General features: G+C 62.7%; 97 protein-coding genes, 1 tRNA gene and 1 riboswitch. Of the genes, 50 read left to right on the top strand and 48 right to left on the bottom strand.

Annotation, left to right across the window (positions count from 1 at the left end):
• Positions 1–17: 17 nt before the first annotated feature.
• The 5 genes from ACWGKN_RS02225 to ACWGKN_RS02205 all read right to left on the bottom strand — a co-directional run bounded on the left by ACWGKN_RS02225 (position 18) and on the right by ACWGKN_RS02205 (position 6,203).
• A complete protein-coding gene (locus ACWGKN_RS02225) occupies positions 18–1,910 on the bottom strand; it encodes a transketolase C-terminal domain-containing protein (protein ID WP_035226537.1) in 1,893 nt (630 codons plus the stop codon).
• Between the two features lie 177 nt (positions 1,911–2,087).
• The gene (upp, locus tag ACWGKN_RS02220; RefSeq protein ID WP_452094595.1) at positions 2,088–2,714 is read right to left on the bottom strand and encodes a uracil phosphoribosyltransferase; all 627 of its coding nucleotides are present in this window, start codon (positions 2,712–2,714) and stop codon (positions 2,088–2,090) included.
• Positions 2,715–2,928: 214 nt separating this feature from the next.
• On the bottom strand, positions 2,929–3,825 hold the full coding sequence (locus ACWGKN_RS02215; protein WP_035226533.1) for a DMT family transporter: 897 nt from the start codon (positions 3,823–3,825) through the stop codon (positions 2,929–2,931).
• 128 nt (positions 3,826–3,953) lie between these two features.
• Positions 3,954–5,276 carry an MDR family MFS transporter gene (locus tag ACWGKN_RS02210; protein ID WP_452094594.1) on the bottom strand — a complete coding sequence of 441 codons (1,323 nt, stop codon included), beginning with the start codon at positions 5,274–5,276 and terminating at the stop codon, positions 3,954–3,956.
• 87 nt (positions 5,277–5,363) lie between these two features.
• A complete protein-coding gene (locus tag ACWGKN_RS02205) occupies positions 5,364–6,203 on the bottom strand; it encodes an HlyD family secretion protein (RefSeq protein WP_052159641.1) in 840 nt (279 codons plus the stop codon).
• A 380-nt stretch (positions 6,204–6,583) separates the two neighbouring features.
• On the opposite strand from ACWGKN_RS02205, the gene ACWGKN_RS02200 reads away from it, so the two are divergent.
• Positions 6,584–7,147 (top strand): acyloxyacyl hydrolase, encoded by a 564-nt coding sequence (locus tag ACWGKN_RS02200; protein WP_452094593.1) that lies wholly within the window; start codon positions 6,584–6,586, stop codon positions 7,145–7,147.
• On the opposite strand, the gene ACWGKN_RS02195 is transcribed toward ACWGKN_RS02200, so the two are convergent.
• On the bottom strand, positions 7,135–8,472 hold the full coding sequence (locus ACWGKN_RS02195; protein WP_424256201.1) for a tetratricopeptide repeat protein: 1,338 nt from the start codon (positions 8,470–8,472) through the stop codon (positions 7,135–7,137). The two genes, ACWGKN_RS02200 and ACWGKN_RS02195, sit on opposite strands and share 13 nt — an antisense overlap.
• A 697-nt stretch (positions 8,473–9,169) precedes the next feature.
• Between ACWGKN_RS02195 and ACWGKN_RS02190 the strand changes: the two genes are divergently transcribed.
• The 6 genes from ACWGKN_RS02190 to ACWGKN_RS02165 all read left to right on the top strand — a co-directional run bounded on the left by ACWGKN_RS02190 (position 9,170) and on the right by ACWGKN_RS02165 (position 16,533).
• Positions 9,170–10,090 carry a respiratory chain complex I subunit 1 family protein gene (locus ACWGKN_RS02190; protein ID WP_035226529.1) on the top strand — a complete coding sequence of 307 codons (921 nt, stop codon included), beginning with the start codon at positions 9,170–9,172 and terminating at the stop codon, positions 10,088–10,090.
• A gap of 4 nt (positions 10,091–10,094) precedes the next feature.
• Positions 10,095–10,733, top strand: a complete 639-nt coding sequence (locus ACWGKN_RS02185; protein WP_452094592.1) for a hydrogenase — start codon at positions 10,095–10,097, stop codon at positions 10,731–10,733.
• A gap of 1 nt (position 10,734) precedes the next feature.
• Positions 10,735–12,165, top strand: coding sequence for a proton-conducting transporter transmembrane domain-containing protein (locus ACWGKN_RS02180; RefSeq protein ID WP_035226524.1), 1,431 nt, complete (start codon positions 10,735–10,737; stop codon positions 12,163–12,165).
• Positions 12,162–13,694, top strand: a complete 1,533-nt coding sequence (locus tag ACWGKN_RS02175; RefSeq protein WP_452094591.1) for an NADH-quinone oxidoreductase subunit D-related protein — start codon at positions 12,162–12,164, stop codon at positions 13,692–13,694. Before ACWGKN_RS02180 ends, ACWGKN_RS02175 begins: the two co-directional genes overlap by 4 nt.
• 80 nt (positions 13,695–13,774) lie before the next feature.
• Positions 13,775–14,533: an NADH-quinone oxidoreductase subunit NuoB gene (gene nuoB / locus ACWGKN_RS02170; RefSeq protein ID WP_452094590.1), complete on the top strand. Its 759-nt coding sequence runs from the start codon at positions 13,775–13,777 to the stop codon at positions 14,531–14,533.
• Positions 14,534–14,535: 2 nt separating this feature from the next.
• Positions 14,536–16,533, top strand: coding sequence for a proton-conducting transporter transmembrane domain-containing protein (locus ACWGKN_RS02165; RefSeq protein WP_052159638.1), 1,998 nt, complete (start codon positions 14,536–14,538; stop codon positions 16,531–16,533).
• A gap of 126 nt (positions 16,534–16,659) precedes the next feature.
• Here ACWGKN_RS02165 and ACWGKN_RS02160 read toward each other — a convergent pair whose 3' ends face one another.
• A complete protein-coding gene (locus tag ACWGKN_RS02160; RefSeq protein WP_452094589.1) occupies positions 16,660–16,962 on the bottom strand; it encodes a hypothetical protein in 303 nt (100 codons plus the stop codon).
• Positions 16,963–17,331: 369 nt separating this feature from the next.
• Between ACWGKN_RS02160 and ACWGKN_RS02155 the strand changes: the two genes are divergently transcribed.
• The gene (locus ACWGKN_RS02155; RefSeq protein ID WP_424255174.1) at positions 17,332–18,774 is read left to right on the top strand and encodes a sensor histidine kinase; all 1,443 of its coding nucleotides are present in this window, start codon (positions 17,332–17,334) and stop codon (positions 18,772–18,774) included.
• On the top strand, positions 18,771–20,132 hold the full coding sequence (locus tag ACWGKN_RS02150) for a sigma-54-dependent transcriptional regulator (RefSeq protein WP_035226510.1): 1,362 nt from the start codon (positions 18,771–18,773) through the stop codon (positions 20,130–20,132). The genes ACWGKN_RS02155 and ACWGKN_RS02150 overlap by 4 nt, the downstream gene beginning before the upstream one ends.
• Positions 20,133–20,179: 47 nt before the next feature.
• Here the strand turns inward: ACWGKN_RS02150 and ACWGKN_RS02145 are convergent, their stop codons facing one another.
• Together ACWGKN_RS02145 and ACWGKN_RS02140 are read right to left on the bottom strand one after the other, a co-directional pair.
• Complete coding sequence (locus ACWGKN_RS02145; protein WP_035226508.1) at positions 20,180–21,535, bottom strand: sigma-54-dependent transcriptional regulator; 1,356 nt, start codon at positions 21,533–21,535, stop codon at positions 20,180–20,182.
• A complete protein-coding gene (locus tag ACWGKN_RS02140) occupies positions 21,532–23,025 on the bottom strand; it encodes a sensor histidine kinase (RefSeq protein WP_035226505.1) in 1,494 nt (497 codons plus the stop codon). Before ACWGKN_RS02140 ends, ACWGKN_RS02145 begins: the two co-directional genes overlap by 4 nt.
• A gap of 202 nt (positions 23,026–23,227) precedes the next feature.
• On the opposite strand from ACWGKN_RS02140, the gene ACWGKN_RS02135 reads away from it, so the two are divergent.
• Genes ACWGKN_RS02135 through ACWGKN_RS02105 form a run of 7 tightly spaced genes read left to right on the top strand, consistent with a single transcriptional unit; the run spans position 23,228 to position 33,842 of the window.
• The gene (locus ACWGKN_RS02135) at positions 23,228–23,671 is read left to right on the top strand and encodes a universal stress protein (protein ID WP_035226503.1); all 444 of its coding nucleotides are present in this window, start codon (positions 23,228–23,230) and stop codon (positions 23,669–23,671) included.
• Positions 23,668–24,606 (top strand): sulfite exporter TauE/SafE family protein, encoded by a 939-nt coding sequence (locus tag ACWGKN_RS02130; protein ID WP_452094588.1) that lies wholly within the window; start codon positions 23,668–23,670, stop codon positions 24,604–24,606. Before ACWGKN_RS02135 ends, ACWGKN_RS02130 begins: the two co-directional genes overlap by 4 nt.
• A 1-nt stretch (position 24,607) precedes the next feature.
• Positions 24,608–25,447 carry a TIGR02186 family protein gene (locus tag ACWGKN_RS02125; RefSeq protein WP_035226497.1) on the top strand — a complete coding sequence of 280 codons (840 nt, stop codon included), beginning with the start codon at positions 24,608–24,610 and terminating at the stop codon, positions 25,445–25,447.
• Between the two features lie 17 nt (positions 25,448–25,464).
• Complete coding sequence (locus ACWGKN_RS02120; RefSeq protein WP_035226494.1) at positions 25,465–28,053, top strand: PEP/pyruvate-binding domain-containing protein; 2,589 nt, start codon at positions 25,465–25,467, stop codon at positions 28,051–28,053.
• On the top strand, positions 28,037–28,459 hold the full coding sequence (locus ACWGKN_RS02115; protein WP_035226492.1) for a response regulator: 423 nt from the start codon (positions 28,037–28,039) through the stop codon (positions 28,457–28,459). Before ACWGKN_RS02120 ends, ACWGKN_RS02115 begins: the two co-directional genes overlap by 17 nt.
• Positions 28,456–31,146 (top strand): PEP-utilizing enzyme, encoded by a 2,691-nt coding sequence (locus ACWGKN_RS02110; protein WP_452094587.1) that lies wholly within the window; start codon positions 28,456–28,458, stop codon positions 31,144–31,146. Before ACWGKN_RS02115 ends, ACWGKN_RS02110 begins: the two co-directional genes overlap by 4 nt.
• Positions 31,143–33,842 carry a PEP/pyruvate-binding domain-containing protein gene (locus tag ACWGKN_RS02105; RefSeq protein WP_452094586.1) on the top strand — a complete coding sequence of 900 codons (2,700 nt, stop codon included), beginning with the start codon at positions 31,143–31,145 and terminating at the stop codon, positions 33,840–33,842. Before ACWGKN_RS02110 ends, ACWGKN_RS02105 begins: the two co-directional genes overlap by 4 nt.
• A 92-nt stretch (positions 33,843–33,934) precedes the next feature.
• Here ACWGKN_RS02105 and ACWGKN_RS02100 read toward each other — a convergent pair whose 3' ends face one another.
• Entirely contained in the window at positions 33,935–34,651 is a 717-nt protein-coding gene (locus ACWGKN_RS02100; RefSeq protein WP_035226487.1) for a metallophosphoesterase, read from the bottom strand.
• Between the two features lie 22 nt (positions 34,652–34,673).
• A complete protein-coding gene (gene lon / locus ACWGKN_RS02095; RefSeq protein ID WP_452094585.1) occupies positions 34,674–36,722 on the bottom strand; it encodes an endopeptidase La in 2,049 nt (682 codons plus the stop codon).
• Positions 36,723–37,309: 587 nt separating this feature from the next.
• On the opposite strand from lon, the gene ACWGKN_RS02090 reads away from it, so the two are divergent.
• The 4 genes from ACWGKN_RS02090 (at position 37,310) to ACWGKN_RS02075 (ending at position 40,533) form a co-directional block, all read left to right on the top strand.
• Complete coding sequence (locus tag ACWGKN_RS02090; RefSeq protein WP_052159636.1) at positions 37,310–38,116, top strand: hypothetical protein; 807 nt, start codon at positions 37,310–37,312, stop codon at positions 38,114–38,116.
• Between the two features lie 61 nt (positions 38,117–38,177).
• Positions 38,178–39,236, top strand: a complete 1,059-nt coding sequence (locus tag ACWGKN_RS02085) for a sulfite exporter TauE/SafE family protein (RefSeq protein ID WP_424255603.1) — start codon at positions 38,178–38,180, stop codon at positions 39,234–39,236.
• A 2-nt stretch (positions 39,237–39,238) separates the two neighbouring features.
• Positions 39,239–40,123, top strand: a complete 885-nt coding sequence (locus ACWGKN_RS02080; protein WP_424255601.1) for a universal stress protein — start codon at positions 39,239–39,241, stop codon at positions 40,121–40,123.
• Positions 40,124–40,233: 110 nt separating this feature from the next.
• Entirely contained in the window at positions 40,234–40,533 is a 300-nt protein-coding gene (locus ACWGKN_RS02075; RefSeq protein ID WP_424255599.1) for a hypothetical protein, read from the top strand.
• 82 nt (positions 40,534–40,615) lie between these two features.
• On the opposite strand, the gene rbr is transcribed toward ACWGKN_RS02075, so the two are convergent.
• Positions 40,616–41,191, bottom strand: coding sequence for a rubrerythrin (gene rbr, locus ACWGKN_RS02070; RefSeq protein ID WP_035226478.1), 576 nt, complete (start codon positions 41,189–41,191; stop codon positions 40,616–40,618).
• Positions 41,192–41,728: 537 nt separating this feature from the next.
• Positions 41,729–41,896, bottom strand: a complete 168-nt coding sequence (locus ACWGKN_RS02065) for a hypothetical protein (RefSeq protein ID WP_452094584.1) — start codon at positions 41,894–41,896, stop codon at positions 41,729–41,731.
• Between ACWGKN_RS02065 and ACWGKN_RS02060 the strand changes: the two genes are divergently transcribed.
• The gene (locus ACWGKN_RS02060) at positions 41,889–42,056 is read left to right on the top strand and encodes a hypothetical protein (protein ID WP_452094583.1); all 168 of its coding nucleotides are present in this window, start codon (positions 41,889–41,891) and stop codon (positions 42,054–42,056) included. The genes ACWGKN_RS02065 and ACWGKN_RS02060 overlap by 8 nt on opposite strands.
• Before the next feature lie 200 nt (positions 42,057–42,256).
• Here the strand turns inward: ACWGKN_RS02060 and plsY are convergent, their stop codons facing one another.
• Entirely contained in the window at positions 42,257–42,874 is a 618-nt protein-coding gene (plsY, locus tag ACWGKN_RS02055; protein ID WP_035226474.1) for a glycerol-3-phosphate 1-O-acyltransferase PlsY, read from the bottom strand.
• Positions 42,875–43,155: 281 nt separating this feature from the next.
• Between plsY and ACWGKN_RS02050 the strand changes: the two genes are divergently transcribed.
• From ACWGKN_RS02050 to ACWGKN_RS02040, 3 genes are all read left to right on the top strand, one after another.
• On the top strand, positions 43,156–43,740 hold the full coding sequence (locus ACWGKN_RS02050; protein WP_452094582.1) for a rhodanese-like domain-containing protein: 585 nt from the start codon (positions 43,156–43,158) through the stop codon (positions 43,738–43,740).
• Positions 43,741–43,743: 3 nt separating this feature from the next.
• Entirely contained in the window at positions 43,744–44,493 is a 750-nt protein-coding gene (locus ACWGKN_RS02045; RefSeq protein WP_035226470.1) for a rhodanese-like domain-containing protein, read from the top strand.
• A gap of 312 nt (positions 44,494–44,805) precedes the next feature.
• Entirely contained in the window at positions 44,806–45,849 is a 1,044-nt protein-coding gene (locus ACWGKN_RS02040; RefSeq protein WP_035226467.1) for a hypothetical protein, read from the top strand.
• Between the two features lie 143 nt (positions 45,850–45,992).
• Here the strand turns inward: ACWGKN_RS02040 and ACWGKN_RS02035 are convergent, their stop codons facing one another.
• Positions 45,993–49,619 carry a hydantoinase B/oxoprolinase family protein gene (locus ACWGKN_RS02035; RefSeq protein ID WP_452094581.1) on the bottom strand — a complete coding sequence of 1,209 codons (3,627 nt, stop codon included), beginning with the start codon at positions 49,617–49,619 and terminating at the stop codon, positions 45,993–45,995.
• A 220-nt stretch (positions 49,620–49,839) separates the two neighbouring features.
• Here ACWGKN_RS02035 and def point away from each other — a divergent pair, with 220 nt between their 5' ends.
• From def to ACWGKN_RS02010, 5 genes are read left to right on the top strand one after another with little or no spacing between them, the layout of a single operon-like run.
• Entirely contained in the window at positions 49,840–50,355 is a 516-nt protein-coding gene (def, locus tag ACWGKN_RS02030) for a peptide deformylase (protein WP_035226463.1), read from the top strand.
• 7 nt (positions 50,356–50,362) lie between these two features.
• Positions 50,363–51,307 carry a methionyl-tRNA formyltransferase gene (gene fmt, locus ACWGKN_RS02025; RefSeq protein WP_035226597.1) on the top strand — a complete coding sequence of 315 codons (945 nt, stop codon included), beginning with the start codon at positions 50,363–50,365 and terminating at the stop codon, positions 51,305–51,307.
• Positions 51,308–51,320: 13 nt separating this feature from the next.
• Positions 51,321–52,505 carry a nickel pincer cofactor biosynthesis protein LarC gene (gene larC / locus ACWGKN_RS02020; protein WP_452094580.1) on the top strand — a complete coding sequence of 395 codons (1,185 nt, stop codon included), beginning with the start codon at positions 51,321–51,323 and terminating at the stop codon, positions 52,503–52,505.
• Entirely contained in the window at positions 52,502–52,966 is a 465-nt protein-coding gene (locus ACWGKN_RS02015; RefSeq protein WP_035226459.1) for a phosphatidylglycerophosphatase A family protein, read from the top strand. Before larC ends, ACWGKN_RS02015 begins: the two co-directional genes overlap by 4 nt.
• A gap of 8 nt (positions 52,967–52,974) precedes the next feature.
• Complete coding sequence (locus ACWGKN_RS02010) at positions 52,975–54,825, top strand: esterase/lipase family protein (protein ID WP_424254964.1); 1,851 nt, start codon at positions 52,975–52,977, stop codon at positions 54,823–54,825.
• A gap of 13 nt (positions 54,826–54,838) precedes the next feature.
• Here ACWGKN_RS02010 and ACWGKN_RS02005 read toward each other — a convergent pair whose 3' ends face one another.
• The 8 genes from ACWGKN_RS02005 to ACWGKN_RS01970 all read right to left on the bottom strand — a co-directional run bounded on the left by ACWGKN_RS02005 (position 54,839) and on the right by ACWGKN_RS01970 (position 64,883).
• A complete protein-coding gene (locus tag ACWGKN_RS02005; RefSeq protein ID WP_424254962.1) occupies positions 54,839–55,552 on the bottom strand; it encodes an energy transducer TonB in 714 nt (237 codons plus the stop codon).
• Between the two features lie 14 nt (positions 55,553–55,566).
• Positions 55,567–56,460, bottom strand: coding sequence for an ABC transporter substrate-binding protein (locus ACWGKN_RS02000; protein ID WP_052159632.1), 894 nt, complete (start codon positions 56,458–56,460; stop codon positions 55,567–55,569).
• Positions 56,448–58,439 carry a TonB-dependent receptor plug domain-containing protein gene (locus ACWGKN_RS01995; RefSeq protein WP_035226588.1) on the bottom strand — a complete coding sequence of 664 codons (1,992 nt, stop codon included), beginning with the start codon at positions 58,437–58,439 and terminating at the stop codon, positions 56,448–56,450. Before ACWGKN_RS01995 ends, ACWGKN_RS02000 begins: the two co-directional genes overlap by 13 nt.
• 241 nt (positions 58,440–58,680) lie before the next feature.
• A riboswitch (cobalamin riboswitch) is annotated at positions 58,681–58,862 on the bottom strand.
• A 68-nt stretch (positions 58,863–58,930) separates the two neighbouring features.
• Positions 58,931–59,098 carry a hypothetical protein gene (locus ACWGKN_RS01990; protein WP_452094579.1) on the bottom strand — a complete coding sequence of 56 codons (168 nt, stop codon included), beginning with the start codon at positions 59,096–59,098 and terminating at the stop codon, positions 58,931–58,933.
• Between the two features lie 25 nt (positions 59,099–59,123).
• A complete protein-coding gene (locus tag ACWGKN_RS01985) occupies positions 59,124–61,589 on the bottom strand; it encodes an ATP-binding protein (protein ID WP_452094578.1) in 2,466 nt (821 codons plus the stop codon).
• 396 nt (positions 61,590–61,985) lie between these two features.
• Entirely contained in the window at positions 61,986–63,119 is a 1,134-nt protein-coding gene (cydB, locus tag ACWGKN_RS01980; protein ID WP_035226455.1) for a cytochrome d ubiquinol oxidase subunit II, read from the bottom strand.
• Between the two features lies 1 nt (position 63,120).
• Positions 63,121–64,647, bottom strand: coding sequence for a cytochrome ubiquinol oxidase subunit I (locus ACWGKN_RS01975; protein WP_035226451.1), 1,527 nt, complete (start codon positions 64,645–64,647; stop codon positions 63,121–63,123).
• Between the two features lie 14 nt (positions 64,648–64,661).
• Positions 64,662–64,883 carry a DUF4492 domain-containing protein gene (locus ACWGKN_RS01970; protein ID WP_035226448.1) on the bottom strand — a complete coding sequence of 74 codons (222 nt, stop codon included), beginning with the start codon at positions 64,881–64,883 and terminating at the stop codon, positions 64,662–64,664.
• A gap of 482 nt (positions 64,884–65,365) precedes the next feature.
• On the opposite strand from ACWGKN_RS01970, the gene ACWGKN_RS01965 reads away from it, so the two are divergent.
• Positions 65,366–65,908 (top strand): homocitrate synthase/isopropylmalate synthase family protein, encoded by a 543-nt coding sequence (locus ACWGKN_RS01965; protein ID WP_052159629.1) that lies wholly within the window; start codon positions 65,366–65,368, stop codon positions 65,906–65,908.
• Between the two features lie 45 nt (positions 65,909–65,953).
• Here ACWGKN_RS01965 and nifA read toward each other — a convergent pair whose 3' ends face one another.
• Positions 65,954–67,549 (bottom strand): nif-specific transcriptional activator NifA, encoded by a 1,596-nt coding sequence (gene nifA / locus ACWGKN_RS01960; protein WP_035226445.1) that lies wholly within the window; start codon positions 67,547–67,549, stop codon positions 65,954–65,956.
• Positions 67,550–68,156: 607 nt separating this feature from the next.
• On the opposite strand from nifA, the gene nifH reads away from it, so the two are divergent.
• From nifH to ACWGKN_RS01915, 9 genes are all read left to right on the top strand, one after another.
• Complete coding sequence (gene nifH, locus ACWGKN_RS01955) at positions 68,157–68,984, top strand: nitrogenase iron protein (protein ID WP_035226442.1); 828 nt, start codon at positions 68,157–68,159, stop codon at positions 68,982–68,984.
• 32 nt (positions 68,985–69,016) lie between these two features.
• Positions 69,017–69,373: a P-II family nitrogen regulator gene (locus ACWGKN_RS01950; RefSeq protein WP_035226440.1), complete on the top strand. Its 357-nt coding sequence runs from the start codon at positions 69,017–69,019 to the stop codon at positions 69,371–69,373.
• A complete protein-coding gene (locus ACWGKN_RS01945) occupies positions 69,370–69,744 on the top strand; it encodes a P-II family nitrogen regulator (RefSeq protein WP_035226438.1) in 375 nt (124 codons plus the stop codon). Before ACWGKN_RS01950 ends, ACWGKN_RS01945 begins: the two co-directional genes overlap by 4 nt.
• A 20-nt stretch (positions 69,745–69,764) precedes the next feature.
• A complete protein-coding gene (gene nifD / locus ACWGKN_RS01940) occupies positions 69,765–71,408 on the top strand; it encodes a nitrogenase molybdenum-iron protein alpha chain (RefSeq protein ID WP_035226436.1) in 1,644 nt (547 codons plus the stop codon).
• 24 nt (positions 71,409–71,432) lie between these two features.
• Positions 71,433–72,806: a nitrogenase molybdenum-iron protein subunit beta gene (gene nifK / locus ACWGKN_RS01935; RefSeq protein ID WP_035226434.1), complete on the top strand. Its 1,374-nt coding sequence runs from the start codon at positions 71,433–71,435 to the stop codon at positions 72,804–72,806.
• A gap of 89 nt (positions 72,807–72,895) precedes the next feature.
• Positions 72,896–74,017 carry a NifB/NifX family molybdenum-iron cluster-binding protein gene (locus ACWGKN_RS01930; RefSeq protein WP_452094577.1) on the top strand — a complete coding sequence of 374 codons (1,122 nt, stop codon included), beginning with the start codon at positions 72,896–72,898 and terminating at the stop codon, positions 74,015–74,017.
• Between the two features lie 20 nt (positions 74,018–74,037).
• The gene (locus ACWGKN_RS01925; RefSeq protein WP_035226430.1) at positions 74,038–74,340 is read left to right on the top strand and encodes a (2Fe-2S) ferredoxin domain-containing protein; all 303 of its coding nucleotides are present in this window, start codon (positions 74,038–74,040) and stop codon (positions 74,338–74,340) included.
• 2 nt (positions 74,341–74,342) lie between these two features.
• Positions 74,343–74,843, top strand: a complete 501-nt coding sequence (locus ACWGKN_RS01920; protein WP_035226426.1) for a GNAT family N-acetyltransferase — start codon at positions 74,343–74,345, stop codon at positions 74,841–74,843.
• Positions 74,844–74,864: 21 nt separating this feature from the next.
• Positions 74,865–75,362, top strand: a complete 498-nt coding sequence (locus ACWGKN_RS01915) for a HEPN domain-containing protein (protein WP_052159628.1) — start codon at positions 74,865–74,867, stop codon at positions 75,360–75,362.
• On the opposite strand, the gene ACWGKN_RS01910 is transcribed toward ACWGKN_RS01915, so the two are convergent.
• Positions 75,346–76,611 carry a radical SAM protein gene (locus ACWGKN_RS01910; protein WP_035226425.1) on the bottom strand — a complete coding sequence of 422 codons (1,266 nt, stop codon included), beginning with the start codon at positions 76,609–76,611 and terminating at the stop codon, positions 75,346–75,348. The two genes, ACWGKN_RS01915 and ACWGKN_RS01910, sit on opposite strands and share 17 nt — an antisense overlap.
• Before the next feature lie 554 nt (positions 76,612–77,165).
• Between ACWGKN_RS01910 and nifE the strand changes: the two genes are divergently transcribed.
• From nifE to ACWGKN_RS01895, 3 genes are read left to right on the top strand one after another with little or no spacing between them, the layout of a single operon-like run.
• Positions 77,166–78,518, top strand: a complete 1,353-nt coding sequence (gene nifE, locus ACWGKN_RS01905; RefSeq protein ID WP_424254947.1) for a nitrogenase iron-molybdenum cofactor biosynthesis protein NifE — start codon at positions 77,166–77,168, stop codon at positions 78,516–78,518.
• 1 nt (position 78,519) lies between these two features.
• A complete protein-coding gene (locus tag ACWGKN_RS01900; protein WP_035226419.1) occupies positions 78,520–79,875 on the top strand; it encodes a nitrogenase component 1 in 1,356 nt (451 codons plus the stop codon).
• A 41-nt stretch (positions 79,876–79,916) separates the two neighbouring features.
• Positions 79,917–81,197 (top strand): radical SAM protein, encoded by a 1,281-nt coding sequence (locus ACWGKN_RS01895; RefSeq protein WP_035226417.1) that lies wholly within the window; start codon positions 79,917–79,919, stop codon positions 81,195–81,197.
• 43 nt (positions 81,198–81,240) lie between these two features.
• On the opposite strand, the gene ACWGKN_RS01890 is transcribed toward ACWGKN_RS01895, so the two are convergent.
• The 8 genes from ACWGKN_RS01890 to ACWGKN_RS01855 form a co-directional block, all read right to left on the bottom strand.
• Positions 81,241–81,984 (bottom strand): NADH-quinone oxidoreductase subunit B family protein, encoded by a 744-nt coding sequence (locus tag ACWGKN_RS01890; RefSeq protein ID WP_035226416.1) that lies wholly within the window; start codon positions 81,982–81,984, stop codon positions 81,241–81,243.
• Between the two features lie 58 nt (positions 81,985–82,042).
• On the bottom strand, positions 82,043–83,557 hold the full coding sequence (locus ACWGKN_RS01885) for a hydrogenase large subunit (protein WP_035226413.1): 1,515 nt from the start codon (positions 83,555–83,557) through the stop codon (positions 82,043–82,045).
• Complete coding sequence (locus ACWGKN_RS01880) at positions 83,550–84,977, bottom strand: proton-conducting transporter transmembrane domain-containing protein (protein ID WP_035226410.1); 1,428 nt, start codon at positions 84,975–84,977, stop codon at positions 83,550–83,552. The genes ACWGKN_RS01885 and ACWGKN_RS01880 overlap by 8 nt, the downstream gene beginning before the upstream one ends.
• Positions 84,978–84,981: 4 nt before the next feature.
• Positions 84,982–85,635 (bottom strand): hydrogenase, encoded by a 654-nt coding sequence (locus ACWGKN_RS01875; protein ID WP_035226407.1) that lies wholly within the window; start codon positions 85,633–85,635, stop codon positions 84,982–84,984.
• Complete coding sequence (locus tag ACWGKN_RS01870; protein ID WP_452094576.1) at positions 85,632–86,549, bottom strand: respiratory chain complex I subunit 1 family protein; 918 nt, start codon at positions 86,547–86,549, stop codon at positions 85,632–85,634. The genes ACWGKN_RS01875 and ACWGKN_RS01870 overlap by 4 nt, the downstream gene beginning before the upstream one ends.
• 45 nt (positions 86,550–86,594) lie before the next feature.
• Positions 86,595–88,550: a proton-conducting transporter transmembrane domain-containing protein gene (locus ACWGKN_RS01865; protein WP_424254943.1), complete on the bottom strand. Its 1,956-nt coding sequence runs from the start codon at positions 88,548–88,550 to the stop codon at positions 86,595–86,597.
• Between the two features lie 381 nt (positions 88,551–88,931).
• Positions 88,932–90,113, bottom strand: coding sequence for a hypothetical protein (locus ACWGKN_RS01860; RefSeq protein WP_052159627.1), 1,182 nt, complete (start codon positions 90,111–90,113; stop codon positions 88,932–88,934).
• 313 nt (positions 90,114–90,426) lie between these two features.
• Positions 90,427–91,836, bottom strand: a complete 1,410-nt coding sequence (locus ACWGKN_RS01855; RefSeq protein WP_035226400.1) for a transferase — start codon at positions 91,834–91,836, stop codon at positions 90,427–90,429.
• A gap of 340 nt (positions 91,837–92,176) precedes the next feature.
• Here ACWGKN_RS01855 and ACWGKN_RS01850 point away from each other — a divergent pair, with 340 nt between their 5' ends.
• Positions 92,177–92,866, top strand: a complete 690-nt coding sequence (locus ACWGKN_RS01850) for a cytidylate kinase-like family protein (protein WP_424254939.1) — start codon at positions 92,177–92,179, stop codon at positions 92,864–92,866.
• An 80-nt stretch (positions 92,867–92,946) separates the two neighbouring features.
• Positions 92,947–94,614, top strand: a complete 1,668-nt coding sequence (locus tag ACWGKN_RS01845; protein ID WP_452094575.1) for an acyltransferase family protein — start codon at positions 92,947–92,949, stop codon at positions 94,612–94,614.
• 8 nt (positions 94,615–94,622) lie between these two features.
• Here ACWGKN_RS01845 and ACWGKN_RS01840 read toward each other — a convergent pair whose 3' ends face one another.
• From ACWGKN_RS01840 to ACWGKN_RS01805, 8 genes are all read right to left on the bottom strand, one after another.
• The gene (locus ACWGKN_RS01840; RefSeq protein ID WP_035226392.1) at positions 94,623–94,907 is read right to left on the bottom strand and encodes an Lrp/AsnC family transcriptional regulator; all 285 of its coding nucleotides are present in this window, start codon (positions 94,905–94,907) and stop codon (positions 94,623–94,625) included.
• 130 nt (positions 94,908–95,037) lie between these two features.
• Positions 95,038–95,337 carry a chaperone modulator CbpM gene (locus tag ACWGKN_RS01835; RefSeq protein ID WP_424254936.1) on the bottom strand — a complete coding sequence of 100 codons (300 nt, stop codon included), beginning with the start codon at positions 95,335–95,337 and terminating at the stop codon, positions 95,038–95,040.
• Between the two features lie 3 nt (positions 95,338–95,340).
• Positions 95,341–96,306 carry a DnaJ C-terminal domain-containing protein gene (locus tag ACWGKN_RS01830; RefSeq protein WP_035226389.1) on the bottom strand — a complete coding sequence of 322 codons (966 nt, stop codon included), beginning with the start codon at positions 96,304–96,306 and terminating at the stop codon, positions 95,341–95,343.
• A gap of 280 nt (positions 96,307–96,586) precedes the next feature.
• Positions 96,587–98,449, bottom strand: coding sequence for a DUF3656 domain-containing U32 family peptidase (locus ACWGKN_RS01825; protein ID WP_052159626.1), 1,863 nt, complete (start codon positions 98,447–98,449; stop codon positions 96,587–96,589).
• 35 nt (positions 98,450–98,484) lie between these two features.
• The gene (locus tag ACWGKN_RS01820) at positions 98,485–99,141 is read right to left on the bottom strand and encodes a lactate utilization protein (RefSeq protein WP_035226386.1); all 657 of its coding nucleotides are present in this window, start codon (positions 99,139–99,141) and stop codon (positions 98,485–98,487) included.
• A 33-nt stretch (positions 99,142–99,174) separates the two neighbouring features.
• On the bottom strand, positions 99,175–99,522 hold the full coding sequence (locus tag ACWGKN_RS01815) for a DsrE family protein (RefSeq protein ID WP_035226383.1): 348 nt from the start codon (positions 99,520–99,522) through the stop codon (positions 99,175–99,177).
• A gap of 30 nt (positions 99,523–99,552) precedes the next feature.
• Positions 99,553–100,092 (bottom strand): DOMON-like domain-containing protein, encoded by a 540-nt coding sequence (locus tag ACWGKN_RS01810; RefSeq protein ID WP_035226381.1) that lies wholly within the window; start codon positions 100,090–100,092, stop codon positions 99,553–99,555.
• 30 nt (positions 100,093–100,122) lie between these two features.
• On the bottom strand, positions 100,123–101,064 hold the full coding sequence (locus ACWGKN_RS01805) for a cation diffusion facilitator family transporter (RefSeq protein WP_035226378.1): 942 nt from the start codon (positions 101,062–101,064) through the stop codon (positions 100,123–100,125).
• A gap of 323 nt (positions 101,065–101,387) precedes the next feature.
• On the opposite strand from ACWGKN_RS01805, the gene ACWGKN_RS01800 reads away from it, so the two are divergent.
• Positions 101,388–102,350, top strand: coding sequence for a cation diffusion facilitator family transporter (locus ACWGKN_RS01800; RefSeq protein WP_052159625.1), 963 nt, complete (start codon positions 101,388–101,390; stop codon positions 102,348–102,350).
• A gap of 124 nt (positions 102,351–102,474) precedes the next feature.
• Here ACWGKN_RS01800 and ACWGKN_RS01795 read toward each other — a convergent pair whose 3' ends face one another.
• Positions 102,475–104,931, bottom strand: a complete 2,457-nt coding sequence (locus ACWGKN_RS01795; RefSeq protein WP_035226373.1) for a spermine/spermidine synthase domain-containing protein — start codon at positions 104,929–104,931, stop codon at positions 102,475–102,477.
• A gap of 451 nt (positions 104,932–105,382) precedes the next feature.
• Positions 105,383–105,459: transfer RNA gene (locus ACWGKN_RS01790), tRNA-Pro, on the bottom strand.
• Between the two features lie 314 nt (positions 105,460–105,773).
• Here ACWGKN_RS01790 and ACWGKN_RS01785 point away from each other — a divergent pair.
• Complete coding sequence (locus ACWGKN_RS01785) at positions 105,774–107,231, top strand: catalase (RefSeq protein ID WP_424254929.1); 1,458 nt, start codon at positions 105,774–105,776, stop codon at positions 107,229–107,231.
• Between the two features lie 75 nt (positions 107,232–107,306).
• Here ACWGKN_RS01785 and ACWGKN_RS01780 read toward each other — a convergent pair whose 3' ends face one another.
• The 3 genes from ACWGKN_RS01780 to ACWGKN_RS01770 form a co-directional block, all read right to left on the bottom strand.
• Positions 107,307–108,062, bottom strand: coding sequence for a hypothetical protein (locus ACWGKN_RS01780; RefSeq protein ID WP_035226368.1), 756 nt, complete (start codon positions 108,060–108,062; stop codon positions 107,307–107,309).
• Between the two features lie 30 nt (positions 108,063–108,092).
• Positions 108,093–109,673: an MBL fold metallo-hydrolase RNA specificity domain-containing protein gene (locus tag ACWGKN_RS01775; RefSeq protein ID WP_452094574.1), complete on the bottom strand. Its 1,581-nt coding sequence runs from the start codon at positions 109,671–109,673 to the stop codon at positions 108,093–108,095.
• A 69-nt stretch (positions 109,674–109,742) separates the two neighbouring features.
• On the bottom strand, positions 109,743–110,831 hold the full coding sequence (locus tag ACWGKN_RS01770) for a nitroreductase family protein (protein ID WP_424254926.1): 1,089 nt from the start codon (positions 110,829–110,831) through the stop codon (positions 109,743–109,745).
• Positions 110,832–111,066: 235 nt separating this feature from the next.
• Here ACWGKN_RS01770 and ACWGKN_RS01765 point away from each other — a divergent pair, with 235 nt between their 5' ends.
• Positions 111,067–111,864, top strand: a complete 798-nt coding sequence (locus tag ACWGKN_RS01765) for an RMD1 family protein (RefSeq protein ID WP_035226565.1) — start codon at positions 111,067–111,069, stop codon at positions 111,862–111,864.
• Positions 111,865–111,867: 3 nt separating this feature from the next.
• Here the strand turns inward: ACWGKN_RS01765 and ACWGKN_RS01760 are convergent, their stop codons facing one another.
• Complete coding sequence (locus tag ACWGKN_RS01760) at positions 111,868–112,698, bottom strand: class I SAM-dependent methyltransferase (protein ID WP_035226366.1); 831 nt, start codon at positions 112,696–112,698, stop codon at positions 111,868–111,870.
• Between the two features lie 164 nt (positions 112,699–112,862).
• The gene (locus tag ACWGKN_RS01755) at positions 112,863–113,072 is read right to left on the bottom strand and encodes a cold-shock protein (RefSeq protein WP_035226363.1); all 210 of its coding nucleotides are present in this window, start codon (positions 113,070–113,072) and stop codon (positions 112,863–112,865) included.
• 334 nt (positions 113,073–113,406) lie between these two features.
• On the opposite strand from ACWGKN_RS01755, the gene ACWGKN_RS01750 reads away from it, so the two are divergent.
• The 3 genes from ACWGKN_RS01750 to ACWGKN_RS01740 all read left to right on the top strand — a co-directional run.
• Positions 113,407–113,895, top strand: coding sequence for a phosphatase PAP2 family protein (locus tag ACWGKN_RS01750; protein WP_035226361.1), 489 nt, complete (start codon positions 113,407–113,409; stop codon positions 113,893–113,895).
• A gap of 47 nt (positions 113,896–113,942) precedes the next feature.
• Entirely contained in the window at positions 113,943–114,332 is a 390-nt protein-coding gene (locus ACWGKN_RS01745; protein ID WP_035226359.1) for a diacylglycerol kinase, read from the top strand.
• 210 nt (positions 114,333–114,542) lie between these two features.
• Positions 114,543–115,343 (top strand): sulfide/dihydroorotate dehydrogenase-like FAD/NAD-binding protein (locus ACWGKN_RS01740; protein ID WP_452094573.1); only part of this gene is annotated, 801 nt, incomplete at its 3' end.

The following is a 115,343-nucleotide window of genomic DNA, read 5'->3' as shown; positions in this document are numbered from 1 at the left end:
TGGCAGATGACGGGAGATCAGCCCCCGACCAGGGTTTTGATCCGGTTCTTGATGTCGGCAACGGCCAGGCCCTGATGGGGCAGCTGTTCATCGAGACCGCCGTGACCGATCCGGCTGGTGCCCATCGCCGCATATTTCGGGGCGAAACCCTTTTCCAGGAGCCAGGTGCCGTAGCGGATTCCGAGGCCGGTCTTGGTGTTCTGGCTCTCGACAATCAGCGCGAACGGGCTGGATCCGACGGTCGCCAGCATCGCCTCGTCGCGGACGTTCAGGGTGGTCTTGTTGATCAGGCCGACGTCGATCCCTTCGGCCCGCAGATGCTCCACCGCGTCAAGGCAGCGGTAGAGCATCTCGCCGTAGCTGACGACATAGCCTGCCGTTCCCCGGCGGACAATCTCGTCGCGGCCGGGGGTGAAGACATAGCCCTCGCCGTAGAATTTCTCCCCCTGTTCATCGAGGATGAATGGGGTGGCGGAACGGGTCGAGAAGACGAAGCGCAGGCCGGGGTCGTTGAAGACCGTCTTCAGCACTGCCTTCAGCTGCAGGGCGTCGGCCGGGAAGTAGAGCCGGGTCAGGTCGCCCTCGGCCAGGGCATTGTCGGCGAAGAAGTTGTTGATGCCGAAGTGGCAGGTGTTGTCGGCCATGTCGTCGACCCCCGAGTGGGAGAAATGGGCGAGGACGTTGGCATTGTTGAGCCGGGACATGGTGATCTCGGAGACCACCATCTCGAGGAAGGCCGCGAAGGTGCCGAAGATTCCCTGTCGCCCCGGCTCCGAGCCGAAACCGGCGGCCACCGAGAAGTTGTTGCGCTCCATGATGCCGGCGTGGACATAGACCTCGGGATACTTCTTGCGGATATGGTGCAGACCGCAGGAACCTTCGAGATCCGAATCGACGACGATGACCTTCCTGGTGATGTCGCCCATCCCCGACAGGATTTCGCAGACGATCTTGCCGAAATCGTCGCGGTTCTTGGCGGTCTCCGGGGTGCTGCCCAGATAGCCGGTCTTGGTCTTCGGCGCGGCGTAGTCCTGCAGCAGCGCCACCGCCTCGGTATAGCCGCGGGCCTGGAGGTAGTCGACGGCGAGGTTGACCGGGATGACATCGTGCCCCTTCGGCAGACCTTCGATGCCCGGCACCCCGACCGCCATCAGCCGCTTGTTGACCACCGCCGCCGGTCCGTCGGCATTGAGGGCCCGGCTGATCCTGGCGAACAGGGCGTCGATATCCTCGCCGTCGCCCACGTCCACCGTCAGGCCATGGCCGGCCAGGGTCTTCATCACGTCGTAGCCACGCATGTATTTGCTGGGATGACCGGCAATGGTGACGTCGTTGTCGTCGATGAACAGCTTGACCCTGAGATTGCGGGCCACGGCATAGCGGGCGGCCTCGGCGTCGTCGCCTTCCATCTGCGAACCGTCGCTGCCGAACATCACCAGGATCTTCGCCGGGTCGGCCTCGGCGACCCCGTTGACGTAGCTCCACAGGTGCCCCAGCCGGCCGGAGGAGAAGAAGACGCCGCGGGCGTCATCGCGCTCCGGATGCCCATAGTAGCCATGGCCGTATTCCCGGTAATGGAGCAGCGATTCCGCGTCTCGGTAGCCGTTCAGCACCGCCATCATGTACTGGATCGCCACCCGGTGCCCGGCCTCGTCGAAATAGACCGGGTGGATCTCCGGGTTGCCCTTCATGAAGGCATCGATGATCAGCAGTTCCGGCACGATATCGAAGGCGCCGCCGGTATGGCCGCCCAGTCCCTTGACGTTGGCGTAGGCGGTGAAGAAGATCAGGCTGTCGCGGACGACCCTGATATTGTTCTGCAGGGTCAGGCGTTCGCCGTCGGACAGGGTGGTCTGCGACAGCGGGAAACGCTGCGGGGTGAACTGTTTCAGATCGATGGGGAAGGACATATCTCAACCTCCGGGGCAAGGGTTCAGGATTATTTCAGGATTACAATTGATATGACTCTATTCAACGCCGGTGGACGGCCGGCCGGTCAAACTCCGGCAACAGGGCAGGCAATCAGGATTCCTCCCGCTGCCGCAGGTCAGGGCGCACGCGTGGGTGGTTCGCGATCGCCGCGGACCTCACTTGGTGCCGAAAATCTTGTCACCGGCATCGCCGAGCCCGGGGAGGATATAGCCGACCTCGTTGAGCCGCTCGTCGACCGCCGCCACATAGATATCGACATCGGGATGGGCCTCGGTGATCCGCTTCAGTCCCTCCGGCGCCGCCACCAGGAACAGCCCCCGGATATTGCGGCAGCCCCTCCTCTTCAGGGTCTCGATGGTCGCCAGCAGGGTGCCGCCGGTGGCCAGCATCGGATCGAGGATCAGGGCGACCCGCTCTTCGAGATCGCTTGCCGTCTTGACGTAGTATTCGACCGGCTGCAGGGTCTCCTCGTCGCGGTAATAGCCGACAACGCTGATCTTGGCCGACGGGATCATGTCGATGACCCCGTTCATCATCCCCAGTCCGGCCCGCAGGATCGGGACGATGGTGATCTTCTTGCCCTTGATCTCCTCGACCTCGACCGGCCCGGCCCAGCCCTGGATGGTCTTTTTCTGGGTCTGGAGGTCCTTGGTGGCCTCGTAGGTCAGGAGGCGGGCCACCTCGGAGGCCAGGTCGCGAAAATCCTTGGTGGAAACGTCGTGCCGCCGCATGAGGCCGAGTTTGTGTTTGACGAGGGGATGATCGGCAACATGGATGGTCATGGTCGAGCCTCCTGCGGAAGATATGGGTGGGATGCACGGAAAGGGAAACGGCCGTGGTCGCGGTACGGCCGGGGGAGACCGGACACCTGGAACCGCCGTTCCGTTGCCGGGCCGCTGCAGGCGGACTGCCGCCGGCGGCACCTCCCACGGTTGCGCATGGTACTCTCTGATAAAAAAATTACCGGAAAAAAGCAAGGTCTTTTGCGGCCGGCGATCAACTCAACGGCCGCGATTTTCCTAGCGTTGGCAGCAGCTCGACGGCAAGGATACAGCAGAGGATCAGACCGGCCCCGGCAATCCTGACCGCGGCCAGGCGCTCGTCGAGGAAGATGAACCCGGCGAGGGCGGCGAAGACCGTCTCCGAACTGAGGATGATGGCGGCATCGGCCGCCGGGGTGAAACGCTGTCCCACCACCTGCAGGGTGAAGGCCATGCCCACCGAGAAGACGCCGACATAGCAGATGCCGTAGAAGGCGCCGAGAAAGTCCGCCATGGCCGGCTGCTCCACCAGGCCGCCGACGACAAGGCCGGTCAGGCCGCAGACGAGGAACTGGCTGACGGCGACGACCAGCGGCGCCCGGGTCCGCGAGGCCATGATGCCGACGAGGATGACGTGCACCGCCCAGAACAGGGTGCTGGAGATGACCCACAGATCGCCGAGGCGGAAATTGAGCCCCTGGGCCCCGCTCATGATATAGGTGCCGGCGAGGCAGCCGCAGGAGGCCGGCCACACCGACCAGTGGACCCGTCGCTGAAGAAAGAGCCGGCCGATGATCGGCACCAGCGGCACATAGACGGCGGTGAGGAAGCCGGCGTTGGCCACCGAGGTCCGCAGGATGCCGTGCTGCTGCAGCACGGCGGCGGTACAGAGCACCAGCCCGGTGACGGTCAGGCCGACCCAGTCACGGCGCTGAAACGGCCGCTCCTCCCTCGCCACCCGCCGGAACTGGCGCAGGGCAAAGGGCAGGACGACGAGGGCGCCGAGCAGGAAGCGGGCGCCGGTGAAGGAGATGGTGCCGAGATTGCCGGTACCGATCTGCTGGACGACAAAGGCGCTGCCCCAGATGATCGCCGCGAGGGTCAGGAGGAGATTGGCCTGGACTCGGCTCATGATGGCACCACCGGAAGAGAGGGTTGATCGGAAGGGTAACGATTGCGGGCCCACTATACCGGGAGCGGCGGATTTTTCAAAGGATCGGGCGGAATTTTTTCCTGCCGGCGCCACCGGCGGCGGGCGGCCTACTTCCCGGGCCGCTCTTCAGCTGCTGGCCGCAGGACCGCCACGAGGGGGATGGTGAGGACAAAGAGGAGGCTGACAAAGACGTACACCCGGTTGTAGGAAAGCATATAGGCCTGCTGGTCGACAAATCTGGCCAGCAGGCCGAGGGCCTGGGACTTGGCCGACACCGCATCGGCCCCCCGGCCGGCCAGGTACCGCTGCAGCTGCTCGAGCCATACGGCACTGGTGCCGTCGAGGGCGGCGACATACTCCATCAGATACGTCCTGTTGGTGATATAGCCACGGGTCAGCAGGGTGGCGGACAGGGCGATGCCGAAGCTGCCGCAGACCTGGCGGATGACGTTGTAGAGTCCGGAGGCGGCGGTCATCTGCGCCCTGTCGAGGTTGCCCATTGCCGCGGTGCTGGCGGCGACGAAGGCCAGTCCCAGCCCGAAGCCCTGGAAGATCATCGGCACCAACAGGGAGGCCGGATTGGTGTTGAGGGACGGACTGGTCATCTGCCAGAAGGCGGCGGCACTGACGGCGAGCCCTGCAACAATCAGCGGTCGGGGACCGATGCTGTTGTACAGCCTGCCCCCGAGCGGCATCGCCACGGCCATCGCCAGCGCCCGCGGCATGATCACCAGGCCGACGACGGCGATCGCCGCCAGGCCGACGATGAAGTCGGAATTGAACCAGTCCTTGTCCTGTCCCTGCTCCAGCATCAGCTGCAGCGCCCCCAGCCCCGCAACCATGAAGGCCAGTCCGGGCCAGTCGATCTTTTGCCGTTCCCGCACCAGATAGGGGGGGTCCTCCAGGTAGCGGAGAATCATGAACAGGTTGACGATGCCGAAGGGGATATTGATGTAGAAGATCCACGGCCAGGAATAGTGGTCGCTGAGCCAGCCGCCCAGCGTCGGCCCGAAGGCCGGGCCGAGGATGACGCCGAGGCCGAAGATGCCCATGGCCATCCCCTGCTCCTCGGGCTCGAAGCTCTCACGGAGGATCGCCTGGGACAGCGGGGTGATCGCCCCGCCGCCGATCCCCTGCAGGACCCGGGCCAGGATCAGCAGATCGAGGCTGCGGGCCAGGCCGCAGAGCACCGAGGAGACCGTGAACAGCAATACCGAGACGAAGTAGAACCGCCGGCGGCCGAAACGGGCGCTGAGCAGGGCGATGATCGGCATGATGATGACATTGGCGAGGATGAAGCCGGTGGAGACCCGGGCGATTTCCTCGATCGACGCCCCGAGACCGCCCCGCATGTACGGCAGAGCGACATTGACGATGCTGGTGTCGATGGCGTTCATCATCGTCCCCAGCATGACGGTGGCCGTCACCATCCATTTCCTGCGGGCCGAGATCCTCCTCACGCCAGTGACCCGCCCGCCGGGAACGCCGTCAGCGCCATTCGACGCTCCCCCGCCATCTCACACCCCCCACCGGGGCCCGGAACGCTTGTCGATCATGATCGTCGGGGCGACACTCGTTCCGACCTTCGGCATATGGCCGTCCCGGCCGGTGGAGGTGGCGTCCCGGTCGATGAGGATCTTTACCGAAATCCGCTGCACCACCTTGACGAAGTTGCCGGAGGCGTTCTCCGGCGACAGCAGGGCGAAGGCCGATCCGGTCCCGGCCATCAGGCTGTCGACATGCCCGTGGAAGGTCCTGCCGGGGTACATGTCGACCCTGAACTCGACGGCCTGGCCGGCCTTGACGCCGGCCAGCTGGATTTCCTTGTAGTTGGCGATGATCCGGATATCGTCGAGATTGACGATGCTCATCAGCGGCTGGCCGGGCTGGACATAGTTGCCGACCTCGACGCTCCTCCTGGTCACATAGCCGTCCTCCGGGGCGACGATGCCGGTATGGGCGAGACTGGGCTCGACCTGGGCCAGCTGCGCCTGCCGCAGGGCGACACGGGCATCCCCGCCGCCATTCCGGCCAAGTCCGAGAGCGGCCTCGGCCGATCGCAGTTTCTGCCGGGCCTCGGCCACCCGGGCGTCGGCCACCCGTTTCTCCGTCTCCAGCTGGTCGAGCTGCTCCTTCGGAATGGCCTTGGTCGTAGAGAGGGAGCGGCTCCGGCTCAGGTCGAGCACCACCTGCGCCAGGGCCGCCTCGGCCTGCACGACACCGGCTTTGGCGGCCTCGATCAGGGCCTGGCTGCCGCTGCCCTCGTTTCTGGCCAGGGCCAGGATGGCCCGGGCCTCGGCGACGCGGAGCCCGTAATCGTCCCGGTCGATCCTGACCAGATGATCACCCTTCTTCACCCTCTGGTTGTCCTGGACCAGGACCTCGGCGACCCTGCCGCTGACCCGCGGCGCGATCGTGTAGGCATGCCCGGCGATAAAGGCATCGTCGGTGGTGATGGGTCCTGCCGTACCCCCACCACCAGAAACCGCCGATGGCCGTGGCCGCCGTCAGCACCAGGATGATGGACGCCGTTTTCCCCAGTTTCCTTGCCATGGTCTCCCCCTTGCGGCCCGTGAGCACCCGGGCCGGCGATCAAAAAAATCTCCCGGGCAGCTGCAGGGAAGATACGACTGCCGTCATGCGCTCTCGTCTCCGACCCGGTCCACCAATCGGAGCGAGGTCCCGATCTCATCAGCGGTCAGGCCCTTGACGAGATGACGAGGCTGGGGACAACGGAATGGCTGCTGCAACTGTGGCCGGAATTTTTCATTGCCGTTCTCATAATTGTCACCACCATCTCTGTCAACATGCTCACAGCGGGGAAAGGCGACCCTGGCTGCATGAAATCCGTCTCGGCCTGCTCGATCACGATACCGGCAACCTGTGGAACGGAACCGGGCGCGAAGACGGCCTCGACCTCAATGTCGAACTGGCCTTCTCTCCTCACCTTGCCCTGTGGCATGGGCAGATCCGGCCGAACCTCGGCCTGTCGGTCAATGACCGCGGCAATACCAGTAAGATCTATGTCGGCGGCATCTGGCAGCACCTCCGGCGCAACGGCTTGATCTTCGATCTCGGGGCCGGCCTCGCGGTGCATGACGGCGAGATCGAAGATCCCCAGGCCATCGACCGCAAGCAGATGGGCAGCCGGGTCCTGGTCCGTTTCGCGGCGGAGATCGGCTATGCGCTCACGGCCCACAACCGGCTGCTGCTGCTGTTCGATCATGTCTCGAACGGCTATACGGCCGATCCCAATGAAGGCCTTGACACCGTCGGAATCCGCTACGGCTATCTGTTCTGATCCGGTCGCCGACGCAACAGGAAGAGATCTCCGTCAATCCACTCCCCCTCCTCGCGGCGGATACCGTGGCGGCGGTGCACCACGATCGTCCAGCCATGCTCTGCGGCCAACCGCTCGACATAGACCGGGGACTGGGCATAGCGACCCGACGGGCGCAACAGGTAGTCCCGTCCCTCCTCGCACCGTTCGACCGAGAACCCGAGCAGGGCCCCGGGGGTGGCGCATCGCGTAAGCGCGGCGAAAATGGGGTCGAGACAGCCGATATAGACAAAGACATCGGTGGCGATGACCAGGTCGTAGCTCTGGCTGCAGTCACCGAGCCAGACCGCAATGTCGTCGCGCTCCAACAGGTCATAGAGGTGCTTCGCCCCCGCCTGCGCCAGCATCCCCGCCGAGATGTCGATCCCATGCAGCTGGCGGACGAGGGGGCGGAAGGCCTCCCCCGCCAGGCCGGTGCCGCAGCCGAGATCGAGCATCCGCTCCGCCTGTTGCCCTTCTCCCAGGACTGCCGCCACCATCTCCTGCAGGACCTTCGGCACGGTATACTGCAGCTGTTCCGTCAGGTGGCGGTCGAAGCGTCCGGCATAGGCGTCGAAGGTCTCTTCGACATAGTCGCGCGGGGCAGTCTCGGTGGTCTCCCCGGAGAGGGCCGCCAGCATGTGGCGGGCCGGGGCATGGTCCGGCTGCACGGTCAGCAGGCGGCGCAGATGGGCGATGGCTTCGTCCCGGCGACCCAGGCAGTTATAGACGCCGGCGATATTGTAGAGGGCGTTGATCGACTCCGGCTCCAGTTCCAGGACCCGGCGGAAACAGACCAGGGCCTCGTCGTGCCGCCCCTGTCCGCCGCAGATGACCCCGAGATTGTTGAGGGCCAGAGGATAGTCGGGGATCAGTTCCAGGGCCCGGCGGATACACCCCTCCCCCTCTTCGCCCCGTCCCCGCTGCTGCAGGATCTTGCCCAGGTTGTTCAGCGCCTTGGCGTTGTGCGGATCCAGTCCCAGGGTCTTGCGGTAGCAGGACTCGGCGGCGGCGGGATCCCCTTCCTCTTCGTGGATCGCGCCGAGATTGAGGTGCAGCAGGGGGTCATCGGGGGTCTCGGCCAAGGCCTCGCGGCAGCATGCCGCCGCCTCCTGCAGGCGGCCCGTCTGCTGATAGAGCGCCGCGAGGTTGCCGAGGATACTGGGATGCCCGGGGAGCAGCCGCAGCACCCGGGCATACCTGGTCTCGGCCTCCCGGTAGTGTCCCTGCCGGTGGAGGGTCACCGCCGCGGCGAACAGTTCCTGGGGGCCGGCCCCCGCTGCATCTTCCTTCCGCTGTCTCTCCATTCCTTCCGCCCTTGCTGAGATGATTGTGTTCTGTCGACGGTGTCGCCTCCAGCCGCCCGATCCTCCACTATCCTCCATCCCCCTCAATTTTTCAATGCCGACCGACCACTGTTGCTTTTTGCATCATCACCTCTTGACATTTTACCGGGAATGGCTCATAAGACGGTCCTTGGTATAACGCTGCCAGCCATGGAAACAGCCTTCCCGCAATAGACTGCTCACATGACCGACGACGATGGTAAACCGTGAACGGGCTCTACCTCACGTAAAGATGCCATTCTCGTGGGCTCATCCCACGTCTCGCTTCGCCGACACCCTTACACCATTGCCTGTTCGATGCGGACCCCGGTCTTCCCCCCGAGGGTAAACCGGGATCAATGATCATGCCTTGATTTCGGGAGAAAGGATATCTTTCTCCCGGAGACAACACAGCATCCTAATTCGAAAGGCTGGTCCCCATGTCGCTGCTGATTGATTCCCGAGTTCCCCTCCGATGCGGATGGGCCCTCCACGTCATTTTTCGTCCACGGATTGACCGTCCTGCCCGCATCGCCCCGGGCCCTCTCCCACACCCCCGACCCCGCCAGGGTCCCGGGTCCGATGCTGCCCCGGAATCGCAATCGGGACCGACAACCGTCATCCGGCTCTCCGTCCGACACAGCCCCCTTACGTTTCCCATTGCCTGGTGGAAATTGACATGATACGCATCGTTACGGATCTTCTGTGGCATCTGTCCCTGCTCTTCGTCTGCTCGCCGCTCCTCATCGGGGTGATCGCCAAGACCAAGGCCCTGTTCGGCGGCCGCCAAGGTCCGCCGCTGCTCCAGCCGTACTTCGACATCCTCAAGCTCTTCCGCAAGGATATGCTGCTGAGCCGGACCACGACATGGCTCTTCCGATGCGGCCCGGTGCTTGGTGTCGCGGTGCCGGCGGTGGCCGCCCTCTTCGTCCCTTTCGGCAACATCGGCGCGCCCTTCGGCTTTGACGGCGATCTGATCCTGGTGACGTACCTCCTGGCACTCTCCCGCTTCGCCACCGCCACCGCCGCCCTCGACACCGGCTCTTCGTTCGAGGGCATGGGTGCGGCCCGCGAAGTCACCTTCGCCTGCCTGGTCGAACCCACCCTCTTTTTCGTGCTGATCGTCCTGACCAGCCTGACGGGTTCCTTTTCCCTCGCCGGGCTCTTCGGCTCCGCCCTGCTCCCCGGCTGGCAGACGGACGGGCCTTCGATGGTCCTGAGCCTGGTCTGCATGTTCGTCGTCGTGCTGGTGGAAAACTGCCGCATCCCCTTCGACGATCCCGCCACCCATCTCGAACTGACCATGATCCACGAGGTCATGGTCCTCGATCACAGCGGCCCCGATCTCGGCATGATTCTGTACGGGTCCGCCATGAAACTGATGCTGATGGGGGCGATGGTGGTCGGCCTGGTCCTGCCCTGCCCGCTCGGCAACCAGTTCCTCGACGCCCTGGCCTTCGGCCTCGCGATGCTGGCCCTGGCCGCCGTGATCGGGGTGATCGAGTCGGTCATGGCGCGGCTGCAGCTGCTCAGGATTCCGCAACTGCTCATCGGCACCTCGCTGCTGTCCTTTTTTTCCTTTATCCTCCTCCTGAAATGAATCCATGAAAAGTCCCGCCAATTTCCTGCTCCTGCTGGTCATCCCCCTCAATTTCTTCATCCTCGGCAGCAGCCGCCTGGGGGCCTGCATCCGCACCACGGCCCTGCAGGGCTCCATCCTGGCCTTGGTATCGCTCCTTGTCCACCCTGTCACCGCCCATACCCTGTTTCTCGCCGGTGCCGCCCTGGCCCTGAAGGGCCTTCTCATGCCCTGGCTGCTGTTCCGGGCCATCCGCCAGGTGCAGATCCGCCGGGAGATCGAGCCGCTGATCGGCTACGTGCCGACCCTGCTGCTCGGGACCCTGGCCATGGCCGGGGCCTTCATCTTCAGTGACCTGCTGCCCCTGATCGAGGCCCATCGCGGGTCGATGATCGTCTCCGTCGGGCTCGCCACCCTGGCAACCGGCTTCCTGGTGCTGGCGACCCGGCGCAAGGCCCTGACCCAGGTCCTGGGTTATCTGATCTTCGAAAACGGGGTCTTCATCTTCGGGATGCTGCTGGCCGAGGCCATGCCGGTGATCGTCGAGGCCGCGGTCCTGCTCGACCTCCTGGTGGCCGTGTTCATCATGGGGATCGTCATCAACCAGATCAGCCGGGAATTCCCGACCACCGATATGGAAAACCTGTCCTCGTTGAGGGAATGAAATGACCATCCTGCTCGTGCTTATCCCCTTCATCTCTGCCCTTGGCGCCTACCTCATGCCTTCCGACCGGCTCCGCCCCTGGCTGCTGCCGACGGCGGGCGGCCTCCATCTGGCCCTGGTGCTGCGCACGCTCGCCGTCCCCCCGCCGCTGCTGGCCGGGTCCTGGGTCGGGATCGACCCCCTGGGCCGGCTCGTCCTGCTGCTGATCTCCATACTCTTCCTGTGCTGCGGGCTCTACGGACTGAACTACCTCCATTCCCGGCTGCAGTGGGGCAACCGGATCTTCGTCTCCTGCCTCCTCCTCTTCCTCGCCGCCATGAGCCTGGCCGTGGTATCCAGGCATCTGGGGCTCCTGTGGGTGGCGGTGGAGGCCACCACCCTGGCCTCGGCCCCGCTCATCTATTACAACCGCAACCGGTTCTCGATCGAGGCGACCTGGAAGTACCTCCTCCTCTGCTCGGTCGGGATCGCCCTCGCCATGCTGGGGATCTTTTTCGTCGCCTATTCGATGCTGCCTGCCGAACGGATCAGTCTCCAGCTCGACGATCTCCTGGCCGGGGCAGGGGCCTGCTCCCGCCCCTGGCTGCGGGCGGGCTTTGTCTTCTTGCTGGTCGGTTTCGGCACCAAGGTCGGATTCGCCCCCCTCCATTCCTGGAAACCGGACGCCTACGGCGAGGCCCCGGGAATGGTCGGGGCCCTGCTTGCCGGCGGTCTGACCAGTGTCGCCTTCCTGGCACTGCTGCGCTCCATGCAGATCATGGCGGCGGCCGGTGAGATCGAGATCGCCCGCCGGGCCTTTCTCTTCATGGGTATGCTGTCCCTCCTCTTCGCCGCCCTCTTTGTCGTCAGGCAACCCGACTACAAGAGGCTCCTGGCCTACTCCAGCGTCGAGCACATGGGGATCCTGGCCATCGGCATCGGCATCGGCGGTATCGCCGTCTTCGGGGCCATGCTCCATATGGTCAACAACGCCCTCGTCAAGGGAGTCCTGTTTCTCGCCGCCGGCAATATCAACCGGCGTTTCGCCAGCAAGCGGCGGGAGGAGGTCTCCGGCGTCATAGGGATCCTGCCGGTCACGGCCATGCTCTTCATCGCCGCCTTCCTGGCCGTCACCGGATCGCCGCCATTCGGGCTTTTTGTCAGCGAGTTCAGCATCCTGCGGGAGGTGTTCGCCACCGGCCACTTCGCCCTGGGCGGCTATTTTCTGATCGTGCTGTCGGTGGTGTTCATCGGCATGGGCAGCACGATCCTGGCCGTCACCCTCGGGCCGCCGTCGGCCCGGGCCGATTCGGCCCCCTACCACGATACCGTGCTGTCGGTGGGGCCGCCGCTGATTCTGCTGCTGCTGGTCCTGGTGCTCGGCCTGTACCTGCCGGAATCGATCCGCAGTCTGGTCGCCGAGGCGGCCGGGATCGTGGAGGTGCCGCGATGAGTTATCGTCATCCGGTACTTGTCGACAACGGCGGGCAGATCCCCCTCGAGCGGATCCCGGTCCTTCACTACGATCTTTTCGCCGATAGCCTGCTGGCCGAGTACGGCCGGGGCAGCAGGGTGGCAGCCTACTTCGCCGTGCCGCACGGGGACGGAGCCGACGGCGCCCTGGAGATCTTCGCCATCATGGCCAGGGAACGGAACGGCAACTTCGCCGTCTTGCGCACAGCGATCGGCGACCGGTTCCAATCGCTCACCCCGAACTGCCTGCAGCTCCACCTCTTCGAACGCGAGATCGCCGAACAGTTCGGGGTCGTACCGGAAGGTCACCCGTGGCTGAAACCCGTCCGTTTCTGCCCCGCATGGCGACCAGGCCAGGCGGCCCGGGAGCGGGAGGCAGGCCTTAATCCTCCGCCCGGCGCCATGGACTACTACCGGGTGGAGGGCGACGGCATCCACGAGGTGGCCGTGGGGCCGGTTCATGCCGGCATCATCGAACCGGGCCATTTCCGTTTCCAGTGCCATGGCGAGAAGGTCCTGCATCTCGAGATCTCCCTCGGCTACCAGCATCGCGGCCTGGAGAAAATGCTGGTCGGAGGGCCGCATCCGGCGACCGCCAGGCAGATGGAGACCATCGCCGGGGACACCACCATCGGCCACATGACCGCCTACAGCCTGGTCATCGAGGGCCTCGTCGGCGGCGAGATCCGCCCCCGGGCCCAGACTATCCGGGCCCTGGGGCTCGAGCTGGAACGTCTGGCCAACCACGTGGGCGATATCGGCGCCCTGTCGGGGGACATCGGCTTTCTGCCCACCGCCTCCTTCTGCGGTCGACTGCGCGGCGATTATCTCAACATGACGGCGGCCCTCTGCGGCAGCCGCTTCGGCCGGGGCCTGGTGCGGCCGGGCGGGACCGGCTTCGACCTGTCGCCGCAGCTGGTCGAGCAGCTCCATGCCACCCTGGGAACGATCGAGACCGATACCCTGGGTGCCTGCCGGCTCTTCTTCGACACCCCTTCGGTGCTCAGCCGGCTCGAGGGGGTGGGGCGGCTGTCACGTTCCACCGCCGAGGACCTGGGGCTGGTCGGGGTGGCGGCCCGGGCCTGCGGCGTCCCCCGGGACAGCCGATTTTTCTTTCCGGTCGGGATCTGCCGCAAGAACTTCGACGAGATGATCACCGACGAGAAGGGCGATGTTTTCGCCCGGGCCCGGATGCGCCACAGGGAAATCGAGGTCTCGATCGACCTGGTCCGCCGCCTGCTGACCAGCCTGCCGAAAGGCGAGGCCGAAACCCCGCTGCCGCCCCTCAGACCGAATTCCCTGTGCCTGGCCATGATCGAAGGGTGGCGGGGCGAGGTGGTCCATGTGGCGATAACCGGAATAAATGGCCGCTTCCGGCGCTACAAAGTAGTCGACCCCTCGTTTCACAACTGGGTCGGTCTGGCCGTGGCGATGCGCGGGACCCAGATCTCGGACTTCCCGCTCTGCAACAAGAGCTTCAACCTGTCCTATTGCGGGTATGATCTGTGACGGCGGCTGGAACCGGTCCCGGGTGCAGGTATGCAGTACCCCAGGGCCATTGCCCGAATTGATGAACTGGAGGGAGATACATGCTGCGAGTTATTGCCGAGCGCTGGCGCCAGGGCTACCGAACAGGTAAATTTCCAGCGGTGGAGCCGGCACTGCCGGCCAGGTTCCGGGGGCTGCCGGCACTGCAGAGCGGCTGTCCCGCCGGTTGCCGGGACTGTGTCGACCGCTGCCCTTTCGGCGCCTGCACGATCGAAAACGACCGGGTCGCCATCGATCTCGGGCTCTGCCTGTTCTGCGCCGACTGCCCGGCCTGCGCCAGGGGCAACATCGGCTTTTCCGCCGAGTACCGGCTGGCGATGCGGCGGCGAGAGGCGCTGCGATGGCAGAGCGGCGCCAGCCTGCCGCCGGCGGACCCCCTGCCGCCCGACCTGCGCCGTACCCTGGGACGCTCGCTCAAGCTGCGGCAGGTATCTGCCGGCGGCTGCAACGCCTGCGAGGCGGACTGCAATGTCCTCACCACCCTGGTCTTCGACCTGGCCCGCTTCGGTGTCCAGTTCGTCGCCTCGCCGCGCCATGCCGATGGTCTGCTGGTGACCGGCGCCCTCACCGCGAACATGCGTTCGGCCCTGCTCGCCACCTACGAGGCGATGCCGACCCCGAAGATCGTCATCGCGGTCGGGGCCTGCGCCATCGGCGGCGGCCCGTTCCGCGGCTCACCCGAAACAGGGCGAGGCCTGGAGGAGCTGCTGCCGGTCGATCTCTTCATTCCCGGATGCCCGCCGCATCCTTACACCATCCTCGACGGGCTGCTGCGGCTGCTCGGCAAACGGGAGATGTGACCATGATCATCACCACCTATCTCACCAGTATTCTGATCATCCTGGTCTCCGGAGTTCCAGCCCTGGCCTGGGGCCGCCGCTCCGCCCGGGGCGAGCAATTGAGTGCCGGGTTGATGGCCGGCGGCGCCCTGCTCGGGATCGTCGCCGTCTGCATTGCCCTGGCCGGCGGTTCGGTGCCGGAACTGGCCGCCGCCTGGGCCCTGCCGGGGGGCCATATCCGCTTCCGGCTCGACGGCCTGGCTGCGGTTTTCCTGCTTCCCGCCCTGCTCATCAGCGGCCTGGGCGCCATCTACGGCCTGGGATACTTTCCCCATCGCCGGCACCTGGCTGCAGCCGGCAGGCTCCGGTTCCTGTACGGCATCCTCGCGGCCAGCATTGCCGCGCTGCCCGCCTGTCGGAATGGCGTCCTTTTTCTGGTGATCTGGGAGGTGATGGCCATCGGCGGCTTCCTCCTCATCCTGACCGAACAGCAGATGGAGGAGGTCCGGCGTGCCGCCTTCGTGTACCTGGTCAGCACCCATGCCGGCACCCTGGCCCTCTATGCCTTCTTTATCCTCCTGACGGGCAGCACGGGGTCCTTCGATTTTCCAGGGCCGGGCACCCTCGATGCCGGAACGCCGACCGCCACGGCTGTTTTTCTCCTCGCCCTGTTCGGCTTCGGGGTCAAGGCCGGGATCATGCCTCTCCACATCTGGCTGCCCCAGGCCCATGCTGCGGCCCCCAGCCATATCTCGGCCCTGATGTCCGGGGTCATGATCAAGATGGGCATCTACGGTATTGTCCGGATGACGAGCTTCTTTGCCGACATCCCTCCCTGGTGGGGCTGGACCATCCTCATCCTGGGTATCGTATCGGGGGTCATGGGCGTCGTCTTCGCCCTTGCCCAGCACGATATCAAGCGGCTGCTGGCCTATCACTCGGTGGAAAATATCGGCATTATCCTCATCGGCCTCGGTGTCGCCCTGCTGGGGCGAAGTTTCGATCAGCCCAGCCTGGTGGCCCTCGGCATGGCCGGAGCCCTGCTCCATGTGGTGAATCATGGACTCTTCAAGTCACTGCTGTTTTTCAGCGCCGGCAATCTGATCAACGCCACCGGCACCCGGCAGATCGATTCGTATGGCGGGCTGCTCAAACGGATGCCGCTCACCGGGGTCTGTTTTTTAGGCGGGGCCGTCGCCATCTGCGGTCTGCCGCCGTTAAACGGATTTGTCAGTGAATGGCTGATATATCTGGGTCTCCTGCACAGCCAGGGAGGATCGGGCAGCCCGCTGGCCCTGAGCATGGCAGTCATGGCCGCCCCGATGCTGGCGATGGTCGGCGCCCTGGCGGTCGCCTGCTTCGTCAAGGTCTTCGGCGTCACCTTCCTCGGCGAGGCCCGGAAGCCTCTGCCGCAGCCTATTGTCGAGGCATCGCCCACCATGCTGGCACCGATGCTGATTATCCTGAGTTGCTGTGTCATCATCGGCATAGCACCGACGGTGGTCGTGCCGGTCCTCAACCGGGCGCTTTCCGCCTGGGGAGCAGGGGCTGCGGGGTGTTCCTTACCCGGGACCCTGGCCCCGTTCGGCTGGATCACCGCCGGCGGCATGATGTTGCTGATTGTGGTCGCCGGGTTGATCCTCATCCGCCACTGGCGAAAGGCGGTAGTCCCCTTGACGGCCACATGGGGTTGTGGATTTCACCAGCCCTCGGCGCGGATGCAGTACACCGCCGCCTCATTCGCCGGAATGCTCACTGATATGTTCCACTGGAGCCTGCGGACCGAGATCAAGGACGAGGGTGAACAGTCCTTCGGCCTGTTCCCAGGCGTCAGGCGGTATGCGGATCACACCCCCGACCTGGTTCTCGACCGGATGCTCTATCCCGCCTGCCGACTGGTCAACAACCTAGCCGGCAGGATCCATGTCTTCCTCCAGCATGGCGTTGTCGGCGGCTATCTGCTCTATATCGCCGGGACCCTTTTTCTGCTGCTGGCCCTGGTTACCTGCTCTTCAACCTGAGGGGGCAACCGGGTGTTAACGCAGACGATACCGCCTGCGGCCCTTCTCCAGCGCCGTCAGGCGGATAACGGCCTCGGGGGCAAAGGACGGCGGAGATACGGCCGGAGTTTCTGCATCTGGCTCTCTTTATTTCTCGCAGACCAGCCTTCTCGGATCCGCCGACATGGTGAGGCAGGCGTGAGCCGTATCCTGGACCGCCTGGTCCAGATTCGCCTTCTTGCCCATTCTGGTGATGATCTCCCGCCATTTCTGGGCATCGGTGCCGGTGTCCTTGAGCTGGTTGCAGATCTTCACCGCCCCGTGACACTTGGTGCAGGTGATGGTGATCGTCGACCGGCAGTCCTCCTCGTTGACGGCGGCACCGGTGGCCGGGGAAACAACGCCGATGGTCAGGGTGATCAACAGGGCCGGGATCAGCAGTGTCTTCATCGTTCTCCTCCTTGACTGTGGACTGTGACATTCGCTCACCGGGCGACGATACCGTCGGTTGCCGGAATTATTCCTTCAAATTGTTGCCGATTCTCCGACGAAAGTGAAGGACAAATCCCTGCTGCCCCCGGTTAGGGGCCGTTACGAAATAACCGTTACATTTTTCACCATTTCGTTACGGCCCCTTATGCCGGAAAGGTATTTCTGTGTAACGGTTATTGTTTGACGACGGCTTACCGGTCTCGACCGCCACCAATGCCAGGAAGCAATTTACATCGCGGCACTTTTTGAGTAGAAGTTCATACTTTGAAATCAAGGTCTCAAGAACGGATTTCCGATTTCTTATCCTGCCAACCGGAGGGAGGGACGATGAGCCGCAGAATCCACCTCAATCTCAGATTCAAGATGATGTTCAATCTGGGCTGTTACATCCTCGGCATCCTCGGCATGAGCCTGATCTCCTACAACGACATGGAGACGACCGAGGACAAGATCGGGATCCTGGAACTGGCCTACAGTCTCAACAATACCATCCTCGAAGCACGACGGTATGAGAAGAACTACCTCCTCTACAACGAGGCCGAGGCCTTCGAAGAAAACCGACGCTACCTGGCCCAGGCCCGCAACACCGAGGAGGCGATTCTCGCAACGGGCGGCAAACTGAAACTCACGCCGATCCTCCATGAACTGGACAGGCAACTCCAGTCGTACGAGAACACGATGCAGTCCCTGTCGCAGCAGGCAGACCGCACCACCGCGGAATATGCCGGGATTGTCGACCAGCTGCGGGAAATGGGCAAGGTTATGACCGAAAAGGCCGAGGAACTCGTTGATTTCGAACGGGGACAGATCCACTCGAACCTCGATCTCCTGAAAAAGCAGTTGATCGCCTGGTCGTCGCTGGCGGTGGCACTCGGGGTCGTCATGCCGATCCTGCTGGTCTTCGGCATCTTCGGCCCCCTGTCCGTCATCAAGAACGCCACCGCCGACATCGCCCTCGGCAGATTCAACCGCATCCAGGTGATCAACACCCGCGACGAGATGCAGCAGGTCATGGAGGCCTTCAACACCATGGTCCGCGAACTCGAACGGCGCCAGGACCAGCTGGTGCAGTCGCAGAAGCTCTCCTCCATCGGCACCCTGACCGCCGGCGTCGCCCATCAGCTCAACAACCCGCTCAACAATATCTCGACCTCCTGCCAGATCGCCCTGGACGAACTCGAGGCCGGAGATGCGGAGCTGCTCCAGCGGATGCTGAAAAATATCGATCAGGAGACCCTCCGGGCCCGGGATGTCGTCAAGGGCCTGCTCGAGTTCTCCCGGGTCCAGGAATTCTCCCTGCGGCCGGCGCAGCTGGCCGACACCGTGCGCCGGGCGGTGCGCCTCGTCCAGAGCCAGATCCCGGCGGACATCGCCCTGCGGGTCGATATCCCGGAGGATCTCGTCCTGCCGATGGATACCCAGCGGATGCAGGAGGTCTTCATCAACATGATCATCAACGCCGCCCAGTCCATCGGCAACAAGGGCGCGATCACCGTCACCGCCACCGCCCATGAGCAGACCGGGGAGGCCGTCATCGAGGTCCGTGACACCGGCAAGGGGATCCCCAGGGAAATCCAGGGCCGGTTGTTCGATCCCTTCTATACGACGAAAGAGGAAGGTCAGGGCACAGGTCTGGGCCTGTCGGTGGTCTACGGCATCATCCAGAAGCACCAGGGCCATGTCACCGTCGAGAGCAGCCCCGGAGAAGGGGCCTCCTTTTTCATCCACCTCCCCCTGGCAACCGACCTCGCTGCCCCGGCCACGGCATGAAGACGAAAAAAATACTCATCGTCGACGACGAACCGATCGCCCGGGACAATCTCGACCATATCCTGAAAAAAGCCGGGTACATCACCCTCCTGGCCGAGAACGGGCAGCAGGCGATCGACCTGCTCAAACAGGAGGAGGTCGATCTCGTCCTGACCGACCTGCGGATGAAGGGGAAAGACGGGATGGCGGTGCTGAGCGAGTCGAAAAAGCTCTGGCCGTCGACCGAGGTGGTGGTCATTACCGGCTACGCCAGTGTCGACACCGCCGTCGAGGCGATGCGCCAGGGCGCCTACGACTACGTCGCCAAGCCGTTCAAGATCGACGAACTGCGGGTCATCGTCGACAAGGCGCTGGAGAAGACCTCCTTGCGCCGGGAGATCTTTCACCTCCGGGAGCAGGTCTCGGCCCGGACCGGAACCGCGAAGATCATCGGCCAGAGCCCGAAGATCCAGGTGCTGCGCGAGACCATCCACCAGGTCGCCCAGCTCGACTGCAACGTCCTGATCCAGGGGGAGACCGGCACCGGCAAGGAACTGGTGGCCCGGACCATCCACGAACTCAGCCCCCGGGCCTCCAGACGGTTTGTCGCCTTCAACTGCGGCGCCTTCACCGAGGAACTGATCACCAGCGAGTTGTTCGGCCACGAGCAGGGGGCCTTTACCGGGGCCAACAAGACCCGGAAAGGGCTGATCGAGATGGCCGAAGGCGGCACGGTGTTCTTCGACGAGGTCGGCGAACTGTCGCTGTCGATGCAGGTCAAGCTGCTGCGGATCCTGCAGGAGCGCACCCTGATGCGGGTCGGCGGCACCGAGGAGATCCCGGTCGATATCCGTGTCCTGGCCGCGACCAACAAGGACCTGCGCAAGGCGGCGGAGGAAGGGGCCTTCCGGACCGATCTCTTCTACCGCCTCGACGTCCTCACCATCCACGTCCCGCCCCTGTCCGAACGCCGCGACGACATCCCGCTGCTCGCCGGCCACTTCCTCGCCAAACATGCGCGGCCGGGCCGAACCGCGCCCCGGTTGTCGGACGAGGCGGCCCGGCGGTTGATGCAATATGAATACCCCGGAAATATCCGGGAACTGGAAAATATCGTTCAGCGCATCCTGTTCCATTGCGACGGCGACATCGTCGAGCCGCAGCATCTGGTCGACGACCTGCACGAGGCGGCGCCGGTGGCGGTCCGCGGAATGCGGGAAAACTGGCCGTCGCTCGACGAGCATGAAAAGCAGTACATCCTCGAGGTCCTCGACGAGGTCGAGGGCAACAAGTCGGCCGCCGCCAAGATCCTCGGCATCGACCGCGTCTCGCTGTGGCGCAAGATCAAACGCTACGGCCTGGAAAACCCCGACGCCTGACCGCTCGGCGCCCCTGGGGGCGCCGCCGGATCATCCTGCCGCAGCCCTCAGCCGCCCCGGCCTTCCAGCCTGTGCATCTTCAGCTTACGCCACAGCGTGGTCCGCGGAATACCCAGGATCCGGGCGGCCAGTACCTTGTTGTAGCCCGTGTTTTCCAGCACCTTGACGATGTATCGCCTCTCCATCTCTTCCAGCGGCACCAACCCTTCCCCCTCGATCGTATCGAATTCGAGGTGCTGCAGGTCCCGCGGCAGGTCCTGCACCCCGATCTCTCCGAGTTCGGTCAGGGCGACGGCGCGCTCGATGATATTCTCGAGTTCCCGGACATTGCCCGGATAGTGGTAGGAGGTCAGGATGTGCAGGGCCTGGGACTGCACCCCCGATACCTGTTTGTGAAAGGCCAGGCTGTATTTTTCCAGGAAGTACCGGACCAGCAACGGGATGTCCTCCCGCCGCTCGGCCAGTGACGGCAGGACGATGGAGATGACGTTGAGCCGGTAGAACAGGTCTTCGCGGAAGGTCCCGGCCTCGAGCTCATGCTGCAGGTCCTTGTTGGTGGCGGCGACGATGCGGATGTCGAGATCGATCGGCTGGGTGCCGCCGACCCGGAGGATCTGGCGCTCCTGGATTACATGGAGCAGCTTGACCTGCATCGACAGCGGCATCTCCCCGATCTCATCGAGGAACACCGTGCCGCCCATCGCCGACTCGAGCAGTCCGATCCTGGTGGCGATGGCCCCGGTGAAGGCCCCGCGCTCGTAGCCGAACAGTTCGCTGGTGATCAGTTCGTCGGTGAACCCGCCGCAGTTGAAGACGACAAAGGGGAAATCCCGGCGCGGACTGAGCTGATGGATCGCCCGGGCGACCATCGTCTTGCCGGTGCCGCTGCCCCCCTGGATCAGGATATTGCAATCGATGGGGGCGACCTTGTGCACCATCGCGAACAGCTCCTTGATCGCCGGGCTGTTGCCGATGATCGCCATCAGCCCCGAATCCCCCTTCAGGACCTCGCGCAGACGCACGTTTTCCTGGCGCATCAGGACCTTGTCCTGGGCGCCCTTGGCCAGCAGGCGGACCTCCGACAGGTTGAAGGGTTTCGCCACGTAATGATAGGCCCCCTGGCGCATCGCTTCCACCGCCGTATCGACGCTGCCGTGACCGGTGATGATGATCACCTCGGTCTCGGCATGGAGCGCCTTGACCCGGGGGAGGATCTCCAGGCCGTCGAGATCGGGGAGGCGGAGATCGAGGAAGACGATATCGAACGGTTGCTGGACCATCCGCTCGAGAAAGGACCGCCCCATGATGAACGCCTCCACCTCGAAGCCCTCCCGCGTCAGCGCCTGACTCAGGCGGCGGCAGACAATTTCTTCATCATCGACGATCGCCAGTCGCAGGCTCATGACGCTGTCCACCCTTGAAAATCCCGGGAAATTTTTTCAGCGACGGCAGGCAGGAGCACGGTGAACCTGGTGCCGCGGCCCTCTTCGCTGAACACCTCGATCCGACCGCCATGGCGCTTGATGATCGAATAGCTGACCGCCAGGCCGAGGCCGGTCCCTTTGCCGACCTCCTTGGTGGTGAAAAACGGCTCGAAGATCTTGTGCTGGGCCTCCGGCGGGATGCCGGGGCCGGAATCCTCGACGATGAAGCGGACGAAGCCGGGGGGTCCTTCGGCATCGACATGGATGCCGATCCTGCCGTCCTGCGGCGTGACCTGGATGGCGTTGAGGAGGAGGTTGGTGAACACCTGCTGGAGGTTGCCGAGGTTGCCGCGGATCATCGGCAGATCCCGGGTCACCGAGGTCTCCAGGCGGATGCCGACCATCCTGACCTGGTTCCGCACCAGCTTGACCGAGCGCGTCAGGACCTGGGCCGGCGCCAGGATGGTGAACACCGGATTTTCAGTGCGGGAGAAGTCGAGCAGATTCTTGACGATCTCGGCCGCCCGATCGGCCTGGTTCATGATGTCCCGGATCATCTCCGAGCAGCTGGCATCCATCCTCTCGCCGTATTCCTCACAGAAGCTCTCGGCGGTCAGGGCGATATTGTTGATCGGATTGTTCAGCTCGTGGGCGATGCCGGCGGTGAACGTGCCGATGGCGGCGATCTTGCGGGTCTGGATCAGGTCCTCCTGGTTGGTCTCGAGTTCCTGGGCCATGCGGTTGAAGGCGTCGATCAGCCCGGCGATCTCCTCCAGCCACACCCCGTCGTAGCTGATCCGGCTGAAGTCGCCCTGCCCGACCTTTCGCGTCGTGTTCATGACCACGTCCAGCGGTTTCAGCAGTCCCTGCGATATCAGCCATAGGACGAGGACCATGACGAACAGGAGAATGGCGAAAAATGCGAACGGCAGCAACGAGGTGCGCACCAGGGTGTGGTGAATCCGCTCCCTCTTGATTATCCGAAACCGGTCGGCGGAGTCGGTGAGCGCCTTGCCGAGGTTGCGCAGCTTTTCCGGGGCCAGCATGTCGCCCTGCTCCAGTTGCTCGGCCGTCGCCCGATAGTCGCGCAGGGTGTCACGGAAGCCGCCGAATTCCCGGCTCCCCACCAGCAGCGGCAGATCAGTCGCCAGGCTGTCGACCACGCCGTCGATCCGGTCGAGGTATTGCCGGCCTTCCTTGAGGCTTTCGCGGTCGCCATAGATCACGAAATTCTTTTCGAACCGCCGCACCTCGAGGATGTTGTTGAGCAGGTCGTCGTATCCCTCGCCCAGCAGCATCCTGGTCTTCAGCATCGACAAGTTCCACAGGTTGAGGCCGGTCAGGGCGGTGATGGAGAGGAAGGCGACGGCGAAGACGATAAAGATCTTCCCCTTGATCGACCCCATCCGAAACAACCTGGGGATCGCTGCGGCAACGGCCCCGAACGGGGTCGTGGACGGCATCTTCATAGTGATATCCCCCGCTGGCTACGGGCACCTCTGTTCATTTTGAAACACCTTGTGTCCGACTATACCGCCATCAGTTTCATAATAGAACAACAATTCTCCCACCACTCCTGACATCTGTGCTATAATACTGAATTAACGTGATATTTTTTTCATAGAGCGACTGGCATCGTCCTTGCTTTATTGAGAGCAAAAGAGGAGTTCGATGGAAAAAATACTGGTGGCGATAAACGGCCGGCAAGGGGCTTGGGAGGCTGTTTCCCATGCGTTTTCCCTGGCCAAGCGCGTGAACGTGCAGCTGAACATCCTCCTGGTGGTGGCCTCGGGAGCCAACCGAGGCCGAACCCCGATGGATGTCAACGGCAGGCAGGAGGTCAAGCGGCGGATCGACCTGCTGATCGAGTCCGCCCTCGCCGACGGCCTGCAGGTCAATTATTTCATAGCCGAAGGAAATTTCGAAGAGGAGGTGATCAATTTCATCAACTGCAACAAGATAACGCTGCTGGTGTACGAGGCGCCGATCGACAACGGCCGCTCGGCCTCAAAACACTCGACTTCCCTGCGCAACCTGCGTCACCGCATCGCCTGCAAGATCGAAGTTGTCGTCCCAAGAAAGCACACAACCGAACCATTCGAGAGGATCGCATGAACCTGACAATGAACCTGTATCTTCCCATCGCCGGCAACAGCGTCAATTGCCTGGCCATCTTCGGGCTGGGGGGGGTGGTCGGACTGCTGTCCGGCATCTTCGGCGTCGGGGGAGGATTCCTGATGACCCCCCTGCTGATGATGATGGGCATACCGCCGACCGTCGCCGCCTCGTCGGACTCCAATCAAATCGTCGGCGCCTCGACCTCCGGGACCCTGGCCCATTTCCGGCTCGGCAACGTCGATATCAAGATGGGTCTCCTCCTGCTCATCGGCGGGATCGCCGGCGGCGGCATCGGCGTCCAGATCATCAAGATTCTGCGGCAGATGGGCAATGCCGATTTCCTGATCAGCATCACCTACGTCCTGATGCTGGGCATCGTCGGCGGCTACATGTTCCTCGAGAGTCTCCAGGCGATGCGGAAGTCGAGAAAGCCGGCGGCAGAACAACCGGGGCCGGGCCGCGAATCGATATACGCCAGGATCGTGCGGACCATGCCGCTGCAGACCGACTTCAAGCGTTCGGGCATCCGGATGTCGCTCCTCATGCCCCTGGCCCTCGGGACCCTGGTCGGAGTCCTGGCCGCGATCATGGGCGTCGGCGGCGGCTTCATCATGGTGCCGGTGATGGTCTATCTCCTCAGGATGCCGATGCATGTCGTGGTCGGGACCAGCCTGTTCCAGATCCTCTTCACCTGCGTCAGCGTCACCATCATGCAGGCGACCCAGAATCACACCGTCGATTTCATCCTCGCCCTGCTGCTGCTGATCGGCTCGGCCCTCGGCGCCCAGATCGGCGCCAAGGTCGGCAAGAAACTGGGCGGGGAACAGCTGAAGATCCTCCTCGCCTCGCTGGTGCTCATCGTCATGGTCAAGATGCTCTACGATCTGCTGGTCCGGCCGGACGTGCTGCTGGCCTATATGGGAGGACATTGAAATGAACACGAATCGTTTGTATCGGCTGGCCCTGATCCCGTTGCTGACCCTCGTCGCCCTGGTTGGCCGGCCGGCCCAGGCCACCCCGGCGGCGATGCTCACCGCGACGCCGGCCGCCATCCGGATCGGGGCCCAATACGACGGCATCGCCATGCATGTCGCCGGTACCGTTCCCGCCGGCAGTGAGGTCATCCTCCGCTTCTCCGGCGCCCCCGGCGAACTGCATCTGCGGGAGAAGGGCAAGGTCTTCGGCCTGCTGTGGATGAACGTCGGCAAGGTCAGCCTCAACAACGTGCCCGGCGTCTGTCTGGTCGATTCCTCCCTCGACCTCGAAGACCTCGGCAGCGTCGCCGCCCCGTTTAAGCTCGAGGGACTGCGCGACTCGGTCGTCGTCAACGAGACGGCGACCGAGAAGGTCGATGGCGCCGGCAGCGCCACGGCAGCGGAAATCGATGGCGACGGCGCTGCGGCATCAGGGAAGATCGATGTCATGCATGAACTGCTGCTACTCAAACAGCACGAAAAACTGTACGCCGAGGCCGCCGGAGGGGTCCGGCTCGGCCCCAACAGCGGTGGCAGCCGCAGTTTCTCGGCGACGGTGGCCATCCCCTCGGCCCTGCCGCCGGGGAAATATCTCCTCGAGGCCATCGCCGTCAAGGACGGCGCCATCGTCGACCGCCAGACCACCGCCGTCGAGGCCGACCTGACCGGATTTCCGCGATGGCTGAGCCATCTCGCCTTCAACCGGTCGCTGCTGTACGGCGTCCTGGCCTCCCTCATCGCCATCGTCAGCGGGCTTGTCATCGGCCTGGTGTTCCAGAGCAGGGGAGGGGCCCATTAACCACGGGACATCCGCCCATGCGTCATGCACTCAGCAAGAGATTCGCCTTCTGGCGCCGCCGCCGGCTGCCGTTCGCCGTCCTGTTCAAGAAGTTTCAGACCATCCTGGAAAGAAACAACCAGATTCTGGAGCTGATGGCCGACATGGGCGACAAGCTGGGTGGCGAATATGTCTTCGACCGGCATTACATCGAGCATTCGGTCCAGGAACTGGAGGATCTGGTGTTCAAACTGGTCTCCGATTTCAGCCTGCTCAACCGGAAAAGAAACACCGAGCTGTTGATCGCCTGCGAGCAGATCCGCCAGGCGATCAACGGCGATCTGGCCGGCCGACCGGTCCAGACCGCCTCCACCCCCCGGATTGTCCCGCTGTCGGCGATCGGACTGGAGCTGACCGATGAGGTCGGGGCCAAGATGGCAACGCTGGGCGAGCTCCACAACCGCCTCGGCCTGACGGTCCCCGATGGCTTTACCATAACCACCGGGGCCTTCGCCGAGTTTCTCGCCACCACCGGTCTTTCGGCCCGGCACGCCGAAGCGGTCCGGTACTGGCGCGACGGCGACGATCAGGCCCTGCGCCGGCTGGCGGAGGAGAGCCACCGACGGCTCCTGTCCGCCCCGCTCCCCCGCGATCTGTCGGCGCTCCTGCTCACCGCCTTCCGCGACCTGGCGAAGAGGCGCGACGACCAGGGCGACCTGAAGGTCGCCCTGCGCAGCAGTGCCACCGGCGAGGACGGCACCAGCAGTTTCGCCGGCCAGTACGCCACCGTCCTCAACGTTGCCGAGGGACGATTCCTCGAGGCCTATCGGCAGGTGGTGGCCAGCGCCTTCACCTATCCGGCCTGGCGCTACCGTCTCGCGCGCGGCTATCAGGACTACGAAATGGCGATGGCCGTCGGCTGCCAGTGCATGGTCGCGGGAACGACCAGCGGCGTGCTGCAGACGTACGCGCCGCAGCAGGACGCCAAGGTCATGGGCATCGAATCGATCTGGGGGCTCTGCGCCCCGGTGGTCAACGGCGACTGCCCGGTCGACTCGTTCCTCCTCGACCGGATCCCGCCGTATCGGCTGCGTGTACAGGTCGTCGCCCACAAACCGCGGCAGCTGGTCATGGATCAGCAGTCGGGCACGCTATGGCAGGACGTGGCGGCCGACCGGCAGCACCTGCCTTCCCTGAACGACAGCCAACTCCAGCGGCTGGCGGAAACGGCAATGACCCTCGAAGGTTTCTTCAAGCGGCCGCTGGAGATCGAATGGACCTTCTCCACCGCCGATACCCTCCACATCCTCCAGGTCCGGCCCCTTTCCCGCTGGAGCGCCGCCCCGGCCCGGGCCATCGTTGAGGCGGCCGACGAACCGCAGGCCGAAGTCATTTTCGCCGGTCGCGGCACCATTGTCCAGTGCGGGATCGCTGCCGGCCGGGTCGTCCTGATCGACAGCGACGACGACCTCGACCGCTTCCCCCACGGCGGCATCCTGCTGGTTCGCCATTCCTCGCCGCGCTACTCCGCCATCATGCACAAGGCCCGCGGCATCATCACCGACATCGGCTCCTCCACCGGCCATATGGCGACGATCGCCCGGGAATTCCGGGTGCCGACGATCGTCAATACCGAGGTCGCCACCAGTCTGCTGCAGCCGGGGGAACTCGTCACCCTCGACGCCACCCGCAACGTGGTCTATCGCGGCGATGTCAGCGAAGGTCACCACTTCGACCTGATCGAGGAAGAGCTCTTCGAAGACTCCGCCGAATACCGGTTGCTGCGACGGGTGCTCAACCACATCATCCCCCTCAATCTCCTCAATCCCCAGGGGGAGGATTTCGTTCCCGCCTCCTGCCGGACCTGCCACGACATCACCCGCTACATCCACGAGAAGGCGGTCGAGGAGCTGATTCTGCTGAGCGAAAACCATGGCGCCGCGCACGCCTCGGCGCCCCGGCGACTGACCGCCGATATACCGATCGGCCTGCTGGTGATCAACGCCGGCGACGGGCTGGCCGGGCCGGCCGACGCCCCCGAGGTGGCGGTCGACGACGTCCTGTCGCTGCCGCTCCAGGCCTTGCTCGACGGCCTGATCCACCTCGGGATGTGGTGTACGACACCGGTGGCGGTCGATCTCCACAGTTTCATGTCCAGTTTCACCCGCACCTTCACCACCGCCCTGGCCGGCCCCAGGGACATCGGCCGCAACCTGGCTGTGGTCATGCGCCACTACATGAACATCAACCTGCGGCTGGGATATCACTACACGACCATCGACGCCTACATTGCCGAGACCATCAACGACAATTACATTTACTTCCGGTTCCTTGGCGGCGTGACCGAATTCATCCGCCGCTCCCGGCGGGCGGCCTGCATCGCCCGGGTTCTCGAACATTTCGATTTTCGGGTCGAAATTCATGGGGACCTTGTGGTAGGAAGATTGAAGAAGCAGGCACCGTCCCGCATGCGCGACCGCATGCGGATGCTGGGGGCACTGCTCTGTTACACCCGCCAGCTTGACGCCCAGATGCACTCCGACCGGGATGTCGCCTGCCATGCGGCGGACTTCATTCAGGCCATCAGGAACCCTTCCGGAGGAAACACCCATGAGTCCCGTCGCTGACCAGCCCCCCATCCGCCTCCTCATCCTCGACGATGAACCCATTGTCTGCAAGCGCCTTAAACCGACGTTCCAGAAACTGGGGTACGACGTCGAGACCTTTACCGACAGCGCCTCGGCCCTGGCCCGCCTGCGGCAACAGCCCTTCGACATCGTCATCACCGACCTGAAGATGGAAGGGGCTGACGGCATGCAGGTGCTGGCCGGGGTCAAGGAGGTGTCGCCGGCCACCCGGGTCATCGTCATCACCGGTTTCGCGACCATGGAGACGGCCCGGGAGTCCTACCGCAAGGGCGCTTTCGATTTTATCGCCAAGCCCTTCAAGCTCGGCGATCTGGTGGAATGCGTGCAACGGGTCGAAAAGACCCTGCAGACCGACCGTCGCACCCCACCGGAACGACAGCCGTGAACGCCCCCGACAGCCCGTCCGGGGTGAGGAAATGGTGGCCGCCGCACTTCGGCTTCGGTCGCAAGGGACGACGGGACACGGCCGAGATCGACATCTGGCGGCTGCAGTCGCTGTTCAACAATTTCCGCCGCATCCTCTTCCTCAACAACGCCGTGCTCGAGGACATGGACCACCTCGAACGGGTCCTCGGCGGGGAGTACATCTTCGACCGGGCCTTTCTCGAGGCCTCGGTGCGCACGATCAGCTCCCGGGTGCATCATGTCTCCTACAATCTCAACGCCCTCACCGGCAACGGCTATATCTCCCTGTACGACCGCTACCAGGCCATCCGGACGAAACTGGACGACATCCTCGCCGGCAACGCTTCCACCCTGGCCCCGGCCGCGGTGCTGCCGCTCGAGGCCCTCGGCTGGGAACTCGAACCGCTGGTCGGGACGAGCCTGGTCTGCCTGGCGGAACTGCGCCACCAGCCGGCGATGCCGGTCGCCCAGGGGTTCGTCGTCACCACCGCCGGCACCGAGGCCTTATCCGGCACGGGCGAGGCACCGGCCGCAACGGAGGCCACCCGCTTCCCCGCCGCCGCGGTCATGGCCTCGATCGAGGAGATGTTCACGACCATGTGCGGCCAGGACGCCGGGACGGCCTTCACGGCCGTCGTCATCCATCTGGTCAATGAAGAGGAACAGGCCGGGCTGCGGCAGGAATACGCCTTGACCCCCGAGCCCGGCGGCAGCCGGGTCGTGATCGCGGCACGGCGCCGCCCCGGCCGCCACCCGCTGCCGCCATTGTCCGATGCGGCGCCGGCGCTGACCGCCCCCATCGCCGCCGCCAGCCCTGCCGACGGCCTGGTCCGGCTCATCACCGCCCTTGCCGCCCGACGGCCGGGTCAAACCAGCGACCCGGCCGGACAGTCTGCGATCTTCGTCAGGCGCGCCCTGCCGGCCGCACTCCGCGGCTCCGTCCGTTCCCGGGCCGGCGGGACCGAGCCCTTCGACACCCTGGCCATCACCGCCGAGACGGCCGCCGATGACGACCTCGGCGACAGTTACCTGCTCCGCCGCATCTATCCCTTCGACCTGATCCGGTCGACCATCGCCCAGCGGCCGGCCGGGTTCCAGTTCCTGCGCGGGAAAGTGGCAACCAGCGCCGACGAAACCGACGGCGCACTGGCCCGGGGCTCGGCGCTGATCCAAAACGAGATGCTGAAAAGGCTCGCCGGGACGACGGTGGCCGTCGAGCGCCTCTTCGGCGGTCCGGTGGCCGTGCAGTGGGAATGCGGCAGCGACGGCTCCTGTCTCCTCACCGACCTGGCGCCGCTGCAGATCGACCTGGAGGAGGTGGATGACGACGCCCTCCACCGGGAACAGCGGCAGGCCGTCGTCCTCTGCCGGGGCGGGCAGATGGTCCAGTCCGGCATCGCCGCGGGACGCGTCGTCCATGTGACCGATGATCTGCTGCCGGCCGACTTCCCGGCCGGGGCCGTCGCCGTCGCCCGCTACGCCTCGCCCCAGCTGACCCCCATCCTGCAGCGGGCGGCAGCCGTCGTCACCGAATTCGGCACGACCATCGGCCATCTGGCCACGGTGGCGCGGGAATTGCGGGTACCGGCGCTCTTCGGTATCCCCGACGCCCTGGTCACGCTGGCGGCCGGCGCCGAGGTGACGGTGGACGCCAGCGAGGCCACCGTCTTCCAGGGGCTGCTGCGGCTGTCGCTGCTGCGTGGCGTCAAGGAGAGCGATCTGTCGCCGGCGGCGCCGGAATACCGGATCCTGCGCCGCCTGCTGCGCTTCATCCTGCCGCTGCATCTGATCGACCCCGACTCCCCGACCTTTGCCCCGCAGGGCTGCCGGACCTACCACGACATCATCCATTTCTGCCACGAAAAGGCAGTGGACGAACTGGCCCACTTCCAGGAACGCCGCCCCGAGTTGGGGGCCATCCGGACGAGACGGCTGCGGCTGGAGGTGCCGATGGACATCCGGGTGCTCGATATCGGCGGCGGACTGGCGGCAACCGTCGCCGGCGATCCCGGCTGCGACGAGGTGCAATCCCTCCCCTTCCGTTCCTTCCTCGACGGGCTGCGGCATCCCAAGGCCTGGGAACTCGAGCTGCCATCGCTGGGACTGCGCGACATCCTCTCCGGCATGACCCATGAGATGAGCAACCTCTACGGCGGAACGGTCAACCTCGCCGAGAACCTGGCCATCGTCAGCCATGACTACATGAACGTCAGTCTCCGCCTGGGCTACCATTTCAATGTCATCGACAGCCATCTCGGGGTCGACGAAGCCCGCAACCACGTCTACTTCCGCTTTGTCGGCGGACTGGCGGACCCGGAGCGGCGCGGCCGCAGGGTGGAGTTCATCAGCGAGGTCCTCGCCGCCATGGATTTCAAGGTGACGGTCAAAGGCGACCTGGTCATCGGCCGTCTCAAGCTGATACCCGCCGATATCGTCCTCGCCACCCTCTTCACCCTCGGCGCCCTGACGACCGTGGCCAAGCAGCGCGACACCTGCCTCTACAGCGATGCCGACACCAGGGCCCTGCTGACGGCCTTCGCCGCCACCTTCCTCGGGCCGGCCGCCCCGGTCAGGGGCCCGACCGCAGGTCGGCAGGGTCCCTCGCCCGAGGGCGCCGCCACGGGACAGGGCGGGATATCTCCCTTCATCCTCGACCGCGACCAATGACCGCCATGTTCCGCCACCTGCTGACCTATCTCCATGACCGCAAGCTGGCACGGGAAAATGCGGCGTTGACCACCCTCAAGGCACGCTACCACACCTTCCGCATCTTCCTCGAAAACAACGGCAGGGCGCTGGAACTGCTCGTGACCATCGACAGTCTGCTGCATCGCGGCGGCGCCGAAGACATCCGTAGCGCCTGCGAGGAACTGCTGAGCATCACCGGCGAACTGGTGGACGGCCTGAACCTGCTTGCCGACGACGGTTATACCGATCTCTATGCCTTTCACGGCCGCCTGTCGTCACAGATCCTGCAGCACCTCGGCGACCTGGCCGGGAGACCGGAGCCGCCGCAGGCCTATTGCCTGGCCCTCGACGACCTGGAACCGGGACTGATCCAGAAGATCGGCGCCAAGGCGGCCAACCTCGCCCATCTGCGCCGGATGTCGCTGCCGGTGCCGGACGGCTTTGTCTGCACCACCAGGGCGTGCCGGCAGTTCCTCCACAGCGGGGAGCTCTCGGAAAAGATCAGGAAGATACTGGGCGATCTCGAAAACGGCCGGCTTGACGGCGCCCGGGCCTCGTCCCGGATCAAGGAGATGGTGCTTGCAACGCCGCTGCCGCCGGACATCGTCCGGGCGCTGCAGGATGCCTATGCCGGGCTGGAGCGGCGAACCATGCCGGCCGGCCGGCCGGCTGCCGCTCCGCTGGCCGTCTCCGTGCGCAGCAGCGGTGTTGCCGAGGACGGTTCGGAACACTCCTTTGCCGGCCAGTTCTCGTCGCTGCTCAACATCCACGGGCCGGAGGCCCTGCTCGCCGCCTACCGCGAGGTCGTCGCCAGCGTCTTCAACGCCAGGGCCATCGCCTATCGCCTCAAGGCCGGCCTCGCTCCCGTCGACCTCGATTTCGCCGTCCTCTGCCAGGTCATGGTCGATGCCGAATGCGCCGGGGTCATGTTCACCCGCGACCCTTCCCATCCCGAGCGGCAGCGGATGGCGATCAGCGCCGTCGCCGGGCTGGGGATCACCGCCGTCGACGGTTCGGTCCCCGCCGACATGTACTATCCGCCGCGTATGCCGCCTGGGGACAGCCGGCCGCCCGAGGCTGACCGGGATTCCCGTCTGATGGCCGACGCCGCGATCTCGACAAAGACCCTGCGCCAGGTGCCGGCCGCCGGCGGAGGGCTGCGGACCGAGGCGGTGCCGGCGGAGGCCGCCGATGCCGCTCTGCTGTCGCCGGCGAGGCTGGACGAACTGGTCCGCAGCGGCGAACTGATCGAAGGTTTTGAAGGCTGCCCCCAGGATGTGGAATGGGCCTATTCCCATGACAACCGCCTGTATATCCTGCAGACCCGACCGCTGCGGCTGGCCGCGACCAGGGAGCGGATCTTCTCCTATTCCCCGGCCTCGCCGCCGCTGGCCACCGGCCGCTGCGCCTCTCCCGGCACGGCCGTCGGCAAGGCCTGCGTCATCCACTCGGCCAAGGATCTGCAGCAACTCGACCCCGCCCCTGCCGGCAACGGCAGCACCTGGCCCTTGATCCTCATCCTGCCGCAGAGCATCATCGATGCCGCCCGCTATCTCCACGTGTGCAGCGGCGCGGTGGTCGCCACCGGCAATCCGACCGATCACCTCTCCTGCATCGCCCGTGAATACGCGGTGCCGCTGATTACCGGGGCCCAGGAGGCCATGGCCCGCATCGGCGACGGCCAGTGGATCATCGTCGACGCCGATCACGGCACCGTCATGGAGGCGCCGGAACCACTCCAAACCACCATCCGCCCCACCGCCGGGCCCCGCCCGGCAACGGCGACTCCGGCCGCAGGAGCTGCCACCGCCACTGCCAGCCCGCTGCGCCAGGCCCTGCGGGCAGCGGTGGCCCAACTCAACCTGACCGACACCTACGGGCCGACGTTCTCCGCCCGGGAATGCCGGTCGATTCACGACCTCATCCGCTACACCCATGAGATGGCGGTGCTGGCCATGTTCGACACCGGCGACGAGATCATGAAGGAGGCGGGGGATCTGCTCCGGCCTCTCGACCTCGGCATCCCGTTTTCCTTTCTGGTGATCGATGTCGGCGGCGGCGTGCGCAAGGCGGAGAAGATCACCCTGAGGGAGAGGATGGCCCTCCGCCACCCGCTCCACCGCCAGGATATCCTCTCCGTCCCTCTGGCCGCCCTCTGTGACGGCCTGCTGACCCACGGACTGAGCTGGCACTCCGCCCCCGATGCCGAGGCCCTGGCGGGGATCTTCTCCCGGACGATGCTGGACGGCCGCGGCGTCCGGCCGGCCGGGTCGTTCAACTACGCCATCGCCGCCCGGGACTACCTCAACCTCAATGCCCGGGTCGAATTCCATTTCGCCATGCTCGATTCGGTGTGCGGCCGGGACGCCCATGCCAATTACATCCGATTCCGCTTCAAGGGCGGCGGCGCCGGCCAGGAGCGGGGCCACCGCCGGGTTCTCTTCCTCCAGCACGTCCTGGAGGCTAACTCCTTTTACACCTCGATGACCGGCGATCTGATCACCGCCTTTCTGACCGGCGTCTCCCGCGAGGTCACCCAGCAGCAACTGGTGATGCTGGGCCGGCTGTTCGGTTTCAGCCGGTTCCTCGACGGCATCATGGTCTCCGAGGACACGCCGCGCCAGCTCGCCGCGGCGTTTCTCGCCGGACGTTTCGACACCCGCGATCTGGTGTGACCATCCACCCGGCAACGGCCGGCAACCCGGCGCCGCAGGCCGGGATGACCAAGGGAGCAGCCGCCGCCGGCAGTTGCGGATCCGCCGGTCGGTCAGGCGTGATAAAAGCGCAGGTCCGGCAGTTCCACCGCCGTCAGGTATCCGCCGTAGGCCGCGCCGGTATCGATGCCGATCCGATCCGGCATGACCAGCGGGGTGGCGAAGGGGATATGGCCGAAGACCACCGTGAACCGTCCGGCGCGGGCATGGTCGCTGGCTAGGCGCCGGCTCGACAGCATCTCGGCCGCCATCCCCGTGAGGATCCCGTCCCCCTCGCCCGGCGGCAGCGCCGCCTCGAGGGTCTGCCGATCGACATCGGCATGGATGAAGAGATAGTCGTCGGCGACGAAGCCGGAGGCCAGGGAGCAGAGAAACTCCAGGTGCTCGCCGGGAAAGGCGGTCAATTCCCGGAGCTGGTAGATCGATGAGCCGTAGCTGGCCGCCGTCGCCTCGACTCCCATGACCCGCAGCAGGCGCAGCAGCTCGACATCTCCGGTCTCGGCGTATTCAAGCAGGGCCTGGTCATGGTTGCCGCGGAGGAAAACGGCGTTGGCACACTCCCTGCCGACCTGCAGCAGGGCCTCCAGGACCTTCTTCGAATCAGGTCCGCGGTTGATGTAATCGCCCAGAAAGACAAGGGTATCCCGCTCTTTGCAGAGAGGGATCCGGTCGAGGAGGGTCATCAGCTTGTCGTAGCAGCCATGGATGTCGCCGATGGCAAACACCTTGCGCGAGGTATCGCCCGCCCGCCGATCAGAATCCGCTTCCATCGCTCCCTCCTCCCCGCCGCACCTACAGCGGCAGGATATACGATTTACTCTCCAGCACCAGGTCCACCGCCTCCGCCGCCGTCCCGATCAGGGTGATCTCGACCCCTTCGGTGACATCGGGGGCCAGGGCCTCCACCTCTTCCCGATTGGTCCGGGGCAGCAGCACCATGCGCACCCCGGCCCGCTTGGCCGCCAGCACCTTCTCCCGGATGCCGCTGACCGGCAGGATGCGCCCGCTCAGGGTCATTTCCCCGGTCAGGGCCACGTCGCGCCGGGCCGGCCGCCCGGTCAGCAGCGACAGGAGAGCGGCGAAGATCGTGATCCCGGCCGACGGCCCATCCTTGGGGATGGCGCCGGAGGGGAAGTGGATGTGGATATCGGTATCCTGGAAAAAGTCGTCGCGGATGTTGAATTCCCTGGTGCGGCTGCGGATGAAGCTGAGCACCGCCTGGGCCGACTCCTGGAGGACCTCGCCGATGGAACCGGTCAGGATGAGTTTGCCTCCTCCCGGCATCATCGCCGTCTCGACGCTGATGATCTCGCCGCCCGTCTCGGCCCACACCAGGCCGGTGGTGATGCCCACCTGGGCCCCAGCCTCGGCCGCATCGCGGAAGTACTTGCGCGGCCCGAGGAGCCTGGCGATCATCTCCCCGTCGATCGCCACCTCCTGCTCATGGGAATCCGCCTTGAGGCACAACAGGGCGATCTTGCGGCAGATATCCGCCACCTCCCGCTCCAGATTGCGCAGGCCGGACTCCCGGGTGTAATCGCTGATCACCCGCGAGATCGCCTCCGGGGTGAACTGGATCGAGGTCCGCGGCAGTCCCGCCGCCTTCAGTTGCCGGGGGACGATGAACTGCTGGGCGATCTGCTGTTTTTCCCGGTCGGTATACCCGGCGAACTCGATCCGTTCCATCCGGTCGAGCAGCGGGGCGGGGAGCCGCGACAGATCGTTGGCGGTGGCGATGAACATGACCCGGGAGAGATCGAACGGGATATCGAGATAGTGGTCGGTGAAGCGGACGTTCTGCTCCGGATCGAGGACCTCGAGCAGGACCGAGGCCGGGTCGCCGCGGAAATCCTGGCCGATCTTGTCAATCTCGTCGAGCATGAACACCGGGTTGTTGACCCCCACCTTTTTCAACTCGGAGATGATGCGGCCGGGCAAGGCACCGACATAGGTCCGGCGGTGGCCGCGCAGTTCCGCCTCATCCCGCAGACCGGCGAGCGAGATCCGCACGAACTGGCGCTGCAGGGCCTCGGCGATGGCCCGGCCGACCGAGGTCTTGCCGGTGCCGGGCGGGCCGGTGAAACACAGGGTCGGGCCCCGCCCCATCTCGACGAACAGCTTTTTCTCCAGCACCTCCTTGACCGTCCGCCGCAGCTCGTCGAGGTTGACCGGCTTGCCGAGATAATGCGCCGCCCCCTTGCGCAGCGCCTCCACCGCCGAGGTGACGGTGGCGAAGCCGGTGATCATCATCACCGGGATCTCCGGGGAAACCCGGTTGACCTGATTCAGGAGCTCGAGACCGTCCATCTGGTCCATCTTCAGATCGGTGATGATCAGGTCGATATCGTCCTCGGCCAGGATCCGCATGGCCTCGACCCCGTTTTCGGCGCCGCGGCAGTTGTAGCCGTCCTTTTTCAGTACATGCTCCATGTTGGCGCGGGCGATCTCCTCATCGTCGACGATCAGGATGTTCTGTTTGGCCTTGCCGCACAGAGTCTTGGCCGCCAGAAATTCGAGTATCCGCTGTTTGACCTGATTGAGGCCGTAGTGCCGGGTGTCGAGGATGGACTGGGCCCGTGCCAGCTCGAGCTTGCACTGGGAGGAGACGTTCCATGGCAGCGACAGGATGAAGTCGATGTAATTGTGGCCGACGGAATACTCGGCGACGGCCGGGTCGGTCTTCTCCATCTTCTCCAGTTCCCGGAGCGCGGCCTCGGTGACGTGGTGAGGGAGTTGCGCCTCCTCGATCCGGGACCGGAGTTTAGCGAGGGGAGAGACCTCGTCAGCCGCGGCCGCCGGGGATGGTTCTTCGACCCGTACCGTTTTCTTGCGAAAAAACATGTGTTCGCCTCACTGATGGATGTTTGACCGTCGGCCCGGCTACCGGGCGGGCCGGGGGCGTGTTGCTATCCTAAACCACCTGGAATTCTTTGCAAGATTGATTCCATCGCTTGTCACTCAATTGCGCCCGGCCGACACCGTGCTCGCAACATCACCGGTCCCGGACCGCAACCGCGGGACAACCGGTGGCCTGTCGCAGTCCCCGGGGCCTGCATGGATCCGCGAAGCGTATCCGGATCCGCTCTGCTCCTCCCCCGTCTGCCTGACCCCGACTCGCACTAACCGGCGCGGCGGCATCCGCGTCTCCGCCCTGTTGCATCCTGCAGGGGTAAGTTGCAGGATGCAACGCTCTGTAACGGTTTTCTCCCCGATTTCTGCCTGATCCGTTGCTCTTTGCAACAAGCAGGATACGACAACCTCACCCGCGATATTATTTAATTCGATATATCAACCTGTTAATTAACATCAACAGGTTGGCATGCATATTGAAATCATATCTCCAGTTGTTGAACCGAATCGCTGCGGGGCAGCCCATGGGTCGACAGAACATGAACCTTACTCCAGGAAGAGAGGCGGCCGAGATCAATATGCCACATCAGAACTGCACCGCAATGAAGCTCGCGAAGCCCCCCTGCATCCTGGTTGTCACCAGGAACGGCCACATGGCGGAACCGGTCATGGACTATGCCGTCAATGTCGCCGAACGGATGAAATATTCGATCCTTGCGGCCCATATCAACACCCTGCCCTTTTATCGTGACGGCGGAAAACGCAGCAACCTCTTCACCTCGGCGATGCAGGAGAGCATCGCCCTGTTCGAGGACAAGGCCAGGGACAGGAACGTCGCGGTCGAGCATATCGGCGACGCCGGGAAGATCGGCAAGGCGATCAAACGGCTCTGCCATTCGGACAAACGGATCGAGTTCGTCGTCATCGACCAGGGGATCAAGCTGGACGAGGTCACGACCCACTCGCCGGTTCCCGTCTTTACGGTCAATTACACGAGAAAACAGGCCGGTCTTGAGCGAAAGACCTTTCATACTCACCCACCCAAAAAAGGAGTACACCGTATGTCTACTGCAAGCAAAAAACGGCACCTGCAAAACTGTTTCGTCTTCGGCGGTCTTACCGCCGCATTGTACGCCGCGGTTTTCACGAACCAGGAGGTCGTGATGACGTATTTCACCAAGGGTGGGGTCTTCGCCCTGCTTCCTGTCGCGGTGGTCTTCGGCGTCTCCTATTTCCACGGCAATTTCACCAGCTCCTTCTGGTCGGCGCTGGGGATCGAGGGATCGACGGCAACCACCACGAAAAAAGCAGAGGTCCGCAAGGAAACGGCCGACACCGCTCCGGCCAGGAAGGACACCAGGCCCCGTGCCCAGGTCAATGCCTGATATATGTGTCAACAGCCATATCACCTCGTGAGTCAAACATTTTAAATTTCGGGAGAAGACAATGCACGGACCAGTCACGGAAGTTCTGCAATTTATCGACCTCAACATCTATTCGATCATTTTCCTCTTCATCGTCGGCTTCATCGGCGGCCTGGTGAGCGGTTTCATCGGCTCCGGCGGGGCCTTCGTCCTGACCCCCGGGATGATGAGCCTCGGCGTCCCCGGGACGGTGGCGGTGGCCAGCAACATGTGCCACAAATTCCCCAAGGCCCTGGTCGGCGCCATCAAACGCTACAAGTACGGTCAGGTCGACATCAAGCTCGGCCTGATCATGGGGATCTTCGCCGAGGCCGGTGTCCAGATCGGCATCATGGTCCAGCGCCATATTCTCGAAAAATTCGGCCAGGCGGGCTCCAACCTCTACGTCAGCTTCATCTTCGTCATGGTTTTGGTCATCGTCGGCTCGTTCGTCATGCATGACGCGATGCTGATAAAAAAATCCACCGGGGACACCCCGGCCGGCTCGCCGCTGGCCAGGAGACTGCAGCAGATCGAGCTGTGGCCGATGATCAATTGCAAGACCGCCAACCTGCGGATCAGCATGTGGTTCCTCATCCCGGTGGCCCTGGCGACAGGGATGCTCGCCGCCACCATCGCCGTCGGCGGTTTCATCGGCGTCCCCGGCCTGATGTATATCATCGGCGCCACCAGCATTGTCGCCTCGGCGACCGAACTCGTCATCGCCTTCGTCATGGGCCTCGGCGGCACGCTGATCTGGGCCTATTACGGGACGGTGGACATCCGCCTGGTCATGATCATCCTCGCCGGGTCGCTGTTCGGTGTCCAGCTGGGGGCGATCGGCACCACCTACGTCAAGGATTACATGATCAAGTACGTCATGGCCCTGATCATGCTGATCGTTGCGGTCAGCCGCTTCTTCGCCATCCCGAAGTACCTCAATGAACTGCACGTCACGTCGTTTGCCGACGGGGCCGTGTCCCTGATGACCCAGTTCAGCTTCGGGGTCATGTGTTTCGCCCTGTTGGCCGGGGCTACCATAATTCTCGTCAATCTGTTCAAGGCCAGGAGCTATGAACGGGTTGCAGCCGCAAGAGGTTGACCATGCTGAATAGCGTGAAGTCCATCCTGGTCGCGATCGATCCCGGGTTTGCCAGCCAGATGGCGTTCCGGCAAGCCCTGCAGCTCGCCTCGTCGATGAAGGCGAAAGTGGAGGCCATCTCGGTGACTCCCCGTTACGAGGGGAACATGCATCGCTGGAAGTTGGACGATGCCAACGACCAGATGGATCTGCCGTTCAAGAACTGCCTCAACAATGTGATCCAGTGCGCCGACTATCTCGGGCAAAAGGTGAAGACCATCCACCGGGTGGGAGAACCGGCGGAGGTTATCACCGCCCTGGCCGAGGAAGAGGGTATGGATCTGTTGCTGATGGGATACCCGCGGCGTTCGTATGTCGAGGGGGTCCTCCTCGGCCGGACCACCGCCAAGGTCATCGGCATGAGCCCCTGTGACGTGCTGATGATCCCGGAGAACTCCGAGATCGGGTTTTCACGCATCCTCGTCGGCCTGGACGGTTCTCCCCACAGTATGGCGGCGGGACAGCGGGCCCTCGAGTTGGCCCTGAGCTATGGCGGCGAGGTTCACGGCCTGACCGTTCTCGATGTTCCGGTCGAGCGCGGTCTCCGCTACGGGGTACTCGACGAAGCCCGGCACAAGAACTTCACGGCGCTGCAGATCCTCGCCAAACAGGGAGAAAAACTTGGGGTTCCGGTCGTCACCGAACTGCGGGAAGGCTCACCCTATAAACATCTGGTGCAATACAGCGAAGAGAACAAAATGGACCTGATCGTCCTGGGATCGTACGGCCGAACCGCCTTTACCCGCCTGCTGTTGGGCAGCGTCGTCGAACGGGTGGCCGCCCTCTCGCCTCTGCCGACCCTGGTGGTCAAGAGGCCATACGGCAATCAGGAAACAGCTGTCAATTGAAAGGGCTGCCGGGTATCGGACAGGGTTCCGGTGCGGGCCGGACCGCGGGCAGGAAGGCGGGAAGAATAACGGAGAACCGACAGGTCCTCAGGCAAAATATGGAGGAAATCATGGAACCTATCGAATTATTCGCGGCTGGCGTGCTGACTGTCTGTGCTCTTCATCTGGCCACTGTTGTCGGAACCCGTCTCGAGTCCTGGTGGCAAAAGACCACCGGCAAGAAAAAAACCGCCGATACCACGGTCAGGCAGCGGAGCGACTGGTACGCCTTTTTCCATTGCGCCGATCTGGTCGGCAGGGAGCCGAAGGCGAAAAACGGCGCCTCGGGGGTCGGCAACACAACAGGGGTTGTCGGCCGGACCAAGGCCCCAACCGGCCGCCGTGCCCCCACCCGGTTGCGCGTGTCCTGATCAGCAAAAAAAAAAGGAGGGAGCATGGGACGGCGACCCGCCCCATGCTCCCTCCTGCCCTCTTCCGTTTACCCCTCACTTCTTACCAGTTCTCGCCCAGCAGTTCGAAATGGGCCTGTTCATGGGCGCAGGCCGCACAGAGGTCGGGAGCGCTGTCTCCCTCGTGCAGGTAGCCGCAGTTGCGGCAGCGCCAGGTGACCTTCTTGTCGCGCTTGAAGACCCGGCCGGCCTCGATATTGGCCACCAGATCCTTATATCTTTTCTCGTGCTGCTTTTCGGCGACGGCGATGGCCTCGAAGATGGCGGCGATATCGGTGAATCCTTCCTTACGGGCAGTCACGGCGAAACCCGGATACATGACCGTATATTCATAGTTTTCGCCACCGGCGGCCTCCTTGAGATTGTCGACGGTCGTGCCGATCACCCCTGCCGGAAAGGCGGCGGTGATCTCGACTTCCCCTCCTTCCAGCAGCTTGAACAGCCGTTTGGCGTGCTCCTTCTCCTGGTTGGCGGTTTCCTCGAAAATCGCCTGGATCTGCACATATCCGTCCTTCTTGGCCTGGGAGGCGAAGTAGGTGTAGCGGTTGCGGGCCTGCGACTCGCCGCTGAACGCGGTCAAAATGTTCTTCTCGGTCTGGGTTCCTCTGAGACTTGCCATGATGTTTCCTCCGTATTGAAGTGAGCTTGAAAGCCGGTACAACGGTTCCTGTCACATCCCCGTCGACAGTGAGCAGCGCGGAGAACAACCCGCATCTCCTCGAGAAGTGCAGCGATTCCCTCCTCCATTGCCCCCCGTCCATCTCGACCCGGGGATGTCTCGGTGGATCATATTGCAAATGAGAATTTATACTATGTAGGAATGGACTGCAATATAAAATCAACGGATCCCCATCAAAATTTTCACGGTCGCAGGGCAGAGTGACAAGGCCCATGTCCCGGATCCCGCACCATGCTCAACTCCCGCCCACTCCGGGGAGACATTTTACGCAGGTGCTGCCGGTTGGAGGATCATGTATCTGCGATCATTCGAGTATGTTCGCGCCATGGCGATCGTCGCCTTCGGCACCGGCCATTGCTGCGGCATCATCTGCCCGATGGAACGGGACCGGCTGTACCGCCGGATGTCACACGCATCTGGTGGGTGCTCACCGCCGCACTCGTCCCGACGGACGTCCAGGCCCTCACCTGCACGAGCTCAGGCCATCTGCGGAAACTGCTGTTCGCCTTGACCGCAATCGATGTCAATCTGCTGCAGAAGATGGCCTTCAAACATCGATCGAGATCCCCATGGCAACTGAATCAAGCCGAGATCGATCCGGAGTCGGGTCCAGCCGCCTGCTTTGGTTGGTTCGGCGATGGCCACGGCCGACATCCTCGACGAGGTATATGCGCTACTCGAAAAACATCGGCAATACCCCCGGATCATCATGAATTCATTGCTTTCTGATTATGGAATTGTTACGGTTTTCAAGATTGAATCGGTTTATGGTAATATGGCAGCTGAGCGCTTCTCCTCAGCGTGAAAGGAACTGGTCATGACCCCCAGACAGGCAATCCGGATACTGATGCTCAGCCCGATTTATTTCAGACTCGAACCTGCCGAGCGCAAACAGTTGATCAAAGAATATTGCGAGCTATTTACTCAGGTCGTCGCCGAGAGAGTGACGCAATCCGTGAAGTAAGGCCCACTACCGCTTCTTTCCAGACCCACTGCCACTCCCCGTCATCTCTGTTTTTTTTCGGTCTTCCAGCTCTTTTCCCGGCCCTGCAGCAGGCGGGCGATATTTTCGTGGTGCTTGACCCAGATCAGGGCCGACACGACCGCCGCCGTGACGATCACCGTTGTCGACGCCCCCAGCAGCCAGAGCCACAGTGGGATCAGTCCTGCCGCCAGCAGTGAACCGACCGAGACGAAGCCGGTCAGCCCAACCGCGGCGATAAAGACGGCGAGGCTGATACCGGTCGCCGCCGGCGAGAGGAAGAGAAAGACGCCGAGGCTCGTCGCCACCCCCTTCCCTCCCTTGAAGCCGAGATAAATTGAGAACATGTGGCCGGTGACGGCCAGCGCGCCGCAGAGGCAGACCAGCAGTTCCTTCTGTTCCGACGCCGGCAGCAGACGGGCGGCCGCCAGCATCGGCAGAAATCCTTTCAACCCATCACAGAGAAGGGTCAGGGCCCCGAATTTCTTGCCGAGGACCCTCCCGACATTAGTCGCGCCGATATTGCGGCTCCCCTCCCGGCGGACATCGATCCCTGCCATCCGGCCGATGATCAGCCCGAACGGCACCGCCCCGAGGAGATAGCTGCCACCGAAAAAAAGTATATTGTGAAGTTCGATCATACGGGTACGCATTGAAGAGAGTTGGCCAGAGCGGTCGATTGTCCGGCGCAACCTACCGTACTTTCCCCGGAAAGACAATAGTATCCGTGCCTTCGTCGGATCGCCGGTGTGCGGTTACCGGTCTTTGAACCGTCCCCTGTGGGGACGGCACCGGGTACCCCCATGTTTCCCCAATGAGAAAGATTCCATTTATCAAAAATTCCTTTGACTCAATATTAAAGTATTATATTATATTCTATAATTTGGTCAGTTATCACTTTTCAAACTAGAGGAGGAGATTCATGTACAGACCAGCTTCACTAGGAAAACTGGCCTTTGTTCTGTTACTGCTGTCATTCGTGATGGCGGGTTGCGCCGAACGGAAGCCAACCGGTACTGCGGCATCCCCGGCCGCCCCGGCTGCATCCGCCCGGAAAAAGGAAGGCCCGGTCTATAAGGGCGTCATCGGCGACGTCTCGAAGAAGGCAAAGACGATATCGATCAGTGTCGGGCCGGAGGGCAAGGCCGAGACGATGCTGGTCCTGTTCGACGACAAGACCGCCGGGATCGAATTTGCCAAGAAGGGCGATTCAGTCACCATCGCCTACGAGATGCGCGACAAGGTTGCCCACGCCGTTTCGATCAAACCCAACCTCGCCAAGCTGCCGCAAGGCGTGACCGAGATCAAGACCGTCGAATTGCAGGACCTGGTCGCCAAGAAGACGGATATGCTGCTGGCCGACTGCCGGCCGGAAGCCCGATACGCCCAGTCGCACCTCCCCGGCGCAGTGTCGATATCGGTCGACAAACTGGCGAAGGAGCAGGCCGCGGTTCTGCCGAAGGAAAAGGATAAGCTCCTGGTCTTCTATTGCGGAGGCCCCACGTGAGGCATGTCCACCAAAAACGCCGGTCTGGCGAAAAAACTCGGCTACAAGAACATACGCGTCTACCTCGACGGCGAACCGGCATGGGCCAAGGCAGGCCAGCCGACCTACGCCACCAATGATTTCGTGCTCAAGGGCAATGTCGTCATCATCGATCTGCGGGCCACCAACAAGGCGGTGGCCGGCCGGGTGCCGCGGGCCGTTTCCGTCCCCTATGCCAAGCTGGCCGACCGGGTCGACGATATCCCGCGCAACGCCCCGGTCATCCTCTACAGCGACCGCGACGAAGAACTGAAGGCGGCGGTCAAGGACCTGCGCCAGGACGGGTTCAATTACGTCTCGGCCATCGAAGGCAACTACCAGGGCTGGGTCGCCGGCGGCGGCAAGATCGAGTCCGGGCCGATCCTCTCCACCGAGATCAAGTGGCAGCGCAAGCTCGGCAAGGGCGAGATCTCGGTGGCCGAATTCAAGAAGGCGACCGAAGGCAAGATCCCCAACACCATCGTCATCGATTCCCGCACCAAGGAAGAGGTGGCGGAAAACGGGATCTTCCGGAACACCATCAACATCCCGCTCGACGAGATTCACAAACGGATGAACGAACTGCCGAAGGACAAGCAGATCTTCATCCACTGCAGCACCGGTGCCCGGGCCGACATGGCCTACCAGCAGCTGATCAAGAACGGCTACAACGTCAAGTTCCTGCTGCTGAACATCGAAGACGCCGAGTGCGACTGCGAGATCATCAGGCCGTAACAGGCAGTACTCCTCTCACCACCATACCGGCGAGAACATCCGCCGGTATGGTACCCCTTCATTTCACTCCCCACGGTTGATCGAACCCAGCCGGCCCGACCTCGCACCGTTCTCCCCGCTTTCTCCCCGTACTCCCGATCTGACTGCGCCGGGGTCGCCCCTTCCGTGCAAACGCCGTGCAGCGCGATTATCGCCTCACATCCCGATAGATCTCAACAGAGTATTTTCCCTCCCGGCATTTGTTTCGCCCGCCTTTTTGCTATATACTGGACGGACACGGAAACGATTCCACTTACCGACGAGGAATTGACTATGGCGAAGCGGAACATCTTTCTCCCCGACTGGACAACCCTGCTGCGGCGGATCTCACCGGCAACCCTGCCCCTCCCCTGCCTGCTGATCGGTTGCCTGCTGCCGCTCGTCGCCGAATCGGCACCGGCCCAGACCGCCGTCCCGACGGCGGAGGAGGAATTGCCGATGATCGATACCGCCCAGGAACAGACCTCGGTAGCGGTCGTTGACGCCGCCGAGTGGCTCGACCAGTTTTTTTACGATGACATCGTCAGGTATGAAGAAAACCGGACCCGGATCCGCTTCGAACTGAGCGGCGGCTACACGCGATTCGAGCACTTCGAGATCAAGCCGAAGATCAGCGGCAGGATCCATCTGCCCAATCTCAGTCAGAAGATCAATCTCATCATCGCCGCCTCCGACGACGAGGAGTTCGTCGCCGACGACAACCCCATCTCCGCCATTCCCCGTCACCAGGGGGCGGAAAATCGTGAGATCAGTGCCGCGCTGCAGTATTTTTTCCGCGAGAGCGAAAAGGACAATCTATCGGCCACCCTCGGCGCCTCTTTCGACTATCTCTACACCGGCATCCGCTATCGTCGTTCCCTTCCCATCGGCTCGTGGCAGGGACGCCTCGTCAATCGCCTGAACTATTACACCGACGATGAGTGGGAGGACATTCTCTCTTACGAATTCTGGCGCCCGCTGGGCGAGCGTTTCCTCTTCCGGACCAAGGCCACCGCCAATTGGCACGTCGAGGAGGACGGTCTGCCCCATTCCCTGGTCTTCGCCCTGTTCCAGAAAATCAACGAAGAAAAGGCCCTGCGCCATGAGATCGGCAACTATTTCGACACCGAAGAATCGTACAAGATGACCGACCTGCAGTTCAGGGTGCGCTACCGCCAGCGCTTTCTCCGGGACTGGCTGGTTCTGGAAGTCGCGCCCCAGGTGGGGTTTCCGGAGGACCACGACCGGGAGGTCAATCCCGGAATCATCATCTCGCTCGAGGCCGACACCGGCAACCTGGCGGGGACGAAGCTCTTCCCCCGGATCTTCAATTTCTGACCGCTCAGGCGACAGCCGAAACCGTCGCTCCGCATCCCCCCAGCCCCGGACCGACAACGGTCACGCCGGATGACCGGCCCGGCATCTCAAAAACTCCCTGCAGTCCAATCTGGATCGGCGCAGCCACCAATCTGCCCGATTTCTCACTCCTCTTCCCCGTACCCGCCGCCGCCGGGGGTCTCGATGACGATCCGGTCGTCCGGCTCGACCTCGACCGCGGCATTGCCGGCCAGTGCCACCACGGTGCCGTCGGCCCGGAGCAGCGTGTTTTTCCCCTTCGCCCCGGCGCCGCCACCGGCCAGGCCGTAGGGCTCGGTGGTCCGGTGCGACGAGAGGATGGTCACCGTCATCGCCTCGAGGAAGCGGAGCCGGCGCACCGCCCCGTCACCGCCGCGATATTTCCCTGCCCCGCCCGAGCCGCGGCGAATGGAAAATTCCTCGACTCGCACCGGAAAGCGGCTCTCCAATACCTCCGGGTCGGTCATCCGGGTGTTGGTCATGTGGCTGTGCACCGCCGCGGTGCCGGGGTGGTCCGGGCCGGCGCCGGTGCCGCCGCAGATCGTCTCGTAGTTCTGGTAACGGTCGTTGCCGTAGAGGAGGTTGTTCATCGTCCCCTGCGACGAGGCGAGCACCCCCAGGGCGCCGTAGAGGGCGTCGGTGATGGCCTGGGAAATCTCGGTGTTGCCGGCGATGACCGCCGCCGGATAGCGGGGACTGAGCATCGACCCCTCGGGGATGATGAGGTGCAACGGCTTGAGGCAGCCCTCGTTGAGCGGGATGTCGTCGTCGACCAGGGTGCGGAAGACGTAGAGCACCGCCGCCCGGCACACCGCCCGCGGGGCGTTGCCGTTGCCCCGGTGCTGCGGCGAGGTGCCGCTGAAGTCGATGGTCGCGGCGCGGGCCGCCCGCTCGACCCGGATCGCCACCCGGATCACGCTGCCGTTGTCGAGCCGGTAGGTGAACGAGCCGTCCCGCAGCACCGCCAGCACCCGCCGCACCGACTCCTCGGCGTTGGCCTGGACATGGCCCATGTAGGCCGATACCGTCGCCAGCCCGTACCGGCCGACCATGGCCCGCAGTTCCCGCAGGCCGGTGGCGTTGGCGGCGATCTGGGCCCTCAGGTCGGCCATGTTCTGGTCGACGTTGCGGCAGGGCCAGGCCCCCGAGGCCAGCAGCCGCCGAGTCGCAGCCTCGCGCAGCCGCCCCTGCCGTACCAGCAGCCAGTTGTCGATGACCACCCCCTCCTCCTCGATGCGGCGGCTGTCCGGCGGCGACGAACCCGGGGTGCGACCGCCGATGTCGGCATGGTGGCCGCGCGAGCCGAGGTAGAACAGGACCTCCTCTCCCTGGTCGTCGAAGCAGGGGGTGATGACGGTGACGTCGGGCAGGTGGGTGCCGCCGTTGTACGGGGCGTTGAGCATGAAGACGTCGCCGGGCCGCATCGACAGGCGGTTGCCGGCGATGATGGCCTTGACCGACTCGCCCATCGAGCCGAGATGGACCGGGACATGGGGCGCGTTGGCGACGAGGTTGCCTCCCGAATCGAAGATGGCGCAGGAAAAGTCGAGCCGTTCCTTGATATTGACCGAAGTGGCGGTGTTGGCCAGGGTCACCCCCATCTGTTCGGCCACAGCCATGAAGAGGTTGTTGAAGACCTCGAGCAGCACCGGGTCGACCCTGGTGCCCAGGTTGGCCCGCCCCGGCCGCTCCAGATAGCGCTCGAGGAGCAGATGGCGGCGGCGGTTGACCGTCGCCCGCCAGCCGCAATCGACCACCAGCGTGCCGGTGGCCTCGGCGATGATCGCCGGTCCGGCCAGCCGCTGACCCGGCAGCAATTGGTCGCGCTTATACAGCGGCACTCTCCGCCACCCGCCCTCGCCCCACATCGCCACCGCCTCGACCGGCCGCGGTTCATGATCCGTCAGCGCCAGTTCCTCCTCGGCCCCTGCCCCGCTCGCCCCCACCGCCTCGACCGTCAACGCTTCGACCACCAGCGGCCGGGCGGGGGTGATGAAGCCGAAGCGCTGGCGGTGAATGGCTTCGAAGGCCCGGCGCATCGTCGCCGGCGCATCGAGATCGACGGCGAAGGCGGTATCGGTGCCGTGGTAGCGCAGGTGGACCTGGCACTGCACGGCGATATCGGCCTCGTCGATCTCCTGCTCCCCCACCTCGCGCCAGGCGGCGCGGCGCAGCGGTTCGGCGGCGGCGGCCAGGACCGCCGCGATATCGGGCCGGGCCAACGGCTGGTCGACCTGGATCTGGCGCAGGGCCCGGATATCGGCCAGCCCCATGCCGTAGGCCGAGAGCACGCCGGCCAGCGGGTGGACGAAGATCCGGCGGATGCCGAGGGCATCGGCCACCGGACAGGCGTGCTGGCCGCCGGCGCCGCCGAAGCACTGCAGGGTGTAGCCGGTGACGTCGTAGCCGCGCTGGACCGAGATCTTCTTGATGGCGTTGGCCATGTTGTGGACCGCGATCCGCAGAAAGCCCGCCGCCACCTGTTCCGGCGCCGGGACGGAACTGCCGGTGGCGGCGGCGATATCGGCGGCCAGTTGGACGAAACGGCGGCGGACCACCTCCCCGTCGAGGGCCTCGTCGCCCCCGAGGCCGAAGACCGGCGGGAAGTGGGCGGCCTGGATCCGGCCGAGCAGCAGGTTGGCGTCGGTCACGGTCAACGGTCCGCCGCGGCGGTAGCTGGCCGGTCCGGGGTCGGCCCCGGCCGACTGCGGCCCGACTCGATAGCGGCTGCCGTCGAAATGGAGGATCGAGCCGCCGCCGGCGGCGACGGTGTGGATATGCATCATCGGCGCCCGCACCCTGACGCCGGCGACCATGGTCTCGAAACTGCGCTCGTAGTCGCCGGCGTAATGGGTGACATCGGTCGAGGTGCCGCCCATGTCGAAACCGATCAGGCGGCGGCAACCGGCCCCAAGCGCGGTCTGCACCATCCCCACCACCCCGCCGGCCGGCCCCGACAGCACCGCATCGCGGCCGCGGAAGCGGGCGGCGGCGGTCAGGCCGCCGTTCGACTGCATGAACTGCAGGCGGGGCGAGGCCCCGGCGGCGCCGAGCCGGGTCGCCACCCGGTCGACGTAGCGGCGCAGCAGCGGGGTCAGGTAGGCGTCGACGACGGTGGTGTCGCCGCGGGCCACCAGCTTGATCAGCGGACTGACCCGGTGGCTGACCGAGATGTGGGCGAAGCCGGCCGCCGCCGCCAGCGCGGCGGTCCGCTCCTCGTGCCGGGGATAACGGTAGCCGTGCAGCAGGACGATCGCCACCGCGGCGATGCCCTGGCGCCGAAAGCGCCGGAGATCCCGCTCCAGCCGCGGTTCGTCGAGGGGCTGGATGACGGTGCCGTCGGCGGCGACCCGCTCCCTCGCCTCGACCACGCCGGCATACAGCATCTCCGGCAGGACGATGCGGCGGGCGAAGATTTGGGGCCGGTCCTGATAGCCGATTTGCAGCGCGTCGCCGAAGCCCTCGGTGATCACCAGCAGGGTCGGCTCGCCGCGGCGTTCGAGCAGGGCGTTGGTGGCGACGGTGGTGCCCATCCGCACCTCGGCGATGCGCTCACAGGGGATGGGGGCGGCGGCATCCAGCCCCAGCAGCGTCCTGATGCCGTGGACGGTGGCATCCGCATACCGCTCCGGGCACTCGGAGAGGAATTTGCCGGTGGCGATCGTCCCGTCCGGGCGCCGGGCGACGACATCGGTGAAGGTGCCGCCGCGATCGATCCAGAACCGCCACTGCCGTTCCGCCGTTGTCTGCATGCTGTTTGATCCGATAACCTTGTCTTGCCAATCGGCAGGCGGTACTGTACTTTGCCGCCGTTGTGCTTAACGTTTACGCCGTGGCGGAAAACATCCCGCTGTGGTACATTGGCGGAGGATTGTACTCCACCCCGAGCCGACTTGCCCGTCTATTTCCCGGCCGGCCGTGACCGTCACCGGCCGGATGAACCAACCCGATATATCCGTCAGGATTTGCACCATGAGTAACCGCAAGATTTTAGAATATCCGGCCCCGGTGCTCCGCCAGCAGACCAGGGCCGTCACCGCCTTCGACGACCAGCTGCAGCGGCTGGTCGAGGACATGGCCGAAACGATGTACGCCGCGCCGGGTATCGGCCTGGCCGCCCCGCAGATCGGCGAATCGCTGAAGCTGATCGTGGTCGACATGACCAAAGAGAAGGGGGGGGAACGCGACTATATGGCCATGGTCAACCCCGAGATCACCGTCAAGGAAGGCCACCAGCTTGACGAGGAAGGGTGCCTCAGCGTCCCCGGCCTGACCTCGAAGGTCAAACGCTTCCGCAAGATCGCCGTCAGCTACCAGGACCTCGCCGGCAACCGCCACCAGCTGGAGACCGAGAACCGTTTCGCCGTCGTCCTCCAGCACGAGATCGACCACATCAACGGCATCCTCTTCCTCGATCACCTGAGCCCGCTGAAACGGGCCCTGTACAAGAAGAAGGTGAAAAAATGGCACGCCGAGGACCAGACCTGAAATGACCATGACGCCGCCGCTCCGGATCATCTTCATGGGTACTCCCGATTTCGCCGTCGCCAGCCTGCAGGCGCTGCTGGCCGGCCCGGATGAGGTCGTCGCCGTCATCAGCCAGCCGGATAAGCCGAAGGGGCGGGGCAAGAAACTGAGCCCGACGCCGGTCAAAACCCTGGCCGCGGCGCACGGCATCCCGGTGCTGCAGCCGCTGAAGATCCGCACCGAGGCCTTCCGCGACGAACTCCTCGCCTTCCGTCCCGATCTCGTCGTCGTCGCCGCCTACGGCCGCATCCTGCCGCCTTCTCTGCTCCACCTCGCTCCCTTCGGGGCGATCAACGTCCATGGCTCGCTGCTGCCCCGACACCGGGGCGCGGCCCCGGTCCAGTGGGCGATCATCACCGGCGACCGGGAGGTCGGGGTAACGATCATCCAGATGGACGAGGGGATGGACACCGGTGACATCCTGCTCGCCGACGCCATGGAGGCCGACCCCGACGAGACCGCCGGCAGCCTGTTCGTCAAGCTGGCCGAGCTCGGCGGCCGCACCCTGCGACGGGCCATCGACCGGCTCAAGACCGGCGACCTGCCGCCGACCCCCCAGGACCACAGCCGCGCCACCGCCGCGCCGATGCTGAAGAAAGAAGACGGCATCATCGACTGGAGCCTGCCCGCCGAGCGGCTGCACTGCCTGATCCGCGGCCTCGACCCCTGGCCCGCCGCCGCCTGCCGGATCGGCGGCCAGCGCTGCAACCTGTTCTCGCCCGAGGTCATCCACAAGGACAGCGCGGCGGCCCCGGGGACCCTCGTCGCCGCCGACAGGGAGGGACTGCTGATCGCCACCGGCTACAACCTGCTGCTGATCAGGGAGATCCAGCCGGAAGGCCGCAAACGGATGGCCGTCTCGGCCTTTCTCTGCGGCCATCCGCTCGCCGTCGGCACGCTCCTTGCGTCCTGAGCGGCGGCCCGCCATGCCCCCGACCGCGACCATCGCCTACCTCGACTGTTTCGCCGGCATCAGCGGCGACATGGTGCTCGCCGCCCTGATCGACGCCGGCCTGCCGCCCGCCGTCCTGCGCCGGGGCGTGGACCGGCTGGGCCTCGGCCCCGTCGCCCTCGACATCCAGACGACACGGCAGCAGGGCCTGCGCGCCACCCGGGTCGAGGTCAGCGGCGGCGGCGAGCAACCGCTGCGCACCCTGCCCTATCTCCTCGCCATCCTCGAGCGCAGCGGCCTGGCCGAGGAGATCACTGCCCCGGCCGGCCGGGTCTTCCGCCTGCTGGCCGAGGCCGAGGCCAAGGTCCACGGGGTGTCGGTCGACGCGGTCCATTTCCACGAGATCGGTGCCGTCGACACCATCGTCGATGTGGTCGGGGCGGTAATCGGCCTCCACCATCTCGGGATTCGCGAACTGGTCTGCTCCCCCGTCCCCTTGGGTCACGGCACGGTCGACTGCGCTCACGGCCGCCTGCCGCTGCCGGCCCCGGCAGTGTGCGAACTGCTGCGGCAGGTGCCGGTCTACGGCATCGACTGCGCCACCGAAACGGTGACCCCGACCGGGGCCGCCCTGCTCAAGGCCCTGGCCACCGGTTTCGGGCCGCTGCCGCCGATGACCATCGCCGCCACCGGCTGCGGCGCCGGCAGCCGGGACCTCTCCGGTGGCCGCCCCAACCTGCTGCGGCTGATCGTCGGCACATCGCGACCGGCGGCGGAAGCGCAGCGGGTGGAGATCATCGAGACCAACCTCGACGACTGGAGTCCCGAAGGCTTTCCCTACCTCAGCGAGCTGCTGCTGGCCCGCGGCGCCCTCGATGTCAACATCGCCCCGATCCAGATGAAGAAGGGCCGTCCGGCCTTCCGTCTCCAGGTCATCTGCGATCCCGCCCACGGGGAGGGGATCAAGACCGCCATCCTCTCCGAGACCACCGCCATCGGCCTGCGCTTCCGGACGGAGGAGCGGCTGACCCTGGCGCGCGAGCCGGTCGCGGTCGTCACCCGCTGGGGGACCGTCGCCGCCAAACGGGTGATCCGTCCCTCCGGCCCGGTGATCTGCCCGGAATACGAGGAATGCCGCCGGATCGCAACCGGACACCGGGTGCCGCTGCCGGAGGTCTACCGCGCGGTGATCAAGGCAGGGGAGGAACAGCCGCGATGAACCGGCTGATCATGATCGTGGCCACCGGCGGCTACGTCGGCCTGCTGCCGAAGGCCCCCGGTACCTGGGGCTCGCTGGCCGCCCTGCTCCCCTGGCTGCTGGTCAAAGACCTGGCGCTCGCGCCGTACCTCGCGGTCCTGGCGGTGATCTTCATCGCCGGTTTCTTCGCCGCCGGCTCGGCCGAAAAGATCCTCGACCGCCCCGACGCCGGCGCCATCGTCATCGACGAGATCCTCGGCATGTTCATCACCCTGACGGTGGCCCCGGATCATCCCGCCGCCTGGTTCCTCGGCTTCATTCTGTTCCGTCTCTTCGATATCGCCAAACCCTTTCCGGTCTCGTGGTTCGACCGGCGGATCCACGGCGGCATCGGCATCATGATGGATGACGTCGTCGCCGGCGGCTATGCCCTGGTGGCGCTGCAACTGAGCTGGCTGCTGCTCGGCCGGCTGTTCACCTGAACACCGAGATGTCCGGTTACGCCAGGGCCATCGCCCTCGTTCTGGCCATGACCCTGCTGCTCGGCGGCTGCAGCACCCCGATCGGGGTGAGGCGGCTCGATCCCCGCGAGGCCTACCGCAGCAGCACCGCCAGCCCGCTCGGCGGCGACGGCGCCGGTTCCTCAACGGTCGTCATCCTCCATCGCTTCAACCTCACCGCAGAGTACCAGACCGATCCGGCGGCGGCCATCCGCACCCTCCACGCCAGGACCCTGGAAGACAAACGGCGGGACATCGTCTTCGCCCTCGCCGAGTTGACCTACATCGAGGCCGAGCGCCTGACGCGCAGCGGCGACGCCGCCGAGCGGCACCGGGCCCCGGACTGCTTCCTCCTCGCCGCCGTCTACGCCTATTACGCCATCCTCAAACCCGATCTGCAACCGGCCCCCAGCCTCTTTGACCGCCGCCTTCAGGCCGCCATCGACCTCTACAACCTGTCGCTGTGGCAGGGGCTGAAAACCGGCGAGGAAGGCGGGATCGAACTGAAGCACGGGATCCGGCGGCTGCCGGTGGGCGGCATCGAGATCAAGGTCGACCACCACCGCCTCCCCTGGGACTTCAGCCAGTTCACCCGCTTTGAGGCGGCCGACGGCTATGCCATTCGCGGCCTGAGCGTCCGCAACCGGAGCGACGGCCTCGGCGTGCCGCTGATCGCCGTACGGCGCTCGGCCAGTGAAAACCTCTTCGGCAGTCAGGCGATCCCGACAACCGCCTTCCTGCGCCTGGAAGACGACCTGGCCCGACTCGGCAACGGTGCCATGCGGGCCACGCTGGAACTGCACTCGGCCTACGACAACGACACGGTCGCCGTCGCCGGCCAGGAGGTGCCGCTGGAAAAGGACACCAGCATCACCACCGCCTACAAGCTGGCCGAGGAGGAGATATGGTCGTTCGGGATCGATGCCTTTCTCGGCCGGTTGCAAGACGTCCCGAGCCGGCTGTATCGCTTCCAGCCCTACGAGCCGGACCGCATCCCGGTGATCTTCGTCCACGGCACGATGAGCAGCCCGGTATGGTGGGCGGAGATGATCAACACCCTGAGCGGCGATCCGGTCCTCGGCCGCCGCTACCAGTTCTGGTACTTCTTCTACAACAGCAGCCGCCTGATCACCGTCTCCGCCCTCGACCTGCGTCGGGCGATCGCGGCCAACATCGCCAGATTCGACCCCGGCCGGAACTCGGCGGCGATGCAGCGGATGGTCGTCATTGGCCACAGTCAGGGCGGCCTGCTCGCCAAGCTGACGGCGGTCGATACCGGCGACCGGCTGGTGGCGGCAACGATCGCCGGGAAAATCGAGGATCTGAGAACCAGCAATGAAAACAAGGAGATGATCAGGGATAATATGGTCATCACGCCGCTGCCCGCGGTCAAACGGCTGATCTTCATCTCGACGCCGCACCGGGGCAGCTACCTGAGCCTGAACTTCGCCCGCAACCTCGTGCACCGGGTGATCACCCTGCCGGTCGGCCTGGTCAAAGGACTGGGCCGGATCTACGGTTTTCTCTCCGACAACGTCCGCCATCACTGGCAGGGCAAGATCCCCACCAGCGTCGACACGATGTCACCCACCGATCCGCTGCTGCAGGCCATCGCCGCGACGCCGCTGGCACCCGGGGTCAAGGGGCACTCGATCATCGCCATCGACGATCCCGGGATCCAGCCGCCCGCCGGCGACGACGGGGTGGTGACCTACCGCAGCGCCCATCTCGACGGCATGGAATCGGAATTCATCGTCCGCTCCGGCCACAGCTGCCAGGAGCGGCCGGAGACCATCGAAGAAGTGCGGCGGATCCTGCTCGAACATCTGGAAGAGCGCTGAATTCTATCGCCGACTACTCCTGCAGGAAAAACCGAACCGGCACCCGGATCCTCGCGGTCACCGCTCGACCGCCGCGCCGTTCCGGCGTGAACACCCAGCGGCGCACCGTCTTCATCGCCACCCGGTCAAGCAGGTCATGACTGCTGCTCTCGCTCAGCCGGACATCCCCGACCGAACCGTCTACCAGGACGGTGACATCCAGCACGACCCTCCCCTGCCAGCCGCGGCGGCGGGCCAGATGCGGATATTCCGGCGATGGATTATCCTCGTAACAGGGGCGGGCCGCAACCACAGTCTCTGGACCGGAAACGGTCTCAGCGGCAGAGACCACGGCCGGCCGGCTGCCTGTTTCGGGCTTGGCCCCACCGCCGTCAACCGCCGCGACCGTCGCTGCGATCTGCTGCGGGGGCGACGGCCGGGACCGTTGCCTGACCTTGCGATGCTGATCTGCGGTCAGCACCACGACCGGTTCCTGCCGCGCCACATTTTCTTCTAGTGCTGCCTGCGCCGCCTCCGCTGGCCTTCCCGCGCCCGGTTGTCCCTGCCGATGCGCATCAGCCCCACTGTGCACGTCAGACACCATTTCGACCAGGGACATCATTGCTTCCGCCTCGGGCGTGACATTCTCCCCGCCGTCCATCCGCGCAACCAGCAACAGCCCAAGAACGGCCAGGTGCACGATGACGGCCAGGCCGATCGGAACAACTGCCCTCTGCCTTTGCTGCACGCCCGGCACAACCATCACCGCCTCGGCGACAGCAGGTCCCGGCCCGCCAGTTCCGGGTGAATGAGACCGACAAGCAGCGACAGCCCCTCGATGAAGGTTTCCGGCGTTGGGCTGCAGATCAGGTCGGCATCGATTAGCAGCACCGGGGGGGCATCCCGGCCTGCCGCTGCGAACAGTTCCTTCCACCGCCGCTGCTCCCGCAGAGCGATTCCTTCCTGGCTTCCCATCATCGCCACAATGATCAGGTCCGGTCTGGCCGCCATCACCATTTCCTCGGAATACCGGCCAGACGCTGCCCCGGCCGCGACGTTGCAGCCGCCGGCCAGTTCGATGAAATCATGGGTGAAAGAAGAACCGGTGGCGATGAAAAGCGGCTGGGCACCGATCTGCAGCAGCACCTTCGGTCTGGTACGACCGGCGACGGCGGTGCCGACGGCCTGCAAACGGGCATCAACCAGATCAAGGATGTCTGCCGCCCGCCTCTGGCTGCCCAGCATTTCACCGATGGCCGCAAACTGTTCCCTGATCTCGGCAAACGAACGCGGCTCGCGGAACTGCTCGACCCGGATGCCGAGTCGACGCAGCCCCGCGATCTGCTGAGACTGGGTCAGGCCGGTCGCCAGTACCAGGTCGGGACGGAGACTGAAGATATGTTCGACATCGATTTCCAGCACCGTGCCGATCTTCTCCTTCCGTCGCGCTTCCGGCGGCCAGCGGCAGAACTCGGTGTTGGCGACCAGGCGATCCCCGGCGCCAAGCAGGTAGACGATCTTGGTATGCTTCGGCCCCAGTGCAACGATACGCTGTGGAATCTCCCCGGCCAGGGATGAAGCGGCAGGAAGCAGGAAGAAAAGCAGCAGGACCGAAACCGCCGTTTGCCTCCAGGGACATCGATTCAGTAGCGCCATTGCAACCCCAGATAGAAGGTTTGCCCGGGCATCGGATAACCGTTGACGTAGGCATAGTCCTCGTCGAAAACGTTGGCGACAGTTCCCCGCAGCAGCAGGTCGCCGAACTGCAGCGATATCAGCGGATACCTGAGGCTGATATTGGTGACTGTGAAGCCGTCGAGCTCGACGATCGGGGCCGGATACATGCCCGACTGCCAGTTCTCGATATCCTGCGGCCCGCAGTAGGTGACCGCAACATGAAAGGATGTGCCCGCCGCCGATGCAACCTCGAGACCGGCGGCGATGGTCGTGCCGCTGACATAGAGCAGATCCCCGCCGCTCGATTCATCCCGCAGTTCGGTCAGCCAGGTCAGATCGACGGATGGCCTGACCTCCCAGCTCCAGTCGAACAGCTCGCCGATGTCATACCCAGCGGACAATTCGACACCTTCAATGCTGGCCTCGCCGAGATTCTTCCAACTGGATGAGCCGTCGGCCAGCATGGTCGTGACGATCTTGTCCTCGAAACGTGAAGAAAATCCAGTCAAGGAAGCAGTCAGACCGCCGCGTTCATAGTCTATCCCTGCCTCCCAGGTGCCGCTCTCCTCCGGCTTGAGATCGGGATTGCCGACCGTCCGGTGGCCGAAGGAATGCATGTCGATGGCCAGCTGGTTGGCGGATGGCATGACGAAGGCCCGGGCATACTGGGTCCGCAATTTCAGCGTTTCGGAGACCGGCCAGGCGACGCCGACCTGCGGGGTGAGATGACTGTCGGAGGCCTCGTCGCCCTGTCCGTCATCGACCTCCACGCGGTACCAGTCGTGACGAATGCCGCCGGTGAGGATCAATTGATCCGAAAACAGGGTATACTTGCCAAGGGCGAACAGGGCCGGGTTGACGTAGCCAGTTTCCTGCGGCGACCAGGTGTTCTCCACCTGATAATCCACCCAGTCGAAACCGGCGGTGACATCGGCATCGCCGAGGAAGACGCTGATCTGTGCCTGGCCCCCAAGCTGATCAGTGGTATTGCCGGAGGGTGTGCCGCTATCCCAGCCGTCGGGATCGGATGCCGGCGGATCATACCAGCTATTCTCGTCGCGACCGGCAAAACTGCGAAGCAGCCACTGCACATGGCCTGACCGGCTCCGCCCTTCATAGACGCCATCGACCGAGATGTTGGACTTATCGGTGAAGTCGTCGAAATCATTGGCGGCGAAATATCCCGGACTGCCGGCCTCATCAGCGTCGAAGGCGGTGACGACAAGACCCAACCGATGCCCGTCTTGAACCTCGTAGCCGAGGTTGGTGCTGAGACCGGTCTCACTTTCAAATCCGGTGTTCCGGTAGCGCCGGCCACTGCCGGTTTCGTAATCCCCGGCAATCCGGCGGACTACCGATCCGGAGAAGTCGACTGCACCCCGCTTTGCCGTCCCTTCGACCACGGCCTGGCCGCGCCCGGCGTTGCCGCCGCCGGCCTCGACGGCCAGGGAACTGCCGGTTCCCCGGCGGGTGATGATGTTGACGACGCCGCCCATCCCCCCCGAGCCGTACTGCACCGCGCCGGGGCCGCGGATGATCTCGATCCGCTCGACATTTTCGGTCGGCAGTTTGGCGACGTTGCCGGTTCCGGCCCGCCGGCCGTCGAGCAGGACCAGGACATGCCCCTGCAGGTCGTTGCCATGAGTATCGGTGCGGAAACCGCGGATACCGATAGCGGTCAGGCTACCGGGATATTTCTGGATATGACCGACCCCTTTCTCGACCAGGATATCACCGACCGTACGGCCAGGGGCCTGGGTAATCTCCTCGCGGGAGATGACGGTGATATTGCCCGTGACCTCGCGCTTCTTCTCCTCCACGCGCGACGCGGAAACGACGACCTCCTCCATCACCGCGCCGTCATCCCCTTGGGCCACAGCCTGCATTCCCGGGCACATTGCGGCGGCCAGCACCAACCCAGCCACCATCGGCTTCTTTATGTAACCTTTTTGCTGCATCTGCATCTCCTCCATCGCCATGCGACGGAAGTCGGCAGGAGCCTGTCAGGAAAGAAGGAAAGGAGGGAGGGAGGCCAGGCGTTTGCGCACCACCCGCCGCGGTCCTCTGCTCTGCCTGCCCGGCACCAGCACGTTCCGCCGCGGTCCGGGATCGTCGACAAAAAAAAAATCCCGGACCAAAATTTGATCCGGGAGTCCCTGTTTTCCACAGATAGTCATGAAGCGCCCTGGTCCACGAGGCGGTTTTGTCTTCTTTCAGGCAGGTCTTCTGACTTCTGGTTCACCCTACTTGCCGCGCCTTCCCGACCTTTCGGCCAGTGGCTCTGTGCGGCGTTCGTCCCCAGTTACAGCGGCGGGTCCGTCTCCGGTTCACACGGAGTTCCCTCTTCATCCATTGCTGGAACCTGAAAAATATCTGTCTGAGATGTACCGCACTTTATGTGGCCCGTCAAGGATGTCAGGCAGGAAATGACTTAATCGGGGAAACCCGCCTACATCCCGAGCTCCTGCTCGAGCCTGGAGACCTCTTCGGCCAGCCGCCGCCGTTCCTCCTCCGACAGGTCAGGCCGGGTCAGTTTCCGCCGCAGGGCGAGGAGGATCATTTCCTGGCGGTACTCGGTGCAGGTGTAGACGAAAGGGGGAGCGGTACTGTCGATCATGTCCGGTCGGTCTCCATGGTCGGCCTCAGGCCAGCACCTCGCTGATCCTGGCCGCCAGATCTTTCCTGGTGAAGGGTTTCTGCAGGAAATGGACCCCCTCGTCGAGGACCCCGTGATGGGCGATGACGTCGGCGGTATAGCCGGACATGTAAATTACCCTGAGATCGGGGTGGATGGCAAGGATCTCCTGCGTCAGCTGCCTGCCGTTCATCTGCGGCAGGATCACATCGGTGAGCAGCAGGGCGATCCGGCCATCGTGGTGCCGGGCGATCTCGATCCCCTCCCGGGGGGTCGCCGCCATCAGCACCGTGAAGCCCAACCGCTGCAGCATCGCCGTACAGATCTTCAGGGTAGCGGGATCGTCCTCGACCAGCAGGGCGGTCTCGCCCCCGCCGGTTCCGATGGTTGCCGGCCCGGCCTCCGTCTCCTGGAGCGCCTCGACCCCGACCAGGGGAAGGAAGATGCTGAAGGTTGTCCCGGCGCCCGGGGCGCTGTCGACGTCGATGCAACCATGGTTCTGCTGGACGATGCCGTAGACGGTCGCCAGTCCGAGTCCGGTGCCGCGCTCCCCCTTGGTGGAGAAAAACGGTTCGAAAATCTTGTCGACCACGTCCCCGGCCATGCCGCAGCCGTTGTCACGTACCGTCAGCACCGCGTACTCCCCCGGGGCGATCCCGACCCTGGCCGCGCAATCCGCCGCATCCAGGGAGACCTTGTGCGTCGCGATGTCGATCCGGCCGGTATCGACGATGGCGTCGCGGGCATTGACGCAGAGGTTGGCGAGGATCTGATCGATCTGGGCCGGATCGATCCTGATCAGCAGCCGCTCCCCGGCCGGCACCCAGACAAGCTCGATGTCCTCGCCGATCAACCGCCCCAGCATCTTCAACATTCCCTCGATGACCTCGTTCAGTTCGAGGACCACCGGCAGGACGATCTGTTTGCGGGAGAAGGTCAGCAGTTGCCGGATGATGCCGGTCGAGCGCAGGGCGGCATCGTAAATCACCTTGAGGTCGGCCTGCAGCCGGTGCTCCGGTTCCAGGTCAGACATCGCAATCTCCGCATGGCCGATGATCACCGACAGGATATTGTTGAAATCGTGCGCCACTCCGCCGGCCAGCCGGCCGATCGATTCCATCTTCTGCGCCTGCACCAGCTGTTGCTGCAGGCGGTGCTGCTCGTCATCGGCCTTTTTCCGCCCGGTGATGTCCTGGACCGTGCCCTTGAGGCACAGGACCCGGCCGTCGGCAGCGCGTTCGGCGACCCCCCGGGCGGTGATCCACCGCCGGGTCCCGTCCTGCCGGATGACCTCGGCATCGCAGGCATAGTCTTTGCCCTCGGCCAGACCCGCCTCGACCGCGGCACTCAGCCGGGCCCAGCTCTCGGGGGTGAAGTACCGTCGGACCTCCGGGTACGCGGCCGGCGGCAGGGCCGGATCCCGGCCGTAGATATGATAGACCTCCTCCGACCAGCTGTGGTCGCCGGTCTGCAGATCCCATGACCAGTTGCCGACCTCGGCGAGACGCTGCGCCTCCTTCAGGGCCATCTCGCTCCTGTGGAGGACATCCTGGACCTTGATCCGTTCGTCGATCTGGGCCTGCAGCCGGCGTTTTTCCTGGCGGCCGGCCCAGATTGCGCTGAGCGCCAGGATCAATCCCACGGTGAGGGCCGAGGCGATCACCCCGCCGACAAACACGACCAGCCGGGCCCTGATGAACGGGGTCTTGACCGAGGCCGCCGGGACCATCAGATGGACCCGCCAGCCGCTGGTGGGGATCTCCAGCGGTCGGGCATGGAGCATACCGCCCACCGCCGTATGACTGATGTCACTGGCAGTGGTCAATCCAGGCGGCAGCGGTTGGCCGGTGGTGACGGCAACGCCGGGGGAGGCGGCAATGACGATGCCGTCACTGCCGGCGATGACATACCTCCGTCCTCTGGCCTCACCGGTGCCCTCCAGAGCCGAGAGAAAAAACCGCGGATCGATCGGGACGACCAGCGTATACTGCATCCGCTCGGCACGGAGGACCGGGGTTCGGACCGGGACAAAGCCGTGCGAGAGATCACCGACCACGGCGCGCCCGGTCTCCCACACCCTTGCCAGCGAGCGCCGGTCACGGACGGGATCGAGCGGCTGACCGGGAGGTATGCGCAGATTGAAGAGCTGGCGGTGAGCGTCGGTCAGGATGACGGTGCGCCACTCCGGATGCTTGTCCTTCAACCTCTGGGCGCTGATCCGGAACAGGTCGAAATCGCCGGCGTCGAGTGACCGGGCGATTGCCAGTCCCTCCAGCAGACCGATCTGCTGCTGCAGGGTGCGGTCAAGGCTGTGGGCGGCACTGGCGGCCGACTCGTTGATCAGCTGGTTGATCGCCGATTCCTGCTGATCGGTGAAGATGACGAACATCCAGACGGCAAACAAGGCCAGGGGCAGAACGCCGGACAGAATCCAGAAAATCCGTTGACCGATCAGTCTATCCAGAATCTGCATAGGCAGCTGAAGACACCGGGGTTGATCCAGCGACACAGGTGCGGGGTCGAACGGTAGACCCGTAAGGAATCACCGGCAGCAGGCGGATCCGGCACCAGCCGGTTCGTGACCTGACATATTGTCTGAGTGTATAGCCGGCGGGAAAAAGTTGCAACCGTTGCCCGGTTTTTTTCATATTCGCCGGCCGGCACCAAAAACAGAACCGGCAGGACATGCCCAGTCCTGCCGGTTTTCCGGGTGTGATCGAGCAGGCAGTCTCGCTCAGATCTTGTCGGCCTTTTCGAGCATCGACACCGCAAGTCTATAGGAAACGAAGATCAGGGCGACCCAACCGCCAAGCAACAGTGCTGTCATATGATTCTCCTTGCTATTGGGATTTATCCATACAGGGCCGGATCAGTACGCCTTCCGGCCCTCGATATCCTCCGTCGAGATCCGCCTCGCATCCATCTGCCACCAGACCCAGGCGATATAGGCGAGCACCAGAGGAATGACGAGGGCGACATAGGTCATCACCGTCAGGGTGTAGTGGCTCGACGAGGCGTTGTAGATCGTCAGGCTCGACTGCAGGTCGGCCTTCGACGGGTAAAAGGCGGTGTTGTTGTAGCCGGCGGTGAAAAACACCGCCAGGCCGACCAGCACCGTTCCCAGGCTGCCGAACCAGATGCCCCGGCCGCCCTTGAGGAGGCTGGTCGACACCACGCCCCAGACCACGAGGACCAGGCCGAGCAGCAGCAGGCCCAGCACCAGCGGCATGGCGAGGAGATTGGCGAGGTACTTGCCGGCGACCAGCGACACCACCCCGGCCTGGTCGAAACCGAAACCGTCCATCAGCAGCAGGCTGACCAGGACATAGAGGAGGAACGGCAGGGCGCAGACCAGGTTGACCAGGCAGGCCCGGCGCATCTTGGCCTCGAATTGGGGCCGGCCGCTGAAATCGATGCTGCCGACCAGGTACATCGCCCCGAGGACCCGGGCGTTGAAGACCAGAAAGAGTCCGAGCGAGAGATTGAAGAGGGAGAAGGCCGCTTCCAGCCCCCGCAGCGGGTGGGTCCAGTGCACCTGGTTGTAGTCGTTGAGGGTGAAGTTCGAGCCGGTGAAAAAGGTGCCGACCGCGGCGCCGATCAGCAGGATGCCGACCGAGCCGTTGATGAACAGAAACAGTTCGTAGACCTTCGATCCAAGCAGGTTGTCCGGTTTGGTGCGGTACTCGTAGCTCACCGCCTGGACGATGAAGGTGAACAGGATCAGGATCCACACCCAGTAGGCCCCGCCGAAACTGGTGGCGTAGAACTTGGGGAAGGCGGCGAACAGGGCCCCGCCGAACAGGACCAAGGTGGTGAAGGTCAACTCCCATTTGCGGCCGAGCGAATTGATGATCAGCGATTTTTCCTCCTCGTCGGCGCTGACCTGCCACAGCAGGGTCTGCCCGCCCTGAACGAAGGTGAGGAAGAGAAAGAGCGAGCCGACCACACTCGCCAGCAGCCACCAGATCTGCTGCAGGGTTGCAGTATCAAGATTCCCGATCATATCACAGGCCCTCCGGTCCGATTGAAATCTGTTTCAGCATGATTTTGATCTCGGCGGCGAGCAGCAGGGTGAAGACCGCCAGGAACATGAAGAAGGTTGTCTGGACGCTGCCGGTGGCGATGTCGGTCGTCGCCACATTGACCGGCAGCAGGCCCTGGATCGCCCACGGCTGCCGCCCGACCTCGGCGACGACCCAGCCGCTCTGGGAGGCGATCATCGCCAGGAAGAACGAGGCGACGCCGAGCAGCAGCAGGCCCCGCTTGCCGGCCAGGGTGTCCTTAACCGAAAAAACCAGGAAGAGCAGGAAGACGAGGAGAAAGAATGTTCCGAAAAACACCATGATATGAAAGGCGTAGAAGGTCGTGGCCACCGATGGGACGGTCTGCTCGGGGCTTTCCAGATAGCCGTAACCGAGGGAATCCATGTTGGTGTTGAACCGGGCCAGGGCGACCTCGGCGGCCGCGGCGTCACCGGCCTTTTTCGCCGTCTTGTAGGCGGCGAGGTCGCTGATCGCCACCTTGCCCTGCTCCATCCTGGCGGCGACACTGACGATGCCCTCCTGTTCGTTGCCATACACCAGATCGTTGATGCCGGGGACGAAGGATCCGGATTCACGGTTGGCCAGCAACGACAGGAGCCCGGGGATCTTGAGCTCGAAGAGGAAGGGTGCCTGCTGATCGCCGGGCCTTTTGGCGGGGTTGAGGACCCCGAGAGCGACGATGGCGGCGTTCTTTTCGCCATCATAGAGCCCTTCGTAGGCGGCGAGTTTCATCGGCTGGGTGGAGGCGTTGCTGTAGGCCGACTCGTCACCGGTCCAGGCGGCATAGGTGGCCGACAGCAGCCCGAAGATCGAGGCGACGATGATCGATTTCTTGGCCATCTCGACATGGCGGCCCTTGATCAGGTACCAGGACGATACGGCAATGACGAAGAAGGAGCCGACGATGAAGCTCGAACTGGTGGTGTGGGTGAACTTGGCCATCGCCACCGGCGAGAACAGGACGGCCCAGAAATTCTCCATCTCGAAGCGGACGGTATCGGGGTTGAAGGCCATGCCGACCGGGTGCTGCATCCACCCGTTGGCGACCAGAATCCACAGGGCCGAGAGGTTGGAGCCGACCGCCACCATCCAGGTGGAAAAGAGATGGAAGCCCTTCGACACCCGATCCCAGCCGAAGAACATCACGGCGAAGAAGGTCGCCTCGAGAAAGAAGGCGACGATACCCTCGATCGCGAGCGGCGCCCCGAAGATGTCGCCGACCATCCAGGAGTAGTTCGACCAGTTGGTGCCGAACTCGAATTCGAGGATGATGCCGGTGGCGACCCCGATCGCGAAGTTGATGCCGAACAGCGTCATCCAGAATTTGGTCAGGTTTTTCCACTCCTCCCGGCCGGTGCGGACATAGATCGTCTCGTAGAAGGCACAGAGAAACGACAGGCCGAGTGTCAGCGGCACGAACAACCAGTGGTACATGGCCGTCAGCGCGAATTGCGCCCTGGCCCAGTCCACCATCTGCAGATCAAACATACACCTCCCCTCCTCTAGTGAGTGTTTTCCGCCGGCCCGGTGATCCGTTCGAGCACATGGTCGGCGCGCTCTTCCTCGGTCGAAAAATTGCTGCCGAGATAATCCTGGAAAAAGAAGAGCTTGAGAATCGCGAACATGACAAAAAGTTTGATCAGGATAATCTTCCACAGGGTCCGGCCGACGGTCATCGACCGGAAACCGTCACGATAGAATCGATAAAGACCTGCGATGGACATGTTGATGACCGCCCTGTGTTGACGTTCCCGAGCCGCAGGGTCGATGGATCGGTCCCGTATGGCCTTGATTCACCTGCGCTGATCAGCTCCTGTAAACCACGTTACAAGATGTATATCGCGTTCTTGGATCGAAATCAAGAATAATGAGAATTATTCGCATGAAAATTCTTCCGCCACAGGCTCCTGGCCCTATCCGTGAGCACCGATTCCATATTCATATCATCGATAACTCATGATAAAAACCATATCCCCCACGTCTTCTTCAAGACTTCAATTTATCAGGCACTTAATTTGCGTGAATGTGTGAAAGAATGTTGATCAGGAGATGACCATGCCGGCCGGCAATCATATTGTCGACATCACCCTCCGCGAAGGGGAACGGAGGCCGGGGGTGGCCTTTTCCCTGGACAAGCCATCCCCAGTTCGCTCTGTTGCTGTGGTGCCGCTGTCGTCGGGAGGATATCGCCTGGGGCCGCCGCTGTGTGAGAGATGCAATCGCCGCCGCCGTTGCTGCCGGCATGAAGGTCGCTGTCGGGTTCGAGGATGCGATGCGCGCCGAGCCCTCGTTCCTCCGGGAGATGGCGATGCTGGTCGAACGGGCCGAATGGGCCCGCCCGGAAGAGATTATCGGCCATATCGGACTCGTCCGTGGCGATTCCAGGCAGCATCCGGATCGCCTGAGGCCGTTGGCGGTGTTTGTCGCGGCCCGGACAAAGCTTGATATCGACCCTCGCCGTCCGGTCGTCGGCACCGCCATCTTCACCTGCGAAACCGGTCTCCACCTCCAGGGACTGCAGGAAAATCCGGCGACCTATGAGCCGTACCCGCCGGAATCGGTCGGGGCCGAACGCAGGCTCCTTTTCGGTGCCAAGTGCGGGCGCAAGGCTCTGCAGCAAAGACTTGCCGGCATCGGCAGATATCCGGATACCGATCGGCTCGACCACGCCATCGCCGTCATCAGGTGCCGTTCACGCTCACTCCGGGCTCCATTGTCGGACAGCGATCTGAACGCCGCCCTGTCATAGAAGAGTGAGACAGGCGTTGGAGCGAAAAACAGGATCCTGTTCCATTCAGTAGGCATCGAAACGGGATAGATTGTATTTCCTGATCCGGTAGCCCATCTGCCGCTGGGTCAGGCCAAGTTCCCGGGCGGCCCGGACCTGGACCCAGCCGTGGCGCCGCAGGGCCAGTTCGATCTCCGCCCGTTCGATATCCTGCAGGGACCTTCTCCCTTTTTTCTCGGCGGGAATCGAAACGGATTCGAACATCGGCAAGGCCGAGGGGCCGGCATTCGTGGCGCCGCCGGGCGCCACGAGCTCCACCGGGAGATCCGCCAGGGTCAGGCGCTCCCCTTCGGCGAGGATCACCATCCGCTCCACCAGGTTCTGCATTTCCCGAACATTGCCGGGCCACCGGTAGTCGACGAGAAAATCCAGCAATTCGGAGGTCAGCTTGATGTTGCGACCGTTACGCTGGTTGCTCTTCTGCAGAAAATGATTGAGCAGCAGCGGGATATCCTCCCGGCGGTCACGCAGCGGTGGCAGATGGATCGGCACCACGTTCAGGCGGTAATAGAGGTCGGCGCGGAATCTGCCGGCGGCGGCCGCCTGTTCAAGGCTGACGTTGGTGGCGGCGATGATCCGGACATCGACGGAAAAGGTCCTGGTGCCGCCGATCCGCTCGAACTGTTTCTCCTGCAGTACCCGCAGCATTTTCGCCTGCAGGGACAGGGGCATTTCACCGATCTCGTCGAGGAAGATGACACCGTTGTCGGCCAGCTCGAATCGTCCCTGGCGAGTGGCATGGGCGCCGGTGAAGGCCCCCCGTTCGTGACCGAAGAGTTCGCTCTCGAGCAGGGTCTCGGGCAGGGCGGCACAGTTGACCTTGATGAAGGGCTTGTCCTTGCGGTTGCCGGACTCGTGAAGAGCCCGGGCCACCAATTCCTTGCCGGTGCCCGATTCCCCGAGCAACAGGGCGGTGACGTCGCTCTGGGAGATCTTCTCGATGATGCCGTACACCTCCTGCATCGGCTTGGAATGGCCGATGATGAAGTGGCCGTCATGCATCCCGTGCAGTTTGGCTTTCAGCGAGCGGTTTTCCTCCTTCAGCCGCGCCTCCTTGCGCCGGATCTCTTCGTGCAGGCGCAGGAACTGGCCGATCAGGGTGGCCAGGACAGTGAGAAAACGAATGTCCTCCTCGAACGACACCTCCGGCCCGAACAGCCGGTCGACCGACAGTACCCCCACCGGCGCCCCTTCGACCAGGATCGGTACCCCGAGAAACGAGATTTTGGTCTTGGTCAATCGCGGCCTGGCCCCGGTCCGGTTGAGAAACAGCGGTTCACTGTGGATATCGGGAACGACGAAGGGGGAACGGCTCTGGAAGATCTGGCCGCAGACCCCCTCGTCGGGTTTATAGACCCCACGCATCTCCTCGGCCACCGACAGGCCGCAGGAGGCATGGATGGTCAAACGCTGGGTCTCCTCATCCATCAGCAGCAGGGTCGCCCGCTCCATCCGCATCGTGTCGTGCAGGACCTGGAGGATGCTGGTCAAGGTCGTCTCGAGATTGGCCGCCGTCCCGATAAGCCGGGTGATGCAGTGCAACGCCAGCAACTCCAGCCCTTCGGTCGTCGGTCGCTTGTTTTCGGTCAATACATCGCTCATCGTTTACCTCCCGCGATCCCGGGTATCCTCAACCCTGCGCTGCCTGGCGGGTTGCCTCCACCTCTTTTCCAATCCGGCATCGATCCCTTCGTCCATCTCTCTGCCAAACAACGAAGTTGCAATTTTCACACCACCACTGATCATCTGATTTTATTGCTGTCTTTATCTGCCGTTATCCTTTTCTCCAACGAATCTCCCCTGAGGACACAATGACAATATTGTCCTTTTTGATTGCATCAGATTACATTATTGTTTGTTTTTTGAAAACAACAAATGTTCCCGCTACAATCTTCCAGCCAGACGAACCCCTCTCCATCCACCCCGGATCACGACAGTCTATCTACCAAATTGTAGCGTCGGTACACTTTGGTGGTTGTTCGGTACATAACCCGAACGACCGTCTCACCGCCGGCGTTACCCCCAGGATGACCGCCTGAGATCATAACTTCTCTATTATACTTGATATATCTGTTTGATTGAGAATTGGCACGGCCCTTGCGATATCTTCGACACACGGAACACGTCTCCGATTCCAACGCAATCGAGAGACAGCGGCGACAGGACACGACCAAACGTCAAACAACTCATTCGGCACAAGGAGATGACCATGAGAAAGGTAGCAATCTACGGCAAAGGCGGAATCGGTAAATCGACAACAACCCAGAACACGGTTGCCGGACTGGCGGAGATGGGGAGGAAGATCATGGTCGTCGGCTGCGACCCGAAGGCCGATTCGACCCGGCTGCTGCTCGGCGGACTGGCCCAGAAATCGGTGCTCGACACCCTCAGGGAGGAAGGTGAGGACGTGGAACTCGAGGATATCAGGAAACCCGGTTACGGCAACACCTGGTGCGTCGAGTCCGGCGGTCCCGAACCCGGCGTCGGCTGTGCCGGCCGCGGCATCATCACCTCGATCAACATGCTCGAATCTCTCGGGGCCTATGAAGAATCCGAAGGCCTTGATTACGCCTTCTACGACGTCCTCGGCGACGTCGTCTGCGGCGGCTTCGCGATGCCGATCCGCGACGGCAAGGCCGAGGAAATCTACATCGTCTGCTCCGGTGAGATGATGGCGATGTATGCCGCCAACAATATCTGCAAGGGCATCATGAAGTTCGCCCAATCCGGACGCGTCCGTCTCGGCGGCCTGATCTGCAACTCGCGCAACGTCGATAACGAGAAGGAGATGATCGTCGAGCTGGCCAAGAAAATCGGCACCCAGATGATCTATTTCGTCCCCCGGAATAACGATGTGCAGCGGGCCGAGATCAACCGCAAGACGGTTATCGAGTGGAATCCCGCAGTCGAGCAGGCCGATGAATACCGGGGTCTGGCCAGAGCAATTGACGGCAACAGCAATTTTGTCATCCCCAAGCCGCTGGAGATCGAGGAACTCGAAAAGCTGCTGATGGACTTTGGTCTGATGCAAGCCTAGCAATCACCTATTCAAAGAAGGAGAACATTACAATGATGATCATGATCAGAGCCATTATCCGCCCGGAAAAGTCCGACGCCGTCCTCGCCGCCCTGATGGATGCCGGCTTCCCGGCGGTAACCAAGTACTCGGTGGCCGGGCGCGGCAAACAGCGCGGCATCAAGATCGGCGAAGTGACCTATGACGAGATTCCCAAGACCATGCTGGTATCCGTCGTCAACGCCGCCGACCGCGACTTCGTGATCGACACCATCATGAAGACGGCTCGAACCAGCAGCAAGGGGGCCTTCGGTGACGGCAAGATCTTCGTCTCCCCGGTCGAGGATGTCTACACCATCAGCTCCGGCGTCCGTGAGACCGCCGCCAGCGCCGAGGGGGTACCGGCATGAAGGAGATTATCGCAGTCGTACGGATGAATATGATGAACCAGACCAAGAAGGCCCTGACCGAGGCCGGGATCGATGCCTTCTTCGCCCACGAGGCCCAGGGCCGGGGAAAGGGATTCATCAACCCGGCGGTCCTCGAGGGGGCCGGCCAGGGCTACGAAGAGGCGGCCTCGCTGCTCGGCGAGAAGGGCAAGCTCTACCCCAAACGGATGGTCAGCGTCATCACCCGTGACGAACTGGTCGACGACGTCGTCCAGGCAATCATCCTCGCCAACCAGACCGGCAAACCCGGCGACGGCAAGATTTTCGTCTTGCCCGTCGGCGATTCGATCCGGGTGCGGACCGGTGAGACCGGCGAAAAATCCATTGCCTGACCGCAGAAGGAGACATTGATATGGCAACAGCGAAAAAGAAAATCGTGCAGTGGGAACCGACCGATATCAAGGCCGAGCTGCTGCAGAGGTATCCGGCCAAGGTCGCCCGCAAGCGCGCCAAGCAGATCATGATCAACGAGGCCCATGGGAGTGCGCCGCCGCCCGAGATCGTCGCCAACGTCCGGACCATCCCCGGCATCATCACCATGCGCGGCTGTACCTATGCCGGCTGCAAGGGCGTCATCATGGGCCCGACCAGCGACATCGTCAACCTGGTGCACGGCCCGATCGGATGCAGTTTCTATGCCTGGCTGACCCGGCGTAACCAGACCAGTGCCGGCGGCGACAACCACGAGAATTTCATCCCCTATGCGTTGTCCACCGACATGCAGGACTCGGACATCATCTTCGGCGGGGAAAAGAAGCTGGCGGCGGCGATCCAGGAGGCCTACGACCTGTTCCACCCGAAGGCGATCGCCGTCTTCGCCACCTGTCCGGTGGGCCTGATCGGCGACGATATCCACACCGTCGCCAAAAGGATGAAGGACAAGCTCGGCGACTGCAACGTCTTCGCCTTCAGCTGCGAGGGCTACAAGGGCGTGTCGCAGTCGGCGGGCCATCACATCGCCAACAACCAGGTCTTCACCCACGTGGTCGGCAAGTCGGACCGGCTCAAGACCGACAAGTACAAGATCAACCTCCTGGGTGAGTACAACATCGGCGGCGACGGTTTCGAGATCGACCGGATCCTGAAGAAGTGCGGCATCACCAATATCGCCACCTTCTCCGGCAACTCGACCTACGACCAGTTCGCCTCGGCCAACCAGGCCGACCTGAGCTGCGTCATGTGCCACCGCTCGATCAACTACGTCGCCGACATGCTGGAGGTGAAGTACGGCATCCCCTGGATCAAGGTCAACTTCATCGGCGCTGCCGCCACCGCCAAGTCGCTGCGGAAGATCGCCCAGTACTTCGGCGACCCGGAACTGACGGCGCAGGTCGAGGCGGTGATCGCCGAGGAGATGCCCGAGGTCGAGGCCGCCCGGCTCGATGTCCTGCCGCGCACCGAGGGCAAGAAGGCGATGCTGTTCGTCGGCGGCTCCCGGGCCCATCACTACCAGGAACTGTTCAAGGAGATGGGGATGAAGGTGCTGTCGGCCGGTTACGAATTCGCCCATCGCGACGATTACGAGGGGCGGCAGGTCCTGCCCAACCTCAAGGTCGACGCCGACAGCCGCAACATCGAGGAGATCGAGGTCGAACCGGACCCGCATCTCTACAAACCGCGCAAGTCGGCGGAGGAAATGCAGGCGCTCGTCGCCGGCGGCTACGAGTTCAAGGACTATGACGGGCTCAACGCCGACATGGACCAGGGCACCATCATCATCGACGACCTCAACCAGTACGAGGCCGAGAAGCTGGTGGAACTGTTGAAACCGGATCTGTTCTGCGCCGGCATCAAGGAGAAGTTCTCCATCCAGAAGCTGGGCATCCCGATGAAGCAGCTCCACAGCTACGACTCCGGTGGCCCGTATGCCGGGTTCAAGGGGGCGGTCAACTTCTACCGGGAAATCGACCGACTGGTCAACAGCCGGGTCTGGGGCCTGATGAAGGCCCCCTGGCAGGAGCACCCCGAACTCTCAGCCACCTACGTCTGGGAATAACGATTACACAGAGAAGGTAACGCCATGCTACTGAGACATACACCACAAGAAATCACGGAGCGATCGGCCTTGACGATCAATCCGGCCAAGACCTGTCAACCGATCGGGGCGATGTACGCGGCGCTCGGCATCCACGGCTGCCTGCCGCACAGCCACGGTTCGCAGGGCTGCTGCGCCTACCACCGCAGCACCCTGACCCGGCACTACAAGGAGCCGATCTCGGCCGCCACCAGCTCGTTCACCGAGGGTTCATCGGTGTTCGGCGGCCAGGCCAACCTGCTGCAGGCGATCGAAACCATCTTTACCGTTTATGATCCCGAAATCATAGCCATTCATACGACCTGTCTGTCGGAGACGATCGGCGACGACCTGCCGCAGATCATCAAAAAGGCCAGGGATGAAGGCAAGGCCCCTGCAGGGAAGGAGGTCATCGGCGCCCCGACCCCGAGTTATGTCGGGTCGCACGTCACCGGCTTTTCCAACATGGTCAAGGCCATGGCCAATATGGCCCTGCCGACCGAGAGGAAGAACGGCAAGGTCAACATCATCCCCGGCTGGGTCGAGCCCAGCGACATGGAGGAGATCAAGCGCCTGGCGGCCACCGTCGGCGTCGACATCACCCTCTTCCCCGACACCTCCGGGGTCCTCAATGGTCCGCTCAACGGCGAGTACACCATGTTCCCGAAGGGCGGGGTGACGATCGCCGAACTCAAGAACTGCAGCGCCGCCATCGGCACCCTGGCGCTGGGCGAGTGGTGCTCGGCCGACGCCGCGCGGCTGCTCGACACCAGGCACAAGGTGCCGTGCCGGGTCCTCGACATGCCCTTCGGCCTGAAGGCCACCGACCGATTCATCGATGCCCTGCGGACCGTCGGCGGGACCACGGTGCCCGAGGAGATTTCCTACGAGCGCGGCCAGCTGGTCGACCTGATCTCCGACATGCACCAGTACTTTTACCACAAGAGGGTGGCGCTGGCCGGCGATCCCGACCAGCTCATCGCCCTGACCGAGTTCCTGGTGTCGATCGACATGTGTCCGGTCCACCTCGTCACCGGCACCCCGGGCAAACGGTTCGAGAAGCGGATCAGGGATATCACCAGGGATATGCCCTTCCCGGTCAACGTCAGGGCCAAGGGCGATATGTTCCTGCTGCACCAGTGGATCAAGAACGACCCGGTCGATCTGATCATCGGCAACAGTTACTGCAAGTATATCGCCCGCGACGAGGACACCCCGCTGGTCCGGTTCGGTTTCCCGATCCTCGACCGCCAGGGGCACCAGTACTTCCCGACCGTCGGCTACAAGGGCGGCCTGCGGCTGCTGGAAAAGATCCTCTCGGCCCTCCTCGACCGGACCGATCGCGACGCCCCGGAAGAAAAATTCGAGCTGGTCTTCTAGGCCCGGAATTGCGGCGGCAGTATCCCGCGCCTGCGCGGGGGGCCGCCGCTCCGGATACAACAGCCACTCCCAGCCACAGGATCCATGTCATGACTGTCCTGAACTTCCCCGCGACCAGGCGCATCATCCGCCTCCCCGTCGCCCCCAAAGCGAGCAGCAGAATACGTTTTGCCCCGCTGCAGCCGCCGGCCGCGCAGGCCCTGACGCCGTCCGAGGCCGTCCGCCTCGTGGAGGCGATGGCGGTCGGTGAGGATTGCCGGATCGAACTCACCGGTCCCGGCGATCCGCTGGCCACGGCCGATCGTGCCCTCGCCACCCTGGATGCGCTGGTCGCCCGCTACCCCCTGGCCCGCCTGTCCCTGGCGACCCTCGGGATCGGTGGCGACGGGCTGGCGAAGGTGCTGCAGCAGGCCGGACTGGCGGAGATCCGGCTCCAGGTCAACGCCGTCGACCCCTCATATCTCGAAAAGATCTACGCCTGGATCCGGCCCGGGTTGAAGACCCTGGCTCTGCCGGAGGCGGCCCGGATCCTGGTGGCGGAACAGCGACAGACGGTCATCGCCGGCAAGGAGGCGGGGCTGACGGTGACCATCGTGACCACGGTCTATCCCGAGCACAACGGCGACCACCTCGAGGAGATCGCCTGCGCCATGGCCGCCCTCGGTGCCGACGGCATGGTCCTGGTTCCCTGTCAGACCGAGGAACATGGCGCCGACATCGTTCTGCCGGCGGTCGATCCGGCCTGGCTGGCGGATGCCGGCCGGCGGTGCGCCCGGCATCTACCGGTCGAAACGGCAGCCCCGGACAAGGGATGCATGACGGCGCCGCCCACCGTCCTCTCCAGGCTGCCGCAGGCGACGGCGAGCCGCCCCAATGTGGCCGTCGCCAGTTCGAACGGCGTCGACATCGACCTGCACCTCGGCCAGACCCGGACCTTTCTGGTCTACGGCCGGCGCGAAGACGGCCTGGTCAGCCTGCTGGGCACCAGACCGGCCCCCGAACCCGGCGGCGGCACCGACCGCTGGCGGCAACTGGCCGACCGGCTGGCCGACTGCTTTGCCATCCTCGCCGCCAGTGCCGGGGAGACCCCCCGGCAGCAACTGGCCCGGGTCGGAATCACCGTCCTGCTCGGCCACGACAATATCGAAGGAACCGTCGACGCCCTCTACGGTGGCGGCAAAAAAGGCAAATCCGGCCGGAAATCCGGCTGACAACCATCACGGAGAAGAGTATGGCCACCCCGGAAAAACAGATCCTGGTCTGTCAGAGTTTCAGAGTCAAGGGCGACCCCAAGGGCATCTGCCACAAGCAGACCGACGGGTTCCTGCAGTACCTCGAGGAGGAGATCCTCGACCGCGGCCTCGACATGCAGGTCGTCGCCACCGGCTGCCTCAAGCAGTGCGAGGCCGGGCCGATCATGGTGATCCAGCCCGATAACTGGTGGTTCAAGGGAGTCGCCAGCGAAGCGGTCATCGACGCCATCCTCGACGGGATCGAGGACGGCACTCCGCCCGGCGAATACCTGATCGGCTGACGATGGCTGCAAGTAGTGCGGAAGTCGTGATACGGCCGGCCCGTCCGGCCGATATCCCCTCGCTCGTCCGTCTGCTGGCCCTGCTCTTCACCCTCGAGGCGGATTTCGAGGTCGATGGCGGCCGTCAGCGTCGCGGCCTCGACATGCTCATCACCCATCCCTTCAGCCGGATCATGGTCGCCGAACGAGACGGCCTGGTGGTCGGCATGTGCAGCGGCCAGCTCACCATCTCCACCGCCGAGGGCGGCTACGCCCTGCTGCTCGAAGACCTCGTGGTCGACGAGGACAGCCGGGGCCGGGGGATCGGGCGCCGGCTCCTCGACGCCGTCGCCGGCTGGGCGGCCGGGCATGGGGCGGCGAGGCTGCAGCTGCTCGCCGATCGCGGCAACGATCGGGCCCTCGCCTTCTACCACCATCTCGGGTGGCGAGGGACCGGCCTGGTCTGCCTGCGCCGCTATCACCATGACGGTTCCGGTCCGGCGCCGGATCCGATACCGTCATGACAAAAGAAGGAGGGAGTCCTGATGAATATCCTGCCGATCCAGCCGCGCCACAACATCATCCCGCTCGACGGCTGGCAGCTCTATCGCCGTGACGGCGAACAGTTTCTGCGCACCGCGGTGAGCGCCCACCAGCGCGGCAATCCCCGGTTCACCCCCGAGATCGTGTACAATCTGGTGGCGATGGCGATCGAGAAGCTGATCATGGCCCTGCTGATGCGGCGGGGCGACCTCGCCGACAACCACACCATGGTCGACCTGCTGGCCGCCCTCGAGCGCCATCTCGGACCGTTGCCGGGCCTGACCGCGGATTTCGCCTACCTCGACGATTTTCAGCAGATCTGCGCCCTGGAGACCTACCATCGCCAGCCCCCCGCCCCGGCCGATATCGGGCGGATCGTGGCCATCGGTCTCAGGATGAGGGCACTGCTCGCCCCCTCCCTCTATCCGGTTCCACCGCCGCCGCCAGGGGGTGATGATCCGACCGCCGGGGCCCTCCCGCGGCCTACAGCCGCTGGATGATGTAGAGGAAGGTCGGCAGTCGGCTGAGGGTCTTCAGGCGATAGAAATCCATCACCAGGGACCGCGAAGGCCGGCCGACGCGCAGTGGCGACAGGTAGATGCTGCCCTTGGGGCGGTTCCTCGGGACGCCGTCCCGGAGCAGCTGCAGCATGGCCGGGATATGACCGGCGGCCAGTTCGTCCATGACGAAGTTGGCCGTCATCTCGATCCGGTTGAAATTGCCGTTGATCTCCTGCATGCGGTGAAAGGCCTCCACCACCCGGGCGGCGGACAGCGGTTTGCCGAGCTTGTCGAGGGTTTCCTGATCCGCCGATTCCAGGCCGATATTGATATAGACCGAACATGGCAGCCGCTCCAGTTCGGCGAACAGGCGGGGCGGGGCGTGCAGCAGCGAATCGACGCTGCCGAAGAGAAAGACGTTGCCGCCCGCCATCGCGGAACCGGCAAGACCCAGCACCTCTCTGGCCCGGGCGATGGCGGCGATGATCAGATCCGGATCCGCCGCCAGGGCATCATGCTCACCGAGGAAGAGCGAGTTGTAGTTGACGCTGTTGGGACCGAACCACCGCCGCAGGTCGGCGATCTGCCGCTCAATCTCGCTCCACTCCTTGTCCCGGTACGGCCGCTCCGTTTTCACCCGACAGAACCGGCATTTATACAGACAGCCCTCGCTGATATGGACCGGCACCAGGTCGTAATCGACATGGCGGGCATCGGGCGGCAGGACCGTCACCCTCCCACCGATGATCGAAAACAGCTGCTCGGCCCGCTGCCGCAGTACGGTCGGATCGCAGCCACCGGCCCGGGCCAGAAAATCCCGAATCGCAGCCGGCGCCTGGGGCATCAGACGGGCCGCCGCCGCGGCCAGCAGGGAAGGCCAGGATTCGAGCAGGCGGACAACCGCGGCATGCTCGAAGGGGCGGCCGCCGAGCAGGGAATTGGTGGGGTAGGGAGTGTTGGGCAGGTAGTATTCACCGATCGCCTCGACCACCCCGGAATAGCCGCCGGTCGAATAATAGACCCAGTCGTCGCCGATGGTCCGCTTGATCCACTCCTGGGGATGCGGCCAGTCTCTCCCCTTGCCCTGGAGATGGACGATCTCGCCGCCGGGATTGAAGCGCATGACGGCAGCGGCGGTCTCAATCTCGGCATAGATCCCGTACTGCTGGGGATAGCTGACCTTCGCATAGCTGTCCGCTCCCCGGCAGCGGATGCGGATTCGAATGTCCCCCCGGCGATCGGTACACACTTCCGACGCCGCCGATGGGGAACGGGAAGGTGCAGGGAGGGGAACTGGGCCGGTCGAGGGGATGGATCCTTCAAACATGATATGATTCCGTGATGCAAGGGGCAGAGGGGGCCTTTCCCTGCCGGGGCAGAAGACGCTGCAGGCGATAAATGCGGTGAAGACCTGCGCCGCCCACCCGCCTCCGGGACCGCAGGTGGTCATCGAGGCACGCGCCCGCCTGGCGGAGACGTACCAGCCACACTACAGAAATTTCACATTCAGTTCAACCGGTCGGGCCGGGAAAGAGACCTTTTTTACTCCTGGCCCGCGCCTTCCGCAGGGAATCCTTCCGCCTGCCTCCCTCACCCTTGGCCATTTCCTACATTTTTGTAGCAAACCTGCCATTTCTGAAGATTGTTTCCCATGGCCGACTGACCGCACCTCCCAGGAATTCGCGATCTATCTTATATCATCCTGTTATCACATCTGTATTTGAGATTTTTCGATTCTGGCACAGTGGTTGCTGTAGTAATGGCGAAAGCTATTCCACTCCCATCTTTACCACGAGGTGTCGCATGCAGACAGCTACCGTTCTCCACGGCCGCGAGAACCAGATCCACCGCAAGGGTACGGCCCCCTTCGCCATCGACTGCAACAAGGACAGCCTGGCCGGGGCCGTCAGCCAGCGGGCCTGCGTCTTCTGCGGCTCGCGGGTGGTCCTCTACCCGATCGCCGACGCCCTGCACCTGGTGCACGGCCCAATCGGCTGCGCCGTCTACACCTGGGACATTCGCGGCGCCCTGTCCTCCGGGCCGGAACTGCACCGCCTCTCCTTCTCCACCGACCTGCAGGAGATGGATGTGATCTTCGGCGGCGAGAAGAAACTGTACGCCGCCCTGATCGAACTGATCGACCGCCACCGGCCGAAGGCCGCCTTCGTCTACTCCACCTGCATCGTCGGCCTCATCGGCGACGATCTCGAGGCCGTGTGCCGGCGGGTGACGGAGGAAAAGGGCATCCCGGTCCTGCCGGTGATGTCCGAAGGCTTCAAGGGCAACAAGCGCGAGGGCTACCAGGCCGCCTGCCGCGCCATGGCCCGTCTCGTCGGCACCGGCGACACCGCCGGCATAGCGAAGCACAGCATCAATATCCTCGGCGACTTCAACCTGGCCGGCGAGATCTGGCTGATCCGCGACTATTTCCAGCGCATGGGCATCGAGGTGGTGGCCAACATCACCGGCGACGGCCGGGTCGACGACATCCGCCGGGCCCACGGCGCCGGCCTCAACGTCGTCCAGTGCTCCGGCGCGACGATGGATCTCGCCACCATGATGCGGGAGGAGTACGGCATCCCCTCGGTGAGGGTCTCCTATTTCGGTGTCGAGGACATGGCCGAGGCCCTCTACACGGTGGCGACCTTCTTCGCCGACCCGGAGATGATGGAGAAGGCCCGGGCCATCGTCCGCGAGGAACTGGAGAAGCTGCTGCCGGAACTGCAGCGCTACAAGGCGGCGCTGGCCGGCAAAAAGGCGGCGATCTACGTCGGCGGGGCCTTCAAGGCCTTCTCGTTGGTCAAGGCCTTCCGCCTGATCGGCATCGACGTGGTGATGGTCGGGTCGCAGACCGGAACTGTGGAAGATTACGAAGAACTGCAGCAGATCACCGACGAGGGAACGATCATCGTCGACGACTCCAATCCCCTCGAGCTCTCGGCCTTCCTCCAGGAGAAGGAGGTCGACGTCTTCGTCGGCGGGGTCAAGGAGCGGCCGATCGCCTACAAACTGGGCGTGGCCTTCTGCGATCACAACCACGAGCGCAAGGAGATGCTGGCCGGTTTCGCGGGCATGCTCAACTTCGCCCGCGAGGTCCACGACTCGGTGATGAGCCCGGTCTGGCAGTTCGTCCCCCGCCGCACCAAGGAGATATGACATGACCACGATGCCCCCTTACACCTCGACCACCAACGCCTGCAAGCTCTGCCGGCCACTCGGGGCCAGCCTCGCCTTCCGCGGCATCGAAGGCACGGTGCCCTTCCTCCACGGCTCCCAGGGCTGCGCCACCTACATGCGGCGCTATATCATCAGCCATTTCAACGAACCGATCGATATCGCCTCCTCCTCGCTGGGGGAAAAGCACGCGGTCTACGGCGGCGCCGCCAACCTCAAGCTCGGCCTGCGCAACGTCACCAGAAAGTACGCCCCGCAGCTGATCGGGGTGGCCACCACCTGCCTGACCGAGACCATCGGCGACGACGTCAAGATGATCATCAGCGAGTATGAGGGAGAATTCCACACCGGCGAAGGCCATCCGCGGATCGTCTCGGTCTCGACCCCGAGCTACGGCGGCACCCACATGGAAGGATTCAACGCCGCCCTGCAGGCGGTGGCCGAACAGCTGACCGAACCGACGGCGCCCCACGCCGGGGTCAATGTCCTGCCCGGCTTCGTCTCGGCCGCCGATCTCCGCTACCTCAAGGAGATGCTCGGCGACTTCGGCCTGTCCTTCACCCTCTTTCCCGATTACGCCGAATCGCTGGACGGCCAGGCCCTCAACGACTATCCGCTGATCCCGGCCGGCGGCACCCCGCTGGCGGCGATCCGCGCCATGGGCGGAGCTCGGATGACCATCGAGTGCGGCGCCACCCTGCCGGAGCGATCGGCCGGCTCCTCCCTCCAGCGGCTGTACGGCACCCCGCTGTGCCGTCTCGGCATGCCGATCGGCATCCGCGAGACCGACCGGTTGACGGCCGAACTGGCGGCGTTGAGCGGTCGGCCGGTTCCCGAGCGCTACAGCGCCGCCCGGGGCCGGCTGATCGACGCGATGGTCGACGGCCACAAGTACCTCTCCGGCAAGCGGGCGATCGTCTACGGCGAGGAGGACCTGGTGGTCGGCCTGACCTCCTTCCTCGCCGAGATCGGGATCAAATCCGTCCTCTGCGCCTCCGGCGGCAAAAGCGGCCGCTTCCGCGAGGCCATCGCCGCAGTCCTGGCCGGCCTGCCCGTCGCGCTGCCGGAGGTCAGGGAGGATGTCGATTTCCACGATATCGAGGATCTGGCCGATAATCTTGCGGTCGACCTGCTGGTCGGCCACAGCAAGGGCTACACCTTCGCCCGGAAAAAGGGCATCCCGCTGGTCCGGGTCGGCTTCCCGATCCACGACCGGATGGGTGGCCAGCGCCTCCTCCACCTCGGCTACCACGGTGCCCAGGCCCTGTTCGACTCCGTCGTCAACACCCTCATCGCCAAGAAACAGGATGATTCGGAAGTGGGCTACACCTACATGTAACTCCTTTCTCCCTTACGAAAACGACTGTACTGGAAAACGCCATGGATTCGCTCACCATCAAGGACTTTCACCGTCACCCCTGCTTCAACCCCGAGGCCAAAGGCAAATTCGGCCGGGTCCACCTGCCGGTCGCCCCCAGGTGCAACATCAAGTGCAACTTCTGCGACCGCCGTTACGACTGCGTCAACGAGTCGCGGCCCGGGGTCACCAGTTCTCTGCTCAGTCCACAGCAGGCAGGCATCTATATGGACAGGGTTATGGAAAAGGAGCCGCGGATCACCGTTGCCGGCATCGCCGGGCCCGGCGACCCCTTCGCCAACCCGGTGGAGACGATGGCCACCCTGCGCCTGATCCGCCGCCGGCATCCCGACACCCTGCTCTGCGTTTCGTCGAACGGCATGGGCATCGGTCCCCATATCGACGCCCTCGCCGAGATCGGGGTGTCCCACGTGACCATCACCGTCTGCGCCGTCGATCCGGCCATCGGCGAGAAGATCTATGCCTGGGTCTCGGACGGCAACATCGTCTACCGCGGCCGGCAGGGGGCGACCCTGCTCCTGGAGCGGCAGCTTGCCGCCATCCGCCGGCTGAAGGAGGCCGGGATCATCATCAAGGTCAACTGCATCGTGATCCCCGGGGTCAACGACCACCACGTCGAGGCGGTCGCCTCCCGGATGCGCGAACTCGGCGTCGACCTGCTCAACTGCATGGCCATGTTCCCCAACGTCAACACTCCCTTCGGCAGACTTGCGCAGCCGGACCAGGACACCATGCGGGCGATCCGCGACATGGCCGAGACCTACCTGCCGCAGATGCGCCACTGCACCCGCTGCCGGGCCGATGCGGTCGGCCTGCTCGACGACGACCGGACTGAGGAATTCCGCAGCTGTCTCTCGTCCTGCGCCGCCGCCGTCATCCCCGAGGGCGTCAAACGGCCCTACGTTGCCGTCGCCAGCCGCGAGGGCATCCTCGTCAACCAGCACCTCGGCGAGGCCCGCAGCTTCCAGATCTGGGAACGGCTCGACGGCCGATTCCGGCAGGTCGAAGAGCGTCAAGCCCCCCCCAGCGGCGGCGGCATCACTCGCTGGCACAAGCTGGCCCGGGTCCTCGGTGACTGCCGGGCGGTGCTGGTCAGCGGCATCGGCGCCACACCCGCCGAGATCCTGAGCAAATCGGGGATCGAGCCGGTCGAGGCGGCGGGGTTCGTCGAGGAGGCCCTGACGCTCATCTACAGCGGCGGCAGGACCGGTATGCTCAGGGGCAAGAGGAGAAAGTCCTGTGCCGCCGGCGGCTGCAGCGGCGGAGGGGAAGGCTGCGGTTGAGAGAGCGATAGGCCGTTGCGGCAATGCCGGAAAGGCCTGTCGTCTATTTGAAAAAGGTCAGCAGGGCGTGCAGGGTGGTCAGCGGATGGGGTGGGCAGCCGGGAATATAGAGGTCGACCGGGAGCAGGCTGCCCAGATCGCCGACGACCTCGTCGCTGCCGTAGAACGGCCCGCCCGAGATCGAGCAGGCGCCGCTGGCAATCACCACCTTGGGCGATGGAACGGCCTCATAGGTCGTAAGCAGGGCCGCTTTCATGTTGCGGGAGATCGGCCCGGTGACATGGATGCCGTCGGCATGGCGCGGTGAGGCGACAAAGTCGATGCCGAACCGGGACAGGTCGAAAAACGGGGTGCTGAGGACGTTGGTATCGGCCTCGCAGGCGTTGCAGCCGGCGGCCGAGACCTGGCGCAGCTGCAGCGACCGGCCGAAGAGCTTTTTGAAGTGCTGCCTGGCATGGCCGGCCAGATCGGCGTAGCTGCCATCGGTGATCAGATCGGCCCTTGTGGCCGCGCCCAACTCGAAGTTCTGGGTGAAGCGGACGAACTTCCCCTGCGACAGCATCTCGCACAGACCGCAGAAGGTGCAGCGGCCCAGATCGAGGGCGCCGCTTGCGGCATCGATGGCCTCCTGCGGACAGGCCTCGGCACACTGACGGACCAGGGCCGGATCGCCTTGCCGGTTGATCTCCGGCCGGCCACGGAAGCGCTCGTACAGGGCAATCGGCTGCTTCGGATAGGACGAGGTTCTGTAGCCCTGATCCAGTCTGTTCTTGATGATCTTCAACATGGCAATACCCTTCTATCGCGCCGGGGCGCGGTGATCTCCAAGCGGCGAGCGGTCTGCATCACAGGTCGAAGCCGCAATAGGAGAGATTGTAGCTCTTGTTGCACAGCGGGAAGTCGGAGATCCCCTGGTTCCGCAGTGACATCGCCAGACCGGTCCAGTTGTGGAACGACGGGTCCTTGACCTTGTAGCGGACGATGGTGCCGTCGGGGCCGGTCAGGACGGAGTGCGAGACCTCGCCTCGCCAGCCCTCGTTGATGGTGACCACCAGCGAATCGGCGGCGAGCCGGCGCTCCTCCATCATCACCGCCTTCGCCGTCGTTTCCGGTCGTTTCAGGAGGAGCTCGATCAGGGCGATCGAATGCATGATCTCCTCGCGCCGGACGGTGGCCCGGCTGTAGACGTCGCCGCTCGTCATCTGGTTGGTGTTGTGCGGCAGTTCGGGGTAGCATTCGGTCGGAAAGACGACCCGCGCGTCATAGGCAAGGCCGCAGGCCCTGCCGGCGTAGCCGACCAGCCCCAGGTCCTCGGCCATCTCCCGGCTCACGATCCCGGTATTCTCGAACCGGGCCTGGACGGTATGGGCGGAGAACAGCAGGTCGCAGACATTCTTGACCTGCGGGGTGATCTCGTGAAGCTTGGCGGCGATGAGCTGCCGCTGCTCCTCCCCCATGACGAAGGCCACCCCGCCCGGCCGGACCAGCCCCTTGCCGAACCGGTTGCCGCACAGGACCTGCAGGAGGTTGAGGAAATCGCCGCGCATCCGGCCGAAATAGGCGGCCGGCGGGTTGAAGGCGACATCGCCGCTCAGGGCCCCGAGGTCGCCGAGGTGGTTGGCGATCCGCTCCAGTTCGAGGGCGATGGTCCGTACGACCCTGGCCCCGGCGTCGACCGTCAGCCCGGCCAGGGCCTCGAGCGCCTGGCAGCAGCAGAGGTTATGGCCGATGGCGGTATCGCCGGCGATCGCCTCGCAGATGATCGGCAGCCGCCGCTGGGGCACCGTCGGCAGCAGCTGCTCGACCCCGCGATGCTGATAGCCGAGCTGGATCTCGAGATGGAGAACCTCCTCGCCGGCGCACTGAAATCGGAAATGCCCCGGCTCGATGATGCCGGCATGGACCGGCCCGACCGCCACCTCGTGAATCGCCTCGCCTTCGACCTTGAAGCAGTCGTATTTCCCCGGGATCTCATCCTTGGCGTAATCGTTGCCGAAGACATCGGCGGCACCGCTGTAGTTGGGGTGGTAGCGGACCATCTTCAACCAGGGGTGGGCGGTCGGGCGGATACCGTACTGTTCGGCGATCTCCCGCTCGAACAGGTGAAATTTTTCACTGACCCAGCCGGTCAGCGACGGGAATTCGGCCCCGACCTCGCAGCTGGTCACGAACAACTTGTCATTGCGGACCACGGCCAGCAGCCGGGTGACTTCGCTTTCGGCGAAGGCGAAGAACTGGACCACGAACCCGCCGTTTTTGACGAACTCGGCGAGGGTCATGCCGAAGGTCTCGACACTGACGTCCGGGATGTCGGCTCGCCTGACGACCTCGCCGTTGGCTATCTGCAGGAGGTTATCCATTGACGCTGCCTCCGAGTACCTTGATTGTATCGATGATGACTTGGAATATGATCTCCGGCATCCACAAGAACAGCCCGATGGAGGTCAGGAGGAGGACATAGGAGGGGATGACGCGCAACATCCGCTCCTCGACCAGGATTTCCTCGCCGGCGTTGGCAAAGGAGATCCGCATGACGATCCGCGCCGCCCCGGCGAACACCAGGGTGAGGCAGAAGATGAAGGCGGCGAGGACGACGAATCGCCCCCTCTGGAAGGCCCCCATGATGATCAACAGTTCGCTGATGAAGATGCCGAAGGGGGGGAAACCGGACACCCCGGCGAACCCGGCGAAGAAGGCAACGAAGGTCTTGGGAAAGAGCCGGGCGAGGTTGCCGGTCTTCTTGACCAGCCGGGAGCCGAAGCCGAGCAGGATATTGCCGGCCGACAGGAACAGCGACGACTTGATCAGCGAGTGGTGGATCAGATGGAGGATAGCGCCGTACAGGGCGATCCCGCCGATGCCGACGCCGATGGCGATGACCCCCATGTTCTCGACGCTCGAATAGGCGAGCATCCGTTTGTAGTCGGGCTGGTTGAGGATGAAGATGCCGGCGACGAACATCGACACCAGGCCGAAGCCGATCAGGATATTGCTCGAATAGGCGCCCAGACCGGCGACGTGCATCAGGATATGGACCTTGTAGATGCCGAGGAAGGCGCAGTTCAGCAGGGCCCCGGACAGCAGGGCCGATGCCGGGCTCGGCGCCTGGCTGTGGGCGTCGGGCAGCCAGGTGTGCATCGGCGCCAGACCCATCTTGGTGCCGAAACCGATCATGATGAAGATGAATCCGGCCTTGAGCCAGATCGGGTCGAGCTGGCCGGCCACCGCGTTCAGCGAGGAGAAAGTCAACGGCGCATCGATCTCCTTGATGTCCATCGCCAGGGTGATGAAGAAACAGCCGAGCAGGGCGAGGGCAATGCCCACCGAACAGATCAGGACATATTTCCAGGTGGCCTCGAGGGCCTCCTTCGAACGGTTGATGAAGATCAGCGGCGCACTGACCAGGGTGGTCGCCTCGATCGCGATCCACAGGACGATCGGGTGATCGGCCAGGGTCACCATGCTCATTGTCCCGAGAAACAGCAGCATGCAGCTGATGAAGATGTGCTCGCTCTGCATCTCGGTCTCGCTCATGTAGGAGATGGCGTAGATTGCGATGAACAGGAAGATGAAGGAGGTGACGAGGAGGACCAGCAGCCCCTCCGGCGAGGAGCTGAAATAGTCGGGGAAATATGGTTCGAGCTTGCCCAGCCAGCCCATCACCGTCAGCTGCAGGTGCAGCAGGGCGGCCACGATCAGGATGCCCCGGCCGAGAAAGACCGGTAGAAAGAACGCCGCGCCCCCCATGAGGATCGGCAGCAGAAAGACGAATTCCAGCATATTCTCAGTCCTTTAAACGCCCAAGAAGGGCAGTGTCGACATCATCGAAGGCCCGGTTGATATTGTGGAGGATGATTCCCATGATCATCACCCCCACCAGCACATCGAGCAGCACCCCGAACTCGACGACATAGCGGGTATGGCTCTGCTTGGTCAGGGCGGTGCCGACCAGGTAGATGCCGTTCTCCAGCATCAGATAGCCGATGACCTGGGTGATCGCCTTGGTCCGCGACATCATCAGAAACAGGCCGGCGCCGAGGGTGGTGATCGCGGTGATCAGCAGCAGCGAATGGCCGCCCGGCAGGGTGAGCTGCAGTTTCTCGGTAATGAAGAGGGAGACCAGGATCATCATCAGGCCGAAGAACAGCGAGGCATGATAGCCGATCAGCGGCTCGACCTCGCGCTTGATCGCCACCCGCTGGACGGCGAAATACAATAGGCCGGGGATCAGCAGGCCCTTGATCAGGATCATGATCTGGAAAAAGATGATCCCGCCGCTGCCGATGTCCTGGTGCTGTTCGAGAAACAACGGCACCAGCGACACCATGACCCCCTGCAGGCCCATGATCTTCACCAGGGTGATCATGCGGTTGGTCTCGAGCGAAATCAGCACGGACAGCAGGATGAGAACCGGAATGGCGTCGGAGAGATTGATCATTGCATGAATCCCATCGTCAGAATGGCGGCGAAAAACACCAGGGTGAAGGAGGTCAGGATGTACTTGGGCACCAGGTTCATCTTGAATCTGGCCATCGTCGATTCGGTAACGCCGACGGCGACATAGACCAGGGCCAGAATCCCATAGAACAGCAGGCCGTTGACGAGGGGGCCGGCCGGGACCAGGGGCTGGAGCAGATGGGTGATGAACACGGAGTAAAACAACAACTTGAAGAAGGCCCCCAACTCGATCAGGGCGAGATCGGGACCGCTGTGATCGAGGATCATGACCTCGTGGATCATCGTCAGCTCGAGATGGGTCTGGGGATCGTCGACCGGCACCCGCGAGTTCTCGGTCAGCAGCACCATGAACATCGCGACGATGACGAACAGCAGCAGGGCCCCGGTCGGGCCGGCGAGCGAGACGGCCTTGGCGCCATGGAAATAGTCGGCGAAGCTGAGCGATCCGCTCATCCGGTAGAACAGGATCAGCACGGCGAAGATCGTGGCCTCGGCCAGGGTCGAGAAGAAGGCCTCGCGGGCCGCCCCCATCCCCTCGAAGGGCGAGGCGGTATCCAGGGCGGCGGCGATGGTGAAGAAGCGGCCGATCCCCATGATGTAGAACAGGACGATGACGTCGCCGTGGAAGGAAAAGACCGGGGCCGTCCCCGCCAGCGGGAGGAACAGCAGCGGCATCAGGGCGGCGGCGAACGACACCGTCGGTCCCAACTTGAAGACGAAGCTCGAACTGGTGCTGTAGACCGATCCCTTGCGGCACAGCTTGGCCAGGGTGTAGTATTTCATCAGCAGCGGCGGACCCTGCTTGCCGGCTACAATGGCCTTGGTCTTGTTGATGACGCCGGGAAAGAGCGGCGCCAGGAGCAGCGCCAACACAAACGACACAAATGATTCCATTCCTACCTCAGCCTGCGATGGGGGGCCAGTCCGGCACGTCTCGTATCAGAAGACAAGCAGCAGCACCACGATGGTCAAGACAATGTACGCGATATAGAGCTGGATGTGACCATGCTGAATCCAGCGCAACCTGTCCAGAAGCTTGACCAGGGGCTGGAGAAGATACTGGTACATGGCGATTTCGGCGATATCGTCAACCCGCGTTTCATAGGTCGTCTGTCCGGGGAATATCCTGCGGATCCCCGAGTATGCCGTCCGTATCCTGACGAAAGGTTGAAAAAACTCAACGACACTCATGGCGTAGGAGGTGCCGGTGTACTGCATCCGGACATTCGGCTGGGTGAAGCCGCAGCCCCAGGTCGGCCCGCTGGTGATCTCCTTTCTGGCGTACAGAACCCGGCGCAGCAGCATGACGCCGAGAAGGATGCCGAGAAAGAGCCGGGCGGCAAAGGCCAGATCGGCGACCAGTGCCTGCCCGGTCGCCGGGTCGATCGCCCCGATCACCGTCATATCGCGAAGGCCGAACACAGCCAACTGCACGAACGGCGCCGGGAAGATGCCGATGACGAGACAGAACAGGGCGAGCAGGAGCATCGGCAGGGTCATCGACGCCTGCACCTCGGAGGCCCGGGCCGCCCCTGCGGTTCTCGGTTCACCTAGGAAGACGATGCCGACCACCTTGGTGAAACAGGTGGCGGCCAGGCCGCCGATCACCGCCAGGGAGATGATCGCCAGGCTGGCGAAGAGAAAGGAGACGCCGGGCAGCGTCAGTCCCTGGAAGGCGGCAAAGTAGATCAGAAATTCACTGATGAAGCCGTTGAACGGCGGCAGGCCGGAGATCGAGATGGAGCCGACCAGAAAGGTCCTGCCGGTGGTCGGCATCCGCTTGATCAGACCGCCCAGGTCGTCGACATGCCTGGTCCCGGTCTTCTGGAGCACGGCCCCGGCCCCCATGAACAGCAGCGATTTGAAGATAGAGTGGTTGAGGACATGGAGCAGGCTGCCGGCAAATCCGAAGATCGCCATCGCCCTGTTGCCGGTCGACACCCCGATCATCCCCAGACCGGCGCCGATCAGGATGATGCCGATGTTCTCGACGCTGTGGTAGGCCAGCAGCCGTTTGATATCATGCTTGCCGAGGGCGTAGACGACCCCCAGGACCCCGGAGACAATGCCGACCGCAAGGATGACCCGGCCGGGCAGCAGCGAGGTGTCGCCAAGCAGCGCATAGATCCGGAGGATGCCGTAGATCCCCATCTTGATCATCACCCCGGACATGATCGCCGAGATATGGCTGGGGGCGGCCGGGTGGGCGTGCGGCAGCCAGATATGGAGGGGAAAGATGCCCGCCTTCGAGCCAAAGCCGAGAAGCGCCAGGAGGAAGACCGCCATCTTGATCCGGGAGGGCAGCTGGTCGAGCTGATCGAAGGAAAAGCTGCCGGTGACGCTGTAAATCAGACCGAAGGCGGCGAAGATACACATGGCGCCGGCCTGGGCAAAGACGAAATAGAGATAGCCGGCGCTCCTCGTTGCCTTTTTCTGGAATTCGTGAACGACGAGGAAGTACGAGGACAGCGACATCAGCTCCCAGGCCAGGGCGAAGGTGATGAGCGAACCGGCGCAGACCACCAGCACCATCGACACGATCAGCAGCGACAGGCAGAGGTAATTGACGGCGACGCGCCACGACTCCTCGGATTTGTCCATGTAATGGAAACCATAGAGCGCGGCCAGCGGGCAGATGATAAAGATGGGGACGAGGAAGAACGCGGAAAGCGAGTCGATCGAACACGACAGGGTGAGGAATTGCTGCCAGGACCAGGTCGATGGCGGCGGGCCGGTATCCTGCATCACCGGCAGGATGGCGATCAATCCGAGAAGGGAACCGGTGGCGATGGCGATGACGGCTGACGCCTTCATCAGGTTGAACCGCCGATACAGCAGCAGCGGCAGGATTCCCCCCGCCAGGATTACCGCCAGTGCAGAAAAAAGAGTATCCATCGATCCCCTTGAAATGAAGAGTCTCTCGATACCTCCCTCCACTGCATGACTGGAGCCATCACCTCAAAAGCTGTGTAGGTCAACACCCTGCACTCGACTTTTGAGCCGTTCTGTTTTGGCGCAAGAGGGATTCCCTCTTCGTCATCGTCAGCTATGGGGGGAGAATACGCTCAAGATCAGATTCCGGCCCATGGTTGGCGCTGCAAAATCATGACTGTATACTTATCCAACCATTACCGCGTCAAGCAAAAACTCCCGCTGTCAGAAAAAACACGGACGTGTGATTATACAATGATTCGATAAATTTGCATGGATTAATGCGGCCGATGACCACCTGCAGCCACCCGATCGCAAGGATCCGGCGGCCACGGGTGGAGGGGTTCAGCGGGGGGTCCGGATATCGAATCGCGGCGAAAAGATCATGCGGATGATCTGTTCCTTGAGGTCGGTCTGATCGGGATTGACCATTTCCTGTTCCATCAGTTTGGCAAACAGCTCGTCCTGTTCCAGGGGGTGCATCCCGCCGGAGATCGGACAGGCGTCCTTCAACTGGATGTGGGCGGCCCAGGGAACGAAATAGGTCGTGGAAGGAAAGGTTTCATACGTCGAAATATCGACATTCAGCCCGGCGATATAGAGCAGATTCTTGCCGTTGTACTCGGTGCCGCGGCGGATCGACTCGACCGTGCGGGCGAATTCCATCTGGATGTTGATCTTGGCCGCCTTCATCGCCGGGCTCTTGTGGGTGACGATCAGCGGCATGAACTCGATCAGGTTGCGCTCGAGCAGGATCGATTCGTCCGTCTCGTGGAGGTCTTCGCGGAAATAGAAAAGATCGGCGGACAACAGATCCCCCATCGTCTCCCCGGTCCCGCCCTTCCAAACATAGCCGTCTTTCTCCAGACGTTCCCGGAAGCTGTCGGAGACCTCGTAGGAATGGGAGGTGCTGTGGGTGGCGACCGGGACGATCCGGCCGTCGCCGTTGATCCTGGCGATGTCCCGCAGCCGCAGCACCAGCCCGTCCGTCACCGGTTTCGAGGCGAAGTCGATGAACGAGTCCTTGGCGGTGATCAGGCACCGGCCATCGGTGTCCCGGCTGAGAAAGATCCGTTTCTGGGCAAACTGGTACTGCTCGAGATACGGGGCGATGGCGTGGGTGATCTTGCCGCACGAGGGGGTGGAGCAGTTGCCCTCCGTCTTCGGCCGCTCGCAGGTGCCGTAGATCCCGGTTTTCGGGTCGTAGCCGACATGGCTGGCCTGGACGATCACCGAATCCTCGCCATGGTGGGCATGCGGTCCATGGCGATCGGTGGCGATGATGCCGCCGACGCGTCCGTGGTTGAAGGGGAAGGTGCCGAAGTGCTTGGTCAGCAGGATGATGGGAAAGCCCTGATTTTCGTCGGAACAGAAGGCCCGGGAGGGCATGATATACCCTCTCCTGAACCCGAGGGACAGACAGAGATTATACAGCCTGGGAACAAATTCGGGGTACGGGATCGCCAGTCCCTGGATCTTGAATTCTCCGATATCACGGACAATTTCCGGCTCTCTCGATGCATTCATGCGTACTCTCTCATACGTGGTTGGTCATTGCACATGTGTCGTTGTGATCTCTTGAACGGCCGCTCCGGGCATCTCCTGAGAAATATGCCGGAACCGGCGATGGCCAATCATTGATATCTCCATCAAGGAGCGGTTGTCTTTATCCCCGGGAACCTCACTCGTAATTTTAGCGGTTGCACAGGATCCCCCTGCACCATCATGCCGTATACCCAACGCGGCACCATACCATCATCGTGGCATCCGGCGCAATGCCTTGACGCCGGCCGGTACCGCTCCACTCAACCGTACGGTCGGATCGGAATGCAGCAGGATATCATGGTTCAATGGATATCGTCGGATAGATCCCCCGGTTTGGACCGGTCCGGTACGGCTGGATCATATTGAAGGACGCACTCTGGTCACTCTGGGCATGGCCCCGGTTCTTTCCTTTGGCGTAGTAGGCGCCGTTCAGCTCGAGTATATGCTCGAACCGCTTGCGGAAGGCCTCGACAAAGGCATGGCCGTCGCCATGAAACGTCATATTGCCCATGGTCAGCTCCTTCTTGTCGTCGAGTTCGTCCAGGGAGATCGAATTGCCCTGCAGGTCCTGCTGCGAACCGATGAATCCCCAGACCAGGTGGTTGGCGGGAATGGTGATCGGCTCGACCGCATCGATGATGGTGTGCGGCATGATGATGCAGTTCGGGCCGATCTCGATCCGGGCCGCGGTCTTGCCGTTGAGGAAGGAGTTGAAGGCGACGAAGACCTTCTCGCCGAGGGTCGAGTGGATGATCTTGGCCCCATGGGCGGTGACATCGTAGCCGGACAGTGTCGAGCTGATGATATAGGTGTTCTCCTGGGCGTTGGAACCGACGCCCATCTCGGCATTCTCGAGATAGGCCCTCTGGCAGATCAGGACATTTTTGCCGATCCGGGTTCTGCCCTTGATCAGGGCGAAGCGGTTGACGGTCGAACTCTGCGGGGTGTCGAGGGTATCCATGTTGAGCTGCTCGAACAGGCGTTCGAAATCGGTCTTGCGGCTTTCGACGAAGTCGATCAGCAGCCCCACCGGCCGGAATGACGCATCCATCGCCACGTAGCGCTTCAGCACCTCCGCGGGATAGGTATACTGGAAGGAGAAGGCATCATTGGCAATCCATACCGTACCCGGCTTGATCGCGCGGTGGAACAGCTCCTCCGCCTGGACATAGGAAAACTCGCCGATGATGCAGGAGTGCAGCGACATGTGATCGACCGTGGCGAAGACCCCGATGTAGCATCCCTCCATGGTCGCACCATGGATATTGGCAAAATGGCCGGCCACCGTATTGCGGATGAAGAATTCCTCCGGTGTCTCGAGGTTGTGGGACTTGCTGTGGATGAGGGTGCGGAACAGGAAACTGTCCCTGATGGTGATGACCTCGTCCTCCACCAGCGGCAGTTCCTTGGCCCCATAGACCGTCTCCCCCTTCCGCTTGAGCTCGTCGCCCCGCACATCGCTCTTGTAGACGACGGAGCGGTTGACGATGCACTGGCCGAGAAAATAGCTGGCGGCGATATTGGAGTTGCTGAACTGGAGTTTCAGCGGATGTTTCGACGTCACCGCATAGGAGGCGTAATAATTCAGCATCTTTCCCAGGTTGGTGGAGGCGTTGATAAACGGACCGACATCAAAGCCGAACTCCTCCAGATTGACGTTGACCCGGGTAGCGATCCTTTCGATCAGCGATAACAGTTGTTTCATATCTCCACGTCCTCAATTGTAATTCCTCTGACGAGAGGCCCGGCACAGCCGCCCCCACCCATACCGTTTTTGCCTGGATCCAATCTCAACCCACCTGCTTGAAAAATACCATATTCCGCCCGGGATGCACCGTTCCGTTTCCCCGGCGGACCGAAATTCCGAACCCAGGCCCGCCGTGACGACGACTGGAAATCGAAAGCGGGAGGAAGTGGTTTTCTCCATCTTCCTTTTTATTGACAGGCTGCAATTTGCCCTTTATGACTATGGCCGGAAATTTTCACAGTGTTCGTGCCCGCCCGTTGCCAGAACCACACCCGCACGACGACGGCCGGACGATTCAATGTTCGCAATTCGATTCAAGGAGAAGGTCATGTCGATCGTCACGATTACCAGGGGATCATATAGCAGGGGCAAGGAGGTGGCCGAAAGGCTGGCGGCCAAGATGGGGTATCAATGCATCTCGCGCGATGTCCTGCTCGAGGCCTCGGAAGAATTCAATATTCCGGAGATCAAACTGGTTCGCGCCCTCAATGACTGCCCGAAGGTGCTGGAGAGATTCTGGGGCGGCTCCGAGCGTTATGTCAAGTACTACCGTTCCGCCCTCCTCGATCACGCCCGCAAGGACAATCTGGTCTATCACGGTCTGGCCGGCCATTTCTTCCTCCGCAATATCCCTCACGTCCTGAAGATCAGGATCAACGCCGATATCAATACCCGCGTCAAGGAAGAGATGAACAGGGAAAACATCTCCGCCGAACAGGCCCTCTACGTCCTGAAGAAAGACGACGAGGAACGCCGCAAGTGGGGCATTCAGGTCTACGGCATGGATCCATGGGACAGCCGCCTTTACGACATGGTGATCAACATCAGCATGATGACTGTCGATGATGCCGTCGATATCATTTACGCATTGCTGCAGAAACCGACGTTCAAGACCAGCCCGCAATCCCAGCAGCAGGTCGACGAACTGGCCAGAGCCGCCAAGGAACAGATCGAAAAGCTGCGATCACTGGGCTCGACGCTGTTTTAGCAGGTATCCGGTTCATGGTTTTCCACCGCCCGATGCCGGGGCCATGAACCTCACATGGATCGACCACCCATCCTGACCCAATGCAGATCAACCAGTCCCATCCTCTGTGGAAGATAGCCGCGGCGCTGCTCTTGTTCCTGCTGATCCGGCAGCTCCTCTCCTATATCGCCCTGTCCAGCTATTTTTCGGCGACCGTCGAGGCCAGCTTCGATCATGCCGATGTGATCGAACTCTACTACGCCAGCAGCGTGACAACCTTCAGGGAACAGCACCACCGGAGTTCCGAGGCCTTCACCCCCGGCGTCAGGGAGATACAACAGATCGACCTGGCCGACGGGGTGGCGAGGAAAATCCGGCTCGATCTGGGACGGCAAGGAGGGGAGGTAAAGCTGTACGGCCTGGTGCTGAAAAGTCATTTCGGCGGTAAAAAAACCTTCACTTCCCGACAGATCTTCGACAGTTTCAGCCCGGCCAGCGGCATCCGGTCCTATACCCTGGAAGGCGATCATGTGCTGGTCCGGACCGAGGGCATCGACCCATTCATCGTCCTCAAGGGGGAACTGCGGGAAGAAAATGCGGTGGTCGGCACCTTCCTGCCGATTGTCTATGCCCTGACCCTTATCCTCCTCCTTGCCCACAGCAGTTTTTCAACCTTCCCGGCAATCACCGATCTGCAGGGCAAATCATCATCGATCGGGGTGCATCTGGGGGCGCTCGACGGCGTCCGGGGGGTGGCGGCGCTGATGGTGCTGGCAGAGCATACCGGGGTGCTGAAGGGGATCGGGTCCCTCGGCGTCTGGCTCTTCTTCTGCCTCAGCGGTTTTCTGCTGGCAGCACCGTTCATCAAGGAACCGGCCAGGGCCGTGTCACCCGGTTTCATGGCCACCTACCTGGTCCGCAGGTTGAAACGAATTCTGCCGATGTACTACGCGGTGCTCACGGCGTCTCTGATGTTCAGCGGCAAGACCGACCAGTTCATCCGCCACATTCTCTTTCTCCAGGGTGACAGCCATCTCTGGACCCTGCCGCAGGAGATGTTCTTCTACCTCGTCCTGCCGCTGGTCGTCGCCGCCATCTACCTGCTGTTGCGGGGCAACCGGCTGCCGACCGTCATCTTCCTGCTGGTGCTGCTGGTCGCGGCGAACACGTACATGTCCACCCGCTACCTCGCGCTCTACGGCTACGGCAAGAAACTGGAGCCGATGATCGGCATCTTCCTCTCCGGCATGATGTTCTCTTACCTCTACCACTGGCTGGGGACCAATCGCCTGTTCCTGAGACTGGACCGGACCCATGTCCGGCGGTTCTGTTCGGTGACCGGGATCATCCTGCTGGTGCTACTGGTGGTCCTGTCGGCCCGGTTGGTGCCGGGGTGGACCCACTTCGATGCCCTGAGGAATCCCGGGACCTTCGGATTCTTCGCCGGGATGCTCATCCTGCTGCTCGTCCTCGCCAACAACACCTGCCTGAGCCGGATCATCAGCTTTCTGCCGCTGCGCGCCGTCGGTCTCGTCGGGTTCAGCTTCTACCTGCTGCATCCGACCCTGCTCGCCTTCATCAGGTCCGAGGTCGAGGACTATTACGGCATCCGTCTGAGCGGACTGCCGATGTTCATCCTCGCCGGTCTCGCCACCTATGGCCTTGCCGCCATCACCTATACCTATATCGAACGGCCCTTTCTGCAATCGACGGTTTCGGCAACCACGGAACCGCTTCAGAAGAAACAGGCATCCTCGGGCTCGGCCTGAAAGCCCCGTTATTTTCCATCCAGCCCGATCGTGAACATGGTCTCGAGGTCATGACGGGAGAAGGCCTTGAAGGCCAGCATGGTCTCGGTCTTCAAAATCGCCTGGATCGTCAGCAGCCTTCTGGTGACGAGATCGGAAAGATCGTCGTTGGCGGGAACACGGCAGATGACGACCAGATCGTAGGTCCCGCTCACCGAAAACACCTCGGAGACGCCTTCCATATCGGCCAGCTGCTGGGCCACTTCATTGATCTTCGACCGCTCGACATTCAACAGAATAATAGAGGTAACCATTTAATTTTTCTCCAATAAATACGAATTGCCAGCTTCTTTCCAAAATTGTTCCACACCCTCCCGGATCGTGCCGCCTCACCGAACTGGTGCGTCCCAGCGATATCTTCATGCCGTTCCGATCCGCATGAAGTCAGGTGATCTGCCGGAGCCGGCTGCGCAGTTCTTCCAGTTCTTCGAGGAGATCGAGGGCCAGGGCGGCGCCCGGCAGGTTGACGCCGAGGTCGTGCTGCAACCGGCATGTGACCTGGATCCGTTTGATCGCCACGGCATTGAAACGCCACGTTTCCGGCGACGAACCCTCCGGGGTCAGGACGCCCTCGTTGACCATCTCGAAGACCAGTTCATGATCGACCCGGCAGATGGTGCAGATTTCGCTGAACCCCCAGGTCATGTCTTCGTCCAGGACAGTGATAAAATATTTTTCCATCATGGCTTATCCTCCCAGACCGGACCGGGGATTGAAGGGCATCAGTTGCGCCATCCGCAGATACAGTTCCTTCTGTTCGGCCGTTCTGGCCTCCGGGACATGAACGGCCAGGGTCACATACTGGTTGCCGGCCTGGTATTTCGAGCACAGCCCCCGGCCCTTGAGCCGCAATTTCTGGCCGCTCTGGGAATTGGCGGGCAGTTTCAGATCGACCTTGCCGCCCAGCGTCGGCACGGCAATGGTCGCGCCCAGCGCCGCCTCCCACGGGGTGATCGGCAAGGTGAGGTAAATATCCCTCTTGACGACCGTGAAAATCTGGTGTGGCAGGAAGACGATTTCGAGGAAGAGATTGCCATGCGCGCCCCCTCTCCCCGCGCCTGCCTCGCCCTGCCCTTCGAGCCGGATCTGCTGTCCTTCGATGACTCCCTTCGGAATCGTGACCTGCAGTGATTGGGGCTGGACACTGATGCGTCCGCCCCCCTCATCGACCGTCCGGTTCAGGGTGATCGTCTTTTTGGCCCCGAAATAACTGTCTTCCAGCGAGATCGATATCTGCGCATGGAGGTCGCGTCCGATATCCTGGAAGCCCTGGTCGAAAAACGAGAATCCCTCCGGAGCCTGCCGGCTCGAGCCGCCACCGAACAATGACTCGAAAAAGTCGCTGAACTGGTGCGGCGACGCCCCGCCGGTGCTGAATCCGCCGGTCCGGAACCGCTGCTCCCAATCGGGGGGCGGGCGGAAATCCTGACCGGCCTTCCAGTTGGCACCAAAGCTGTCATAGGCCTTGCGTTTTTCTTCGTCCTTCAGGACTTCATAGGCCTCATTGATTTCCTTGAACCGCGCTTCGGCATCCCTCTCCTTGTTGACATCGGGGTGATACTTGCGGGCCAGTCGTCGATAGGCCCTTTTGATCTCCTCCGCCGAAGCGTCCTTGGCAACATGGAGGGTCTTATAATAATCCTTGTATTCCATAGCACTCCTCCGGCTGTCGGCGCAGCCCGACTGCATAGATCGCGGCTAGTGTTGATCTTCCTACGATAATCAAGATCTGACAGCACGCAACAGGGAACCGGGCCGGAGCCAGGGACAGCAGCCGTCATCTCCGACCCGGCAGGGGAGATTGCCACCCCCCTGGTCCTCCCGGCAGCGGCGGCCGACCCTGACGGACCAGGTGGCGATGCGTCGCAACGGATCACCGGCATCCAGCTTCAGTACAGCATACCTCGGCCGGAAGATCAATGCCTTCCCTGCCTCAAGGGGAGGCTTTTTTGGTCTGCAGCACCAGCATTTCGCAACGGCCGCAGTCGAACCGCAATTCATAACAGCCGGTATTGTCGCAGAGAACCAGCGGTTCATCGATCGCCGCCGGATCCCTGTTGTCCTTCGGGCAGATGCCAAGCTGCCGCCTGAGGCAGTAGCGGCAGGTCATCAGGACCGCTTCGTCCGCCGTTTCCGCAGCGCCAACGGCCGGGGGGAAGGCGGCCACGCCGTGGCGGCGGTAGAACCGCCGCGCCGGCTCGTTGGTGATATTGGCTAGACACGCCGTTTCCGCCGCCGGCCAGACCGCCCCCCCGGCCTCCTCCTTTCTACCCGGCCGCACATGGCGGGCCAGACGGGTCTCGACATGGTGGGCCAGGGCCGCGCGCCGCAGGTCGTTGAGGGCGGCCGCCGGGACGTGGAGCGATGGAGCGACGGCGACCTCGACCTGCCGGACGGAAAAGATGGTGCCGCCGCTTTTCCCCATCTGCCGCCTGACGATCTCTTCGATCCGGCCGGGGATCGTTGCGTCAACCTTCTCCATCGGCCGGGCAACGGTCGAGGTGCAACCGTCCTCATCCTCGACCACGCAGCGCAACCCGTCCGCCGTCTCCTCCACCCGGAGGTCGAGCGCGATTTTCCGGCAGTCCCTGCTGGCTGCCAGCTGGCGCGAGAAGACGCTGTCGAAGTTGCGGTAGATCATGGTCCCCGGTTCGAGCGGCACCGCCTCCTGCGGATAGATCCTGGCTCCCTCGACGCGGTTGGCCTTGATGCCGACCAGTGTCCCCTGCCGGTCGAAAAAACAGAGCCCGTCGCCATTGCTGATCACCATCTCCGTGTCGAGGGTGAAATACTGCCGCTCGACCCTGCCGACCACGCCGACCGGCTGCCCGATCGCCTTCGGGCTGTCGATCGCTCCCGGCCGGTTGCGGGGATCGACCAGAAAATAGTCGGTCCCGCCGCGACTGAAGGTCCTGGCCGGATCGGGCACGAAATCGAAGCGGCAGCGACCGGAGGACGAGCGCCGCCGGCTGCCGTCGGCCTCGAGCAGCCGGTCGAGGAGCAGCCGGTAGGCGGCGGTGACGTTCTTGACATAGCGTTCGTCCTTGAGCCGGCCCTCGATCTTGAAGGAACTGACCCCGGCCGCCAGCAGCGCGCCGAGGTGGCTCGACAGGTCGAGATCCTTGAGGGAAAGGAAGTAGCGGTCCCGGCCCAGCTTTTTCCCCCTGCCGTCTCGGAGACTGTAGAGATGGCGGCAGAACTGGGCGCACTCGCCGCGATTGGCGCTGCGGCCGACGACCTGCTCGCTGATGGAGCAGCGGCCGCTATAGCAGACACAGAGGGAGCCGTGGACGAAGCATTCGAGAGGGACCGTGGTGGCGGCCCGGATCGCGCCGATCCGAGCGAGGCCGAGTTCCCGGGCCAGGACGACCTGGGAGAAGCCGACCTGTTGAAGAAACCGTACCTTGTCGACCGTCCGGTTGTCGGTCTGGGTCGAGGCGTGGAGCGGAATCGGCGGCAGGTCGCACTCAAGCAGGCCCAGGTCCTGGATGATCAGGGCATCGGCGCCGGCATTCCACACGCCATGGGCGATGGCGACAGCCTCGTCGAGTTCGGCATCGGTAAGGAGGGTGTTGAGGGCGACATAGACCCGGGCGAAGTACTGGTGGGCGTAACGCACCAGCCGCTCGATGGCGGCGAGGTCATTGCCGGCGGCGGCCCGGGCGCTGAATCGCGGCGCCCCGAGATAGACGGCGTCGGCGCCATGATCGATGGCGGCGATACCGCAGTGAAGGTTCCGCGCCGGGGCGAGCAGTTCCACCGGCCAGGGTGGGATGAGCGATTTTTCAGGTTCCATACCGGATTGTGATCGGCGAGGGAATTCCCCGACCGTTACAGGCCGAGGTCGGCATTGATCAGCACGACCGTGATCCGTCCCTTGGGATAGGACTTCTCGGTGATCGTCCAGCTGTTGCAGATCCGCCCCGGACTCCGGCAGTCGGCACACCGGGCGGTCTGGACACAGGGGGTCTTGCAGTCGAGCCGCATCGCGTTGGCCGGTGCGGCATAGTTCTTGATCCGCAGCATGGCGGCCTCGAGATCGGGAACGATCTTGTTGCGCCCGGCGAGGAGGATGACCGCCTTCGGACCGAAGGTGATGGCCGCGGCCCGGTTGCCGATCATATCGAGATTGACCACATGCCCGGCCTCGGCGACCGCGTTGACGCCGCTGCAATAGACGTCGGCGAGCAGGGCCCGGCGGCGGCGTTCGAGCTTTTCCCCCGCCGCAATCCCCGGTTCATCCGGACGGATGACCTCGTAGCCGCAGTCGGCACCGTTGAGGAAATCATGGAGACCGGTGGCCTTCATGGTCATTGAGCCCCCATAGGAGACAACCCGGGCCCCGCTGGCCGGCAGGAGGTCGTCGCAGACCGCCCTGGCCGCGGCGGCGGCCGTATCGACGACGACGGCGGCGAAGTTGTTGGCGACCAGTCGCTCCTTCACCACCTGCAGACGCAACTGCCAGTAGTGCTGCACCGGGTCCTTCATTCCTCCTCCTTCCATCGCACCTGGCGATCAAGGTCAAAATGTGATGATTTCATACCCATCGCTGACAAACCGCTCCAGCGAGGGATGCCCCTTCATCTCGCCGTCGATGGGGAGCCCCTGTTCCTGGGCGCTGTTGAAGGCACCCATCTTTACCGAACAGGATTCACAGACGCAGGCCAGCAGACCCTTGTCAATCATCTCCTTGTAGAGGGTGGCAAAAGGCGTGTCGGGACGGGCCAGTTCGGGGATGAGCCTGGTCGCCGCCCCCTCGATGACCACCTTGACATCATACCCCTTGCTGTGGAAATCGAGGGCATAGAGCATGACATGGGCAAAGCAGGTGAGTTCGCCATCATAGGCGATAAGGGTGATTTTTTTCATTCTTCCTCCATGTATCGATGCCGTTGCGCATCACAGCGTCAACTCAAAACCCGAACGGTGATGGAAGTCGGCTCCCGCTCCCCGATGGCGAAGGGCCCAGTACGACACCTCCCCGTGGCGGTGTTCGAGGACGGCGCAGATCCCCAGCTCGAGGGTCTGCTCCTCCCGGATGATCGGGGAGAGATCGACTTCCATCCCGACCCGGACCTCATTGCGACCGGCATGGAACGCACAGGGGAGCCTCCGGAGCGCTGTCTCCTCGACCATGCCCGTGCGGTAGCCGTCGAAATGGTAGACATTCCAGTCGCCGTTCGGGGCGAGATTGACTTCCCAGTATTCCGCCGCCGTCTTCTGCCCTATGAAGCACTCGAAACAGCTGTGCCGCCACAATTCGTGCCGACGCCGCCCCGGTTGCCTGGGTCCGGGCACATCAAGACCGCCGATATCCCCTGCGACCCGGTAATGCAGGGAGAGGACGCCGCCCTGCCGCAGCGCCGTCCCGGTGATCGCCAGGCGGGGACTGACGGGGTCGGGACTCCGAGCGAATCGTTGCAGGGAAAAGACGTACATCCTCCGGCCTCTCTTAATCTGGAGGCCGCCTCAGTGACCGGAACGAACCACAGCGTCACCAATCCGATCGCCACAATCGGGTTCGAAGAAGGTCCAGCGGATCTGGGGAAAGCTCTCCTTCAACCGCCGTTCAATGGCATTGATGGCGGCAATCAACTCCGTCTGGTCGCCGCATTCCCGCATCTCGGCCTTGACCGCGACCATCACGTCCTGCCCGAGCTGGAGGGTGATCACGTTGAGGAGTCTGCCGATCTCCTGCTGCGAGGCAAGATATTCCTCGATCGCCTTCTGGACCCGGGGCGCCGTGCTCTGGCCGATCAACAGGCTCTTGACCTCGACGCCGATGAAGAAGGCGATCAGGACCAGCAGGACGCCGATGGCGATGCTGCCCAGGGCATCCCAGAACGGGTCGCCGGTGAGGATCGTCACGCATATGGCGATCAGGGCCAGAACGAGGCCGAAGAGTGCCGCCAGGTCTTCGCCGAAGACCACGATCAGTTCACTCTGCCGGCTTTCGCGGAACCAGCGGACCAGACTCCGTCCTTCCCGCACCTTGTTGACCTCCCGCAGACAGCCCCACAGCGAGACCGATTCAGCGGCGATCGAGAAAACGAGAACCCCGATCGCAATCCAGGGCGATGACAGGGCGGCCGGATGCTGGAGCTTGTGGAAGCCCTCGTAGATCGAAAACACCCCGCCCATGCTGAACATGATCAGGGCGACGATGAAGGACCAGAAATAGATGCTCTTGCCGAAACCGAGGGGATACTCCGGCGTGGCCGGCCTTTTCGCCTGTTTCAATCCCACCAGCAGCAGCAGCTGGTTGCCGCAGTCGGCAAGGGAATGAACCGCCTCGGCGAGCATCGCCCCGGATCCGGTCATGATCGCCGCCGTCAGTTTGGCGGTGAATATCGCCAGATTCGCCCCCAGGGCATAGAAGATGGATTGCAGCGAGTTGGAATGTTCGGCCATGGAACCTCCAGCGGCGGAGCGGTTCAGGAAAATGGATGCACAGGCCCACCGATGGTCGGCCGTCGCGCCCCTATCTGGTATTTACTCAAAGAAAGGTCGTCTGACAAGAGCCCAGCGACGGACCCCTCGCTGCAGGAAAAAGGCCTGATACCGGGTTGACAGCCCGACCCCGGCCGAGCTCCCTTCCGCCCCAGGAATGGCGGGCCGGTTCCACCCGAGATCTTTCGCCTTGTCAACCAATAGCGCCGTCACTATAATCATCCTCCTGGCAACACGAGGAATTCCAGCACACAGGTTCACCGGGCCAAGCGGAGGGGTATCCGATGCCGTCAGGCAACACCAGCGACCGGAGCAATATGGATCCAGGCGATCGACAGCAGCGGGGGATGTTCGCCGTCCACCTCGGACTCGCGGCCAACGCCGTCCTTGCCGTACTGAAGACCGGTATCGGCATCGTCGGTCACAGCCCGGCCCTGCTTGCCGACGGCATCAATTCCACCTCGGATGTCGCCTACGGCGTGGTGGTCAGCATCTTCATGCGCCTCTCCGGCAAGCCGGCCGACCGGGAACATCCCTATGGCCACGACCGGCTCGAATCGATCGCCGCGATCGTGATCGGCGCCTTCGTCATCACCACCGCCATCTCGATCTTCTGGTCATCACTCGACAACATCTACGATCTCCATCGCGGTCAGAGCGATTTCCTCGGCGCCTCCCGCCTGGCACTGTGGATCGCCGGGGCGACCGTCATCGTCAAGATCGTCCTGGCCCTGTGGACCAGAAGGGTCGGCGACCAGACCCGGAACACCGCGGTCGTCGCCCTCGCCGCCGACCACCGCAACGATATCTTTTCCGCCCTCGCCGCCACCATCGGCATCATCTTCGGCCGGATGGGCTTTCTCTGGATCGATCCCCTCGCCGGCGGCCTGGTATCACTCATCATCCTCGACACCGGAATCGGGATCATCCGCCAGGCCAGCGCCGACCTGATGGACACCCTCCCCGGCAAGGGCCTGAGCCGACAGATAGCAGACCTCCTCCAGGACGTCCCGGGCATCGACCATATCGAGGACATCCATGGGCACCGCTTCGGCCCCTATCTGGTGATCAACATCACCGTCGGGGTTGCCCCCGATATCACGGTGGCCGAAGGCGACAGAATCGCCTCCCAGATCGAAACCATCCTTGTCCGCCAGATCGACTTCATGCGCCGGGTCTTCGTTCATTATCATCCGGCGGCACAGCGCCCGCCACAGAATCCGCCGCCGGTCGACCGCCGGTCCTGAGCCCGGGATTCAGGCGATGGCGCGATAATCTTCATGCACACTCGCCGCTCGCAGGTCGTGGAAGTTCGAACTGCAGGACCGGTTGAACGAACAGCTCCGCGAGTGCGTCACCCCTGAAAGAACCTTATGCCGATTTGACGGCCTGTTTTGCTCCCTCCCTTCCCATCATTCTCGACGAACAAACCATCGCTACAATGTAGCAACAAATTGCGAATAACAGCATATTCCTGAAACCGAGATACAGGGAAAGGATGACGGCGGTAATGCTTCCGATGACCGTAAAGAGCCCATTGAACGCCCAGGCCCAGGCCACAGTTCCAGCAGGTTTGTCCCGTGTTGCAAGGATCCCGAGGGGAAAGGCCATGCCGAGAAAAAATGTCAGCGGAAAGAGAAAGAGGACGGCACAGAAAGATCGCAGGAACGTCCCGAATGTCAACAGGTACTCAAAACTGGCCTGATAGCCGAAAGCGATACCCAAAGCCGACAGTATGATCCCTATGAAACAGACGAAGTATCGTCTCCGTTCGAAGAGTTGCAGCATCTCCGAAGAAACGCTACCGATGCCGGCGCCGATAAGATAGGTGAACACGACCACTGTGTAGGTGTACAAGGGGTAGCCGATAAGCTTCATGAATACCTGGATCGAAATCAGTTCAAAGATGATGAAGCCCATGCCGATACAGGAGAAATACAGCAGGGTTTCCCCCTTGCCTTGCCATTTTTCCTTTCCCGTCCTGGAGAATACGAGGGGGACCATCGTAAAGATCGCGGCAAAGACGAGGGCGGCGCCTGAAGTAACAATCAGATGAATGATGTCCCGAGGGAGCCCATTCTGCATGCGGGAATTCAGCAATCCGGATACGGACATATTGACGAATGCATCCTTGTCGACAGCCGGTAACTGCTGCATCGTCTTGATCAAATGGTTGAAAAATGGCCGATCATCGGTAGTGGCAGAGATATTGTACGGTATCCTCTGCTCGATTTCCGCCGGCAGTTCTCCGCTGAAAAACGCATCGCTCAGGAAATTCTCCTTAGCCGGACCATAGGGATTCACCGCGAATACCGAACCGTTCATGAACGACCTGATTCTCGACACCTCCTCTCTGGTCCACGGAGACATCTTCACCAGAAAGGTCGGGAGATTATCCCAGGAGGCCGGTACTTCTAAGACCAGGACGTGATTTTTGAAGTCAGTTAATCCCAATTCCCGCCAGGCCTTCGCAGCGGTGAGAACCATGCGTGGATATATATGGTGGTTGATATGCAATATTCCATCGGAATTAAGATGGGTGAAGTATTCTCTGTAGGCGTCAGTGGTTTGCAGATAGGTTGCGCTCAGGGCACCGCTTCCCGAAGCAATGCTGGAACTGGTATGGTTACTGTTTAATTGGATGATGTCGAATTTCTTTTGGCTTGAACGAAGGAAGCTCCTTCCCTCTCCCTTTTGTATATTACACTGGGGGGCATTCATGACCCCGCCGATATACTCATTGTATTTTCCCTTGCCGAGGTCAACGACCTTACCAACCAACTCTATCCCGTCGACATGTTTTGCGCCGTATACCAGTGCCCCTTTTGCCTCCTGCCCCCCGGCGCTCCCAATAATCAAGACCTCCTGATCGGTATCCTGTTTCAAGAAATGGGAAACGAGAACCCCTCTGCCCCAGAAATGCGAGGTCGCCTTTTCGGGGAGTTCCTCTCTCAGCTGCTTGTAATCGCCATTGAATTTGTAGAAATAACTGGTCTGGGAACCACCGTCATAGGCTATCCACCGGATAGCATCCTTCTTCGGGTATCGAACGACATCTATTTTGGAAATAGGATCCCACCATGAGCCATCGATAAAGCCTCGATCGGCCATAAGCGTTGCCAGTCCCCGCTTATCCATATGTGGAGAAAACTCATAATATCCGTCTTTCAATACCACTGCGGCCACCAATCCGATCGCAGCTATAAGCGGGATGCACCGCAGGATCCGGCTCGGAATCAATATCGCCAGGGCGACCAATCCCAACGCAGCCACGATGACAATCAACCCAACCGTGCCAAAATGCGGTAACAGGGGGATTATCAGCAGGCAACCGAGAGAGGCCCCGATCAGGTCCCAACAGTAGAGCCGGCGAATATCCCCGGCGTACGCGCTGAAACCGCTTGAAAGAATCAAACCGGTGATAAAAAAAGGTATACTGATGGATGAGTAGATGATGAAGAAATTCAGAACAGCCCGAGGAGTGCCTTGGCCTCCGATAGCCGAGAAATCGAATTTGAATGTATCGATCACTGGGATAACCGCCAGTGTCGAAAGCACCATAAGCGTCACCAGGGTGGCGATGTAACGCGTTGTCAGGGTTTCCTTGACTTTCGGTCGAAGTGACAAGTACACACCGGCAAGGCCGAAGGCGAACATGGCGAGGGTGATGACCATGAAGGCCATATGCGGATACCACAGGACATCGAAGACCCGGATAAGCGTCAACTCAAGCAGGAGTGCGGCGCCAGCAACGATAAAGATCAAGAAGGAGAGAACTCGTACGGTCGGTTGCGCGTTTTGAGGTAAGATGGACGGCGATGTTGTCATATCTGGCTCATTCAGAGTGTGTTGTCACAAAATTGTGGCATAGACGGAAAAAGGCCAACAAAACTAACACACAAATCGCATCAAAACAAGTCCCGCCAGGGAGTTCGGCGAGTAATCAACCACCGGCTGCGGCAGGTGGTTGGTGAGTTACGAAGCGTATCGTCCCGGTGGTCACCAGCCAATCGGCGGGCTCATGGTTGAAGCGATGCAGAGTGGCATGATCGTAGCCCCCGGAACCACACGGCCATGATCGATGGGTCACTCAACCTGCACGGTTGACGACCAGTGGCAAAGCGGGATCCAACGATGAATGCCTTTCGACGAATAATCCGAGGGGAAGCCGGGCAGGAAGCATAGCCGTGATTGTCCTGGGGGCTGGAGGAGGAACAGCAGGTAAAAAAAAAGCCTTGGGGGTGATACGTCGACCACCCCCAAGGCTTGCATCTCCAAGTGGTCGGGATGAGAGGATTTGAACCTCCGACTCCAGCGTCCCGAACGCTGTGCTCTACCAGACTGAGCCACATCCCGACCTTTGCCATTTTCCCGTGCGGAAACCCCTGGAAAACAGATGTGCAATTAATATCTGCTCAGACCGGCAAAGTCAAGCGCAAAAGCCGGCCGGAAAAACTCCGCTTCCACGATACCACAATGCCCGGTTGCCGCAGGGCAGATCACGCCAGTCGGCAGCCATACCCGGCTAAAGCGGCCAGAACCACAACCATGTAGGAATAATTCTCATTTAAAATTGACAATCAGTTTTGCCGGGATATAATTGCTCACACGCATTGCCCCCGAATATCCAGACATGGAACAGATCGATTCAACCCATTCAAGGAGGCATCATGAAGAAAAACGGAAAGCTCACCAGCAATAACGGCGCCCCGGTCGTCGACAATCAGAACGTCATGACCGCCGGCCCTCGAGGGCCGCAACTCCTGCAGGATGTGTGGTTTCTCGAAAAGCTCGCCCATTTCGACCGCGAGGTGATACCGGAGAGGCGGATGCACGCCAAGGGATCCGGCGCCTACGGCACCTTCACCGTCACCAACAGTATCACCAAATATACCAGGGCCAAAATCTTCTCCAAGGTCGGTAAGAAGACCGATCTCTTCGTCCGCTTCTCGACGGTCGCCGGCGAGCGCGGGGCGGCCGACGCCGAGCGCGATATCCGCGGCTTCGCGATCAAGTTCTACACCGACGAGGGCAACTGGGACCTGGTCGGCAACAACACCCCGGTCTTCTTCCTCCGCGACCCGCTGAAATTTCCCGACCTCAATCACGCGGTCAAGCGCGACCCGCGCACCAACCTGCGCAGCGCCAGGAACAACTGGGATTTCTGGTCGTCGCTGCCCGAGGCCCTGCACCAGGTCACGATCGTGATGAGCGACCGCGGCATCCCGGCCACCTACCGCCATATGCACGGATTCGGCAGCCATACCTTCAGCTTCATCAACGCCAGGAACAAGCGACACTGGGTCAAGTTCCACTTCAAGTCCCAGCAGGGGATCAAGAATCTGACCGACGCCGAGGCGGAAGCCCTGGTCGGCAGGGACCGTGAGAGCCACCAGGTGGATCTCTATAGCAGTATCGAGAAGGGCGAATTCCCCCGCTGGACCATGTATGTGCAGATCATGACCGAGGAGCAGGCCGCTCAGCTCCCCTACCATCCCTTCGATCTGACCAAGGTCTGGTACCATCGGGACGCGCCGCTGATCGAGGTCGGCGTCCTCGAGTTGAACCGCAACCCCGAGAATTACTTCGCCGAGGTCGAGCAGGCCGCCTTCAATCCGGCCAATGTCGTCCCCGGCATCGGCTTCTCGCCCGACAAGATGCTCCAGGGCCGGCTCTTTTCCTACGGCGACGCCCAGCGCTATCGTCTCGGCGTCAACCACCACCTCATCCCGGTCAACAAGGCCCGCTGCCCCTTCCACAGCTATCACCGCGACGGCATGATGCGCGTCGACGGCAATTATGGCAGCACCCTCGGCTATGAACCGAACAGCTACGGCGAATGGCAGGAGCAGCCCGAATTCGCCGAACCGCCCCTCGCCCTCTCCGGCACCGCCGATCACTGGAATGCCCGCGAGGACGACAACGATTACTTTACCCAGCCGGGCAAACTGTTTCGCCTGATGACCGTCGCCCAGAAAGAGGCCCTCTTCGGCAACACCGCCCGGGCCATGGGTGATGCCCCGAAGGAGATCAAGATCCGGCATATCGGCAACTGCCTGAAGGCCGACCCCGATTACGGCAAGGGTGTGGCCAAGGCCATGGGTATCCCGTTGAAGGATGTGAAATAGACTGGGTCGAAATCACCGCGAGAAATAACAGGGGGAAGGCCGGCGGCCCTTCCCCCTCGTTATGACATGACCGGTTTACCGGAGAATGAACCCGAGAACCTCCAGATCCTTGGCCCATGGACTCCAGGGACCGGTGACGAAACGGGCGGTCATGGTTTTCGGACAAAAGATGACCCTGGCGTCGCGATCGAGATTGCACCGGCGATCATAGTTGGTATGACTGAGGCGGAGGGACCAGGTTCCGTCAATGTTGGGACAGACCTCTTCGACATAGGCAGGATGGCCTGTCGGCATATTGCGCCGACTGTTGCCGGCAAGGATGATCACCGATCCGGCCTGCGGCCGCTCCGAGACCGCTCCCTGTTGCATGGCGCAGGAGTACCACTGGACCGGGCTGGTGTTGCCCAGCCGGCAGATATCGATGCCGGATCGGCAACGGGCATAGATCAGGCTCTGCGGCTGGCACCGGGTGGTTCTGGTGGTCTTGACGGTTTTTTTCTTCCCCTTCTTCAATCGCACCGTTTTGGTGCAGGGAATACGCCTGCCCGGCTGCAGGTCGAAACAACGGTCGCCATCCGTTCCCCGGGCAACCTGACACTCCCCGGCGGTTGCGTCGCCTTTCACCTGCGCCCGGGCGGCGGCACCGATGCCGGCCTGGTCGACCGGCGGCAACCCTGGCTCGGTCATGCGGCATTCGCCGACAACCTGCGGATCCCCATCCTGCTCCTGCAGCGGCGGTGAGCCGGCGCAGCCGGTCAGAATCCACAGCCAGAGCAAGATGACAAGCGGCCACCGCGGCGAGGCCGTCACAATCCGGATCAACACCTGCACGGCCCCTCCTTTCTTCCGCTTTTCATCCGATCAGTTGATGCTGATGCTCTGGCCATGACTGGGAACGGTAACCTCGAAACCCTGCTCCCGCAGATAGGTGGCGAAGGCCAGCGACTGCTCCTCCTCGCCGTGCACCAGGGCGATCTTCTTGATCCGCAGATTCGACTCCCGGAGCACCCTGGTCAGTTCATCGCGGTCGCCATGGGCGCTGAAGCCGCCGACGGTGTGGACCTTGGCCCGCAGCGGGTATTCCTTGTTGTAAAAGGTGAGGATCGGCGCCGGGCCCTTGCGGCCGCCCTCCTCATAGGCCTGGCCCAGTTCCTGGATCCGCCGCCCCAGGGTGTTCTGTCCCATATAGCCGACGATCAGCACCGTGTTGCGTTCGTCGTGGATCTTGTGCCGCAGGTGATGCAGGATCCGCCCGCCCTCGCACATTCCCGACCCCGAGAGGACGATATGCGGCCGCTCGTCGCGGTTGAGGGCCATCGAGTCCTCCACGGTATGGATGAATTTCAGATACTCGAAGCTGAAGGGATTGAGCCCGTTCTGCAGGAAGGTCCGGTGGGTGTCGAGATCGTAGGTCTCCGGGTGTTCACCGAAGACGTTGGTGATGTCGGTGGCCAGCGGGCTGTCGATATAGACCGGGATCTTGGGCAGTTGGCCCTCCATGTAGAGTTCATGGAGAAAATAGATCAGTTCCTGGGTCCGGCCGAAGGCAAAGGCCGGGATCAGGACCGAACCACCCCGGGCATAGGTCTCCTCGACGATGCGGCGGAGCGCCGGCTTCATATCGACCACCGGATCGTGGAAGCGGTCGCCGTAGGTGCTCTCCATGATCATCAGGTCGATATCGCGGTGCTCCTCGGGAAACTGCAGCGTCGGGTCCTCGATGATCGGTTTGCCGAACCGGCCGATATCACCGGAGAACATGAGGGTGCGCCGCTGTTCCCCGGTTTTGTACTGGAGAGCGGCCATGGCCGAGCCGAGGATATGGCCGGCATCATAGAGGGTGCAGGTCAGATCCTGGCCGACGACCACCGGATGGCGATACGGTACGCCCTCGAAATACGCCAGCGACTCCTCGGCGGCCTGAATCGAGTAAAGCGGCTCGATGATCTCGAGATGGTGGTCGCGCAGGATTTTTTCGATCAGCGGGACGTTGAGATACTGGTTCTCGGTCTTGAGGGTCAGGCCGATCTCATGCATCTCGTCCTTTGACAGCCTGGCCTCGACGTTGCCGGCCCGGACTTTGGCGAGGAAGTTGCGGGCGGTCTTGTAATTGAGGTAGGCGGCGTCGCCGTCCTGAATCTTGGCCGCATCCCGCAACAGGTAGGCGCAGGCATCGGCCGTGGCCCTGGTGCAGAAGACCCGGCCCCTGAACCCCCTGCCGGTCAGCATCGGCAGGCGCCCCGAGTGATCGATATGAGCGTGGGAGAGCACGACATTGGTGATCGCCTGGGGATCGACCTCGAGAACCCGGTTTTTTTCTTCACTTTCTTTCCGTCTGCCCTGGAACAGCCCACAGTCGAGCAGGATCCTGTCATTGTCGGTGGTCAGGGTGTGGAAGGACCCGGTAACCTCCCGCGTCGCTCCATGAAACGTTACATGCATGATCATCCTCTTTTCAGTATTCGTGTTTTCGTGGGGATGCAGGGCAAACGACTTTCTTCCTGCATGTTTTCAATCGGCAGCCAATTTCGGTTGGTTGAAACTGCGCAGACTGTGCAAGTCCTTCTTCTGCGAATAAGCGACAAGTCCCTGCGGATCGGGGTAGCCGATGGCGATAAACATGATGACCCGTTCATGTCTCTTCAGCTCGAGCAGGTTCTCCGCCCTCCGCTCCAGTGTCTCGATATCGGGCCAGTTGAGCGGGCAGGAACTGAGGCCCAGGGTTTCGAGGGCATACATGAAGGACATGATCGACAGCGAACTGCCTATATAGATACCGTGCCGGTCCCGTTCCCCGTAATAGGCGGAGAGGTCCCCGATAACGGCGCAGAGCATCGGGATATTGTGGCTGAAACCGGCCGTGCCAAGCGGCAGCGGTCGTAATATCCGCAGCGATTCCGGTTCATCGAAAAAACGATAGAAAAAAGGCTGCCGGTTGCAGGCCGTCGGCGATTCGGCTGCGATCTCCAAGGCCCTGTCGATCAGGACATGGGGCACCTCGGTCTGGAGGAACCAGCGCACCGATCGACGCCGTTTTGCCAGGGCGGCGAAACTGTCGAACGATACCGGGCATGAGCCACGCCGGCTGTAGGGTACCCTGCCGCCCCGCCCCTCTTCGGCTGGATGATCAACGCTGAGAAAGACCGCTTGGGCCCGCTCCACCAGACCCTCATCTGCCACAACCTCAAAATAGCTCTCGAGGATATCATGGGCCCAGGCCAGATCCTTGGCCCAGTCGGCAGCGCAACCGGCCATGCGGCATTCCCGATAGCAGTCGACCGTCTCGCCGATATACGACAGGGCGAAACGCTCACGACGGGGCCGCATCAGCAGGCCTTTTTCAATGCGATGGATGTTGCGCCGCAGCAGGGTCCGTGTCGAATTCGGATCAACCGTGGAATGATACAGCGCCAGGCCGGCGGCCACGGCCTGCTGCTCCCGCCGGAAGGCCCGGGAAAAAAATCCATAATAGAGGGTGCGGAGCCAGCCGGAACCGGCTACGCGCCGTAGAACGATGCGTTGCTTCGTGCTGAAGGCCCGACGCAACCAGGTCAGGACCACGGGGGGCATTTTTCTTTCGACGAACAGCATCAACGACATACGAAAAGCCCTCCTGTATGCGGGTTGGCGGCAGTTTCATCGGTGAGCCGGCTTCAATCGGAGATCGCCCCGTCATGCGTCGACAACTATACCATAACCCCCTCGATCCAAAATACAATTTATTCTGGCGGCAGGGGCCTGGACCAGAGGTGAGGTTGCCACTTCGTCAGAACTGTGACATAATAATGCAATTACAGATCATTTGCTCTCAACAGGAACAGTGGAGGAGCAGGACATGCCGGATTTTCCCTTGCAGGGGCTCGACCAATTCACCACCCGGGCGCTGTATGTCGGTAATCGCCTGGATCTCCATCCCTTTCGCAATACCAGCCGCCTCGCCGCCTCGCCGCTTGCCATCGGTGCCGGGGCGGTGGGGGTCGTCGTACTGTTCCGCTTCGGGGTCGTCGTCATGTTCGGCCTCAGTGCCGCGGAGGAGGCCGCCTTTCTCACCGCGATCACCTCGAGTATAATCGAACCCTACGACGGTCTCGAGGTCGAGGAGGTCACCGTTGAAATCACGCCGGACAAGGGGGATCGAGTCGATTCCTCCACCATTGTCCTGCCGGGCATCGATATAATGAAGCTGCAGATCATCGCCGATGCCCTCGCCAAAAGCGTGGTGCTGGGCTACTACGAGACGACCATCAACAGATCGTTCGACCGCATCGAGCCGCTGGCCTCGAAACTTCAGCTGGGAAAGACATACGGACACCAGAGCCGCAGCCTGCTCAGCCATATCGGCGATGTCCTGATGATCCAGGTGCGGATGGTGGGAAGAGTCGAGATCAGTGAAAAGCCCGAACTCCTCTGGGATCTGCCCCAGTACGAGCGACTTTTTGCCGATCTTGAAGACAACTACGAACTGCGGGAAAGGTATCTGGCCATCGAACGCAAGCTCGAACTGGTGTCGCGCACCGCCGAAACCCTCTTCGGCCTTCTGCAGAACAGGCGCTCACTGCGGGTCGAGTGGTATATCGTCTTTCTGATCCTGTTCGAGATCCTGCTCACGCTGTATGAAATGTGGCTGGCCTGAGATTCAGCCGATCAAGGCGTCGACGCAGATCCGATACAGCCGCGGGGTGCAGTGGCCGCAGATGGTCACCGTTGCCGCCACCAGGGACCTTCCCTGCTGCCGGCAGATGTGCTTTACCTTCTCGATCGATCCGGCGAAATTTCCCTTCTCCTGCATGTCATAAAAGTGCAGCCACCTCTGATGCTGGAGGGAGAGCAGTGCCAGATCGAGAAAGCCCTCAGCCGATTTCGGCAGGGGCATGACGATCCGGTCGAAGGTCTTCTTCAATCGCGGCACGACCGCCCGCACATCGCCCTCGTAGAACAGGACATTGGTGAGTCTTCTGTTGTACCCGAGATTCTTCATGGCGTAGGCATGGGCGATTGGGCTTTTCTCTATACCAATAACCCTGCACTGCGGCTGCGTTCGGCCGATGACCAGCGGGTACGGGCCTATCCCGGAAAAAAACACCAGGACCCGTTCACCCGGTTGCACCAGCGAGGCTATACGTTGACGCTCATTGCCGCTGCGGACGGAAAAATAGACGGCCTCCGGATCGACCAGCAGCCGCACCCCGTTTTCCCTGTGGAGCGTTTCCTTACGATCTTCTCCGCCGATGATCTCCAGCGGCAGGGTCCGGAATTCACCATCATGGATGCCCGCCCGCCGGGCAACCACCTTGATGCGGCGATGCAGATCGAGGATGGCCCCGGCAATGAGCCTCTTTTTGCCAAGCAATGCATCCGGGATGACGATGATGGCGATATCGCCGACAATATCATACGACTGGACGAAGATCGCCATTTCCTCGGGTGCCAGTTGGTCCCTCAGGATTTTTTTCAGTTCTCCGCTCATATCGTCAGCGTTTACGGAAATAACCGATGTGCGACACCCTCTCGAGCGAACGCGGTGGATCGCCGACAAAAAAAAGCGCCATGGAAAGACCGACCGCCAATTCCATGACGCCTGATCAGAGATGAACTCCGCGCCAATGCCGGCAGCAGAGAAGCGTAGAAAGACTATTTCCCTTTGATCTTTACAACATTGTCAGCAGCAGGTCCCTTTGGTCCCTGAACGATATCGAAACTGACACGGGCGCCTTCCTCGAGTGACTTGAACCCTTCTGATTTGATCGCGGAGTAATGAACGAAGATATCCTTTCCCCCATCTTGCTCGATAAAACCAAATCCCTTCGCATCATTAAACCACTTCACAGTACCTTCAGCCATCTTCTAACTCCTTTGTGCATTGTTCTCAAAAAACGGTTTTTGAGATACCATCCCGGTTATCCCAGCACAATTTTACCTATCCGTAGAAAATTTTCAAAGAAAAAGAAAAGATACATGCATATTTACCTTGCTGAATTGTTATATGATACAATCGCACAACTCGCCTTGTTTCACCTCCCGAAAATAACCTCTGATTATCAGAAACAAGACCTTTTGATCGGATAAGGTCATCGGCCACCGGGCGATGAAGGCATCGTTCCGCCCCGCCTTGACATTTCAGCCTTTCAATAGTAGCGTAAACACAGTGTACAGCATCCTTTTTCCCCGGATTTCAATGGACTCCATCCTCGCCGCCGTAACCTGGCTCGGCTCACTGTACGTCCTCCTGCCGTCAACGGTCCTGCTCGCTCTTGTACTCCTTAAGGCTGGACGGCCAAACGATGCGGCCCTGCTCGGTCTCAGCCTGCCGGCCACTACCATTGTCGTCCATCTCGTCAAACTTGTCGTCCGCCGCCCACGTCCGGAGGTCTCCAACCTGGTGGTGCCGATGCCTCCCGACTGGTCCTTTCCCAGCGCCCACACGGCCCAGGCGGCTACGTTTTTCCTGGTACTTACCCTGATCGCGATCCGTCGGCTGCCACCGTCCCGTTCCCTGCCGACGGCGCTCAGCTGCCTGCTGATCGTAGCCGGAGTCGGCTATTCGCGGATCCACCTCCAGGTCCACTATCCCTCGGATGTCATTGCCGGCCTGATCCTGGCGATCGGTATGGTGATGCTGGTGCAGAAGATTCTCCCGCATCTTCCATTGAATACTACCAGATAAGGACCGCCGCAGGGTAAACCGACAAAATTCTTCCCCGACCTGCAACCATGCGCAACAAGTTCCTCGGCACCGGCGAAAAAGGGTATCACCCGATCCGCAAGATCATGGTCTGCGTCTCCGGCCTGCGATATGCCATCCGCTACGATTTCAGTGTTTCCTACAAGGTGTTTCTGTCGATCAGCACGCTGGTTGTCTGCTTTTTGCTCCGACAATGGATCGATTTTCTCCTGATCATGGCGGCAACCGCGTTGATGCTGATCGCCGAGATGTTCAACAGTGCCATCGAGGCCCTGTGCGACTTCATCGAAACCCACGAGAACCACAAAATCAAGGTTATCAAGGATATATCGGCTGCAGCGGCCGGCCTCAGCATCCTCCTCTGGGCAACCATTCTCATCGTCGAGTTGTCACGGCTGCGGGCTGTCCTCCGTGCATAAAGCGCACAAAGCGCACAACTCTTACATGTCCTGCAACATCTCGTATTGTATTGAGATATGCGACTTGCAATGATTTGATTCGGTCTTTCCACATCACTTTAATCTGGGGTTGATTTAAAACTGAACTTATGCTTACCTGCAGTCTTGAAAACAGGATTCCAAGCAGTCGATACACGCGATACATATCATGTTCTCATCACGGAGGAAAAAATGTTCAAAATCGTGAGACGCCAGGAGATGACCGGTGGAACAGTAATACTCAACGAGATTGAGGCCCCGCTTATCGCCAAAAAGGCTCGACCGGGACAGTTCGTCATCCTGAAAGCCAACGAGAACGGGGAGCGGATTCCCCTGACGATGGCCGACACCGATCCGGAGAAGGGTACGATCACCATCATTTATATGGTTGTCGGCAAATCGACCGCCCTTTTCCGCGACCTGCAGGTCGGCGACAGCTATCAGGACGTCATCGGTCCCTTAGGCAAGGCCACCCACCTGGAGAAGGTCGGCAAGGTCATCTGCGTCGGCGGCGGCACCGGTGTCGCCGTGCTCCATCCGATCACCCGCGGTCTCAAGGAGGTCGGCAACGATGTCACCTGCATCATCGGGGCACGGAACAAGGACCTGCTGATCCTGGAAGATGAAATGAAAAAGGCATCCCACGACCTGCGGGTCTGCACCGATGACGGCTCCTATGGGCATCACGGTTTCGTCACCCAGGTCATGCAGGAAATCCTTGATGCCGGTGGCGTCAAGCTGGTCGTCGCGATCGGCCCGGTACCGATGATGAAGGCGGTGAGCAAGATCACCAAGGACTACAATGTTCCGACGATGGTCAGTCTGAATCCGATCATGGTCGACGGCACCGGCATGTGCGGCGGCTGCCGGGTCACCATCGGCGGCGAGACCAAGTTCGCCTGCGTCGACGGCCCCGAATTCGACGGCCACCAGGTCGATTACGATGAACTGATCAAGCGCCTCCAGGCCTATCAGGAAGAAGAGCGGGAGTGC

This window comes from Desulfoprunum sp. (genome assembly GCF_053613775.1).
The sequence above is the reverse complement of the archived record's forward strand: the minus strand, read 5'-3'. Positions and strand labels throughout refer to the sequence as shown.

Bases quoted from the DNA above. Each gene is read 5' to 3' on its own strand.
- ACWGKN_RS02225 (WP_035226537.1), bottom strand. From the start codon at position 1,910: ATGTCCTTCCCCATCGATCTGAAACAGTTCACCCCGCAGCGTTTCCCG.
- upp (WP_452094595.1), bottom strand. From the start codon at position 2,714: ATGACCATCCATGTTGCCGATCATCCCCTCGTCAAACACAAACTCGGC.
- ACWGKN_RS02215 (WP_035226533.1), bottom strand. From the start codon at position 3,825: ATGAGCCGAGTCCAGGCCAATCTCCTCCTGACCCTCGCGGCGATCATC.
- ACWGKN_RS02210 (WP_452094594.1), bottom strand. From the start codon at position 5,276: ATGGTGACGGCCACCGTCATGCTGGGGACGATGATGAACGCCATCGAC.
- ACWGKN_RS02200 (WP_452094593.1), top strand. From the start codon at position 6,584: ATGGCTGCTGCAACTGTGGCCGGAATTTTTCATTGCCGTTCTCATAAT.
- ACWGKN_RS02195 (WP_424256201.1), bottom strand. From the start codon at position 8,472: ATGGAGAGACAGCGGAAGGAAGATGCAGCGGGGGCCGGCCCCCAGGAA.
- ACWGKN_RS02190 (WP_035226529.1), top strand. From the start codon at position 9,170: ATGATACGCATCGTTACGGATCTTCTGTGGCATCTGTCCCTGCTCTTC.
- ACWGKN_RS02185 (WP_452094592.1), top strand. From the start codon at position 10,095: ATGAAAAGTCCCGCCAATTTCCTGCTCCTGCTGGTCATCCCCCTCAAT.
- ACWGKN_RS02180 (WP_035226524.1), top strand. From the start codon at position 10,735: ATGACCATCCTGCTCGTGCTTATCCCCTTCATCTCTGCCCTTGGCGCC.
- ACWGKN_RS02175 (WP_452094591.1), top strand. From the start codon at position 12,162: ATGAGTTATCGTCATCCGGTACTTGTCGACAACGGCGGGCAGATCCCC.
- nuoB (WP_452094590.1), top strand. From the start codon at position 13,775: ATGCTGCGAGTTATTGCCGAGCGCTGGCGCCAGGGCTACCGAACAGGT.
- ACWGKN_RS02165 (WP_052159638.1), top strand. From the start codon at position 14,536: ATGATCATCACCACCTATCTCACCAGTATTCTGATCATCCTGGTCTCC.
- ACWGKN_RS02160 (WP_452094589.1), bottom strand. From the start codon at position 16,962: ATGAAGACACTGCTGATCCCGGCCCTGTTGATCACCCTGACCATCGGC.
- ACWGKN_RS02155 (WP_424255174.1), top strand. From the start codon at position 17,332: ATGAGCCGCAGAATCCACCTCAATCTCAGATTCAAGATGATGTTCAAT.
- ACWGKN_RS02150 (WP_035226510.1), top strand. From the start codon at position 18,771: ATGAAGACGAAAAAAATACTCATCGTCGACGACGAACCGATCGCCCGG.
- ACWGKN_RS02145 (WP_035226508.1), bottom strand. From the start codon at position 21,535: ATGAGCCTGCGACTGGCGATCGTCGATGATGAAGAAATTGTCTGCCGC.
- ACWGKN_RS02140 (WP_035226505.1), bottom strand. From the start codon at position 23,025: ATGAAGATGCCGTCCACGACCCCGTTCGGGGCCGTTGCCGCAGCGATC.
- ACWGKN_RS02135 (WP_035226503.1), top strand. From the start codon at position 23,228: ATGGAAAAAATACTGGTGGCGATAAACGGCCGGCAAGGGGCTTGGGAG.
- ACWGKN_RS02130 (WP_452094588.1), top strand. From the start codon at position 23,668: ATGAACCTGACAATGAACCTGTATCTTCCCATCGCCGGCAACAGCGTC.
- ACWGKN_RS02125 (WP_035226497.1), top strand. From the start codon at position 24,608: ATGAACACGAATCGTTTGTATCGGCTGGCCCTGATCCCGTTGCTGACC.
- ACWGKN_RS02120 (WP_035226494.1), top strand. From the start codon at position 25,465: ATGCGTCATGCACTCAGCAAGAGATTCGCCTTCTGGCGCCGCCGCCGG.
- ACWGKN_RS02115 (WP_035226492.1), top strand. From the start codon at position 28,037: ATGAGTCCCGTCGCTGACCAGCCCCCCATCCGCCTCCTCATCCTCGAC.
- ACWGKN_RS02105 (WP_452094586.1), top strand. From the start codon at position 31,143: ATGACCGCCATGTTCCGCCACCTGCTGACCTATCTCCATGACCGCAAG.
- ACWGKN_RS02100 (WP_035226487.1), bottom strand. From the start codon at position 34,651: ATGGAAGCGGATTCTGATCGGCGGGCGGGCGATACCTCGCGCAAGGTG.
- lon (WP_452094585.1), bottom strand. From the start codon at position 36,722: ATGTTTTTTCGCAAGAAAACGGTACGGGTCGAAGAACCATCCCCGGCG.
- ACWGKN_RS02090 (WP_052159636.1), top strand. From the start codon at position 37,310: ATGCCACATCAGAACTGCACCGCAATGAAGCTCGCGAAGCCCCCCTGC.
- ACWGKN_RS02085 (WP_424255603.1), top strand. From the start codon at position 38,178: ATGCACGGACCAGTCACGGAAGTTCTGCAATTTATCGACCTCAACATC.
- ACWGKN_RS02080 (WP_424255601.1), top strand. From the start codon at position 39,239: ATGCTGAATAGCGTGAAGTCCATCCTGGTCGCGATCGATCCCGGGTTT.
- ACWGKN_RS02075 (WP_424255599.1), top strand. From the start codon at position 40,234: ATGGAACCTATCGAATTATTCGCGGCTGGCGTGCTGACTGTCTGTGCT.
- rbr (WP_035226478.1), bottom strand. From the start codon at position 41,191: ATGGCAAGTCTCAGAGGAACCCAGACCGAGAAGAACATTTTGACCGCG.
- ACWGKN_RS02060 (WP_452094583.1), top strand. From the start codon at position 41,889: ATGGCCACGGCCGACATCCTCGACGAGGTATATGCGCTACTCGAAAAA.
- plsY (WP_035226474.1), bottom strand. From the start codon at position 42,874: ATGATCGAACTTCACAATATACTTTTTTTCGGTGGCAGCTATCTCCTC.
- ACWGKN_RS02050 (WP_452094582.1), top strand. From the start codon at position 43,156: ATGTACAGACCAGCTTCACTAGGAAAACTGGCCTTTGTTCTGTTACTG.
- ACWGKN_RS02045 (WP_035226470.1), top strand. From the start codon at position 43,744: ATGTCCACCAAAAACGCCGGTCTGGCGAAAAAACTCGGCTACAAGAAC.
- ACWGKN_RS02040 (WP_035226467.1), top strand. From the start codon at position 44,806: ATGGCGAAGCGGAACATCTTTCTCCCCGACTGGACAACCCTGCTGCGG.
- ACWGKN_RS02035 (WP_452094581.1), bottom strand. From the start codon at position 49,619: ATGCAGACAACGGCGGAACGGCAGTGGCGGTTCTGGATCGATCGCGGC.
- def (WP_035226463.1), top strand. From the start codon at position 49,840: ATGAGTAACCGCAAGATTTTAGAATATCCGGCCCCGGTGCTCCGCCAG.
- fmt (WP_035226597.1), top strand. From the start codon at position 50,363: ATGACGCCGCCGCTCCGGATCATCTTCATGGGTACTCCCGATTTCGCC.
- larC (WP_452094580.1), top strand. From the start codon at position 51,321: ATGCCCCCGACCGCGACCATCGCCTACCTCGACTGTTTCGCCGGCATC.
- ACWGKN_RS02015 (WP_035226459.1), top strand. From the start codon at position 52,502: ATGAACCGGCTGATCATGATCGTGGCCACCGGCGGCTACGTCGGCCTG.
- ACWGKN_RS02010 (WP_424254964.1), top strand. From the start codon at position 52,975: ATGTCCGGTTACGCCAGGGCCATCGCCCTCGTTCTGGCCATGACCCTG.
- ACWGKN_RS02000 (WP_052159632.1), bottom strand. From the start codon at position 56,460: ATGGCGCTACTGAATCGATGTCCCTGGAGGCAAACGGCGGTTTCGGTC.
- ACWGKN_RS01995 (WP_035226588.1), bottom strand. From the start codon at position 58,439: ATGCAGCAAAAAGGTTACATAAAGAAGCCGATGGTGGCTGGGTTGGTG.
- ACWGKN_RS01990 (WP_452094579.1), bottom strand. From the start codon at position 59,098: ATGATCGACAGTACCGCTCCCCCTTTCGTCTACACCTGCACCGAGTAC.
- ACWGKN_RS01985 (WP_452094578.1), bottom strand. From the start codon at position 61,589: ATGCAGATTCTGGATAGACTGATCGGTCAACGGATTTTCTGGATTCTG.
- cydB (WP_035226455.1), bottom strand. From the start codon at position 63,119: ATGATCGGGAATCTTGATACTGCAACCCTGCAGCAGATCTGGTGGCTG.
- ACWGKN_RS01975 (WP_035226451.1), bottom strand. From the start codon at position 64,647: ATGTTTGATCTGCAGATGGTGGACTGGGCCAGGGCGCAATTCGCGCTG.
- ACWGKN_RS01970 (WP_035226448.1), bottom strand. From the start codon at position 64,883: ATGTCCATCGCAGGTCTTTATCGATTCTATCGTGACGGTTTCCGGTCG.
- nifA (WP_035226445.1), bottom strand. From the start codon at position 67,549: ATGAGCGATGTATTGACCGAAAACAAGCGACCGACGACCGAAGGGCTG.
- nifH (WP_035226442.1), top strand. From the start codon at position 68,157: ATGAGAAAGGTAGCAATCTACGGCAAAGGCGGAATCGGTAAATCGACA.
- ACWGKN_RS01950 (WP_035226440.1), top strand. From the start codon at position 69,017: ATGATGATCATGATCAGAGCCATTATCCGCCCGGAAAAGTCCGACGCC.
- ACWGKN_RS01945 (WP_035226438.1), top strand. From the start codon at position 69,370: ATGAAGGAGATTATCGCAGTCGTACGGATGAATATGATGAACCAGACC.
- nifD (WP_035226436.1), top strand. From the start codon at position 69,765: ATGGCAACAGCGAAAAAGAAAATCGTGCAGTGGGAACCGACCGATATC.
- nifK (WP_035226434.1), top strand. From the start codon at position 71,433: ATGCTACTGAGACATACACCACAAGAAATCACGGAGCGATCGGCCTTG.
- ACWGKN_RS01930 (WP_452094577.1), top strand. From the start codon at position 72,896: ATGACTGTCCTGAACTTCCCCGCGACCAGGCGCATCATCCGCCTCCCC.
- ACWGKN_RS01925 (WP_035226430.1), top strand. From the start codon at position 74,038: ATGGCCACCCCGGAAAAACAGATCCTGGTCTGTCAGAGTTTCAGAGTC.
- ACWGKN_RS01920 (WP_035226426.1), top strand. From the start codon at position 74,343: ATGGCTGCAAGTAGTGCGGAAGTCGTGATACGGCCGGCCCGTCCGGCC.
- ACWGKN_RS01915 (WP_052159628.1), top strand. From the start codon at position 74,865: ATGAATATCCTGCCGATCCAGCCGCGCCACAACATCATCCCGCTCGAC.
- nifE (WP_424254947.1), top strand. From the start codon at position 77,166: ATGCAGACAGCTACCGTTCTCCACGGCCGCGAGAACCAGATCCACCGC.
- ACWGKN_RS01900 (WP_035226419.1), top strand. From the start codon at position 78,520: ATGACCACGATGCCCCCTTACACCTCGACCACCAACGCCTGCAAGCTC.
- ACWGKN_RS01895 (WP_035226417.1), top strand. From the start codon at position 79,917: ATGGATTCGCTCACCATCAAGGACTTTCACCGTCACCCCTGCTTCAAC.
- ACWGKN_RS01890 (WP_035226416.1), bottom strand. From the start codon at position 81,984: ATGTTGAAGATCATCAAGAACAGACTGGATCAGGGCTACAGAACCTCG.
- ACWGKN_RS01885 (WP_035226413.1), bottom strand. From the start codon at position 83,557: ATGGATAACCTCCTGCAGATAGCCAACGGCGAGGTCGTCAGGCGAGCC.
- ACWGKN_RS01880 (WP_035226410.1), bottom strand. From the start codon at position 84,977: ATGCTGGAATTCGTCTTTCTGCTGCCGATCCTCATGGGGGGCGCGGCG.
- ACWGKN_RS01875 (WP_035226407.1), bottom strand. From the start codon at position 85,635: ATGATCAATCTCTCCGACGCCATTCCGGTTCTCATCCTGCTGTCCGTG.
- ACWGKN_RS01870 (WP_452094576.1), bottom strand. From the start codon at position 86,549: ATGGAATCATTTGTGTCGTTTGTGTTGGCGCTGCTCCTGGCGCCGCTC.
- ACWGKN_RS01865 (WP_424254943.1), bottom strand. From the start codon at position 88,550: ATGGATACTCTTTTTTCTGCACTGGCGGTAATCCTGGCGGGGGGAATC.
- ACWGKN_RS01860 (WP_052159627.1), bottom strand. From the start codon at position 90,113: ATGAATGCATCGAGAGAGCCGGAAATTGTCCGTGATATCGGAGAATTC.
- ACWGKN_RS01855 (WP_035226400.1), bottom strand. From the start codon at position 91,836: ATGAAACAACTGTTATCGCTGATCGAAAGGATCGCTACCCGGGTCAAC.
- ACWGKN_RS01850 (WP_424254939.1), top strand. From the start codon at position 92,177: ATGTTCGCAATTCGATTCAAGGAGAAGGTCATGTCGATCGTCACGATT.
- ACWGKN_RS01845 (WP_452094575.1), top strand. From the start codon at position 92,947: ATGCAGATCAACCAGTCCCATCCTCTGTGGAAGATAGCCGCGGCGCTG.
- ACWGKN_RS01840 (WP_035226392.1), bottom strand. From the start codon at position 94,907: ATGGTTACCTCTATTATTCTGTTGAATGTCGAGCGGTCGAAGATCAAT.
- ACWGKN_RS01835 (WP_424254936.1), bottom strand. From the start codon at position 95,337: ATGATGGAAAAATATTTTATCACTGTCCTGGACGAAGACATGACCTGG.
- ACWGKN_RS01830 (WP_035226389.1), bottom strand. From the start codon at position 96,306: ATGGAATACAAGGATTATTATAAGACCCTCCATGTTGCCAAGGACGCT.
- ACWGKN_RS01825 (WP_052159626.1), bottom strand. From the start codon at position 98,449: ATGGAACCTGAAAAATCGCTCATCCCACCCTGGCCGGTGGAACTGCTC.
- ACWGKN_RS01820 (WP_035226386.1), bottom strand. From the start codon at position 99,141: ATGAAGGACCCGGTGCAGCACTACTGGCAGTTGCGTCTGCAGGTGGTG.
- ACWGKN_RS01815 (WP_035226383.1), bottom strand. From the start codon at position 99,522: ATGAAAAAAATCACCCTTATCGCCTATGATGGCGAACTCACCTGCTTT.
- ACWGKN_RS01810 (WP_035226381.1), bottom strand. From the start codon at position 100,092: ATGTACGTCTTTTCCCTGCAACGATTCGCTCGGAGTCCCGACCCCGTC.
- ACWGKN_RS01805 (WP_035226378.1), bottom strand. From the start codon at position 101,064: ATGGCCGAACATTCCAACTCGCTGCAATCCATCTTCTATGCCCTGGGG.
- ACWGKN_RS01800 (WP_052159625.1), top strand. From the start codon at position 101,388: ATGCCGTCAGGCAACACCAGCGACCGGAGCAATATGGATCCAGGCGAT.
- ACWGKN_RS01795 (WP_035226373.1), bottom strand. From the start codon at position 104,931: ATGACAACATCGCCGTCCATCTTACCTCAAAACGCGCAACCGACCGTA.
- ACWGKN_RS01785 (WP_424254929.1), top strand. From the start codon at position 105,774: ATGAAGAAAAACGGAAAGCTCACCAGCAATAACGGCGCCCCGGTCGTC.
- ACWGKN_RS01775 (WP_452094574.1), bottom strand. From the start codon at position 109,673: ATGCATGTAACGTTTCATGGAGCGACGCGGGAGGTTACCGGGTCCTTC.
- ACWGKN_RS01770 (WP_424254926.1), bottom strand. From the start codon at position 110,831: ATGTCGTTGATGCTGTTCGTCGAAAGAAAAATGCCCCCCGTGGTCCTG.
- ACWGKN_RS01765 (WP_035226565.1), top strand. From the start codon at position 111,067: ATGCCGGATTTTCCCTTGCAGGGGCTCGACCAATTCACCACCCGGGCG.
- ACWGKN_RS01760 (WP_035226366.1), bottom strand. From the start codon at position 112,698: ATGAGCGGAGAACTGAAAAAAATCCTGAGGGACCAACTGGCACCCGAG.
- ACWGKN_RS01755 (WP_035226363.1), bottom strand. From the start codon at position 113,072: ATGGCTGAAGGTACTGTGAAGTGGTTTAATGATGCGAAGGGATTTGGT.
- ACWGKN_RS01750 (WP_035226361.1), top strand. From the start codon at position 113,407: ATGGACTCCATCCTCGCCGCCGTAACCTGGCTCGGCTCACTGTACGTC.
- ACWGKN_RS01745 (WP_035226359.1), top strand. From the start codon at position 113,943: ATGCGCAACAAGTTCCTCGGCACCGGCGAAAAAGGGTATCACCCGATC.